The 115,343-nt window shown below is 63.0% G+C and carries 100 protein-coding genes (2 of these 100 only partly in view); 64 read left to right on the top strand and 36 right to left on the bottom strand.

Translation table 11 applies throughout. The features are described from left to right. Positions 1-660, top strand: the 3' portion of a protein-coding gene (locus tag AAFU51_02490; protein MEO1570117.1) for a DegT/DnrJ/EryC1/StrS family aminotransferase. Its footprint begins 519 nt before the window's first position; 660 of the gene's 1,179 nt are visible here — the last part of the coding sequence; the start codon falls outside the window, past its left edge; its stop codon occupies positions 658-660. 2 nt (positions 661-662) lie between these two features. On the opposite strand, the gene AAFU51_02485 is transcribed toward AAFU51_02490, so the two are convergent. Together AAFU51_02485 and AAFU51_02480 are read right to left on the bottom strand one after the other, a co-directional pair. Next, on the bottom strand, positions 663-3,125 hold the full coding sequence (locus AAFU51_02485; GenBank protein MEO1570116.1) for an ABC transporter permease: 2,463 nt from the start codon (positions 3,123-3,125) through the stop codon (positions 663-665). A gap of 102 nt (positions 3,126-3,227) precedes the next feature. Then, positions 3,228-5,033, bottom strand: a complete 1,806-nt coding sequence (locus tag AAFU51_02480) for an AAA family ATPase (protein ID MEO1570115.1) — start codon at positions 5,031-5,033, stop codon at positions 3,228-3,230. 123 nt (positions 5,034-5,156) lie between these two features. Between AAFU51_02480 and AAFU51_02475 the strand changes: the two genes are divergently transcribed. Then, entirely contained in the window at positions 5,157-6,524 is a 1,368-nt protein-coding gene (locus tag AAFU51_02475; protein MEO1570114.1) for a nucleotide sugar dehydrogenase, read from the top strand. A gap of 97 nt (positions 6,525-6,621) precedes the next feature. Here the strand turns inward: AAFU51_02475 and AAFU51_02470 are convergent, their stop codons facing one another. Together AAFU51_02470 and xseA are read right to left on the bottom strand one after the other, a co-directional pair. Then, positions 6,622-9,165 (bottom strand): zinc-dependent metalloprotease, encoded by a 2,544-nt coding sequence (locus tag AAFU51_02470; protein MEO1570113.1) that lies wholly within the window; start codon positions 9,163-9,165, stop codon positions 6,622-6,624. Between the two features lie 521 nt (positions 9,166-9,686). Then, the gene (gene xseA, locus AAFU51_02465; protein ID MEO1570112.1) at positions 9,687-10,961 is read right to left on the bottom strand and encodes an exodeoxyribonuclease VII large subunit; all 1,275 of its coding nucleotides are present in this window, start codon (positions 10,959-10,961) and stop codon (positions 9,687-9,689) included. 111 nt (positions 10,962-11,072) lie between these two features. On the opposite strand from xseA, the gene AAFU51_02460 reads away from it, so the two are divergent. Together AAFU51_02460 and tatA are read left to right on the top strand one after the other, a co-directional pair. Beyond that, a complete protein-coding gene (locus tag AAFU51_02460; GenBank protein MEO1570111.1) occupies positions 11,073-11,618 on the top strand; it encodes a low molecular weight protein-tyrosine-phosphatase in 546 nt (181 codons plus the stop codon). A 106-nt stretch (positions 11,619-11,724) separates the two neighbouring features. Then, entirely contained in the window at positions 11,725-12,039 is a 315-nt protein-coding gene (tatA, locus tag AAFU51_02455) for a twin-arginine translocase TatA/TatE family subunit (GenBank protein MEO1570110.1), read from the top strand. Positions 12,040-12,056: 17 nt separating this feature from the next. On the opposite strand, the gene AAFU51_02450 is transcribed toward tatA, so the two are convergent. Then, entirely contained in the window at positions 12,057-12,731 is a 675-nt protein-coding gene (locus tag AAFU51_02450; GenBank protein MEO1570109.1) for a hypothetical protein, read from the bottom strand. Positions 12,732-12,734: 3 nt separating this feature from the next. After that, positions 12,735-14,120, bottom strand: coding sequence for a class II fumarate hydratase (locus AAFU51_02445; protein MEO1570108.1), 1,386 nt, complete (start codon positions 14,118-14,120; stop codon positions 12,735-12,737). 77 nt (positions 14,121-14,197) lie between these two features. Between AAFU51_02445 and panC the strand changes: the two genes are divergently transcribed. The 3 genes from panC to AAFU51_02430 all read left to right on the top strand — a co-directional run bounded on the left by panC (position 14,198) and on the right by AAFU51_02430 (position 16,696). Next, positions 14,198-15,130: a pantoate--beta-alanine ligase gene (gene panC, locus AAFU51_02440; GenBank protein ID MEO1570107.1), complete on the top strand. Its 933-nt coding sequence runs from the start codon at positions 14,198-14,200 to the stop codon at positions 15,128-15,130. Between the two features lie 153 nt (positions 15,131-15,283). After that, the gene (panD, locus tag AAFU51_02435) at positions 15,284-15,703 is read left to right on the top strand and encodes an aspartate 1-decarboxylase (protein MEO1570106.1); all 420 of its coding nucleotides are present in this window, start codon (positions 15,284-15,286) and stop codon (positions 15,701-15,703) included. Between the two features lie 138 nt (positions 15,704-15,841). Beyond that, on the top strand, positions 15,842-16,696 hold the full coding sequence (locus AAFU51_02430; GenBank protein MEO1570105.1) for a 3-hydroxybutyryl-CoA dehydrogenase: 855 nt from the start codon (positions 15,842-15,844) through the stop codon (positions 16,694-16,696). A gap of 94 nt (positions 16,697-16,790) precedes the next feature. Here the strand turns inward: AAFU51_02430 and AAFU51_02425 are convergent, their stop codons facing one another. Beyond that, entirely contained in the window at positions 16,791-17,249 is a 459-nt protein-coding gene (locus AAFU51_02425; protein ID MEO1570104.1) for a hypothetical protein, read from the bottom strand. Positions 17,250-17,449: 200 nt separating this feature from the next. Here AAFU51_02425 and AAFU51_02420 point away from each other — a divergent pair, with 200 nt between their 5' ends. The 12 genes from AAFU51_02420 (at position 17,450) to rfbC (ending at position 31,392) form a co-directional block, all read left to right on the top strand. After that, positions 17,450-20,827, top strand: a complete 3,378-nt coding sequence (locus AAFU51_02420) for a BamA/TamA family outer membrane protein (protein ID MEO1570103.1) — start codon at positions 17,450-17,452, stop codon at positions 20,825-20,827. A 537-nt stretch (positions 20,828-21,364) separates the two neighbouring features. Further along, on the top strand, positions 21,365-21,730 hold the full coding sequence (gene rpsF / locus AAFU51_02415; protein MEO1570102.1) for a 30S ribosomal protein S6: 366 nt from the start codon (positions 21,365-21,367) through the stop codon (positions 21,728-21,730). A 149-nt stretch (positions 21,731-21,879) separates the two neighbouring features. Further along, a complete protein-coding gene (gene rpsR, locus AAFU51_02410) occupies positions 21,880-22,125 on the top strand; it encodes a 30S ribosomal protein S18 (protein MEO1570101.1) in 246 nt (81 codons plus the stop codon). Positions 22,126-22,209: 84 nt separating this feature from the next. After that, on the top strand, positions 22,210-22,668 hold the full coding sequence (rplI, locus tag AAFU51_02405; GenBank protein MEO1570100.1) for a 50S ribosomal protein L9: 459 nt from the start codon (positions 22,210-22,212) through the stop codon (positions 22,666-22,668). Between the two features lie 382 nt (positions 22,669-23,050). Next, positions 23,051-23,893: a WecB/TagA/CpsF family glycosyltransferase gene (locus AAFU51_02400; GenBank protein MEO1570099.1), complete on the top strand. Its 843-nt coding sequence runs from the start codon at positions 23,051-23,053 to the stop codon at positions 23,891-23,893. Positions 23,894-23,947: 54 nt separating this feature from the next. Then, complete coding sequence (locus tag AAFU51_02395) at positions 23,948-25,033, top strand: NAD-dependent epimerase/dehydratase family protein (protein MEO1570098.1); 1,086 nt, start codon at positions 23,948-23,950, stop codon at positions 25,031-25,033. 286 nt (positions 25,034-25,319) lie between these two features. Beyond that, a complete protein-coding gene (locus AAFU51_02390) occupies positions 25,320-26,324 on the top strand; it encodes a glycosyltransferase (protein MEO1570097.1) in 1,005 nt (334 codons plus the stop codon). Between the two features lie 29 nt (positions 26,325-26,353). Next, positions 26,354-27,409, top strand: coding sequence for an SDR family oxidoreductase (locus AAFU51_02385; protein ID MEO1570096.1), 1,056 nt, complete (start codon positions 26,354-26,356; stop codon positions 27,407-27,409). A 30-nt stretch (positions 27,410-27,439) separates the two neighbouring features. Next, a complete protein-coding gene (locus tag AAFU51_02380; GenBank protein MEO1570095.1) occupies positions 27,440-28,417 on the top strand; it encodes a glycosyltransferase in 978 nt (325 codons plus the stop codon). Positions 28,418-28,438: 21 nt separating this feature from the next. Beyond that, positions 28,439-29,344, top strand: coding sequence for a hypothetical protein (locus AAFU51_02375; GenBank protein MEO1570094.1), 906 nt, complete (start codon positions 28,439-28,441; stop codon positions 29,342-29,344). 42 nt (positions 29,345-29,386) lie between these two features. After that, positions 29,387-30,679, top strand: a complete 1,293-nt coding sequence (locus AAFU51_02370) for a class I SAM-dependent methyltransferase (GenBank protein ID MEO1570093.1) — start codon at positions 29,387-29,389, stop codon at positions 30,677-30,679. A gap of 77 nt (positions 30,680-30,756) precedes the next feature. Then, a complete protein-coding gene (gene rfbC / locus AAFU51_02365; GenBank protein ID MEO1570092.1) occupies positions 30,757-31,392 on the top strand; it encodes a dTDP-4-dehydrorhamnose 3,5-epimerase in 636 nt (211 codons plus the stop codon). Between the two features lie 113 nt (positions 31,393-31,505). Here rfbC and AAFU51_02360 read toward each other — a convergent pair whose 3' ends face one another. The 5 genes from AAFU51_02360 to AAFU51_02340 form a co-directional block, all read right to left on the bottom strand. Next, positions 31,506-35,270 carry a choice-of-anchor I family protein gene (locus tag AAFU51_02360; protein ID MEO1570091.1) on the bottom strand — a complete coding sequence of 1,255 codons (3,765 nt, stop codon included), beginning with the start codon at positions 35,268-35,270 and terminating at the stop codon, positions 31,506-31,508. 203 nt (positions 35,271-35,473) lie between these two features. Next, positions 35,474-36,433 (bottom strand): L,D-transpeptidase, encoded by a 960-nt coding sequence (locus tag AAFU51_02355; GenBank protein ID MEO1570090.1) that lies wholly within the window; start codon positions 36,431-36,433, stop codon positions 35,474-35,476. Between the two features lie 176 nt (positions 36,434-36,609). Next, positions 36,610-37,710, bottom strand: coding sequence for a potassium channel protein (locus AAFU51_02350; protein ID MEO1570089.1), 1,101 nt, complete (start codon positions 37,708-37,710; stop codon positions 36,610-36,612). 5 nt (positions 37,711-37,715) lie between these two features. Then, the gene (locus AAFU51_02345; GenBank protein MEO1570088.1) at positions 37,716-38,225 is read right to left on the bottom strand and encodes a hypothetical protein; all 510 of its coding nucleotides are present in this window, start codon (positions 38,223-38,225) and stop codon (positions 37,716-37,718) included. 70 nt (positions 38,226-38,295) lie between these two features. Then, complete coding sequence (locus AAFU51_02340) at positions 38,296-38,997, bottom strand: metallophosphoesterase family protein (protein ID MEO1570087.1); 702 nt, start codon at positions 38,995-38,997, stop codon at positions 38,296-38,298. Between the two features lie 80 nt (positions 38,998-39,077). Here AAFU51_02340 and AAFU51_02335 point away from each other — a divergent pair, with 80 nt between their 5' ends. From AAFU51_02335 to AAFU51_02220, 24 genes are all read left to right on the top strand, one after another. Next, positions 39,078-40,058 (top strand): Gfo/Idh/MocA family oxidoreductase, encoded by a 981-nt coding sequence (locus tag AAFU51_02335; GenBank protein MEO1570086.1) that lies wholly within the window; start codon positions 39,078-39,080, stop codon positions 40,056-40,058. Positions 40,059-40,079: 21 nt separating this feature from the next. Further along, entirely contained in the window at positions 40,080-40,868 is a 789-nt protein-coding gene (locus AAFU51_02330; protein MEO1570085.1) for an acyltransferase, read from the top strand. 299 nt (positions 40,869-41,167) lie between these two features. Beyond that, positions 41,168-43,552, top strand: a complete 2,385-nt coding sequence (locus tag AAFU51_02325) for a polysaccharide biosynthesis tyrosine autokinase (GenBank protein ID MEO1570084.1) — start codon at positions 41,168-41,170, stop codon at positions 43,550-43,552. A gap of 103 nt (positions 43,553-43,655) precedes the next feature. Beyond that, a complete protein-coding gene (locus AAFU51_02320) occupies positions 43,656-44,111 on the top strand; it encodes a hypothetical protein (protein MEO1570083.1) in 456 nt (151 codons plus the stop codon). 69 nt (positions 44,112-44,180) lie between these two features. Next, positions 44,181-45,248 (top strand): NAD-dependent epimerase, encoded by a 1,068-nt coding sequence (locus AAFU51_02315; protein MEO1570082.1) that lies wholly within the window; start codon positions 44,181-44,183, stop codon positions 45,246-45,248. A 22-nt stretch (positions 45,249-45,270) separates the two neighbouring features. Further along, on the top strand, positions 45,271-46,794 hold the full coding sequence (locus AAFU51_02310) for a lipopolysaccharide biosynthesis protein (protein ID MEO1570081.1): 1,524 nt from the start codon (positions 45,271-45,273) through the stop codon (positions 46,792-46,794). 72 nt (positions 46,795-46,866) lie between these two features. Beyond that, entirely contained in the window at positions 46,867-47,622 is a 756-nt protein-coding gene (locus AAFU51_02305; GenBank protein ID MEO1570080.1) for an FkbM family methyltransferase, read from the top strand. A 50-nt stretch (positions 47,623-47,672) separates the two neighbouring features. Beyond that, positions 47,673-48,584: a sulfotransferase domain-containing protein gene (locus AAFU51_02300; GenBank protein ID MEO1570079.1), complete on the top strand. Its 912-nt coding sequence runs from the start codon at positions 47,673-47,675 to the stop codon at positions 48,582-48,584. 250 nt (positions 48,585-48,834) lie between these two features. Beyond that, positions 48,835-49,881, top strand: coding sequence for a glycosyltransferase family 4 protein (locus AAFU51_02295; protein MEO1570078.1), 1,047 nt, complete (start codon positions 48,835-48,837; stop codon positions 49,879-49,881). 103 nt (positions 49,882-49,984) lie between these two features. Further along, the gene (locus tag AAFU51_02290; protein MEO1570077.1) at positions 49,985-51,418 is read left to right on the top strand and encodes an MBOAT family O-acyltransferase; all 1,434 of its coding nucleotides are present in this window, start codon (positions 49,985-49,987) and stop codon (positions 51,416-51,418) included. 4 nt (positions 51,419-51,422) lie between these two features. Then, positions 51,423-52,397 (top strand): hypothetical protein, encoded by a 975-nt coding sequence (locus AAFU51_02285; GenBank protein ID MEO1570076.1) that lies wholly within the window; start codon positions 51,423-51,425, stop codon positions 52,395-52,397. Between the two features lie 643 nt (positions 52,398-53,040). After that, entirely contained in the window at positions 53,041-54,396 is a 1,356-nt protein-coding gene (locus AAFU51_02280) for a hypothetical protein (GenBank protein ID MEO1570075.1), read from the top strand. Between the two features lie 14 nt (positions 54,397-54,410). Beyond that, a complete protein-coding gene (locus AAFU51_02275; protein MEO1570074.1) occupies positions 54,411-55,331 on the top strand; it encodes a sulfotransferase in 921 nt (306 codons plus the stop codon). A gap of 57 nt (positions 55,332-55,388) precedes the next feature. Then, positions 55,389-56,297 carry a glycosyltransferase family 2 protein gene (locus AAFU51_02270; protein ID MEO1570073.1) on the top strand — a complete coding sequence of 303 codons (909 nt, stop codon included), beginning with the start codon at positions 55,389-55,391 and terminating at the stop codon, positions 56,295-56,297. A 17-nt stretch (positions 56,298-56,314) separates the two neighbouring features. Further along, a complete protein-coding gene (locus AAFU51_02265; GenBank protein MEO1570072.1) occupies positions 56,315-57,265 on the top strand; it encodes a sulfotransferase in 951 nt (316 codons plus the stop codon). 21 nt (positions 57,266-57,286) lie between these two features. Beyond that, positions 57,287-58,456 carry a hypothetical protein gene (locus tag AAFU51_02260; GenBank protein ID MEO1570071.1) on the top strand — a complete coding sequence of 390 codons (1,170 nt, stop codon included), beginning with the start codon at positions 57,287-57,289 and terminating at the stop codon, positions 58,454-58,456. Further along, complete coding sequence (locus AAFU51_02255; protein ID MEO1570070.1) at positions 58,453-59,586, top strand: glycosyltransferase family 1 protein; 1,134 nt, start codon at positions 58,453-58,455, stop codon at positions 59,584-59,586. The genes AAFU51_02260 and AAFU51_02255 overlap by 4 nt, the downstream gene beginning before the upstream one ends. Next, complete coding sequence (locus AAFU51_02250; protein MEO1570069.1) at positions 59,583-60,428, top strand: sulfotransferase domain-containing protein; 846 nt, start codon at positions 59,583-59,585, stop codon at positions 60,426-60,428. Before AAFU51_02255 ends, AAFU51_02250 begins: the two co-directional genes overlap by 4 nt. 44 nt (positions 60,429-60,472) lie before the next feature. Beyond that, positions 60,473-61,639: a glycosyltransferase family 4 protein gene (locus tag AAFU51_02245; GenBank protein ID MEO1570068.1), complete on the top strand. Its 1,167-nt coding sequence runs from the start codon at positions 60,473-60,475 to the stop codon at positions 61,637-61,639. Between the two features lie 35 nt (positions 61,640-61,674). Beyond that, entirely contained in the window at positions 61,675-62,592 is a 918-nt protein-coding gene (locus AAFU51_02240; GenBank protein ID MEO1570067.1) for a sulfotransferase, read from the top strand. A 104-nt stretch (positions 62,593-62,696) separates the two neighbouring features. After that, entirely contained in the window at positions 62,697-63,569 is an 873-nt protein-coding gene (locus AAFU51_02235; GenBank protein ID MEO1570066.1) for a hypothetical protein, read from the top strand. Positions 63,570-63,628: 59 nt separating this feature from the next. Next, positions 63,629-64,546: a sulfotransferase gene (locus tag AAFU51_02230; GenBank protein MEO1570065.1), complete on the top strand. Its 918-nt coding sequence runs from the start codon at positions 63,629-63,631 to the stop codon at positions 64,544-64,546. A gap of 71 nt (positions 64,547-64,617) precedes the next feature. After that, positions 64,618-65,394, top strand: a complete 777-nt coding sequence (locus tag AAFU51_02225) for a sulfotransferase domain-containing protein (protein ID MEO1570064.1) — start codon at positions 64,618-64,620, stop codon at positions 65,392-65,394. A 44-nt stretch (positions 65,395-65,438) separates the two neighbouring features. Next, the gene (locus AAFU51_02220; GenBank protein MEO1570063.1) at positions 65,439-66,635 is read left to right on the top strand and encodes a glycosyltransferase family 4 protein; all 1,197 of its coding nucleotides are present in this window, start codon (positions 65,439-65,441) and stop codon (positions 66,633-66,635) included. On the opposite strand, the gene AAFU51_02215 is transcribed toward AAFU51_02220, so the two are convergent. From AAFU51_02215 to hrpB, 5 genes are all read right to left on the bottom strand, one after another. After that, positions 66,557-67,153: a hypothetical protein gene (locus AAFU51_02215; GenBank protein ID MEO1570062.1), complete on the bottom strand. Its 597-nt coding sequence runs from the start codon at positions 67,151-67,153 to the stop codon at positions 66,557-66,559. The two genes, AAFU51_02220 and AAFU51_02215, sit on opposite strands and share 79 nt — an antisense overlap. Continuing rightward, entirely contained in the window at positions 67,150-67,704 is a 555-nt protein-coding gene (locus AAFU51_02210; GenBank protein ID MEO1570061.1) for an archaeosortase/exosortase family protein, read from the bottom strand. Before AAFU51_02210 ends, AAFU51_02215 begins: the two co-directional genes overlap by 4 nt. A gap of 121 nt (positions 67,705-67,825) precedes the next feature. Further along, entirely contained in the window at positions 67,826-68,638 is an 813-nt protein-coding gene (locus AAFU51_02205; GenBank protein ID MEO1570060.1) for an endonuclease/exonuclease/phosphatase family protein, read from the bottom strand. 103 nt (positions 68,639-68,741) lie between these two features. Further along, on the bottom strand, positions 68,742-69,971 hold the full coding sequence (locus AAFU51_02200) for a mechanosensitive ion channel family protein (GenBank protein ID MEO1570059.1): 1,230 nt from the start codon (positions 69,969-69,971) through the stop codon (positions 68,742-68,744). Between the two features lie 247 nt (positions 69,972-70,218). Further along, positions 70,219-72,780, bottom strand: coding sequence for an ATP-dependent helicase HrpB (gene hrpB, locus AAFU51_02195; GenBank protein ID MEO1570058.1), 2,562 nt, complete (start codon positions 72,778-72,780; stop codon positions 70,219-70,221). Positions 72,781-72,929: 149 nt separating this feature from the next. Here hrpB and AAFU51_02190 point away from each other — a divergent pair, with 149 nt between their 5' ends. The 5 genes from AAFU51_02190 to queA all read left to right on the top strand — a co-directional run bounded on the left by AAFU51_02190 (position 72,930) and on the right by queA (position 78,584). After that, the gene (locus AAFU51_02190; protein MEO1570057.1) at positions 72,930-74,105 is read left to right on the top strand and encodes a DNA polymerase III subunit delta'; all 1,176 of its coding nucleotides are present in this window, start codon (positions 72,930-72,932) and stop codon (positions 74,103-74,105) included. 120 nt (positions 74,106-74,225) lie between these two features. After that, positions 74,226-75,086 carry a vWA domain-containing protein gene (locus tag AAFU51_02185; protein MEO1570056.1) on the top strand — a complete coding sequence of 287 codons (861 nt, stop codon included), beginning with the start codon at positions 74,226-74,228 and terminating at the stop codon, positions 75,084-75,086. Positions 75,087-75,112: 26 nt separating this feature from the next. Then, positions 75,113-75,814, top strand: coding sequence for a protein phosphatase 2C domain-containing protein (locus AAFU51_02180; GenBank protein MEO1570055.1), 702 nt, complete (start codon positions 75,113-75,115; stop codon positions 75,812-75,814). Then, positions 75,811-77,514 (top strand): AarF/UbiB family protein, encoded by a 1,704-nt coding sequence (locus tag AAFU51_02175; protein MEO1570054.1) that lies wholly within the window; start codon positions 75,811-75,813, stop codon positions 77,512-77,514. Before AAFU51_02180 ends, AAFU51_02175 begins: the two co-directional genes overlap by 4 nt. Further along, positions 77,511-78,584, top strand: a complete 1,074-nt coding sequence (queA, locus tag AAFU51_02170; protein ID MEO1570053.1) for a tRNA preQ1(34) S-adenosylmethionine ribosyltransferase-isomerase QueA — start codon at positions 77,511-77,513, stop codon at positions 78,582-78,584. The genes AAFU51_02175 and queA overlap by 4 nt, the downstream gene beginning before the upstream one ends. Before the next feature lie 99 nt (positions 78,585-78,683). Here queA and AAFU51_02165 read toward each other — a convergent pair whose 3' ends face one another. Further along, entirely contained in the window at positions 78,684-78,851 is a 168-nt protein-coding gene (locus tag AAFU51_02165; protein MEO1570052.1) for a hypothetical protein, read from the bottom strand. Between the two features lie 140 nt (positions 78,852-78,991). Between AAFU51_02165 and ggt the strand changes: the two genes are divergently transcribed. The 3 genes from ggt to AAFU51_02150 all read left to right on the top strand — a co-directional run bounded on the left by ggt (position 78,992) and on the right by AAFU51_02150 (position 81,669). Continuing rightward, positions 78,992-80,785, top strand: a complete 1,794-nt coding sequence (gene ggt / locus AAFU51_02160; GenBank protein ID MEO1570051.1) for a gamma-glutamyltransferase — start codon at positions 78,992-78,994, stop codon at positions 80,783-80,785. 76 nt (positions 80,786-80,861) lie between these two features. Further along, a complete protein-coding gene (locus AAFU51_02155) occupies positions 80,862-81,188 on the top strand; it encodes a hypothetical protein (protein ID MEO1570050.1) in 327 nt (108 codons plus the stop codon). Positions 81,189-81,285: 97 nt separating this feature from the next. Further along, positions 81,286-81,669 carry a hypothetical protein gene (locus tag AAFU51_02150; protein ID MEO1570049.1) on the top strand — a complete coding sequence of 128 codons (384 nt, stop codon included), beginning with the start codon at positions 81,286-81,288 and terminating at the stop codon, positions 81,667-81,669. 121 nt (positions 81,670-81,790) lie between these two features. Here AAFU51_02150 and AAFU51_02145 read toward each other — a convergent pair whose 3' ends face one another. Together AAFU51_02145 and AAFU51_02140 are read right to left on the bottom strand one after the other, a co-directional pair. Beyond that, entirely contained in the window at positions 81,791-82,243 is a 453-nt protein-coding gene (locus AAFU51_02145; GenBank protein ID MEO1570048.1) for a hypothetical protein, read from the bottom strand. Between the two features lie 770 nt (positions 82,244-83,013). After that, entirely contained in the window at positions 83,014-83,493 is a 480-nt protein-coding gene (locus AAFU51_02140) for a hypothetical protein (protein ID MEO1570047.1), read from the bottom strand. A gap of 396 nt (positions 83,494-83,889) precedes the next feature. On the opposite strand from AAFU51_02140, the gene AAFU51_02135 reads away from it, so the two are divergent. Continuing rightward, complete coding sequence (locus AAFU51_02135; protein ID MEO1570046.1) at positions 83,890-84,480, top strand: DUF3047 domain-containing protein; 591 nt, start codon at positions 83,890-83,892, stop codon at positions 84,478-84,480. Positions 84,481-84,513: 33 nt separating this feature from the next. Here the strand turns inward: AAFU51_02135 and AAFU51_02130 are convergent, their stop codons facing one another. The 3 genes from AAFU51_02130 to AAFU51_02120 all read right to left on the bottom strand — a co-directional run bounded on the left by AAFU51_02130 (position 84,514) and on the right by AAFU51_02120 (position 86,141). After that, on the bottom strand, positions 84,514-84,963 hold the full coding sequence (locus AAFU51_02130; GenBank protein ID MEO1570045.1) for a CBS domain-containing protein: 450 nt from the start codon (positions 84,961-84,963) through the stop codon (positions 84,514-84,516). Positions 84,964-85,140: 177 nt separating this feature from the next. Further along, positions 85,141-85,674 carry a TrmH family RNA methyltransferase gene (locus tag AAFU51_02125; GenBank protein ID MEO1570044.1) on the bottom strand — a complete coding sequence of 178 codons (534 nt, stop codon included), beginning with the start codon at positions 85,672-85,674 and terminating at the stop codon, positions 85,141-85,143. 23 nt (positions 85,675-85,697) lie between these two features. Then, a complete protein-coding gene (locus AAFU51_02120; protein MEO1570043.1) occupies positions 85,698-86,141 on the bottom strand; it encodes a septal ring lytic transglycosylase RlpA family protein in 444 nt (147 codons plus the stop codon). Positions 86,142-86,427: 286 nt separating this feature from the next. Here AAFU51_02120 and AAFU51_02115 point away from each other — a divergent pair, with 286 nt between their 5' ends. From AAFU51_02115 to AAFU51_02095, 5 genes are all read left to right on the top strand, one after another. Further along, positions 86,428-87,027, top strand: coding sequence for a hypothetical protein (locus tag AAFU51_02115; GenBank protein ID MEO1570042.1), 600 nt, complete (start codon positions 86,428-86,430; stop codon positions 87,025-87,027). Further along, complete coding sequence (cmk, locus tag AAFU51_02110) at positions 87,024-87,725, top strand: (d)CMP kinase (protein ID MEO1570041.1); 702 nt, start codon at positions 87,024-87,026, stop codon at positions 87,723-87,725. Before AAFU51_02115 ends, cmk begins: the two co-directional genes overlap by 4 nt. Positions 87,726-87,893: 168 nt before the next feature. Further along, complete coding sequence (gene rpsA / locus AAFU51_02105) at positions 87,894-90,212, top strand: 30S ribosomal protein S1 (protein MEO1570040.1); 2,319 nt, start codon at positions 87,894-87,896, stop codon at positions 90,210-90,212. Between the two features lie 159 nt (positions 90,213-90,371). Next, on the top strand, positions 90,372-91,709 hold the full coding sequence (locus tag AAFU51_02100; GenBank protein MEO1570039.1) for a tetratricopeptide repeat protein: 1,338 nt from the start codon (positions 90,372-90,374) through the stop codon (positions 91,707-91,709). 33 nt (positions 91,710-91,742) lie between these two features. Then, entirely contained in the window at positions 91,743-92,624 is an 882-nt protein-coding gene (locus AAFU51_02095; GenBank protein MEO1570038.1) for an alpha/beta fold hydrolase, read from the top strand. Here AAFU51_02095 and AAFU51_02090 read toward each other — a convergent pair. Further along, positions 92,621-93,061, bottom strand: coding sequence for a hypothetical protein (locus AAFU51_02090; protein MEO1570037.1), 441 nt, complete (start codon positions 93,059-93,061; stop codon positions 92,621-92,623). The genes AAFU51_02095 and AAFU51_02090 overlap by 4 nt on opposite strands. A 72-nt stretch (positions 93,062-93,133) precedes the next feature. Between AAFU51_02090 and AAFU51_02085 the strand changes: the two genes are divergently transcribed. Further along, a complete protein-coding gene (locus tag AAFU51_02085; protein MEO1570036.1) occupies positions 93,134-94,561 on the top strand; it encodes an SLC13 family permease in 1,428 nt (475 codons plus the stop codon). Here AAFU51_02085 and AAFU51_02080 read toward each other — a convergent pair. The 5 genes from AAFU51_02080 to AAFU51_02060 all read right to left on the bottom strand — a co-directional run bounded on the left by AAFU51_02080 (position 94,558) and on the right by AAFU51_02060 (position 99,397). Next, on the bottom strand, positions 94,558-95,844 hold the full coding sequence (locus tag AAFU51_02080) for an NAD(P)/FAD-dependent oxidoreductase (GenBank protein MEO1570035.1): 1,287 nt from the start codon (positions 95,842-95,844) through the stop codon (positions 94,558-94,560). The two genes, AAFU51_02085 and AAFU51_02080, sit on opposite strands and share 4 nt — an antisense overlap. Further along, positions 95,841-96,464, bottom strand: coding sequence for a hypothetical protein (locus AAFU51_02075; protein MEO1570034.1), 624 nt, complete (start codon positions 96,462-96,464; stop codon positions 95,841-95,843). Before AAFU51_02075 ends, AAFU51_02080 begins: the two co-directional genes overlap by 4 nt. 87 nt (positions 96,465-96,551) lie before the next feature. Then, positions 96,552-97,634 (bottom strand): isoaspartyl peptidase/L-asparaginase, encoded by a 1,083-nt coding sequence (locus tag AAFU51_02070; protein ID MEO1570033.1) that lies wholly within the window; start codon positions 97,632-97,634, stop codon positions 96,552-96,554. 29 nt (positions 97,635-97,663) lie between these two features. Further along, positions 97,664-98,815, bottom strand: coding sequence for a hypothetical protein (locus AAFU51_02065; protein MEO1570032.1), 1,152 nt, complete (start codon positions 98,813-98,815; stop codon positions 97,664-97,666). A gap of 105 nt (positions 98,816-98,920) precedes the next feature. After that, the gene (locus AAFU51_02060; protein MEO1570031.1) at positions 98,921-99,397 is read right to left on the bottom strand and encodes a hypothetical protein; all 477 of its coding nucleotides are present in this window, start codon (positions 99,395-99,397) and stop codon (positions 98,921-98,923) included. A 441-nt stretch (positions 99,398-99,838) separates the two neighbouring features. Between AAFU51_02060 and AAFU51_02055 the strand changes: the two genes are divergently transcribed. Next, on the top strand, positions 99,839-100,330 hold the full coding sequence (locus tag AAFU51_02055) for a hypothetical protein (GenBank protein ID MEO1570030.1): 492 nt from the start codon (positions 99,839-99,841) through the stop codon (positions 100,328-100,330). 14 nt (positions 100,331-100,344) lie between these two features. On the opposite strand, the gene AAFU51_02050 is transcribed toward AAFU51_02055, so the two are convergent. Then, complete coding sequence (locus tag AAFU51_02050) at positions 100,345-100,995, bottom strand: hypothetical protein (protein MEO1570029.1); 651 nt, start codon at positions 100,993-100,995, stop codon at positions 100,345-100,347. A gap of 198 nt (positions 100,996-101,193) precedes the next feature. Between AAFU51_02050 and AAFU51_02045 the strand changes: the two genes are divergently transcribed. Beyond that, a complete protein-coding gene (locus AAFU51_02045) occupies positions 101,194-101,541 on the top strand; it encodes an STAS domain-containing protein (protein ID MEO1570028.1) in 348 nt (115 codons plus the stop codon). 81 nt (positions 101,542-101,622) lie between these two features. Here the strand turns inward: AAFU51_02045 and AAFU51_02040 are convergent, their stop codons facing one another. Continuing rightward, positions 101,623-101,934, bottom strand: coding sequence for a zinc ribbon domain-containing protein (locus AAFU51_02040; protein ID MEO1570027.1), 312 nt, complete (start codon positions 101,932-101,934; stop codon positions 101,623-101,625). Positions 101,935-102,205: 271 nt separating this feature from the next. On the opposite strand from AAFU51_02040, the gene pckA reads away from it, so the two are divergent. From pckA to AAFU51_02025, 3 genes are all read left to right on the top strand, one after another. Continuing rightward, positions 102,206-103,819 carry a phosphoenolpyruvate carboxykinase (ATP) gene (pckA, locus tag AAFU51_02035; protein MEO1570026.1) on the top strand — a complete coding sequence of 538 codons (1,614 nt, stop codon included), beginning with the start codon at positions 102,206-102,208 and terminating at the stop codon, positions 103,817-103,819. A gap of 212 nt (positions 103,820-104,031) precedes the next feature. Continuing rightward, positions 104,032-104,508 carry a DUF805 domain-containing protein gene (locus tag AAFU51_02030; protein ID MEO1570025.1) on the top strand — a complete coding sequence of 159 codons (477 nt, stop codon included), beginning with the start codon at positions 104,032-104,034 and terminating at the stop codon, positions 104,506-104,508. Positions 104,509-104,572: 64 nt separating this feature from the next. After that, on the top strand, positions 104,573-105,019 hold the full coding sequence (locus AAFU51_02025; GenBank protein ID MEO1570024.1) for a DUF805 domain-containing protein: 447 nt from the start codon (positions 104,573-104,575) through the stop codon (positions 105,017-105,019). 3 nt (positions 105,020-105,022) lie between these two features. Here AAFU51_02025 and uvrB read toward each other — a convergent pair whose 3' ends face one another. From uvrB to AAFU51_02010, 3 genes are all read right to left on the bottom strand, one after another. Further along, positions 105,023-107,089, bottom strand: coding sequence for an excinuclease ABC subunit UvrB (gene uvrB / locus AAFU51_02020; GenBank protein MEO1570023.1), 2,067 nt, complete (start codon positions 107,087-107,089; stop codon positions 105,023-105,025). A 249-nt stretch (positions 107,090-107,338) separates the two neighbouring features. After that, on the bottom strand, positions 107,339-108,451 hold the full coding sequence (locus AAFU51_02015; protein ID MEO1570022.1) for a pectin acetylesterase-family hydrolase: 1,113 nt from the start codon (positions 108,449-108,451) through the stop codon (positions 107,339-107,341). 184 nt (positions 108,452-108,635) lie between these two features. Next, positions 108,636-109,757: a pectin acetylesterase-family hydrolase gene (locus AAFU51_02010; GenBank protein ID MEO1570021.1), complete on the bottom strand. Its 1,122-nt coding sequence runs from the start codon at positions 109,755-109,757 to the stop codon at positions 108,636-108,638. 172 nt (positions 109,758-109,929) lie between these two features. Here AAFU51_02010 and AAFU51_02005 point away from each other — a divergent pair, with 172 nt between their 5' ends. Then, the gene (locus AAFU51_02005) at positions 109,930-110,070 is read left to right on the top strand and encodes a hypothetical protein (protein MEO1570020.1); all 141 of its coding nucleotides are present in this window, start codon (positions 109,930-109,932) and stop codon (positions 110,068-110,070) included. 97 nt (positions 110,071-110,167) lie between these two features. Here the strand turns inward: AAFU51_02005 and AAFU51_02000 are convergent, their stop codons facing one another. Both AAFU51_02000 and AAFU51_01995 read right to left on the bottom strand, forming a co-directional pair. Beyond that, positions 110,168-110,503 (bottom strand): hypothetical protein, encoded by a 336-nt coding sequence (locus tag AAFU51_02000; protein MEO1570019.1) that lies wholly within the window; start codon positions 110,501-110,503, stop codon positions 110,168-110,170. Positions 110,504-110,571: 68 nt separating this feature from the next. After that, on the bottom strand, positions 110,572-115,343 hold the 3' portion of the coding sequence (locus AAFU51_01995; GenBank protein MEO1570018.1) for a lamin tail domain-containing protein. It continues 4 nt past the right edge of the window; only the last 4,772 of its 4,776 coding nucleotides appear in the window; its start codon lies beyond the right edge, outside the window — the gene reads right to left on this strand; its stop codon occupies positions 110,572-110,574.

Here is a 115,343-nt window from a genome sequence, read left to right as displayed (position 1 = left end):
GACGGCACGCGGCGCTGGGCCGGGACGGTCGGCGACATCGGCACAGTGTCGTTCTATCCGTCGAAGAACCTCGGGGCCTACGGTGACGGCGGCGCACTCCTTAGCCACAGTGACGCGCTCCACGAGCGGATGCGCCAGACTGCTAACCACGGTGCGGCGAGGAAGTATTACCACACGACCATCGGCGTCAACAGCCGCCTCGACGGCATCCAGGGCGCGATCCTGGGCGTCCACCTGCGCCACCTCCCAGCGTGGACACGCGCCCGCCAGCTCGCCGCCGCGTGCTACGACGCCGCCTTCGCCCCGAGCGCCTTCGTGACGCGCCCGGCGCGTGCGTCGTACAGCACGCACGTCTTCCACCAGTACGTCGTCCGCGTCCCCGCCGATGCCCGCGACCGTCTCCGCGACGCCCTCAAGGCGCAGGGCATCCCGTCGATGGTCTACTATCCGGTCTCGCTCCACGAGATGCCCGCCTTCGCCGACGCCCGGGTGACCGGAAGCCTTGCCGAGACGGAACGCGCCTGCCGCGAAGTCCTTGCGCTGCCGATGCACCCGTGGCTCTCAATGGCCGACGCGGAGCGCGTCGCCGACGCCGTGCTCAGCTTCTTCGGCGAGCGCACTCTGGAGGCCACAGCTGGTGCCGCAGAACTGATTGCCTAGGTTCACTCCGCCCTGAGCACGTCCGCCGGGTTGGCGGTCACGATGCGGCGGACTTGCGTGGCGAGCGTAGCAGCAGCCGCGACTGCCACAACGCCGAACGCGAGTGCGAACGGCACCGGGTTGAGCGGCATCCGGTACTCGAAGATCGAGTCGAGGAGGGCGTTGAGAAGCAGGTAGGCGAACGGTGCGGCGAGGACGAACGCGACGAGCAGCATCACGAGGAAGCTGCGGTTGACGTGCGTGGTCACGCTCGCGACGGTGGCGCCGAGCACTTTGCGGATGCCGATCTCGCGCATGCGCCGCGCCACGTTCTGCGCCGCGATGCCGAAGAGCCCCATCGAGGCGAGCAGGAGCGCCATCGCGGCGGTGAAGACGAAGATGCGGTTGATGCCTGCGTTCTCGGCGTGGGCTTCGTCGAAGACGGCGTCCTGGAAGTAGCCCTCAAACTCGACATCGGGGTAGAGCCGTTTCCAGGTGGCTTCCAGGTCGGCGAACGTGGCCGTGGCGCGGCCTTCGCGGACGCGCAGCGCGACGGCGCGGTAGTCAGCCTCGTCCACGACGGTCACGAACATCGGGTTGATCGGGTCGAAGAAATCGTCGTAGTGAAAGTCTTCCACCACACCTGCGACGGTATAGGAGCCCGTGATGACGCTGTCGCGCCGCACGTCGAACGTCTTCCCGAGCGGGCTGTCCCACCCGCGCTGCGCCACGAACGTCGCGTTGACGATCGCCGCTGCCGTTCCCCCGTTGTTCTGGGCATCCGGGTCAGAAGCATCCAGGTCGGTCATGTCCGTCACAGCTGCGTCTTGCTCGGCGTCAAAGAGCCGACCGTCGCGCAGGCGCAGGTCGAGCGTGGCGGGGTAGTCGGGGCCGACTTCTAAGCGCGCGGCCTCCATCTGCGTGCCCTCGATGTCGAGGACGGCGAAGCCCTGCGACCGACCAACCGAGTGTCGTGTCCCGGCGTACAGTACCACGTCTGGGTGCTGGACCACCTCCGCCTCGATAGCGGAAAACTGACTCGCGTTGTCGAGCGGTACCACGAGCGTCTGCTCCTCGTCGTAGCCCCAGTCGAGTTGCTCCTGGTACTTCGCATTCTGCACGAACACGACGCCCGCGATCATCGTGAAGAATGCTAGCGTGAACTGCATCGTGAGGAGCCCATTCTGTACCCATCGGTGGCGCGATACGGATTGCGTTCCCCTCAATATCGAGGCTGGACGGAGGCTGGAGATATAGAACGCTGGGTAGGCCCCCGCGATCAACGCCGTCACCAAAAGCAACGTCCCGAGGAAGACCCAAAGCGCGATGCTGCCGAAATAGTCGGCCTCGATCCCGAGGTTCGAGATGTCGTTGAAGCCGGGTGTGGTGACGAAGTGCGCCATGAACACGCCCAGGCCGAGCGCGAGCAGGCACAGCAACACGTTCTCCGCCAGGAACTGCGCGATGAGCTGCCAGCGCTGCCCGCCGAGCGTCTTGCGGACGCCGATCTCTTTGAGGCGCTGCGCCGCCGTGGCGAGCGTCACGTTGACGTAGTTGAAGCACGCCAGTAGTAGCAGCGCGGTGCCGATGAAGCTCATCACGATCACAGCTTCCCGAGGCGGGCCACCACCAAGGTCGCCTCGAATCTCCTGCGTCCGGGATGCCATGGCCTCCAGCGGGGTAAGCGGCAGCGAAGCGACGGGCCAGTCGTGGCTCGCGGCATTCTGGAGCGTGATGTACGGCCCCATGGCGGCGGCGACGTCCGAGAGGTCGTCCTCGTCGCGCAGGAGGAGGAACGTCGCATCGGTGTACGAAGCCCAGTCGTCCATCCCGTCGCCGTGGGTGTCGCCGAGGAGGCGCAGCGTCTCGTACGGAAAGAGTGCCCGGAAGCCGAAGCTCGTCTCCTCGTCGAGCGGGTCAACGACAGCGCGCACGGTGAAGGCCATCGGCTCCTGCCCGTCGAATTCGACGGTGAAGCTCTGGCCCAGCGGCTCGATGTCCTCGCCGAAGTACTTCTCGACCATCCGCGGCGAGAGGGCGATCGCACCCGGATCGTGTAGGAACTCGGCCTCGCCGTCGAGCACGGGGTAGTCGAACACCTCGAAAAAGCTTGCTTCGGCGAACATCACCCACTCGCGGTGCTCTCTCTCGACGCCGGACTCAGTGGTGTAGCGGAACGTGGCACCCCGCTGCTCGATGCGTAGGGCACGCTCGACCTGCGGGAGGTTGGCCTCCAACGCCGGCCCAAGCGGCATCGGGGAGTCGCCCCAGACTTGCTCCTCGCCGTCGCGTTCCACCGTGTTGTGGACGAGCACCGTCCGGTGGCTGTTCTCGTGGACATGGTTCACCGTCATCCACTGATGGATGAACAGAAACACCGTGATCGCGGTCCCGATGGCGATGGACAACCCAACAAGGTTGATCGCGGAGGCGACTTTGTTTTTGAGGAGCGTGCGGTAGGCGAGGCGGAAGTAGCTATGAAGCATCAGCAGGGGTGGGGCACCGGCTCGCGGCCCACGACGAAAGGGCCAAGCATAATTGCGCCCTACGGGACGTGCTGCCTGGAAGTTGCCCCTGTGCTCAGTCGCTTACTCTCCGATCAGCCGCTTCAATTCCTTCACCCGCCGGACGACTTGCTCGCGGTCCATCTCGCGATACTGTTCCGGCAGCATGTCACGCGAGGTGCACTCAAGCACGGCGGCGAGCGACTGGAGCTCCACTTCGAGCGGGTACGTCGGCGGGATGAAGTCCTCCACGACCTCGGCGAGGATGTCGGGCGGCACCTTCATGTTGCCGCTGCGGGTCTTCTTCGTCTTGCCGCCCTTGCCGTTTGTGGTGTGGGCTACCGTGCGAAACTTGGAACGCGTGAGCAGTGCCTCCATGTCGGCACCGGAGTAGGTCCGCACGCCGTCAAGGAGCGCTTCGGGGGCCTGCTCGATGTCGATGGCCGTGTCGGTCTTCTTCATCATCACGCGCAGCAGTTCCTCGCGTGACTCGCGGGTGGACGGGTAGAACAGCGCGAGGTGCTCCTCGGCGCGGCCCTGGCGCTTGAGGTCGACCGGCATCAGGTCCGGGCGGGCGGTGAGGAGGAACCATATGATCTTGCCACGATAGCGCGTGTCGCTCATCGCCTGCGCGATCTGGCTGAAGACGCGGTTCGAGACGCCCGAGTCGCCCGAGGAGGAGCGGTCGCCGAGCGCGGCGTCAGCCTCGTCGATCATTACGGCGACGGGGTTCATCGCGCGGAGCAGGCCGAGGATCTTCTCCAGGTTGCCCTCCGTGACGCCCTGCCACTGGCTGCGGAAGTTCTTCAGCTTCACCATCGGGATGCCGATCTCGCCCGCGAAGCACGTCGTCATGAACGTCTTCCCGGTGCCGACGGGGCCGTTGATGAGGTAGCCCATCGGCAATACGTCGTGGCGGCCTTGTTTGAGCGCCGAGGCGGCGTCTCGCAGGTGCGATTTCGCCTCGTCGTGGCCCGCCACGAAATCGAGCGTGTAGTTCGTCTCGACGAACTCCAGCAGCCCGTACGCCTCGGCCTCAATCAGGTCCTTCTTCTGCTCCGAGAGCCGCTCGAACGTGAGCTTGCGGTTGTTTTCAAGCGTGTCGGCGAGGATGGTGCGGAGCTGCACGTAGCCGAGGCCCGCCGTGTTTTGCGCGAGGACAGCCGGGGTGACATCGGAGAGCTTCTTGAACGTCCGCGCTTTCTCTTTGCGACCGTCGCCGAGGTACCACTCCACGTATGCCTCGCGTTGCGCCTTCTCGGGCAACTCGATGGCGATCTCGGCGGTGTAGGGGCTCTGGATCAGTTGCCGGTTGAGATCCGTGAGGTTTTCCGTGAGCAGGACAAGCGTGAAATCGTGGCGCAGGAACTGCGGGTCGTGGCTCCAGCGGCGCAGCGTCACGAGCGACGCGCGGTCCTCGGCGGAGTAGGTGCTCGCCTCCGCCATCGGCACGATGGTCTCGGCGAAGTCGACCACGACGGCCATCCGCTTGCCCTCGGCGAGGCGGATGCGGAAGTAGTTGTCGAGCAGCGCGAAGACGCGGACGGGGTCCTTCGGCAGCTTCCGGGCGTACTCTGTGCCGAATATGGTGTCGTAGCCCGAGAGCGCACGGTTGAAGTCGCCCTGGCTCTCGCGGTCGTGGAAGTGGATGCCTGCCGAGCGGTCGTAGAACACGATCAGGTCGCGCCCCGCGAAGAGGTCGTCCGCGAGGAAGTCGCGCAGCGGGATGAAATCGGGCTCACCGGCGGCGTCCTCGGTTGCGACGAGGTCACGGATGTTGCCGTAAAGGATGAACTGGTTGAGCGTCTTCGTGAAGTAGCGCCGGGCGAGTTCTTGTGCCCAGGTGGGGTAGTGCGCGATGTAGGCGTCGAGGGGGGAGGCGTCGGCCATCGGAAGGGCAGGCTGCGAAGGGAGGACGAAGGCGGAACGGGAAGATAGCGGCGCGCGTGGCGGTTGGCGTTTACGGGAGTGGAGATCCGTATCCTCACGCTCGTCCACCATCGCTCCGAGTCCATGCCCACCGCGCTTGCTTTCAAGACCCTCGTCACCAAACGCCAGGCCCGTGTGGCGGTTGTGGGGCTCGGCTACGTTGGCCTACCACTCGCCATCGAAGTGGCAGAGGAGGGCTTCGAGACGATCGGCTTCGACGTGAGCGAGGCGACCGTCGCCCATGTCAACGCTGGCACTAGCCATGTGAAAGACGTGGCGTCGTCCAAGTTGGCCCCCCTCGTGGAGTCCGGATGCCTGCACGCCACATCGGATCCTAGCGCACTCGCAGACTGTGACGCGATCCTCGTCTGCGTGCCGACGCCACTCAACAAAGTCAAAGACCCGGACCTGTCATTCGTTGTCGCGGCGAGCAAGGCGATCCGCGACGTGCTGCGGCCGGGGCACCTCGTCGTCTTGGAGAGCACCACATTCCCAGGGACGACCCGCGAGGTGGTGCTTCCGCTCCTTGCCGAGAGCGGGCTGGAAGTGGGGACCGACTTCTTCCTCTGCTACTCGCCCGAACGCGTCGATCCGGGCAACACAACGTGGCAGACGAAGAACACGCCGAAGGTGCTCGGCGGAGTCACGGACACCTGCACGCAGGTCGGCGGTGCGCTCTATGAAGCGGTGTTCGACACCGTCGTGCCCGTGTCGAGTGTGGAGGCGGCAGAGCTGACCAAGGTCTACGAGAACACCTTCCGCATGATCAACATCGCCCTGGCCAATGAGCTGGCACAGGCGTGCGAGAAGCTCGACGTGGACGTGTGGGAAGTGGTCGAAGCGGCAGCGACGAAGCCCTTCGGGTTCATGAAGTTCACGCCCGGCCCCGGCCTCGGCGGCCACTGCATCCCGCTCGACCCGCACTACCTCTCGTGGAAGATGCGGACGCTGGCCTACCGCACCCGCATGATCGACCTCGCGAGCCGCATCAACGCCGAGATGCCGGGCTTCGTCGTGCGCCAACTCGCCGACGCGCTCAATGACGATGGGAAGCCGGTGCGCGGCAGCCGTGTGCTGGTGCTGGGCATTGCCTACAAGCCCAACGTGGACGACGTGCGCGAGAGCCCGGCCATCGAAATCATGCGGCTCCTCCAGGAAAAGGGGGCGGCCGTGACGTTCCACGACCCGCACGCGCTCGAACTCCGCGACGACGGCCACACGCCGCTCGACGGCTTGCCGCTGCGTTCTGTCGCGCTGACGCCTGCGACGCTCGAAGCACAGGACGCCGTTGTCCTCGTCACTGACCACGATGCCATCGACTACGACCTCGTGGCGGCATACGCGCCGTTCGTGCTCGACACACGCGGGCGGATGCGTGGCCTCGATGGCGCCGCGCGCATCGTCGGGTTGTCCGGACAGGAAGAGCAGCGGTTCAACAAGGTGGACGCCTAGACACAAAGAGGCGCGAGCACGTGGGGTGCAGCGCTCGCACCTCTTGGCAGCTCTACGACGTTTTGGCAGCTCTACGACGTTGTTCGCTCTGCCGTGGTCAGCCTTCGGGGTTGAGGATCGCGTCGATGCGGGCGCGGGCGTCTTCAAGGTGAAGCCGGTCCATGCGCTCGTTGGAACTGCGATAGCGGCCGAGCGCCGCAGCGATCGTGTCGTCGAGCGTCTCGAGTTCGCCGCGCACGAGCGGGCGGAGGTCCGACTGGCTCACGTCGATGGGCGTGTAGCCGATGTAGAACCGGAAGAACGCGTTTGGCGGGGCCGTAGGCTCTTCGGTCATCAGCGATTCGAGTTGTTCCAGGTAGGCTCGCTGCAGTGCTCGCCGCATCGGGTCGATGGCGTCGCCGTCTTCGAGTTCGCTCCAGAGGCTCCCGCGCACGGTGTCGAACAGCTCGGTAGCCGTGAAGACCTCCATCTCCAACTCGCTGTCAGCCATCGCGTCGACGGCTTCGGCCTCGAACAGACGGGCGATGCGCCAGGGCGACATGAGACGGCTTAGAACGCTGGCCTGCAGGCCGCGAATCTGGTCTTGCACGCCTGCGGCTTCGATGCGGCGAAGGATCTCCGTGTCGAGGAGCCAGTCGGGTCGATGCATGCCATTGTCCAGGACGAAGGCGAGGGCCTCGCGCTGGCGATTGGCAGGAACGGGTTCATAGACCGGGCCATCCTGATCGGTCGTTTTGTACTCGGTGTATACCCCGCCGACGTAGCTGCCCGCGTGGTTCAGGTAACGCCGCCACTGGGAGGCAATCTGATTGTAGAGTTCGTCGAGCGTGGCGTAGTCCTCCATCGGCTCTTCGGTCCAGGTGCGGAGGTTTTCGGTGATCCGCTTGAGGTTGGCGAGGCCGAGTTGGCCGGCGTAGACCGCATCGTCGCCGAGGTCTTCGTTCTGGGCGCGCGGGTCTGTTGCGACGACCGCTTGGCGGACATAGCGCAACGTCGGATCGGTCTCGGTGCGGCGCACGATCTCATGCAGCAGCGGGCGCTCGTCGTCGGCGTTGTCGATGCCCGGGAAGTAGCGGTAGCCCCACTCGATGGCATGGATGTCGTACGAGCCGATGTCGGGCGTGAAGCGCTGGACGCCGTCGCCCGGCTGTGCGACGTAGTTGAAGCGCGCATAGTCCATGATGGACGGCGCGGTGCCGTGCTTCGCCGTGTAGGTCGGTGAGCGAAGGCTGTCCACCGGCACCGTGCTCGACGAGAAGAAGTTGTGCTGGAGCCCGATCGTGTGCCCGACTTCGTGCGCCGAAACGAAGCGGATCAACTCGCCCATGACGGCCTCGTCGAACTCGACGCCCCGTGCCTCCGGGTTGGCCGCGGCGGTCTGGACGAAGTACCAGTTGCGCAGCAGGTTCTGGATGTTGTGGTACCACCCGATGTCCGACTCCAGGATTTCGCCGGAACGCGGGTCGTGGACGTTCGGGCCGTAGGCGTTCTGGATCTCCGACGAGAAGTAGCGAATCACGCTGTAGCGCACGTCCTCCGGGTTGAACTCGGGGTCCTCTTCGGGCGTCGGCGGGTCTTTTGCCACGATCGCGTTCTTAAAGCCAGCCGCCTCGAACGCCACGTTCCAGTCTTCGACGCCCTGCTTGAGATAGGGGCGCCAGCGCTCTGGCGTGGCCGGGTCGATGTAGTAGACGATCTGTTTTTTGGGCTCAACGAGTTCGCCGCGGGCATAGGCGGCCTCGTCGGACGGTTCGAGGCGCCACCGTACCGCGTAGGTGCGGCGCTCGGCGCGCTGCTCCTCACGTCCGAAATCTGTCTGCGTGCGCGTGAAGTAGCCCACACGTTCGTCTGCGAGACGCGGCGTCATGGGGACTGCGGGAAGCAGAATCATCGAGTGGGCCATCTCGACCGAGATCGTGCCGGTTGACGATTGGCTCGGAGGCTGGTTGGCTTCGTAGGTCAGCACCGCGCGCACCTCGATGTTCTCTGGGTAGCTCGCCACGCGCTCCAGGAACGAGCGCTTGCTGTCAAGGCGGCGGACCTTGTACTGCTCGCGGGAGCCTCGTGGCAAGCCCAGCGACGGTACATCCGAGGTGTAGAGCGAGGTCGCGTCGATGACGACGCCCGCCGAGTCGGGCGTGATCGCCTCGATGCCAAAGCTCGCGACCACTGGCTCGAAGTTGGAGCTGCGCACCGCCGAGTAGATGGGCAAGCTGTCGGCCGCGACGTTCGAGTAGGAGACCGTTCGCAGTAGGATGTTGCGGCCTTTGCGCTCCCACCGCACGCTCTGCGTGTTCAGCTTCGTTCCGCCATACGCGATGTTGTCGGCCGTCTTCGAGACGCGCGTCACGAGGAGCATCTCGCGCCCCATCACGCTGTCGGGAATCGCGTAGAGCAGCTTTGAGCCGTCTTCCACGAGATAGCTCACGAACAGGCCAGCATCCGCGGCGGCGCTGTCGGTGACGACCTCGGCAAACGGCTTATATGGCGAGTCGTCTGCTCTGGATGGAGCGCTGGGCGCGGTGGGAGGCGCGACGTCTGGAAGCTTGCTGCTGGAACAGCCACCGGCAAGTAGGAGCAGCGTGAGCAGAAAGGCCGGGGTAAGCCGAACCAGGGTACTGGGGGTGAAACGCAGTCGCATCGGTGGACGGTATGGATGAGTCAAGACCGGCCAAAGTATACCGCACCCCGGAAAACGAAGCCTGCCGACTTCCGGACGGGGTGGAAGTCGGCAGGATGTGCCAAATGGGCCGGGTTGCGCTATGCGCAGGATACCGATCGGGGCTGGCTGCGGATGCGATCTCCAGGTGGCGCCGCGCGCTCGGGGCGGCGAGAGGGGGCCGGTTGCCCACCGTCGCCGACGAGGTGAGGCATCATGGCTGCGGCAATTCGGGCGATGGCCTCAGGACGATCGTAGAAGCCGGAAGCAAGCCGGTCGCGGACGTGTTTAGGGGTGCGCATAACAAGGGGGTGGGTGGAGTGAGAGAGAGCGAGGGCTTTCGCAAGCGCAGTATCGTAATGAGACGGGTACGAAACGTGCCTCGGTCCTTCATATCGGCGCTGTGCCAACTTCTTTAAGCACGCCCCACTTTTTTTATTCACCACCTGTGCAGCGTAGCGCTGGCGCACCGTTCCCGCCGAAAAACCGCCGAGCGCTGAAGATCACGACGGGTCTCGAATGGCTGCCGCGCGCTCGCCGTCGATGAACCGAAGCGTCACGAGGTCGCCTTCGGAGAGCGCGTCCGCTGATCGTACAGTCGAATCGCCGTGCGAGACGAGGGCATAGCCGCGGCGGAGTGGTGCTTCCGGGTCCAGAGCCTGCAGTCTGGCACTGAAGGCATCGAGGCGGAGTCGAGGAGCGCGCGTGAGACGCTGCCCAGCCAGGTGCAACCGTTCTACGAGCGTGTCCGTGCGCTGACGAGCCGTGTCCAGTCGATCGAGCGGACAGTTGAAGCTGCGCGAGCGTACCAGCGCCTCAATGCGGTGCCGATGGTTGGCAAGGACGCGCTCGGTGTGGAGTCGTAGTGATTCGTGGAAGCCAAAGACGAGCCCGGCAACGTCTCTACCGTCTGGCACGGCGAGCTCGGCGGCGTGTGTCGGCGTTGCCGCACGCACGTCGGCCACGAGGTCGGCTATGGAGACGTCGGTCTCGTGGCCCACAGCCGATATCACGGGGATGCTCGACCGCGCGATGGCGCGGGCTACGTCCTCCTCGTTGAACGCCCAGAGGTCCTCGACGGAACCACCGCCTCGCCCGACAATGAGCACGTCGGCGCGAAGCTCTGTGGGCGTTGCGGGGTCGTCGGCGGCAAGGTTGAAGGCGTCGATGGCCTCGGCGATCTCGGTCGCGGCGCCGCTGCCCTGCACGTTGACAGGGCAGAGGAGTACCTGAACGCTCGGAAATCGTGCTGCGAGTACCGCGAGCATATCTTGCAACGCTGCGCTCGATCCGGACGTGACGAGACCGATGCGCTCAGGAAAGCGGGGCAGGGCCTTCTTCAGCGATGCGTCGAGCAACCCTTCGCTGGCCAGTTCAGCTTTGAGCGCCTCGAACGCTCGACGCCACGCCCCAGCACCAGCAGGCTGCATCGTCTCGACGATGAGTTGGTACTGCCCGCGGGGCTCGTAGAGCGAGATCCGCCCGACGGCTCGTACCCGCATGCCATCACCGGGGCGGAAGGGGAGGCCACGTGCGGCTGTCCGCCAGAGCACGGCCCTAACTTGCGCATCGGCCTGGTCGGCGTCGCGCAGCGAGAAGTAGCAGTGGCCCGAACCGTGCGCCTTCCAGTTGGCGATCTCGCCCTCCACGCGGACATGCCCGAAGCGCGTCTCGATGGCGTCTTTGATCTGCGCCGTGAGCGCACCGACGCTGACCGTCTGGGGCGGGACCGCATTAGGCGGAGGCGGTGCGTCGAAGAGGGAATAAGTACGAGCCACGAGTCGAGGAGCGAGCGGATCAGAGAGGCGGAACAGTCGTTGGGAGAAATTACGCGCCGCGTCAGGCGCTCATGCCCGACGCCGACCACCCCTCGTCGCTCCACGTACTGCATGTCTACGATCACCATCAAGCCTCTCGTCCCCGTCGAAGACGCGCTCCGCGGCGACCGGCCCATCCGCGTCCTCTTCGTTTGCCTGGGCAACATCTGTCGTAGCCCCCTTGCCGAAGGCGTTTTTCGTCACCACGTGGATCGGGCCGGGTTGACCGACCGCTTCGAGATCGACTCGGCAGGGACAGGACGGTGGCACGTTGGCGAGCCACCCGACCCCCGCATGCGCGGCACGGCGCGCGACCGCGGCCTCTCCATCGACGACCAGCGTGCGCGGCAGGCGCAGGGAACCGATCTGCGCTACTACGACCACATCTTCACGATGGACCGCAGCAACCTCCACGACGTGCTCTTCCTCGACCCGCAGGGCGCTAACAGCTACCGCGTCCGCCTCTTTCGCGAGTTCGACCCCGACCCCGAGGACTACCAGGTGCCCGACCCCTACAGTGGCCAACAGGAAGGCTTCGACCTCGTCTTCAACATTGTTGACCGCACCAGTGCCGTGATTCTGAGCAAACTCACGGACGCGTACCAGCTCCGGGCATGAGCGCGCCTGGTACGAAAATGGTGCAGATCACGGGGGCATGGAACGAACGCCCCCGGAAGCCCCGTACCTTCGCCGCAGTGACCTCGCACAACCCACACGACTCGCCATGTTTGCACTAACGCTTCCCTATGCGATCGGAGGGCTCGGCCCCTGGGAAATCGCGCTAATCCTGCTCGTAGTGCTTCTGGTCTTTGGTGCAAAGCGTATCCCAGAAATTGCCCGCGGCCTGGGCAAGGGTATCCGGGAATTCAAAGATGCCACCAACGAGATCTCCAAAGAGCTACAGTCGGAGCCGCCTCGGCAGCAGCAAATCCAGCCGCCTCCGCAGCAGACCTACCAGCAGCCAACCTACGCGCCACCTCAGCAGCAGCAGGCTCAATCGCAAGCGCCTGCCCCTCCTTCCGCAAAGCCGGAGGCCTGATCGGGCAACGCGTATGTCTATAGCGCGTCGTCCCCATGGAGAGGGCGACGCGCTTTGCTGTTTTGGGTGCGCGACCGTCGAGCGGCTAGGGCCGCAACACCAAGCGTCGCCCCAAGAGCTAGGGCAGCTGGGTACACCAGGGACGGCGCAGACGAGCTTCCAGAGCGCCGAGCTACTTGCTTCGTCATGGTGTCGCCGAAGCCTGCCCAGAAGGCGCGTTGTGCGAGAGACCATGCCGGATTAAACCAACGGGCAACGAACGCATCGAGTTGGAGCCTCACCTGAGTCGAGCCGGGTGCGGCGTCGTCAGCCCAGAATTGCAGCCGGGTAGGTCGGACGAGGCGCAGGGAGAGGGCATACGAGCCGTAGAAATAGCGCAGGTCGCGATACGCCGTGCGTCCGGGAACAGGCGGTGTGATCTCGCCGAGGATGCCCGCGAACAAGATGCCCGGGCCGTGGTGCACGTTGAGCACCCCTGGCGAGAAGCCCATCGGTCCGCCCTCGAACTGAGGAACGAACTCAACACGGTAGGGTGGTACTTGGCCGTCGGTGAACGTGGCCGGATCGTTCAGCCATGCCCAGACGGCACCTCGGTCATGAGGTACCGTCCAGGTGTGTCGATGGGTCTGAGCGCGGAAGCCTAGTGGGGCCGCGTGCGGGGCAACCTCATCGGTGTGCAGTGTCCCAGGCATGGCCTAGTTCTGACCGGGGATGCCCGGCTCCGTCATCGAGCGCACGTCCAGGACAGCGTCGAGTTGATCCTCGGGGACGAGGTCCATATCCAGGAGTACGTCGCGGACGGAACGGCCTTCGGCGGCGGCCTTCTTTGCCACCTTCGAGGCTTTGTCGTAGCCGATCGTAGCGTTGAGCGCCGTCGCGATCGACGGGTTCTTCTCGAGCAGTTCCTGCGCGCGGGCACGGTTGGCACGGATGCCGTCGAGGCAGTTGGTGCGGAACGCGTCGAGGCCGTTGGTGAGAATCTCGATGCTCTCCAGCATGGCATGCGCCATCACGGGCATCATCACGTTGAGCTCGAAGTTGCCGTGCTGCCCGCCGACCGTGATCGTCGTCGCGTTACCCATCACGCGCGCGGCGACCATCATGAGCGCCTCGCTCATCACAGGGTTCACCTTCCCCGGCATGATCGACGACCCCGGCTGAATCGCTGGCAGTTGGATTTCTGAGAGGCCGCTCGTAGGCCCGGAGGAGAGGTGGCGGATGTCATTGACGATCTTGACGACGGCAACGGCGAGCGTGTTCAGCGCCCCCGCAGCAAACACGTAGGCATCCTTGGCAGCCTGTGCCTCGAAGTGGTTCTCGGCTTCGCGGAACTGCAGACCTGTGGCTTCGGAGATGAAGCCGATGGCGTGCGCCGGAAAGTCGGCGGGACGGTTGATGCCGGTGCCGGTCGCCGTGCCGCCGAGCGCGAGTTCGGCGAGGTCGTCCGAGGCAAGCCGGAGGCGGCGGATGGCGTGCGCGATCTGGCTGGCGTAGCCGCCGAACTCCTGACCGAGGCGTACAGGCGTCGCGTCCATCAGGTGGGTGCGGCCCGACTTGATCACATCGTCAAACTCCGAGGCCTTTGCTTCAAGGCTAGCGTGGAAGCGCTCCAGTGCGGGGATCAATTCCTGCTCGATGGCGACGCGCGCCGCCACGTGCATCGCAGTGGGGATGACGTCGTTGGACGACTGCCCGTAGTTGACGTGGTCGTTGGGGTGCACGTTCTCGCCGAGTGCCCGCGTGGCAACCGTCGCGATCACCTCGTTGGTGTTCATGTTCGTCGACGTGCCCGAACCGGTCTGGAAGATGTCGAGCACGAACTGGTCGTCGAGGGCACCCGTGCGAACTTGTTCGGCGGCGTCCACGATGGCATCTGCTCGCCCGTCGTCCACGAGGCCGAGCTGCTTGTTGGCCTTCGCGGCTGCACCCTTGACGAGGCCCAGCGCCTCGATGAAGCGGCGGCCGAAGCGCAGCGACGAGATCGGGAAGTTGTCCTTGGCGCGCTGTGTCTGGGCGGCGTAGAGCGCGTCGGCGGGGACGTGAACCTCGCCAAGGGAGTCGGTTTCGATGCGGGTTTCCATAGGCTCGGAATCGAGAAGGGGAGGAGAACAAGGACGCAGAAGTATAGCCGCTCCAGACAAAGCGCTTCCGCCGTAGGTTGGCAACTCCCGATTTCTTCGCCGACCGCGCTCACCTGCTCGCCATGGATCTGCTCCGCACCGTCGAGGACATGCAAGCCATCGCCGATCGGGCTCGCTGCCAAGGCCAACGCCTCGTCCTCGTGCCTACGATGGGAGCCTTGCACGACGGCCACGTCGCGCTGGTGGAGGAAGCCCACCGCCAGGGCAACCACGTCACGGTTTCTATCTTTGTCAACCCGACCCAGTTCGGGCCCGGGGAAGACTACGAGCAGTATCCCCGGACGCTGGCGAACGACCTAGAACGGCTCGCTCGAACCAACGGAGGGCGCGGCGTGTCGTGCGTGTTTGCCCCAACCGTTGCATCGATGTATCCCCTCGGGTTGCCCGTCCGCATGACCGTGGAGCCGAACGGGCTTGACAGGCATCTGTGCGGAGCGCACCGGCCCGGCCACTTCCAGGGCGTGACCACGGTTGTGACAAAGCTGTTTAACGCGTGCCGACCGCACGTCGCGGTGTTTGGGCGGAAGGACGCGCAGCAATTCTTGATCCTGCGCCGCATGGCGCGCGAACTCAACACTGGCATCGAGTTGGTTGGGGTGGAGACCGTCCGCGAAGCCGATGGTCTGGCGCTGTCCTCTCGCAATCGTTACCTCACGGACGAGGAGCGCGGCCAAGCTGTGGTGCTCTCGCGCGCCCTTCGCGCCGTCACTGCGGCGGTTTCCGCAGGGGAACGGGACACCAAAGCCCTTGTTCGAGCTCTACTTGATCATATGCAATCGTCGCACCTCGCACGCGTTCAGTACGCCGAAATCGTCGATACGGAGACCATCCAACCTGTAGCGACGCTTGAACCAGGCCGCGAGGCCCTTGCTGCTGTGGCGGTGTTCTTCGGCTCGACTCGTCTCATCGACAATGCCCTCCTCACGGTCCCCACAGACGAACGTCCCTGACCTATGCGCCCTCCTCGACGCGGCTCCTCCCGGACTCCTGGAAACCGGAACTCTGGGTTACGCTATGATTACCTAGGTCGGCGCCCTGCCACCCACCATCCGCTCGCAACCGCCCCTGCGATGAACGCTCCTACGTCGTCCACGCCGTTCACGATGCCGCCGCTCTTGACCATGTTCAAGGGCAAGCTGCACCGACTCACCGTGACCGAAGCCGACCTCTACTACGAGGGCTCGATCACCATCGACACGGAACTGCTCGAAGCGGCCAAGATCTTGCCCTACGAGAAGGTGCAGATCGTCAACAACAACAACGGCGCGCGGCTCGAAACCTACACGATCCCTGGTACGGCTGGGAGTCGCATCGTGTGTCTCAACGGTGCCGCTGCCCGGCTCTGCCAGCCCGGCGACGAGGTGATCGTGATGTCGTATGCGCAGATGACCCAAGACGCCGCGCTTACGCACCGTCCCCGGGTGGTGCTCGTCAACAAAAAGAACGACCCGGTCGAGGTCTACGATATGGACGGTCTAGCTGTAGACAAGGCCCGATATATCGGCCCACTTCCTGCTGAATAGAGAGTGGTCTTTCCGCTGAAACGGGGTCGTCGACACCAGTGTGTTGGCGACCCTTTCCGTTGGGGGGCGCTCAAGCCAAGGGGCAGGCGGCGGTATCTTTCGAGGCTTTTCCCCCACCCCTATTCACTTTCTCAACTCATGCAGATCGAACACGTCGCCGTTGTCGGAGCGGGGACGATGGGCAACGGCATTGCCCACGTCTTTGCGCAGCACGGCCACCGCGTCACCCTCCTCGACCTCGACCAGGACCGCCTCGATCGGGGCCTCGCCACCATCGAGAAAAACCTTGCCCGGCAGGTCAAGAAAGACATGCTTACCGCCGAGCAACAGGTCGAGACCCTCGCCCGGATTTCGTGCGGCACGGGACTCGCGCAGGGCGTGCAGGACGCAGACCTCGTCGTCGAGGCAGCGACCGAGAACCCGGACATCAAGGCCAAGGTCTTTGATCAACTCGACGGCAGCACGCCGCCCCACGCGATCCTGGCGTCGAATACGTCGTCCATTTCGATCACGCAAATCGCCGCCGCTACCAACCGGCCCGATCAGGTGATCGGGATGCACTTTTTCAACCCTGTGCCCGTGATGAAGCTCGTCGAGGTCGTGCGCGGCCTCGCCACGTCTGACGCGACGTTTGACGCGGTGTTTGGGCTCGCCGAGTCGCTCGGCAAGACGCCCGTGGCGGTCAACGACTACCCTGGCTTCGTCTCCAACCGCGTGCTCATGCCGATGATCAACGAGGCGGTCTACTGCGTGATGGAGGGCGTTGCCGAACCGGAGGCCATCGACACGGTCATGAAGCTGGGGATGGCACACCCGATGGGGCCGCTCACCCTCGCCGACTTCATCGGCCTCGACGTGTGCCTGTTCATCATGGAGGTGCTCCACCGCGAGCTCGGCGACTCGAAGTACCGCCCGTGCCCGCTCCTGCGGAAGATGGTCACGGCGGGTTACCTCGGACGCAAGTCGGGCCGCGGGTTCTACACGTACGCCTGACGCGGGCGGTTGACAGATTCGAGTCGCCCAAACACACCGCCGCCCTCGTTCTCCGGTATGAGATCGAGGGCGGCGTGGTTAATTACAACGGGTGCTACGGCATCACCGCGGCGAGAGCGTCCGGCATTGGGGCGTCGTGGTCCACGTAGTGATAATCGTACGCGACGTAGCGGGTCAGCCGCTGGATGCGCTCGTCTTTCTCCCAGGCGATGCTGCGCAGGAGGAAGTTCATCGACCACGACTCCTGCATGGCGTGCAGCGTGGCGAGCGCGAGGATACGCACGTTGGGATCGTCGCTGTTTCGGTAGAGGCTCACCACGGCGAACTTAGCTTCGTTCACGTTGAACAGCTCCGGGTGGGCGATCACCGTCTGCATGGCGACCTCCTTGGCGGCAAGGTCGTCCGACTGCAGGGCATGAACAAGTTCGAGGTTGGAGAACGCGGAGGCCTGCGACTCAGCGTCGGAACGCAACTCGATGAAGGCTTGCGCCGAAAGGGCAGGGGCGGCGATCAAGGTCAGTGCGCAGGTGAAAAGACGGAACGTGGTAGTCATGGAATTGGAGGAAGCGACGGCTCGCTAAAGATGAACTCCGCTACGGTAGCGCTGAGGGCGGGTTACGGCTAGGTGCTTGTCAAATCTTGCGTTTGGCGCTAAGGGAAAGCCTGGTGCGGAGCTTCCGCTGCCCATGAATTCGACCTTGCCAAGCGGGGAGGCGGCGCGTATCGTGCACCCACGTCTCCTTGTTTGCTCACATGGTCGCTCGTCACGGATTCTCGCTGCTCGTCGCAGCCCTCGTGTTAGGGCTGGGCGGCCCCGTGGATGTCGCCGCCGCGCAGTACTTCGGCTTCGGCAAAAACCGCATTCAGTACGAAGTACAGGACTGGAAATACATCCAGTCAGACCACTTCGACGTCTACTACTACGACCCCGGTGGGCAGTACCTCGCGGACTTCACCGCGCGTGCGGCCGAGGACGCCTACGTGCAGCTCGTTGACCTCTTCGACTACGAGATCACGCAGCGCATCCCGCTGCTCGTCTACCAGAGCCACCGCGACTTCGCCGTCACCAACGCGGTCGAGTTGCCTGTCTACGCCGAGGGCATAGGCGGGGTCACCGAGTTGTTCAAGAACCGCATCGCCATCCCCTTCACCGGCGACTGGCGCGACTTCCGCCGCGTGATTCATCACGAACTCGTGCATGCGGTCGTCAACGACATGTTCTACGGCGGCTCGCTCCAGAGCGTGCTCCGCAACAACATCCAACTGCGCATCCCGCTCTGGTTCAACGAGGGCTTGGCCGAGTACGCCGCGCAGGGGTGGGACACCAACTCCGACATGTGGGTCCGCGATGCCGTGTTGGAAGACTACCTCCCGCCGATCCAATACCTCGGTGGCTACTTCGCCTACCGCGGTGGGCAGTCCGTCTTTGATTACATCGCTGAGCAGTACGGACGTGAGAAGATCGGCGAGATCCTCCAGCGAATCCGCGTGAGCCGTTCCGTCGAAGGCGCCTTTCGGAGGGCGACCGGCCTCGGCGTTGCCGAACTCTCTGACCGTTGGAGCGACGCACTACGCGCCGTGTACTTCCCGGAGGTCGCCGCCCGAGAACACCTCGACGCTATCGGGCGAGCGCTCGTCACGACGGACAACGGCGGCTACTACAACACCTCGCCTGCCATTTCGCCCCAGGGGGACCGCGTCGCGTTTCTTACAGCCAAGGATGGTCTGTTCGATGTCTACGTCGTGGAGGCACGGCGTGGAGCCCGGCCGCAGAAGCTCATCGACGGGCAGACGACTCCGCAGTTCGAGAGCCTCCGCATTCTCACCCCGGGGCTGTCGTGGAGCCCCGAAGGGACGCACATCGCCGTGGCGGCATCCAGCGGACCCCATGAGACGGTCGCGCTGGTCGACGTGGCGACGGGGAACGCGCGCCACATTCCGCTCGCCGGCATCGACGCCGTGCACAACGTCGCATGGCACCCACAAGGTCACTGGGTTGCGTTCACAGGCACAAAGGGGCCGCAGTCAGATCTCTATCTGCTCGATCTAGAATCGGAAGGGCTTACCAACCTGACCGACGACCTCTGGACCGAGCACGAACCGGCGTGGACACCCGATGGCAGCGGCCTCGTCTTCCATTCAGAACGCGGCCCACATACACGATTGAAGTCAGCGCTCCCGGACTCCTTTGCAATCCGGGATCACGCCTATGGGCAATACGATCTCTACTTGCTTGAGCGTGATTCGGTGAGCGGCAGCTGGGCAACGGACCTGGAGCAGTTGACCAACGACCCGATCTGGGACGAGACGAGCGCCACGTTCGGACCGGACAGCGACGAAGTTCTCTTCATCTCCGACCAGAATGGCATCTACAACCTCCACGCACTTACGCGCTCGACGGGGCAGGTGAGGCCACTCACGGATCTTGCAGTCGGAGTCACGCAGGTTTCTGCTGCCGCAAACGGGACGCGTGCCGTCGTCATGTCGCTCAAGGAAGGCGTGCCCTCGCTCTACTTGCTCGCGCGCCCGTTCGAGCGCACGATGGGACGCGACTCGCTGGCGCCGAACGTGTGGGCGCAGCGGGTGCAGCCGAAGCGGCAAGCGCCGACGCTCGCCATCGCTGCTACGTCGACGGTCGAGGGGAATCCACTGCTCCGTGACGCCGCCGACGGGACGCCCTACGATGCGCGCCCGCATGAAGGAGGACCAGTACAGGCGCCTTCGTACATCGCACAGACGGACACGGCTCAGTTGGCCAGCAGTGGCTTTTTCTTCACACCGGAGGCGCCCAACCACGAAGCGGAGGGCGAAGACCGAGAGACAGGCGCGGCACGACAAGACCAGCTAGGCGCCGTCGCTACGCGGAATGCGTCGCCCCGTGACTCGATTGAGTCCGCGGACCCCATCGACTTCCGCCGCTACTCGTTCAGTGCTGCGTTTGACGAAGCAAATGCGCGAGAGCGTGACATCACGGCTCAAGAGCAGTTCACGCCGCGTGATCACATGGACGAGGACAGCGCCTATGTGCCTCGCTCCTACAGGCTGCGGTTCTCGCCCGACCTCGTCTACGGCAACGTGGGCTACGACACCGTCTTCGGTGTCCAGAGCGTCACCCAGATGCTCTTCTCGGACGTGCTCGGCAACCACCAGCTCGCGCTTGCCACCAACCTGCTCGTGGACCTGCGCAACTCGGACTACCTGCTGAGCTACCGCTACCGGCCGCGGCGCACCGACTGGGCGTTCACGGGCTTCCACCTCGCGCGCGAACTGCCTGACTTCAACACCCGCCGCGTCTTCCGCTACCGCAACTACGGCGCGGCGCTCGGGGCAAGCTACCCGATCTCCAAGTTCCGCCGCGTCGACGCTTCGATGTCGGTGCTCGGCGTGCAGCTTACCGACCTCACCGACCTAGGCGCGCGCAGCCGCACGCGGACGTTCCTCTACCCGAGCGTCACGTTCACACACGACACGACGGTGCCGGGCTTCCTCTTCCCGCAGGCGGGCCGACGCTATGCGGTGAGCTTGGCAGGCAGCCCCGGACTGTCGGTCACGTTCGCCACCCTCCTCGCCGACGCGCGGCAGTACGTGGGCTTCGGGTTTGGCTACGGCTTCGCGTTTAGGCTGTCGGGTGGCCTGTCGGTCGGGCCGAACCCGCAGCGCTTCTACGCAGCCGGCGTGCAAAACTGGGTCAATCCCCAGTTCAACCGCATCCCCATTGAGGACGAGGACGACTTCGTGTTCGGGACACCGGTCTTGCCGCTGCGTGGGTATGGGTTCAACGAGGGCAACGGCCCGGACGGCGGCTCCGGCGACCGATTCGCGCTGGCGAATGCCGAGTTTCGCTTCCCGCTCTTCGCGGCGATCCTGCCCGGTCCGTTGCCTGTGTTTCCGCTCTACAACATCCAGGGCGTCGGCTTCGTGGACGCAGGTGCGATCTCGAACAACGGCTACTCCGCCTTCCGCACCAACGCCGACGGCGAACGCGTCTTCGACGACCTCCTCGTGGGCACCGGCTTCGGCCTGCGGACGATCTTCCTCGGCTACCCGATCCGCGTCGATTGGGCCTGGCCCTACGACGGCCAACGCTTCGGCGACCGCACGCTCTATTTTTCCATTGGGCTCGACTTCTGATGACGAGTGACAAAGAATCCTGACACTGCTTTTGTGTTAAGCGTACTCCTCCCAGGAGCAGGGCTCGCCTATACAGGCCGATGGAGATGGGCTGCTCTAAACGTCTTCGCAGCTCTAGTTCTAGGTAGTCTCGCAGTGACCTATTTGTCCAGCAGCCTTGCCTTCGCGATTCCAATTGGTATTGCTGTCGGATCTGGTAGTATCGCCTCCGATATGGCAAAAAAGGACCAGCGAGCTGTGCCTCAGAGGGACGGCGACGCATAGGCAGCATTGATTTGCCAAACCACGCTGCATATGGCGACGCGATGGACTACGTTTGGAGATGCTTGACCTGCATCGAACGGTTTAGAAGCCGAGCAATCAGCCTTGCGCGCGGTCACTCGAAGCGGTGAGCTTTCAGCAAATCCCTCCCTGGCTTCAAACTTTCCACCCCTCACTTCATACTTTCCCTACTCCCTGCTCGGCACGGCCTGCGCTTCGGCGTGGGCTTTTCGATGTCGGGCATACGCCCCCAATCACGTATTCCACAGGGACTACATGGCTGAATCACGACCCATGTACGAGTTGATGTACGTCATCAACCCCGTACTCAGCGACGACCAGACGAAGAACATGGTCGAGCGCGTCCAGAACTACCTCCGCGAAAACGACGCGGACGTCGTCCACACCGAGGAGATGGGGAGCCAGCGGCTCGCCTACCCGATCCAGAAGAAGCGCAACGGCTACTACGTCGTGACCAACTTCCGCGGAGACGGGACCTTCATCGCCAAGCTGGAGCGCGCGCTCCAGATCAACGACGACATCCTCCGCCACCTCGTGCTCCGCTACGACGCCAAGATGCAGCGCTACTTCGAACAGCAGCGCGCCAAGGCCGCCGAGCAGCCCGTCGAGGCCGACGCGTAACCGATCTCCCACTCTGGACTCCAATTCCCATGGCTGAAGCCACGACCGAAACCACGACCACCGAAGCGAGCGCTGCGCCCGCGGCGAGCGGGTCCACCGAAAACCAGCAGACGCCCGAGCAGAAGGCCGCCGCTGCTGACCAGCCTACGATCACCCGCACCGCGGCCCCTGGCGCCAACCGCCGCCGCACGCGCTGCCCCTTCGTCGCCGCTGGCATCGAGTACATCGACTACAAGGACATCGATACGCTGGAACGCTACATCAACGAGCAGGGCAAGCTGCTCCCGCGCCGCCTCACGGGTGTCTCGGCGAAGTTCCAGCGCCAGCTCACCATCGCCGTGAAGCGCGCGCGCCACGTGGCGCTGCTGCCCTTCGTCGCTGAAAACGTCCGGTAATCGACTGATTCGGTCCCGCGCATCGCTTCGTCGGTCTGATTGACGGGGCTGGATGCGCCGCCCGTTTCTGTAGCCCCCATCTCCATGAAAATCATTCTCACGCAAGACATCGACACGCTCGGCATCCGAGGCGACGTAGTCGAGGTCAAGAACGGCTACGGCCGCAACTATCTCATCCCGCAGGGGATGGCCGTCGTTGCCACGGAGGGTACGCTGAAGCGCTTCGCCGAGGAGCGCCGCCAGCAGGCCCACAAGGTCGAGCAGCGTCGCACAGATGCGGAGGCCCTCAAGGCCAAGCTCGAAGGCATGCCCGCGCTCGTCATCCCAATGCGCACGGGCGAAGAGAACCGCATCTTCGGCACCGTCACGACGCAGCAGATCGAAGAACTGCTCCAAGAGCAGGGCGTCGACATCGACCGCAAGAAGATCACGCTGAAGGAAGACATCCGCATGACCGGAGTCTACGGTGCGACCGTCCGCCTCCACCCTGAGTTCACGGCCGACGTGAAGGTGCAGGTCGTCCCGATGCAGGAAGCCATCTAGGCGCTCCGCACATCCGCACGCTGAGGCCGCTGCGTTCACCCGCAGCGGCCTCGTTGCGTTCACCCGCAGCGGCCTCGTTGCGTTCACCCGCAGCGGCCTCGTTGCGTTTGAGGTCTGGCGGTGTGGATGCAGTGTGGAGAAAAACTGTCAAGCCTTCGCAGTTTGATCACATGTCAAGCAGTATCGTTTCGCGCTCTGGTTGGACGAGGCCGCTCGGTCTGTGTCTCGCACCAGAAGCGGGGTCCTCGCGGGAGCCTCGCTGCGCATTTAGTCTTGACCAGTGTAACGCTGCAGCGCTGTTGGCGTGAAGCATAGCAACGGAGAGGAGGCTTGGCGCGGCTCTTGGCCTTAGCTCGATCCCAACGCCACACCGTACGCCCCCGTGACTGACGTCGCTCCCGCCCCGACCCCTGTCGCACCGCTGCCCCAACCGAAGGCGGCACTACCCGGCGTGCCTGCGCGCTACGTGATCGGGACACGGGTAGATGGCACGACCTACGAGCAGGCAACCCAGATCGTCCTTGACTGGGCAAAGCACGAGGAGGCTCGGTACCTCTGCACCTCAGGCGCCCACGGGCTCGTGGAGGCGGCGGACAACCCAGCGTTCCAGGCGATCCTCAACGGCGCTGATCTCAACGTGCCCGACGGCATTGCTGCCGTGTGGGGCCTGCGCGGCCTTGGCGTCCAGATCCAAGATCGCGTCTATGGCCCTGACTTGATGCTGCACCTCTGCCAGGCGGCAGCGCGCGCTGGCGTCCCGATTGGACTCTATGGATCGTCACAGGACCGACTGACTGCCTTGTGCGAGCAGCTACCACGAAAAGCACCAGGGCTGGAGATCGTGAGCGCGATCTCGCCGCCGTATCGGTCGCTCACGCCGGAAGAGGATGCCGCGTTCGCGGAAGAAATCACGGCGTCTGGCGCGCGCATCGTGTTCGTAGGTCTTGGTTGCCCAAAGCAGGAAACGTGGTGCGCGAAACAGAGCCCGCACATCCCTGCGGTACTCGTGGCTGTCGGGGCTGCCTTCGATTTCCACGCAGGCAAGCTCGACCAGGCCCCATCCCGTTTGCAGAAAATGGGACTCGAGTGGGCCTATCGTCTTGCCAAAGAGCCGCGTCGGTTGTGGAAACGCTATGCTAAATGCGTCCCCCAGTTTATGGCGGGCTATTTGTTGCAACTTGCTCGCGAGCGCGTGGGGGGTCGCCCCAACGCTCTTCCTTCGTGAATCACGCCGACCTGCTCGGTACCTGAACTCGTTCATTCGACACAGTCCTCTCCTATGTCGCAGTCCATTCCCGTCCTCGTCACCGGCGCCGGTGGCTTCATTGGTCACCACCTGGTCAAGTTTCTGAAAGCCAAAGGCTATTGGGTCCGAGGCGTTGACATCAAACAGCCAGAATTCGAGGCATCGGACGCAGACGAGTTCGAATTGCTCGATCTCCGCCGCTGGGCCAGTTGCCTCGAAGCCGTACGCCCCGCCGACATCGGCGGCGAGCGCCAGCCGATCCAGCACGTCTATGCGCTCGCAGCAGACATGGGTGGTATGGGCTTCATCTCGAAGTACCACGCCGAGATTCTGCACAACAACATCCTCATCAACACCCACACGATGGAGGCCGCCAAACAGGCGGGCGTGACGCGCTACCTCTACACGTCGTCGGCGTGCGTCTATCCAGAGTATCTCCAAACGGAGGCCGAGGTGACGCCGCTCAAGGAAGACGACGCCTACCCTGCGCAGCCGCAGGACGCCTACGGCTGGGAGAAGCTCATCACCGAGCAGTTGGCCTTCCACTACCGCAAGCAGTACGGCATCGAAACGCGCACGGTACGCTTCCACAACGTCTATGGCGAACTCGGGACGTGGGAAGGCGGTCGCGAAAAAGCACCCGCGGCGATGATGCGGAAGGTGGCCTACGCGAAGCTTCTGGGCGGCCGCGAAGGTCAGCCTGGTGGCGAGCCACAGGTAGAGATCTGGGGCGATGGCGAACAGACCCGCTCCTTCATGCACGTGGACGACTGTGTCGAGGGCGTTTATCGCATCATGATGGGGGACTACGCCGAGCCGCTCAACCTCGGCCGCGACCGCATGGTCACGATCAACAAGCTCGCCGACATAGTGGCAGACGCGGCTGGCATCGACATCGAGCACGTGCACGTGGACGGACCGATGGGCGTGCGCGGGCGCAACTCCGACAACGATCTCCTACGCCAGACTCTTGGCTGGGAGCCTCAAATCGCCCTGGAGGATGGCATCGCGCGCACCTATGCCTGGATTGAGCAAGAGGTCCGCGCGAAGCTCGTCCGGGAAGGTGTGCTCTCAGCCTCAGGGGATGGGGCACAGGCAGAGGCCGCACTCGCCCGCTAGGTTTACGCTTCGGGCCTCGTGCCCACGAAATCCGGACGGCCCTCCCGGCCGCCGGTCAGCCAGCCCGATCGACCACCCTCCAGGTCGACGGGCTGGCGCCATGTTGGGGCCTCCCGCCGTCACGCCAGAGCGCGATGATTGGGCTGGTCCGTGAAGCAAAGCGCACAATCGCCTGTCGCCACAGGACCACGGTGGTTCCAATACGGCCAGGTATTGGCACGGCGCTTTCTTCGGCGTAGGCTATGCTCCCTGTGCTAGTACCCCGCCAGTCTGCACGCTCTTGATCATGTGCCCTGATTCACTTCCTGAAGTCCCTACGTCGTGGCCCCAGGTCGCGGTCGGAATGCCGGTCTACAACGGCGCGGCGTTCATCGAGGCGGCCATCGAGAATGTGCTGAAGCAGACGCATCGCAGCCTCGTGTTGGTCATCGCCGACAACGCATCCACTGACGCGACCGCGTCAATATGCGAAGCGGCGGCCAAGCGAGACCCTCGGGTGCTCTACCATCGCAACGCCCGCAACATCGGTGCGCTGGCCAACTTCAACCGGGTCTACGAGCTAGCGCCGTCCACGCCCTACTTCGTCTGGGCAGCGTACGATGATGTGCGCTCGCCTGACTTTATCGAGGCTGCCCTCGCTGCCCTGGACTCCGACCCCGGAGCGGTACTTGCTTATGGCGCATGCTGCATGATCGACGAGAATAGTCGGCTGCTTGCCTACGATGACGCCGTGCAAGCCTATCGTACGGCCGACGGCACGCTCGTCCATGACGACCGCTTGCTCGAACGGAATCTCGACGGGGCTCCGGTCGCTCGCTTTGAAGCGGTGCTCGGAAGCAACGGCGTCAATGCTCCGATCCACGGTGTCTTCCGGCGGAGCGCGCTTGCCCGCACGTCTCTGCACACCCCACACGGATCTGACAACCTGCTGCTCGCCGAGGCGGCGCTGCTCGGTCGTTTCCGATTTGTGCCATCGATGCAATTCCTCTACCGCATCCATGCGGCGAGTACGCTGCATCTAGACCGGACGGCCTGGACCCAGCGGGAAACAGGGGAGAAGACCGCGAGGGCTCGACTTCCCGTACAGACGCTTCGGAATTACCTGCGGGCGACGCGCACGGCACCAGGCCTTACGATCGACCAACGCCGTCGTGCTCGCCGCGCCGTGCTTCGGTACGCCCTCCGTAGGACTGCGCTGCGACGTCTCGTCGTGCCGGGCATTGACAACTACTTCGGCCTCAAGCGTTGGCCTTGGAAGTCGGCTGCGCAGCACGCAGAGGCCGCCTCCTAGATCTTCTCCTCGAACTACGCATCGCCTCCATGCGCGTCCTCGTCACAGGCCACAGCGGCTACATCGGCTCCGTTCTCACACCACGCCTCCTTGCGTTGGGCTACGACGTGCACGGCCTCGACAGCGACTTCTTCGCAGCGAGCACGTTCTTGCCCGATGAGGTGGCATCGATTCCTGGCGTCCAGAAAGACATCCGCGATGTGGGGCGGACCGACTTGGAAGGGTTCGACGCAGTCGTGCACCTGGCCAATCTCTCGAACGACCCGCTCGGCAATCTCAACCCAGGACTTACCTACGAGATCAATCACGCCGCGACTGTGCGGCTGGGCGAACGCGCACGGGAGGCTGGGGTCTCACGGTTTCTGTTCGCATCGTCGTGCAGCCTGTATGGAGCGGCCGGGCACGATGCCGTGACGGAAGAGGCTGCGTTCAACCCACAGACGCCCTATGGCGAGGCCAAGGTGCTCGCCGAGCGAGACCTCGCGCCGCTCGCCACCGACGACTTCAGCCCGGTCTTCCTGCGCAACGCGACGGTCTACGGCGTCTCGCCGCGGCTGCGCTTCGACCTCGTCGTCAACAACCTGACGGCGTGGGCGGTGACAACCGGGCAGATTCTCCTCAAGAGCGACGGTACGCCTTGGCGCCCCCTGGTTCATGTCGAGGACGTCTGCCGCGCGGTCGAAGCGGTGCTCGCCGCGCCCCGTGAGGCAGTCCACAGCGAGGCGTTCAACGTCGGGCGCCCGGGCGAGAACTACCAAATCCGCGACGTTGCCGAGATCGTGGGTCAGGTCGTGCCGAATTGTGACGTGGCGTTCGCGGGCGGCGCTAGCCCGGATACGCGCTCCTATCAGGTCGACTTTGCCAAGATTCAGCGGCATCTGCCCAGCTTCGCGCCGCAATGGACGGTGCAGCGTGGTGTCGAACAACTCTACGCGGCCTTTCGCCATGCCGGGCTCACCCCTGAGGCGTTCGAAGGCCCCGAGTTCCGCCGCCTCAAGCGCCTCGAACGACTCATGGAGGCCGGAGCAATCGATCGTGAGCTGCGCTGGACCGTGCAGCCCGAACCGGTCACAGCACCCGCTTGAATCCGCTGGCCGCGTTCGACCTCCCCCTCCATGGCTCCAACCGTCGCCATCGGCTTGCCTGTGTACAACGGCGAGCGCTTCCTCGAAGAAACGCTGCACAGCCTGCTCGCGCAGACGGTGGAGGACTTCGTACTCGTCGTGGTAGACAACGCATCGACCGACGGGACGAAGGATCTCGTGCGGTCCGTGATGAGCCGCGACAGCCGCGTGCACTACGTGCGCAATGACCGGAATCTCGGCGCGTCCGAGAACCACAACCGCGCGTTCGACGCCTGTCGACGCTTCCAGGCGCCATTCTTTCGTTGGGCGGCCTACGATGACCTCGTACATCCGGACTACCTGGCCGCCGCCTTGTCTGCGATGCAAAAGGCGCCAGAGGCCATGCTCGTGCATTCAGCCGTCCGCCTCATCGACGAGCGGGGCCGCGACGTGCCGTACGACGCGCAGCAAGGAGGCTATCTATTGCCTGGTGGCGGGTTCTGGCCCTATCGCCGTTCCGACACCGATGCCTTGGGGGACCTGGATCCGGTTGCGCGCTACGCTGCCAGCCTCGGTAGCGGCCCTGCCGTCTACGTCACGCATGGGCTGATTCGGACGCGCGCCCTCGCTGAAACGCGGGGTTATCAGCTCCACGGCGTGGAAGATGTGCTCATGGCCGAACTGGCCTTGCGCGGCCCATTCGTGCGGGTGGACGCTCCGCACTTCGCGATGCGGATGCACGGCGGCAGCACACACCACATGACCCGCGAGGAATACATGGCCTACGAGGGCGGAGAGGAGGCAGGGGCGGAGAGCGCCTCGTATCGCAGAGCGTTCAACTTCCTGCGAGCCCTGCGCAGTGCCCCGCTCACGGCTCTGCAGAAGCGCCGCGCCGCGGCAGCCTGGATGCGTTTTGCAGTACGGCCGCAGCAAATCCGCCGGCTTCTTCTCCCCGGGCCTAATAACTACTTCGGGATCAACTTCTCGACGGCTGCGCCGAATGAGGAGCACGTCCCAGCATCGAAGTAATCGACCTCACGCCTTCTCGCCATGGCTTCGCCTGCCCGCGCCGTCATCAACCTGGCATTGTACTACGTTGCGCGCCCGTGCGCCCGTGCGCTCCCGCTGCGTCTGCTCGATGGACTCGGAGGGGTCGGTCTTGCCCCCATCGCCTTGGCGTCGGCGATCCTTGCCTCGAAGCGGACACGGGCGTACCTGGAGCTCCTTGGTGAAGCACCTTCGTTTTCGGTTGTCCTAAGGTTCACCTATCTCGAACTGCGCGAACGATGGCGGGCCGCGTACTTCTTCCTTGATCCCAAGCGTGAATCAAGACCCGTCGAGGGGGACGATGAAGCCAAGCCGGGCATCATGCTCACGACGCTCCATGCGGGGATGCGGTACCTCGGGGTCTGGGTGAAGCAGCGCGAAGGCAACATCGTCTACATCGCTGACCCGCTTGAGCATGCAGGGGGCCCGAACGGCGCCCCACCCACGTGTAAGTGGCCCTACCTGACCCACGACCTGCACCATCAGATTCTGCGGCGCCACCACGTGGCTCCGGGCGGGGCCTTCCGCAAGCTCGCCCCGACCTTGTCTTTGGGACGGCCTGTTTTCCTATGTCAAGACGCAGTGTGGCTGCCTGACGAAGGCCGCGCACCAACCGCGACGCTATTCGGCATACCCGTCTGTTGGCCTGTCGGCGCACATGTGCTAGCTGCTCGCACAGGCTCGCCCATGCTCTTCACCGAGGTGCGCTACGAACGAGGACGGTGGCGGCTGCATCAGGAAGGCCCGCTCTCGTTCGACAACGACGAGGACGTGCGCCGCTACGTGGAACGCCGCTTGCGCGCACGCCCGTGGGCTTGGAGCCATTGGCGCGTGTTCATGGACGAGCTGCTCGAACACCGGGCGACGCGTGCCGAACCACGCACACTGGCTGTCCCCGGCACCGCCTGAGCCTCCTCTTTCGATTCTACAGTCTCGCATTCCCGACCGACGATGATTGCTGTTCCTGAAGCCCGACCCACGACGCATGGCCCGCGACCTATGACGCTGCGGTGTCGCCATTGCGAGGCGCCACTCCGCACACCCGTGGTCGACCTCGGGGTACATCCACCGTGTCAGAACGTTGTGCGTGAGGAAGACCTCACGGCGCCCGAGACGATGTACCCCCTGCGCGCGATGGTGTGCGACGCATGCCTACTTGTGCAGCTCGACACGGACGTTCCACCAGCGGCCATCTTCTCGGAACAGTACGCCTATTTCTCCTCCTACTCTACGTCCTGGCTGGCGCATGCCGAGCGCTACGTCGGCGACATGGTCGAGCGGTTTGGCCTGGATGCGGACAGCCTCGTCATGGAGATCGCGTCCAACGACGGGTACTTGCTGCAGTATGTCGTGGAGCGCGGGATTCCTGCGCTCGGCATCGAGCCGTCGGCGAGCGTGGCGGCTGCGGCGCGGGAAAAGGGTGTCGACACGCGCGAGCTGTTCTTCGGCCGTGACACGGCGGCAGCGTTGGCCTCGGAAGGCCTCCAGTGCGACCTCCTGGCCGCGAACAACGTGCTGGCGCACACGCCGCACCTCAACAGCTTCGTGGAGGGCATTCGGCGAATCCTGAAGCCAGAGGGCGTGGCTACTATCGAGTTTCCCCACCTGCTGCGACTCATCGACGAAAACCAATTCGACACCATCTACCACGAGCACTACAGCTACTTTTCGCTGCTCGCCGTTGAGCGTGTGTTCGCGCACTTCGGACTGGTGCTCTTCGACGTGGAGGAACTGCCCTCTCACGGAGGAAGCCTTCGCATCTTCGCTCGGCATCGGGAGCACACGGCACTACCCGTCACGGCTCGCATTGACGACCTGAAAGCACGAGAGCGTGCTTATGGGTTGGACGATACGTCGAGCACGGGTGCCTACGCGGCCTTTGCAGAACGCGTCAAGGCGACGAAGCGCAGCCTCCTCCGCTTCCTCGTGGGGGCCAACGAAGCTGGGAAAACGGTCGTCGGATACGGCGCACCGGGGAAAGGCAACACGCTGCTCAACTACAGCGGCATCGGGCCCGATCTCGTCGCGTACACCGTGGATCGCAATCCGCACAAGCAAGGCACGTATCTGCCAGGAAGCCGTATCCCGGTTTTTGAGCCGGACCGTATTCGTGAGACTCGGCCCGACTATGTCCTCATCTTGCCATGGAATCTCAAGCGCGAGATTATGCGACAGATGGGCGATATCCGTCATTGGGGAGGGCGGTTCGTTGTGCCGATCCCGGAAACCGAGGTGGTCGAATAGGGTCGTCGAAGGACCAGGGTGAGACGCTGGCGTGTAGGTTGACATGGCTATGCCCCACCACCAAACATCGCCCTTCCATGATTTTCGACGAGACGACCCTCGCCGGTGCGTTTCTCCTGCGCCCTGAGCGGCACGCCGATGAGCGTGGGCACTTCGCCCGCACCTTCTGCCGCCGCGAGTTCGAGGCGCATGGGTTGGAGCCTATGGTGGCCCAGTGCAGCGTGTCGTTCAACGATGCCGCGGGGACCCTCCGTGGGATGCACTACCAGGCGGCCCCGCATGGCGAGGCGAAGCTCGTGCGCTGCACGCGCGGCGCCGTCTACGATGTCATCATCGACTTGCGCCCCGACTCGGATACCTACGGCCAACACTTCGGCGCAGTACTCTCCGCAGACAACGGGCACGCGCTCTACGTTCCTGAAGGCATCGCCCACGGCTTTCTCACGCTGAAGGATCGCAGCGAAGTGTACTACCAGATGAACACGTTTCACGAGCCTGAGGCGGCTCGCGGTGTGCGCTGGGACGACCCAGCGTTCAACATCCACTGGCCACAGCCCGTGCGGGTAATCAAGGAGCGTGATGCGACCTACCCCGACTTCGTCCCCGCCGCTCCGCTCCGCCGTTCCCGGTCGATGCTCATTCCAGCGATCCACCGCGTCGTTGAAAGTGGGGCAGGAGCAGGCCAAACCGAGGCGATTGGGGTACCGACCTGATCAGTTCATCGAGGTAGTCCTGCTGCCGCTTGCACCCAACATGAACGCCCTGCCCTCCACGAAGGAAGGCAGGGCGTTACGCGAAGGTGCAGAGGAGGCCCAGCCGCCCCGATTCACTTCACGAGGACGATTCGACCCGAAGCGAGCGCCGAGCCCATCTCCGAGTCGGCGCGGACCTGATAGACATACAACCCGGACGCAAGAGCCCGACCGTCGACGCGTAGCGTCTGACCGAAGCCTGGCGCTAGGTCGAGGCGCTCGACAGCGAGGACTTCGCGCCCGAGCATGTCAAAGACGCGCACGGACACGTCGGCATGCTGGGGTAGGTCGAACGCGATCTGCATACCCGACGAGAACGGGTTCGGATAGGCTCCCACCAGCGCAAAGACGTCCGGCAGCTCCTCGGCGGACGACGCGAGGCTACCTCGGACGCCATTGCCCGTAAGGATGTCCTCGTCCCGCTCGCCCAGGTTCTGGATGCGCGAGTCCTCGGCGACCGGCGTGTCGGCCACGGCAAACGGCGTCGCCGAGAAGTTGGCCACGAGGAACTCCGCGAGGGCGTCCTGCTCCGACCCGGTCGGTGCAAAGCTGGCAAGCCCGCCGAGGTCCGCCTCGTCTTCAAGGTCGACGCGGCTGAGCGCGTTGGCGAACTCCTCGTAGCCGTCGCCGCCGCCGGCGAGGAAGTCGAGCGTGACGATCTTGACCACACGGTTCGGGTCGCCTTGGATCACGCCGTCCTGCGCAATCACGTCGAGCACGGCCCCGTCGTCGTCGACGAGCGCGACCGTGCGAACCCGGCTCTCTGCCGCGGCAGCGGGGTCGAAGCTGAACTGCACGCCCGCGACCTGCGGGAAGCGTCCGCCAACGAATTCAACGAGGCTGACGCCGTTTTCGAGTGCGCTGACGAACTGCTCGGCCGTCAATTCGAGAATCGAGAGTCCGTTGTTGAACGAGAGCGCGGCCTCGATGTCGAGCTGTGCGATTTCGCCTTCCGCGCGAAGTCCGGGGATTTCTTGCGGCGGGAGACGCACACCCGTCTCCGAGTCAATCTCCCCGATGGGAGCGCGGATGCCGCCGCCGTTCTTGAACGACACCTGGACGCCTGGGTCAACCGTGCGGGCGAAGCCGAGGTTGGCGTCGGCCGTGAGGTTGCCGAAGTTGGTCTCCTCGGTGCGTACCTCGCTGCGGAGCCCGTCCAAGAAGACGTCCGTGGCGCCGAAGATGTTGGAGAGCTTGGCGTCGAGGACCGTGTCTACGGCGTCGATGATCGCCACCACCGTCTCGTCAGGTGCTGGGTTGCCTAGGCGCTCGACGCCATCGTCGTCGGTGGCAAAGGCGCCGCTCACGCCCGCGTTGACACTGTTCGGGAGGACGTTGCCGAAGGCATCGAACGCGATCACGAGGCGACCGACGTAGGTGTACTGTCCATCGGTTGAGACAACGGGCACGTCCTTGCCCTCGGCATCCTGGAAGAGCGTGGGATACGGGCCGTCGGCCACGTCGCCTGCGCGCAGGATGTCCGTTTCGTCGGCCAGAAGCCGGTCAGAGCCGCCGGCAATGGCAATGTCCACGTTGGTGAGACGCGAGACGAGTTCCTGGTCGATGTTGAACTCCTGCAGGTGCGAGACGACAATGATCTTGTCGACTCCCGCCGCGGTGAGCGCATCGACCTCAGCTTGGACGATCGCCGCGAGCGCGTCGAAATCGTTCGGGTCTTCGGGCTTCACGATCACATTCTCCGGCGACGTGATGATCGGCAGGAGCGGCGTCGTGGCACCGACCACCCCAATCTGGGTGCCGTTCACGTCGAGGATGACGCTCGGCGCGATGCTGTTGGGCTGTGCAGGCTCAGCGCCTGGCACGGCTAGGTCCGCGAGGTCCCCGTTGGGAGAGACGTCGAGGTTGGCGCTCAGGTAGGGGAATAGAGTTCCGTCGTAGCCATCCGAGTCGGGCTCGATGATGTCCTCGAAGCGGTCCGTTCCTTCGTCGAACTCGTGGTTGCCAATGGCCGAGGCGTCGAAGCCGATGGCGTTCATCAGCGCGATGTCGGCGAAACCGCGTCCTTCCTCGCCAACGACGGCGCCGACCGTGCGGTCTGAGCCCGCTGCGAAGAACGGGCCGGGGATGTAGTTGTCGCCCGATGAGATCAGCAGCGAGTTCTCGAACTCTGGCCGCAGCGCGTTCACGACCGCCGAGAAGCGCGGCGCGTCCTCGATGGTGTTGACGTTGCCTTCGAGGTCGCTGGCGTGGAGAAGTTGCAGCGTGAACGCCGGTGCGCCTTCACCGAGCGCCCAGATGGCGATGGAGCCGCTGACTTCGTTCGAGACGACGAGCAGGGCCTGACCGACGGGGCTGTCGCTAGCGGGGATGAAGACCAAGCCTTCCGGGCCGAGGTCTTGGCCTGGTGCCTCTGCTACCGCGTCGAAGTCGCGGTTGATGAGCAGCGTCTCGAAGACAACCGGGTTCGTTCGGTCGGCCTGCACGCGGAACACGGCGACGGCGCTCACGCGCTCGAGCCCGACAAAGATGTAGTCGGTGCGGTCCACGCGGCCCGTGACTATGCCTTCTGGCTCGGGGCCGCCGTCGTCGGAGCGGTTGTCGAAGGAGTTGTTGTCGTCGTTGTTGGCGTTGAACGCCTCCATCGGTAGGTCGCCTTCATCAATCAGAGTAGCGATGGCGCGCTCGATATCGTCGCCGGAGTCGTAGACGAGGTCGCCGTCAGGCGTGAACGCCGAGAAGGAGCGGGTGCCGAAGGCCACGAGGCGGTCGAAGTCGCCGTCGCCGTCGGTGTCGCTGAAGGCCTCGGAGACCTCGATGCGCCCGAGGTTGCCGTCGTCCTGCAGCGTCGCGGTGTCGAACCCGTCGAAAAAGTCCGAGTCCGGGTCGAGCGGTAGGTCGGCGCCGCGCAGTTCGTCGAAGCCGCGGCCGTCGCCTTCGTTGGCGGTGAGGATATAGTCCTGGCCGAAGGCATTCAGCATCGCCATGCCGTCAGGGTGGCGCAGCGCGAGCAGGGGCCAGTTCTGGAGGTTGATCGCGTCGTCGCGGTTCGAGGCGTCGAGGCCCGGACCCGTCCGGAAGTCCTGCAAGCCCAGCGTGAAGACCGACGTGATGGTCTGGGTTACCAGGTCCACCACCGCGATGGCGTTGTTCTCCTGAAGCGAGACGTAGGCCTCTTGGCTGTTCGGCGCGACCGTCACAAACTCCGGCTCGATATCCTGCGCGACCGAGACGCCAGGCGTGACGAGGTAGAAGTCGTCGGCGAGTTCGTTGTTACGCGGACCGCCTGCGTTGAAATCTACGAAGTCGAGCGTCGTCACGTCGAAGACGATGCCGCTCAGGCCCGTGCCTTGCTGCATTCCCGTGATGATGCTGATCGAGCCCAGGGGATCGACGCCGTCGTCTTCCTCGCCTTCGTTGGCGACGACGAGGGATTGGCCGTCCGGTGCGAACGCGAGGCCGTCGGGCAGCGCACCTACCTCAACCTGGTTGACGAAGCGACCGAGGGCGTCGTAGAACGCTACGGTACCTGGATCGGTGGACGGGTCGGCTTCGACGGCCACCGCGATCAGCGTCTCACCACCGTAGGCGCGCACGTCGATGCTGTTGACGCCGCCAACACTCGCGACATCGGCGCTCACGTCGATGGTGAACAGCTGGGTGGGGTTGGCTGGGTCTGAGAGGTCGAGGGCGACGACTTCGTCCGCGTCGGCGTTGACGAAGAACAGGCGTTGTGTGCGCGCATCGTACGCGGCGATTTCGGCCGCGCCTTCGTCGAAGATGCCGGTCTCGAATTGGCCCACACGCTCCGCTTTCAGCTGAGCGTGGGCAAGCGGAGCGAAGAGGAGCGCCGCTAAAAAGAGGGAGGGAAACCTAAACATGGAGCAGAGGAGAGAGGAGAAAAACGTCGAGATGGGAGGGGACAACAGAATACCGGAGCAGGGGGGATACCTTGGTCTTATCTGCATTAAATCACAGTTACATAGAGGTTATCCTAGTGTTACCTGGCGCGAGGCGCTACAAAGGAAACCGCCGCCAAGCTGTGAGCCTGGCGGCGGTTGGTATATCGTGCAGGGTAGCTCGGCTAGTTCATGCCCAGCATCCGGTCGAAGCGCTCCTGCTGGTCCGTGCCGGGCGGCACGTCGTACGGGTTCGCGGGGAGGTTGACCATCCGGAGTGTCGGGTACGTCGCGCGACGGAGGAACGGGTCTGGCTTGCCGCTGATGTCGTCACCGATCACGAGCACCATCGTGCCTTGGTCGTTGATGGTTGCCCCGACGGACGAGATGTCGGTGCCGCCCGTCTTGTCCCACGTGTCAGCCCAGTAGAACATCCACTTGGCGTCCGGTTCGAGTAGGCGCACGCAGCCGTGTGAGGCTGGCCCTCCTGTCGGAAGCGCATACTGGTGGAGGTGGATGCCGCGTCGCTCGTGGATGTTGAGCACCCAGTACATCTCCCACAACTCCGCGTCGGGATCGTCGGAGCCAAAGCCCGGGCTGAGTGTTGAGACGCGATACTCCTGTTTCCAGTTGATGTTGAACCGGCCCGACGGCGTCACACTCGACTCTGCGCCTGTGTTGATGATACCCCACCGGACGAGGCGACCGTGCTCGTAGGCGCCGTAGGCTTGGATTGATTTGTCGAGGATCACGAGTTGGTCGAGGTCGCGAGCGCCGGGGTAGTAGCGCGGGAACGGTGAGTAGGCGCGGAAGTCGAGGCCGAAGCGCGTGGGAACAATGAGCGTGTCGCCCGGACGGAGATCTTCGAGCGTGTTGCGGTTTAGCAACTGGACGAGCGGCTTATTCTCGCGGCCATACTCCCGGTAGAGGTTGAGCCGGGCCTGGAGGCGTGAGTCCTCCTGCACGATGTGGTAGTTGTAGAAGACCGGAGGCACCTCGTCCAGGTCGGGACTGCGCCGCTCAATGACATCGACGAGCCACGACTGGCTGAAGTAGTTCGGGCCTTGGTCGGCATCTCCCTGCTGTGCACGTACAGGGGCAACGGTCAGCACCAAGGCAACAAGGGCGAGGAGTAGAGAGCGCATAGATCCTGTGGCTGGTCGAGCGGGCGCGAATATACGAGTAGGGCCAAGAATCACGATCTATGCGCACGGGCGCGCGTGTCGGATACCTGCCCGAAAAGGAACGACATCGATTCGCATCGCACGTTCAAAAGCATGACGATGCGCATGCCTAGCTGCTCGACATGCAATAGAGATGCTCAGCTCACGCCGGACTCGGCAGCGCAGCCACCGGTACGCAAAGCCTCAATGGCGGTAGGGTTGCCCAGGACGATGAGCACATCACCGGCGCTCAGGGTCGTGTGGGCCTGTGGGTTGAACTGCCAGGTGACGTCGCCCTTCGCCTGCAGATCCATAGCCTGCGTTTCCTGCGTGACCGGCTGGCTGGACACGGCCACCACGATGACGTCAAACCGACTGCGGAATCGCGAAGCCGCCAGCGTCATCCCGTCGAGCAGCGCTCCGCGTTCGATTACGACTTCCTCCATGTCGAGGTCGAGCGCGGAGACGTTCATGACCTGCTCCATGAAGCGGTCCACGTTGGGGCGGAGGATCACCTGCGCCATGCGGTCGGCGCCGATCTCGTAGGGCGAGATCACTTTGTCGACACCGGCGCGCAGCAGCTTCTGGATGTTCGGGTGGTGGTTGGTGCGCGCCAGGATAAAGAGGTTGTCATGCAGGCCACGGGCGGTGAGGGCGGTAAACACGTTTGCGGCGTCCACCGGCAGCGTGAGTACCATGCCAGCCGCGCGTTCGATGCCGGCCGCGATGAGCGTGGCTTCTTCCTCCGCGTTGCCGTGTACATAGAGGACACCGGCGTCGTGCAACTCAGCCGTCCGCACTTCGGCGCTGTCAACCACCACCACGTCCAGGTCAGAGCGCTTCAGGTCTTCGGCGATGCGTCGGCCTAGGCGCCCGTAGCCGCAGATCACGTAGTGGTTCGACAGGGCGTCGATGCGGCGTTGCATCCGGTTTTCGAGGTAGCGTTGCGTGGCGACAAGGTACTGGATCGCTCGCGACGCCATAAACGCCACAGCCCCGATGCCGACCAGCGCAATCGCGATCGTGAAGAGCCGGCCCAGCGGAGAGAGTTCGCCGACCTCGCTGAAGCCGATGGTCGAGAGCGTGATGAATGTCATGTAGAACGCATCCAGCCACGACCAGCCCTCAATGAGCATATAGCCGATTGTGCCGACCACCAGCAGGCCAGCCAAGAGCAGGGTCCCGACGACCAACTCCGCGCGCCTGTCGTCAAGCCGTGCCAGGCGCTTTTCGACGGACGTGGGAAGGCGGGGCAACATGGTGCTTACGCAGTCTCGGTGAGCCGGAAGGTTCGACCGTGCCATGCCTCCGAGGCGGGCTGCCGGAGGCCCTGGCTCCGCACCGCCCCCACCGTGGCAAGCGTCGTGACAAAGACCGGCGTCGCACCGTCGACATTCCCATCGCGCGCCAGCGCACGGAACGCGCGTCTGGAGACCACGCAAGGCGTGCCGTCTGGCTGCTCGTAGGCGATCTGCAAGCCGTCTACCCATGCGACGCCGACCGCATCCGCAGCGCTCATCACGGCGTGCGTCATCGCGTCGATGCCACAGCCCGAAACGCCCGCGTTGGTCGCTTCGCCTTCGATGTGGGCGCCAACGGTGAGAAACCGGTCATAGAGCACGGTAGCCTCAGCCGGGACGGGCCGACCATGAGACTGCCACTTCCGGAGAAAAGGGGAGAGGATCTCCAACAGGTCGGTGCGCTCAGTTGGGGCTAGCTGACGGTCTGCCGTGAAAAACCAGGAGCGGGCAGAGTCGGGAAGCGAGGCAAGCATCGTCGGAGGAGCAAGCAGAAGGACAGGGAAGGTTGGCAGAACCGATCACCGCGCAGCCGGATCCACAGAGCTACATGCCCCGAAGGAGCCGCTGTCCGAGTCGTTTGGGAAGTCCCACTTCGTCGATGCGGCGCACGGCTCCTTCCACGTCGTAGCCCACGCGGTCAAGACGATAGGAGAAGGAGTCGGAGTCGAAGAAGGCCACGCATGCACGGGGATCGCGGTCGCGCGGCTGACCAACGCTCCCGACGTTGACGAGGTAGCGGGGGCCGCGCTTCACGGAAAGCACGCCGATCTTGTCCGCGACTACCCCGGGAAGATGCGAGTGGGCGAGGAAGCAGAGTGGCGTCACGAAGTGGTCGAACTGGTTCTTGATGTCCCAATGGGTCTCCAGTCGCTGCCAGGCGGCTGGCCGCTCAGGAGACGCGTGGACGAACGTGCCAACGTCGATCCTAGCAACGAGTGGAAGACGCGATAGGTACGCCAAATCGTCATCACTGAGCGCTGTGCGATGCAAGTGGGCCGCGGTCTGCCCGTCACGCGGGAGGTACTCGATCCCAATTCCGGTCGCTACGGCCGCATCATGATTGCCTTGCACGACGATGTCGCAGCGTTCTCGAATCAGGTCAAGGCAGGGCTGCGGATCTGCGTTGTATCCGACGAGGTCGCCCAAGCACGCGACGCAGTCGGCACCGGTGCGGTCAATGTGGTCAAGGACGGCTTCGAGTGCATGCAGGTTTGCATGCACATCAGAGAAGAGGGCGAGCCGCAAGAGAAAGGGGGAACGGCGAGCAGGACATCGGAACGGCGTAAACTTACGTCCGTCCCCTCCCGACCCGTCGTACCCTGCTCGTGCATAATGCTCCCTCGGTTCTGCTCTTCGGCCATGGCTATTGGGGCAAGAACATCGCGCGCAACCTCCATGCACTCGGGGCGCTCGGCGGGGTCTGTGAACCGGATCCGGGCCAAGTCAGCGTGCTGGCCGAACGCTATCCGGACATTCCGGTCTATGCCACCGTAGACGAAGCACTCAAGGAATGCGCGACACCCGCGGTCGCCATCAGCACGCCGGCAGCCACCCACGCCGAGCTCGCCTTGCGGTGCCTTACCGATGGGCGCGATGTGTTCGTGGAGAAGCCGCTCGCCCTCACGGTCGCCGACGGCGATGCGCTAGTCGATATGGCCAGACAGACCGGACAAATCCTGATGGTGGGCCACTTGCTGGAGTACCATCCCGCTGTGGTCGAACTCGACCGGCTCGTCCGTACGGGTGCGCTCGGTGCGCTACAGTATCTCTACTCCAATCGCCTCAACCTTGGGAGATTTCGACGGGAGGAGAATAGCCTGTGGAGCTTTGCCCCCCACGACATCGCTGTCATCTTGCGACTCGTGGGGACTATGCCCAAGCAGGTGGAGGCCTTCGGCGGCGCCTACCTTCGTAGCGATGTGGCCGACTCAACAGTCACGCATCTCTCGTTTGATGGTGGCGTGCAGGCCCACATTTTCGTGTCGTGGCTGCACCCGTACAAAGAGCAACGCCTCGTCGTTGTCGGCGCTGAGCGCATGGCTGTGTTCGACGATCGGCAGCCGTGGCCGTCGAAGCTCGTCGTTCATGACAAAGGCGCCGACTGGGTGGGCGACGATCCGATCCCCCGCGCCGGAGCCGGTACTCCCGTCCAGTTGGACGAGGCCGAGCCGCTGCGGGAGGAGCTTGCGCACTTCCTTGCATGCGTGCGAGACCAGAGCAAACCGTTGACCGACGGCGAAAGCGGCGTTCGCGTGTTGCGCGTCCTCGAAGACGCTCAGAATGACCTCCGTCGCCGCGTCGACTGATTCCAACACAACCCAGGCCGTATGGACTTGCCCAACGTCGACCCGCCCAACGTCAGAGCCTCATCCGTGTCACAAACCGCGTTGATCGCGGCGTCTGCCCAAATCGATGCCGACGTCACAATCGGCCACTTTTGCGTAATCGAGCGCGACGTTGTGATCGGAGCCGGTTGTCGGATCGGTCACCACGTCGTCGTGCATGCGGGGACCCGTATTGGCGAAGGGGTGCGGATTGATGACCACGCGGTACTCGGCAAGCAGCCGATGCGAGCCGCAGCCAGTGCGACGACCGGCGGCAGGACTCAGCCGCCTGCGGAGATTGGTCATGGCTGCCTGATCGGCACCGGTGCGGTGCTCTACGCAGGGTGTAGCGTGGCGGAGCGCGTGCTCATTGCGGACCTCGCCACCGTCCGAGAAGAGGTTGAGATTGGCGAGAGAACCATCATCGGGCGAGGAGTCGCTATCGAAAACCGATGCCGAATTGGCGCGCGGTGCAAGTTCGAGACGAATGCGTACCTGTGTGCCTATTCGACGGTCGCCGACGATTGCTTCTTTGCTCCCGGCGTGCTCACGAGCAACGACAACTATCTGGGCCGCGATCCGGCGCGGTTCGACCACTTCGATGGGGTGACGGTAGAGCGTGGGGGGCGCCTCGGCGTGGGGGCCGTCGCGCTTCCCGGACGGATCGTCCGGTCCGAGGGCGTAGTCGCGGCTGCGGCATTGTTGACAGGCGATGCTCCTCATGCCCACGTCGTTGCTGGCGTGCCGGCGCGCCCGTTTCGAGAGGTGCCCGATACACAGCGGCTCGACTGAACGCGAAGCCGCATGGGGCCGTCGAAAAGGGGATCGTCCAAGATTTCTTAGGCCAGACAGGCCGCTGCGCACCTGTTAAGAGGCGGCGAAAGTATCTGGGCTGAATCGAATCGTTCGATAACCCTTCGAGATACGCCTATATTTTCAGGCAAGCCGCGCAAGGTCAGGGTTGTGTCGTCCCGCTCCGTATCCCTCGTTTGCAGCATGCTCGGCTGCGCACCATGGACGACCGCGTCGAGCCCGTATCGTAGCGTTTGTGTGTGCTCTAACCGCCATCCGACCGGACCCTAGTCCAGCATATGCGATATCCGAACCAGCCGGGACCCCCCGGGGGCAGTGGATCTGCTCATCCCGAGATGTGGAACGCCTCCGACGCTGCGTCCGACGTCGCCTTTTATCGACCGCAAGAGCGTGGGGAGCAGCTCCGTGAGTTCCTGGATACGCTCATTCGAGGGCGGTGGTTGATCCTTGGCGCCGTGGTTATAGCTACGGTTGGTGCGATCATCTATTCGCTGTCGCTCCCCAATCGCTACCAGGCCAGCAGCATTCTCCGCGTTGAGCAGAAGGGTGGGACCAGCCTCGCCGAAATGTTCTCGTCCGGCTTCCCTGGACGGTCAGGATACAGCCCGCGATTTCTCAACAACGAGATGTTGGTGCTGCGCCAGTCGCTCCCCATCGCGGAGCGCGCCGCAGAGCGGATGCTGGAGATCGAAGCCGATCCCACCAGCACCGCTGAGCTTCGCATCGTCCGCAACCAAGAGACGGGGGTGCTCCACTCCCCGCAGTTCCTCGCCTTTCGGCTCCAGCGAGCCGTCTCAATCAGTCCAGCAGATCGGGACGTGGACGCCATCCGAATTTCGGCGCGCAGCACGATCCCGACTGAAGCCGCGCTGATTGCGAATGTCTACGCGCAGGAATACATCCGCCGTACTCAGGAGACGAGCCGCGCCAGCGTCTCGGCCTCGCGAGAGTTCCTGCAGACGCAAGTAGACAAATGGGCCGACGAGCTTTCGAGCCGTGAGAACGACTTGCAGGTCTTCATGAGCCGCGAGAATGCGATCGCACTCAATGAAGAGTCGAGCTTCCTGGTGCAGCAGCTTTCGCAGTTGGAAGCACGCCGGGACGAAGCCGAGATCGAGGCCCAGCTGACACGGGCCACCTTGGACGCTCGCAACGCGGAGTTGGAAGCCATCCGCCCAAGTCTGGCCGAGCGGCTAGCCTCAGGGGTCGATCAGGAGATTCAAGCTGCCTTGGAGCGCAAGGTGCAACTCGAAGAGCAACTTGAGGCGATCTACCTACGTAACCCCGCTTTACGCACCGATGACGTGGTCCCCGAGAACGTTGGCGAGTTGCGGCGGCAGATTGCAGCGCTGCAAGGGCGCATCCGCACGCTCTCGGACCAATACGTGCGGGAGATGCTGGCAGTGGGAGGGATGGACCCCTCGCAAGAAGGCCTGACGCAAGTCGCACAGTTGCAGCGTACGATCATCGAAGGCCGTATCACGTTGAGCGGGCTCGATGCACGCATCGGTTCGTTGCGAGACCGCATCACCGAGTACGAGCAGCAGCTTAGCCAGGTGCCTGCTCAAGCCATCGAGCTGGCGCAGTTGCAGCGCGGTCGGCAGTCGGCCGAGCAGACCTACCTGATGCTGGTCAACAAGCTCCAAGAGCTGCGGGTGGCGGAGGAATCCGAACTCGGCTACGCCGAACTGATCCGCCGGGCACTGGCCCCGTCGTTCCCCTACACCCCGAATCGAAAGATGAACGTCATTTTGGCGTTCCTCTTGGGGCTTGGACTCGGAATCGCGGCCGCGATTGCCCGCAAGCAACTCGACAGCCGGATCCATCGCCCCGACGACCTTCGCGATATGGGTGAGACCGTGATCGGCATCATCCCGGACATGACGGAGCTCGTCAAGAAGGAGTATGACGGGCAGGACACGATCACGCAAGATGGCTACACGTTCGACACGCGTCTGGTGTCGTTGTTGAATCCGCTTGCAACGGTCAGCGAGGCCTACCGCGGCCTCCGCACAAACATCCAGTTTAGCCGGCCAGACGTGGTCGTCCAGACAATCTTGGTGACGAGCTCTAACCCAACGGAAGGCAAGAGCGTCACGGCTGCAAACCTGGCAATCGTGATGGCCCAGGCCGGGCGCCGTGTGCTGCTGGTGGATGCCGATCTCCGTCGCCCAACCGTCCACAAGAAGCTCGGGCTCAACCGAGAGCCGGGCCTCCGTGACTTGCTGTTTGCCCCGGACCAGTTCGACGCCACAGAGTTCGAGACGGTCGTCGAAAACCTCTACGTCGTTCCGGCTGGCGGGTCCACGCCTAATCCGTCCGAGCTCCTGGGTTCGAAGCGGATGCGCGAGGTGCTGGACATGCTCAAGGAGGAGTTCGACCTCGTCATTTTCGACGCGCCGCCCGTGACCGCCGCGACCGACGCCGTGCTCCTCTCGACGCAGTGCGACGCGGTGCTTGCCGTCGTGGCTGCCAACGAGACCCGTCGCCACGAAGTGGAGCACGCGCTGGGCGCGCTCCGCAGCGTGGGTGGCGAAGTCATCGGAGTGCTACTTAATGGCTTCGACGCCTCGAAAGCCTACGGATACAGCTACAAGTACCGCTACGGGTACTCCAGCTACTACGGATACAGCTATCGGCCGGAAGGGGTCGAGAATGCGTAGCTCCGTCGTGTTTTACCGCCTACTCCCCACACCGCGTTCTATGCCTAGGCATTTGTCTGTCCGGCTGTTTCTTGTTCTCGGCTGCCTACTTGGATTTTCGGACGTGGTCGCCGCTCAAGAGGTCGGTCGAGTCGAGCAGGTCGAGTCGAATACGCAGCCGTACTACTTCTTTCTACGCCCGGGCGAAGCCACCACCCAGCTCTACGTGTGGGGCAACGTACGTGCGCCAGGCCTCTACGAAGTGGGGAGCGAGACGCGGCTGGATCAGGTTCTGTCGCTCGCTGGGGGCCCCCTCGTCACACCCATTCAGGCTCCCGGAAGCCAAACGGTGACCGTCCGGATCTACCGCGTCGAATCTGGGAACCGGGTCCTCACCTACGAGGCGGAACTAGAGCAGATGGTCCAGGAGCCCTCGGCCTATCCCATCCTCCAGGACGGCGATCTGGTTTACGTGGAGACGAAGAACCGGCGTGGGTTTTCGCTGCGTGACGCGCTTACCATCCTTGGTTCTGCAGCGGCAATCCTCGTCGCCGTCGACCGTGTGTTCTTCGACCAGTAGCCTCTGAGTTGTTGGTTCCGCTCGTCCGTTGCATCTCCTGAGCTATAGGCTCAACCCCTCCGCACACCCATGGAAAGAAACGGCTTGCCATCTGGACCCATCCTCATCACGGGGGCGGCTGGCTTCATCGGCTACCACGTCGCTGCGCGTCTCCTCCGCGAAGGATACGCCGTGGTCGGTGTCGACAATCTCAACGACTACTACGATGTCCGCCTGAAATCAGCCCGCTTGGATCGGCTCAAGGCGAACGCCGGCTTCGAGTTTCATCACATCGACCTCGCAGATCAGCGGGCCGTTGAGACGCTCTTCGCCACGCATCGCTTTCGATACGTGATTCACCTGGCCGCCCAGGCTGGAGTCCGCTACTCGATCGAGAACCCGCACGTGTATGTGCAGAGCAACCTCGTCGGGTTCCTCAATGTGTTGGAAGGTTGCCGCCAGGCTAAATCGGCGCACCTCGTCTATGCGTCTTCGTCGTCGGTCTACGGCGCCAACCGCAAAGTCCCCTTCGAGACTTCGGACCCGGTGGACCACCCGGTATCGCTCTACGCGGCGACCAAGAAGTCGAACGAGCTGATGGCGCACGCCTATGCGCACCTCTATGACCTGCCCGTGACAGGCCTCCGGTTCTTCACGGTGTATGGACCCTGGGGGCGCCCTGACATGGCGTATTACCTCTTCACGAAAGCCATATACGAAGGCACGCCGATCAGGGTCTTCAACGAAGGGCAGATGCGGCGCGACTTCACCTACATCGACGACATCGTCGAGGGCATCGTACGCGTGTTTGCGCAGCCGTCTTCCAGAGACCCGGCATGGAACTCGCTAGCCCCTGACCCGGCCGCGAGCGCTGCCCCGTATCGTCTCTTCAACATCGGCAGCCAGCGCCCAGTTGCCCTGTTGGACTTCATTCAGACGCTCGAAGACGTTATCGGGCGCTCGGCGGTGAAGGAACTCTACCCCATGCAGCCAGGCGATGTGCTGGAGACGTACGCCGACGTGGAGCCGTTGAGCGATGCCATCGACTTCCGTCCGAAGACGACACTCCGGGCAGGGCTAGAGCGATTCGCCACGTGGTACGCGTCCTACCACGACCTTCCAGCGCCGGCATTCCACGCGGTAGCGCACCCAGGCTGACACCGATTCTGACTCCAGCGCATTGGCTACGAAGAAGTCACTAGGCAAGGCGTCTGCTCGGGGGTTCGGGTGGATGTTCGGCGGGCGCGGTGTTTACTTCGCGGTGAACATGGTCGTGCTGGTCGTGCTGGCACGCCTGCTTGATCCCGCAGAGTTCGGCCTGATCGGCGCGGCCATGCTGGTGGTAGATTTTTGCAACCAGTTCAGCCAGATTGGGGTCAGCCCCTATCTCGTGCAGCGCGAAGAGATCCACGATCGCCACATCCGCGTGGCATGGACCTGCTCGCTGCTTTCAGGATTGCTCGTATATGGAGGTATTTTGCTCCTGGAGCACCAAGTGGCTCGGTTTTTCAACATCCCTGAGCTAGCCGCGCTCATTCCGTTTGTCGGCGTTCTGGTGGTGTTGCAGTGTGTTCAGACGGTGGTGCAGGCACTGCTTCAGCGCAACCTCAAGTTCAAGCAGATTGCCCTCTGGCGCGTGATTGGCAACGTGTTTGGGTATGGGATCGTGAGTATCGGCTGCGCGCTAGCTGGTTTGGGCGTCTGGTCGCTGGTTTGGGGACGCTTGGCGCAGAACAGTGTGCAGGCACTCGGCTACCTGGCGACGATGCCCTTCCCGAAGCGCCCGCTCCTACGGTGGGAGGTGCTCAAAGAGATGGCATCGTTCGGTGGGGGCGTCAGCCTGCAGAATGTGTTCAACTACTTCGGGCGACAAGGCGACTACATCATCGTGGGACGCTACCTCGGGGCGACCTCGCTCGGACTCTACACGCGGGCGTACAAGCTGATGGAACTCCCCGTCAAGTTCGTGGGCCAATCGCTCCACTCGGTGCTCTTCCCCGTGCTCTCGAAGATGCAAAACGACGACGAGCGGATGGGCGCCGCCTTCGTGCGCGTGTCGAGCGCCATGGTGCTCTTCTCTGCTGCGATCGGTTCGTTTGTCGGGGTGCTGGCCCCGGAGATTGTGAGTGTGATGCTTGGTGACGGCTGGGAAGGGGTCATCCTGCCACTTCAGGTGCTCGGTGCGGCTACGGTGTTCCGAGGCACGTACAAAATCTCGTCGTCGGTCGTACTAGCAAAGGGCGCGGTGTACAAGGGGGCGGTGCAGCAAGGCGTCTATGCCGCCTGCGTGCTCGGATTTGTGATGGTGGGCAAGGAGTACGGCATCGTTGGGGCAGCCATTGGAGCGCTCGGCGCGGTAATCGTGCACTACATCTTACTGACGACCATCGCCTTGCGCCTCGTTCGCGTTTCCTGGTTTGTGGCGCTGCGTCGATTTATCTCGCCCATCGCGCTGGCGTTGGCCAACGTAGCGGTGGTGGTCCTCGCTGCCGAAGCGTGTCGGTCGGCAGGGCTTCCTGATATGGTCACGTTGGTATGCGCCTCACTCAGCGGGGCCATCTTCTACGGGGCGGTGTTCTTCGCTCGCCCATCTCTGTTCGGCGATGACGTATCGCTGCTCGTTGCCCGCGCCCTCGGAAAGCGTCGGAAATCGCCCTTTAGCGCAAGGCTGCTCGCCCGCATCGAAAGCCAGACGGCTGCCTGAACTCCCCCTACCTCCCTAGTCTCAACGATTTGGACTATGACTCCTTCTGCCAAAGTTTTCCTCTCTTCGTCAATGAAGCGAGCCCTGCGGATGGTGGGGAAGAGGCACACGGCCTACACCGTCAATGGCCTAACGTACAAGGTGCCCATCGAGGCTGCTCGGGGGCTCCGGGGAATGCTCCTCGGCCAAGAGGTTGAGCATGAGCGCGAGCTGTACCAGCGCATCCTGGCCCTCATTCCTCAAGACAGCGTCATATTCGACGTGGGGGCGCACCTTGGCGAGTTTACGGTGACGGCACATACGTCTGGGAAAGCCCGGCGCATCGTGGCCTTCGAGGCGAATCCGATTACAGCCGCGCAGTTGCGCGGAGTTGTCGCCGCCAACCTGCTCGACGCCGTCGAAGTCGTGGAAGGCGCCGTGGGCGAAGAAGCGGGCACGCTCACGTTCAACGTACGCGGCAACAGTGCCGACAGTGGCGTCGCAAGCGCACGGAAAGCGCGCACCCAGAGTGCCTCGTTCTACGAAACTGAGGTCCAGGTACGTGCCCTCGACGACTATGTCGCCTCTTCGGGCATCGTCCCTGACTTTGTCAAGATCGACGTCGAGGGATTCGAGGTGCCGGTGCTCCGAGGTGCCGAGCAGACCCTGCGCACGCATAAGCCCATCGTATGCGTCGAAGTGCATCCGCGCGACCTCGCGGCGCTAGGCTACAACGTCGATACGGTGCGCGACTTTCTGACAGCGTTGGGCTACACCGATACCGGCGAAGCCTACCGCCGTCGCCACGATGTGGATGACCGGCCCTACAACATCGTGATGATGCCCTAAGAAGGCACTTGGCAGTGCCAGCACGATTGCTGATCTCCCACCACGCTCCTATGTGGCCCACCTTCATCATCATCGGCGCGCAGCGGTCCGGGACGACCTCACTGTATCACTACATGAGGCAGCACCCCGACGTGCACATGAGCCCGGTCAAGGAGACCAACTTCTTCGCCATCGATGACCGGATGCCCGCGCTTGAAGAGCGCACGGTGTTTAAGACGTCTGTGTCGGATGTGCCGTCTTATCGAGCACTATTTGAGGAAGGCGACGGAAAACAGGCGCTCGGAGAGGCATCGCCAGCATACCTGAATGCCGAGGATGCCCCGAGGCGAATGGCGCAGTGCGTGCCGCACGCCAAACTGATTGTTGTGCTCCGTAATCCGATCGACCGGGCCTACTCCAGGTTTTTGCAGGCGCAACTCAAAGGACGAGAAGACCACGACACGTTCGAGGAGGCACTTGACAAAGAAGCCCAGTTGCTTGAGCGCGGAGCCTGGAAGTATTGGGAGCACGGATTTGTCCCGTATCTCGACGGGGGCATGTACGCCAAGCACCTAGAGCGATACTGGGCGCACTACCCCAAAGACCAAGTTGGCGTGTGGCTCCACGACGACCTCCGGCAGGACGCGGCCAGCGTCTGCGCCGAGGTGTTCGAGTTCATCGGCGTAGACCCCTCCTATGAAGTCCAGACCGAGCGGTACAATGCGTCGGGTGTGCCCAAAAACGCCTGGCTCGACCGGGCCATTCGCGCGGGGCGCAACGCAGCGCCGTCCGTGAAGCGTCTCGTCCGCCAGTGGATGCCCGATAGCCTCTACTCACACGTTCGCTCGGCACACAACCGCAACTTCGAGAAGCCGCAGATGAAGAGCAGCACCCGCGCGCACCTCGCGGAGGTGTTTCGCCCAGACGTCGAGCGGCTAGGGCAGCTGTTGGGGCGAGACCTCTCGCATTGGCTCGCACGCTAGCCCTGACCCTTGCCGCAGTCGCCCTCTACCACTTCTCGCCATGGAAGCTGAAACGCACACCCTGCCGTCAGGGCCTCGCCGCATGCTGGCCTACGGCTCCGTACCGCACGACACGGGCACGTTCACGTTCTACCGCAACCTGCGCGCGGGGCTCGCCCCCCTCGGCTGGGAGGTACGATGTGTGTCCGTAGGTGCGCAGACACACCGGGCTTGGGACGCTAGCTTCGTCGACGACGGGTGTGTGTCGCTCGTGCCTGACGAGGTAGACCGGAAGCGGCAAGCGCAGGCGTTTGTCGCATGGTGTCAGGAGCAGAACGTAGACGCGGTCATGCCGATCAACAGCGTGCCCATTCTATCGGCGCTACCTCACCTACCTCCAGAGGTGCGCATCGTCTCGCGCTGTGCGAACGCGTTCGATCACGGCTACAAGATCACCATGTCTGCCCACGAGCGACTCGCTCGGATTGTAGCCACGACGCCTCGTCACGTTCGGGACTTGACCGAGCGATACGGTGCCGACCCCGATCAGATCGTCCTCATACCACACGGCATTGACCCGACGCCTTTACATCAGGCGTTGGCACACAGACAGCCAACTGACGTGTTGCGCATCGCCTTTCTGGGGCGGCTGGAGCACAACCAGAAAGGAGTGATGTTCATACCGGGCATTGTCCGTGCCCTGGCGGAGCAGGGTGTAGCCTTTCGTCTGTCGATCGCCGGGGAGGGGACGCACCGAGAAGAAGTGGAGGTGGCCATGGACGAGCAGGTAGCCGCGGGCGCGGTTCGCTTTCTGGGCCGGCTCGCCCCCGATGATGTGCCCGGCTACCTGGCGCAGCACGATGCCTTCCTGTTTCCCTCGCGGTTTGAAGGATTCGGGTTTGCCCTTATCGAGGCCATGATGGCAGGCTGCGTGCCTGTCGCCTCGCACCTCGAAGGGATCACGAACTTCATCATTGAAGACGGTGTCACGGGCTATTTGTGCGAAGTGGGTGACCAGGACGCCTTTGCTGCCCGTTTCGAGTCCCTGCATCGTGACCGGGACACCTTGGCGAGCATGCAGCGCGAGACGGCCCAGCATGCCACGAAGCGGTTCTCACACACACGCATGGCCCAGGACTATGGCGCCGTGCTCGATGCGGTCGTGGGGGAGCCCACACACGGACTTGCGGCCAAGTCCTGGCAGGCGTTTCAGGTGGATCCTGCGTTCGCGAAGACCTGGCGGCGCCACGTGCCACCTGCGCTCAAACGCATCGTACGGCGCACGCTTTTCCGCCTCAAGCTCTCCGATCGCTACTAATGAGGGCGATGCTATTTCCCATCGTAGGAAAGGATGACTACGGTTGCGTGGGGACAGGACCCTTCGTTTGGCCGCTTCGCTGAAGCAGTGCACATCCCACCGCATGCTGTTTAACTCCCTGGCGTTTGCCCTATTCCTCCCCCTTGTCTTCGGACTCTATTGGGGCCTCCAACGCCGACCCCTTTGGGCTCAGAACACGCTTCTCCTCGCTTCCAGCTACGTGTTCTACGGCTGGTGGGATTGGCGATTCCTCGGTCTCATCGTCATCTCCTCGGCCGTCGACTACCTAGTTGGCGTCCAACTGGGGAAGGCTGGACGCTCCGAGCGCTCCAGGCGGTTGCTTCTGACGCTAAGCGTGGCTGTCAACCTCGGCATCCTCGGCTTCTTCAAGTACTTCAACTTCTTTATTGAGTCCTTGGCTATAGGACTCAGCTCGATCGGTCTTGAGCCAAACCTGCCGCTACTTCGCGTCATTCTCCCCGTCGGAATTTCGTTCTACACGTTCCAGACGATGAGTTACACCATCGACGTCTACCGGCGTCAGATGGAGCCTACGCGTGATGCGCTCGCGTTCTTTGCATACGTGTCGTTCTTCCCGCAACTCGTAGCTGGGCCCATCGAGCGTGCTAAATCACTGCTCCCGCAGTTCCTAGTCCGGCGGCAGTTTGACTGGGCCGAAGCAAAGGACGGAGCACGGCACATGCTCTGGGGCCTCTTCAAGAAAGTCGTCATCGCAGACAATCTGGCCCCCTACGTGGATGCCGTATACGGGTCATGGGCGACCGCTTCTGGTGCCGAGCTCTTTCTGGGAACGCTCTTTTTCGCGCTCCAGATCTACTGTGACTTTTCCGGCTACTCGGATATCGCGATCGGATGCGCGCGCCTCTTCGGGTTTCGCCTCATGCGCAACTTCGCGTATCCCTATTTCTCGCGCGACATCGGCGAGTTTTGGCGGCGGTGGCATATCTCCTTGTCGTCGTGGTTCCGCGACTACGTCTATATCCCGTTGGGGGGAAGCCGAACGGGTTCGCGCGCGCATCACTTATTCAACCTCATCGCGACGTTTACTATATCTGGGTTTTGGCATGGCGCCAACTGGACCTTTGTAGTCTGGGGGTTTCTGAATGGGCTCTATTATCTCCCTCTCGTGCTTTCAGGGAGAAACAAGCAACACATGGGGACCGTGGCCGAAGGCCGTCTGCTGCCGTCGCTGCGGGAAATACGCAAGATGCTCGGCACCTTTGGGTTGGCTCTTCTCGCCTGGGTCTTCTTTCGTGCGGAAAGTGTCGGCGCGGCCCTAAGCATCATCACGGGCACGTTCAGCCGATCATGGCTCGACACAGGTGGCCTTGCTTGGGGGCTCATCTACGTCGTGGTTGTCCTCGTGGCTGAATGGTTCCAACGCGATAAAGAGCACTTTCTCCAGGTTGCCCATCTTTCGCGCGTGCAACGTTGGGTGCTCTACTACGCTGTTGTAACAGCCATTGTCTTCTTCCGCCAGGAGAACGCTGCGTCCTTCATCTACTTCCAGTTCTGAGTTTATGGCCTCTAAAGATTGGCGTTCACGTAACATGGAACCAGACCATTCCGAGTCCTCCCGGCGTGCGCGTGCGTTTGCCCTGCGCGCAACTTTGTTTTTTTTGCCACTCGTCTGTTGGGTTGGGTTGGGGCTTGTCACGTTCGCAAATACTGACTTCTATCCGTACCAAGTACTTCAGGCACATCAGGAAGCGAAACTCGTGGAGAATGATGAAGTGGAAGTGGTACTTCTCGGCGATAGCTCATTGGGAAATGCCATCGACGCTCAGCTGTTCTTAGATACAACCGGCCGTGAAACAGTTAGCCTTGCTCTGAATGGGCTCTATGGATATGCAGGTTCGTACAACATGCTGAGACGGGCGCTGGCCGTCTTCCCCAACCTGGAGCATGCCGTGGTAATTAATACTCCAGACATGATGAGCCGTCCTCCCTCACAGCGCGGATGGCTTCTGACGTTGGAATCTCCGCAGGCGCTGCTGGATGTTGGCTGGCAAGGCACCAGTGCTGCCCTTGCCGAACTACTCCGTATGGCTGCTGAGAAGGAGACCATGGCGTATTTACCCAAACGTATTGCGGGACAAACGCTAGACCCCAGTACGGTGCTAGAAAACGACTACATTCGCCAGGGGGAGCGGAAGCGACCACCTCAGGTTGAAGACTGGACTCAGCGCACGGTGCACCCGGGTAAAGCCAACCATCTACGTGCGCTCGTTACGCTCGCTGCACAAAACGGCGTACACGTCACTTACGCGCACGGTCCCCTTTGGGCCGAACAGCTTGCGGCTTCCACGGATTACCTGGATGCGGCGGAACGAGAAATACAGGACACTGGCGTGACGCTTGTCAGTTGGCGCCCTAGCATCGAGACTCAGGATTTAGGCAACACGACAGACCATGTTGCACCCGCCCACAAAGAAGCAATGACTCTCCAGTACGCGTCCCACTTGCGTGCGGTACTCCATCGCTCGAACGAATAGCGACAGAGGGAACGGACTTGCGTGAGCTAGTTGGAGCAGATATGTCGATGACGGGGCTCTTTCAAGGCTGTTGAAGAGTCTAAGCCTTGAGTAGGCATAAATCGAAGAACTACAGCGTGGATGTCCCAAGAGTCGCTCTCGTAGAAGCTATTACGAACTTTCCCTTCGTCTAGAGCTTCCCCTGTCATTTGTGCGAAGTTGGATACCCTCCGTACTCGATAAAGCGCAGATTCCTTGCGTAAGCCCGCGGTACTAGCCAGACGGACGTAGAGAGCACGGACACTCGAACCGATGGCTAGCTACCCATGAGCATGCCCCACGACTCTGTCACGTTCATGCGATAACTAATGTATTCTGGCGCTTCGATCCGTTCCGTAGGACCCGTAGGATGTCTTTCGCCGTCTTGCTCACACGTTCGCCTAGTCGGCTCAAGTACGGTACCTCCGGAAGTAATCAGATGCTTGCACTGATCAGTATGATTACGTTCAGAACCGATCGTAGGTAGGGAATAATGAGAGGAAGACAGCCTTCTAGAGGATGGGGGTTTGGTGCCCAGTCGCCAGGCTTAGCTGTAGGAAGTGGTGTATTGAGTAGAAGGGCTATTGCGGGAAGGAGCTTAGATGCACCTACTCGAACACTGTTCGTGGTTCTCTTTTTGCTATTCGCAATTCCCTATGCAGGTAGGCCTCCGCTCTATGTAGTCGATATTCTTCTCGCAGGGTTATGGATATGGCTGTTCGCCTTCTCTCCTGAGACGAAAAAGTACTTGAGACCAATCTCCGGCGGACTTAAGTGGATGGTTTCGATCATCGCTTACCTGCTCTTTGTCTCAACAGTTCATGAGATGCTATCGCTTAGGATTTACGAAGCATCGATTTATATGGCGGGGAGGTATTTTTTGGCAATGAGTCTAGTATTGCTTGTGCCAGTGTTAATTCGCAAGATTGGTGATCTATACAAAGTTTCTGTCATAGTAGTGTCTGCTGCGGTACTCACTGCTGTTTTTGCTGCTCTATTTTCGCTCCCGGGATTTAGTTTTGTCAGAGAGTTTTACGCGTCTCCCAGTATTTTTTTTCCAGGTCGATCTGCATTGCTAAATGATACGCATGTGTTTACAGACGAGTACGTAGATAGAGCGTCGGCATTAGTGGGTGGTGCGAACATTGTAGCTTGCTGGCTTACTATTTCGGTCAGCTTTGTATTCGTGTGGCTCAGGCGTGCGCGGAGTTCGCTAGGAAAAATCGCAGCATTGTCATTAATCGGTCTGATCTGCTTTGCGTCACTATTGACATATAGTAGAATTGCTTTCGTAGGTCTCGGGTTTGTTGCTCTATTCTCTGTCATTTTTGGAGGTAGAGAAGCTCGAATTCTAATACCACTGCTTTTTTTTGGGGCCTTCGTATTTATCACCAGCTTTGCCAGTGGATCGTCAAAATTCAACTTCGCCTATACATTCTCTAAATTCCAGGTATCATTTAGTGATCCTGGATCTGCGGTCACGGATCAGGCTAGAATCATATCATATACCTATACATTCCCTTTTTTAGTTGATAATCCTGAATATTTTTTTGTGGGACAAGGTGTGGGCGGGGACTCTGCGGTACGGTATGCTGGTAAGTCAAAGGACGACTTGGTGCTTAATTTTAACGATGGAAGAGTGCATTCTGTATTTGCAAAAGGAACTTATAACCTTGGTTTTATAGGTACGATGGCGCTTTTCATGGTCTACTTCAGGTCACTTTTTGTGCTGTTTCGCTCCTTGAGAGTTGCTTTGAGGCTAAGGTGGAGAGAGCGAGATGTCTTCGCGGCATTATTAATCTCTGCTTCTGCACTGTTGCCGTTCATGATCGTGGGTCACGTCTTCATCTCGCAGCCGATGGGATTCGCCATGATCTTTTTGTTCGCAGGACTGGCAGAAGCTGTTTCGATCATGACGAAACAGCGTGTCCAGACTTTGCTTGATTTCAAGTCTGCGGCCGTATATCGTACTCGTCTTTAGCCCCCACTTTTGAAGTGATTGCAGAGCACATCGTCATCCTGTTGTCGGACAAGCGTTCGGGCTCGACCATCTTTCAGAAAGAGTTGTGCAAACACCCGAAGGTGCGTCATGTATCCGCATCGAGACACACCTACAATGAGACTCAGCATTGGCTCAAGGCAGCGTCGTTGCTGGATGTCCCAAGTCCTATGTTTCTAGCTGGGACACCGTACTATCCCGCTGCGACGGCACGCCAGTACATCTCGGATGTGATTGAGGCAAACGTCCCTGACTTTGACACACGGTGCTCCGACAGGGCACTCGTTTTCGACGGCTGGGAAGCTTTGGCCGACTCTGCCGGTAGTTCGGTGTTCTTCGAGAAGTCACCTCACCACTTGAGCAATTGGGCATCGCTCGCGGTGCTGCTCGAATGGATCGAGATGACCGACCGGAAAGTGTCGATCCTTGGACTCGTGCGAAATCCAATGGCGGTCCTTCACTCCGCTTGGAAACGCTTCGGCTCTGACCCGGGTGAGCGACAGTTTGCGTGGAGTCAGACGTACCTAAACTGGCTCGCCTTCAAGCAACTGGTGCCTTCTGAGGCCGTACTTGAATTGAATTATGAGTCGATCATCGAGAAACCACGTGAGACCTTCGAGCACGTATGCGCCCACATCGGCATAGAGTCCCATAGCGATCTCGGGAGCAGCATTCGCTCCGATACCACCGACAAGTGGAGAAACGATACCAAATTTGTATTGCAGATTGACCCCTACGTTGCACAGGTGGCATCGCGTTTTGGATACAGCGCAGACGCGCTACAGAACCCCCCCAAGCCAGCGCTTTCATGGTCAGAACGAATACTTTCTCCAGCGGTAGCTAGCATGCGGCTAAAGCGGATCCAATGGATGAACCGAAGAGTGCGTCCTGCATTCCGTCGTCTGATGAATAGATAATCCAGTGAACTGGCTGGCTTGATGGATCATAAACTGAACACGCCAAAACTTGGTGTCGTGGCAATTGCCTACAACGAAGAGCGCGACCTGCCCGGTTTTCTGTCGCACCTATTGCCGTGGGTGGACGAGATCGTCATCGTGGACGACGGGTCGACGGATGCGACCGCCCGGCTTGCTGACGAGGCGGGGGCGAAGGTGACATTTCTGCAGTCGCCGCGCAACGAGAGGGAGTACTACAGCGACCAGCGCAACAAGGGCATCGATGCCGCGCAGTCGGACTGGCTGCTGCACATGGACATCGACGAGCGGGTGCCGCCTGCGCTCGCGCACGAGATCTTGCAAGCGATTCGCGACCCTGGGTTCGACGGCTACCGCTTCCGACGTCTGAACTTCATGCTACATCGTCCGATGCGGGGCGGGGGGCTTCAGAACTGGAACCTCGTCCACCTGGCCCGCCGCTCGCTCTTCCGCTTCGGTGGGAAGATGCACGAGACGTGCCTGCTCGACGCGCCGCCCGAGCGGGTCGGGCAACTCCGCGAGCGAATCTGGCACCTGAACGAGATCAGCTACGAGAAGCGGCTGAAGAAGAGCTGGACCTACTCAGCCATCCGCTGCGAAGACATTTTGGAGTCAGGGCGGCGCGTGCGTTGGTACGACCTCCTCCTGCGTCCGATGGAGCGAGCGCTCGCCAAGTACTTCTGGCACGGCGGCTGGCGCGACGGGACGATGGGGCTGCTTTACGCGCTGCATTGCTTCGACGCCACCTTCCGGTCCTGGACACTCGCGTGGGATGCCCAGAACGCAATCCCCCGTACCCAACTGGACGACGAGATCATGGACCTTTGGGCACGCGACGGGACAGACCTGGTGCCCAGCACGGCGACCGCCCGTACGGCTGTGGAGAACGCCGCTGCGGACGAGCCACAGGAACGCACCACCGCACCTGCTGCTTCTCCGGCTGAATGACGGCGACGCCCCAGTCCATGCGGCCGATTTTCATCGGTGGATGTCAGCGGAGCGGAACCACGCTGCTCGGCGCGTTGCTCGGCGGGGCGGCCGAAACCGTAACCGTACCTGAAGCCCCCTTCAAGTTGGGAGCCCTGCAGCGTGGCGCGAGGCCGGGGGCCCGTCTCGCAGATGTGGTGACGTACATCGGGGCACAGGACCGCTACCAGATTTGGGGCGCTGCTCCGACCGCCGACCTTCTCGCTCGCATCCCGTCTGAGAACGGGTCGGAAGCTCCGGCACACACGCTCGGGCGAACGGCGCTCGACCTCGTCATTCGCGCCTATGCTGAGGAGCAGGGCGCGGGTGACGCGCAGTGGTGGGTAGACCACACCCCTGAAAACCTGCATCAAGCCATGCGCCTGCGCGCGGCGTACCCTGAGGCGCGCTTCGTGCACGTGGTGCGTGACGGGCGCGCAGCGACCGCATCGGTGCTCAAGTTGGATTGGGGGCCGCACGACGTGCTCGCGGCGAGCCGCTGGTGGGTCGAGGCCGTCGCGCATGGCTTGGCGGCCGAGGCCGCGCTGGGGGCCGTCCGCGTCCGCTACGAAGACCTCGTCCGTGATCCGGACCACACGTTGCAGACGCTGTGCGCTCAGATCGGCGTGCTCTTCAGCGCAGGGATGACCGAGGGGCAAGGCTTCGAGGTGCCCACCTACACGCAGGGGCAGCACCGCCTCGTGGGCGGACGCCCGGACCCGTCCCGCATCGACGCCTGGCGCTCGGCGCTGACTGAACGCGAGATCGCGCTCTTCGAGCGAAAGGCGGGGGGCCTGCTCGCGCTCCTCGGCTATGCGCCTGTGCACGAAGCGACGGCTCCGGGGCCGTCGGTCGCCGAACGTCTCCGATTCGGGGTGCTCAGTCGGCTGAAGTTCGTCCGAGGGCGCCGCGCACAACAACGACGGCTCCGGGTCGCTGCTGCCTCTTAGTTGTCTCGTAGCTGCCCTGCCATGCACGTTCTTTTTCATCGCACCACGCCCTGGAAGGCTCCGATTCGCGGGAGCACCAACATCTTCGCTCAGCTGTTCGCCGAAGACGGGTATGCGGTGACGTACATGGAAGGCACCGCGCATCTCGGCCACGTCGTGAAGCGCAACCGCTATGGCCGCTCGTGGAAGCAGGGGCCGCGCCGGGAGGACGATGCCTGGGTATTCACGCCGCTCACCCCGATCCCATTTATGGGCACGGGCACGTTCGCTACGCCCGAAGCGGCCGATCGAAGCTATCGGAGTGCGTCGGGCGCGATCCGCAAGGCCGTTGAGCAAGGCGGCCAGGGCAGTCCAGACGTGCTCTGGGTGGCGCGGCCTGGTGCCAGTGCGCTCAAGGCCATCTTTCCTGACGCGCTCCTGGCCGTGCAGGTGGTGGACTACTACCCTGCATTCGGGGGCGCGCACATGCAAGCGCTCGAACGGCAGGACTATGCCCGTGCTGATGTGCTCTTCTCCATTGGGCACGCCTTAACACGCTACCTCACGGACGAACTGAGCGTACCGGCCTCAAAAATTGTGACGTTGGGGCAGGGCGTGTTCAACGAGCGCTTTGAAGTAGCCGGCGCTGAGCCATCAGATCTTGATGGGCTACCTCATCCGCGGGCAGTCTGGGTTGGTTGGACTGATAAGGTTGACGCGGCACTCTTCGAGGAGACGGCGCGTGTCCTGGGTGAGCAGGGGGGGAGCGTAGTCCTGATCGGCGGGATCACAGACTGGGCGCGTGCCTACGCGGACCGGCATCCTCACGTACGCTTGCTGGGGCCTCGCCCCCCTGAAGAAACGCCCGCGCTGCTCGTCCGCTGCGACATTGGGTTGATGCTGTACGACCAAAACCGCCAGGCCATCTACCGTGGGCAGCACCCGCTCAAGTTGTACGAGTACGCGGCGGCGGGCCTCGGCATCGTCTCGACGCCACACGATGAGTTCGCTACGTTGCAGCCGCCTGTTGTCACGGTAGAACGGGCCGACCAGATCGGTGCGGCGCTCCAGCCGCTCCTCGCGCCGACATCAGACCGCCGAGAGGCACAGCGCGCGTTTGCGCGAAGCCATGATTGGCAGCGCGTCTACGAGCGAGCCCGAGACGCCCTTATGAGTGTTGGTCGCCGGGTCCGAGCGGAGGTACGTTTATGAGTGCTCGAATTGCATATTTCAGCGACGCACTGCTCAAGCGGAAACAGTACGGACTCAGCCGATACGCGTGGTCGTTGCTGTATGAACTCCGGGCGCTTGGTTCAGACATTTTCCCTGTCGCAGCGCAGAGTGAGCTAGCACCAGGAGACCTTAGGGCCGTAGAGGAGCGCTATGATCTGGAGCGCATTCCAGGAACACGACGGCTTGTGGCAGGCGCGTGGAGCTATCTAGGCTGGCCAGCCTTGGAGCGTTTTACAAGCGAGTTCGATGTGCTCCATAATGTGGAGTTGAGCTACGTGGTACCGACGAATCGACCCTGGATCACAACCGTGCACGACATTGGCCCGCTGACGCACCCAGGGTGGTTCGGGGCAAGTCGATTGGGGCTGAAAAAGAAAGCGCTAGCTTTTGCCGCAAAGAGGGCAGACGTGATCATTGCCGTCTCGGAAGCGACGGCTGATGCCATTCACAGCTATACGGACGGTGCAGTCGGCGACCGACTGCGCGTCATCCCAGAAGGCGTAAACGCCAGAGACTTCGCCCAAGCACCAGCGATCACTGATGCTGGAATCGAGGCAATGAAGGGCGTGGACGCGCCTTTCTTCCTATGGACTGGTTCGAAGCTGAACCCGCGTAAAAATCTTCTGCGGGTGATCGAAGCGTTCGAACAACTTGACGCGCTCCCTCACTACCTCGTCATCGCTGGTGGTGTAGGGTGGGACTCGGAAGACTTGCTCAAGCGTGTTGAAGCGTCGCCCAAAGCCGCGCGTATCGTCCGGACTGGGTATGTCTCAGATGAGCAACTGAGAGCGCTCTACCACGCCGCCGAGGCTTTTCTCTACGTTTCACTTATGGAGGGTTTTGGGCTGCCTATTTTGGAAGCTATGGCCTCAGGTTGCCCCGTCGTCACCTCGAATTGCTCGTCGATGCCAGAAGTCGCTGGTGACGCCGCTTTACTGGTAGACCCCTACAGCGTTCAGGACATCGCGGAGGCAGCACACTCCATCGCCACGCAACCGACTCTTCAGAGCGATCTCGTCCGGAGAGGTCGTGAGCGTGTCGCTCTCTTCGATTGGAGCACGTGCGCGAGTCGCACAGCAGAACTCTACACCTCAGTCAGCCGCAAATGAATCCAGCGAAACGTCTCGTCGGCTCGTTATACGAGCGCTTTCGACGCCATCGGGCAGATACTACGGTGGTGTCGTATCCCAAATCCGGACGCACGTGGCTTCGGCTGCTGCTCGGGCGTGTTCTCGTCACGCAATACGGACTTGAAGAGGCGGCAGCGGCGGATCCAGACCTCATGCTTCGTGTCTACAAGCTGAGCGAACGCAATGACGCGATCCCGAGTGTCTACTTTTCGCATGACGACAAGCCGCACGCAAAGCCGACTGCAGAGATTGAGCGTGACAAGCGAGCCTTTTACGAAGGCGGGACTGTTTTCCTGTACCGGGACCCTCGTGATGTGGCGGTTTCCCAATACTTCTCGCTCACAAAGCGAAGCGAGGAAGGGTACAAGGGGTCTATCTCCGATTTTGTAAGGGACCAGGATTTCGGCCCGCGCAACCACATCGAGTATTTGAATGTGTGGGCTGAGCAGCGAGGCTTTATGGAGCGTGTCCGCTTTGTCAGCTATGAAGAACTCCAAGCTGACACCGAGAGCGTCGTGGAAAGCCTTCTCGACTTCATCGGGGTTGAAAGCACCTCTCCTGGCATCGTCCGGTCGGCTGTAGAGTTCTCGTCGTTTGACAACATGCGGAAAATGGAGTCGGGCGGTGTGTTCAGCAGTGGGATGCTTACGCCGAAAGACCAGCAGGACAAAGCGACCTACAAGACCCGCCGAGGCGTAGTTGGTGGCTATGTGGACTACCTCAATGCCGAGGATCTGGCCTACCTAGAGCAACTGATTCGTGAGACGCTTCACGAGAGCTACGATTCGTACCACTACGCCACCTCTGAATCAGAGGGCTAGCTGACAGGTTTAGCTCGACGGAGATTCCAGTCTGCTGCACTGACATGGTCATTCTGTTCGCATCATTGCGCGGTCCTACGCACGAGGCGCGTCGCGGCGGAGCCCAGGACTATCTGCGGTTCGTCGCGGGCCCGTGGGCGAAGGCTGGGCATCGCGTGCGCGTCCTGTGTGGATTCGAGCGCCTCTCCGACGGCACGCCGCTCCCCAAGACGGAGCACGTCGACGGGATCGAGGTCGAGCGTGTTGGAACGGGAGGGCGCAACGTCCGCGCGCTGCGGAACGCCGTGCGAGAGGCGGCACGCACTGCCGACCTCGTCATCGAAAACATCATGGGGTTCCCGCTCCTCTTGCCGTGGGGCTGGCCTTCCGACACGCCGCTGGTGGCCATCAAACACCATTTCCAGGGGGCCACCTTTTTCCGAAGCCAGGGCCGACTTCGCGGCTTGGTTGGGCGCACGCTCGAAGACGTCGCTCAGCCTTTGGTCTACCGCCGCGTGCCGATGGTCGTCCCGAGCACCATGACCGCCACGCACATCGAGAACCAGTGGGTTCGCCATCGGGCTCCGCTGGAGGTCATTCCACCAGGTATCCCGCAGCCAGCCAGCACCACCCCTACAAGAGCAAGCGCGCCAACCATTCTCTACGTCGGTGGCCTGCACCTGGCCCGCAAGCGCGTGGACCACTTGCTCGGTGCGTTCAACGCCGTCCGCGAAGCTGTGCCTGAGGCGCAGCTCTGGATCGCGGGAGACGGCCCCGACCGGACGAGGCTAGAGGCTGAAGCAGGGCCCGGCGTCACCTTCTTCGGCTTCGTCTCCGAAGAAGAGAAGGCTCGCCTCTACGAGCAAGCGTGGGTGTTCGCGTCCCCCTCGCTGCAGGAAGGGTTTGGCATCACCTGGGTGGAAGCGAATTCCTACGGTCTGCCGGTCATCGGCTACGAGATCGCTGGGCTACACACCGTCGACGAGTCGTGCGCGCTCATGGTCGAGCCGGGCGACCACGTGGCGCTCGCGGCTGGGCTGGAGCGCGTGCTGACCGACGCCTCATTCCGTGCTACCCTCGCCGAGGGGGGGCGGCAAAACGCGAAACGGTTCTCCTGGGCCCGCACGAGCGACGAAGTGCTCGCCTTTGCCATGTCAGCCACAGGGCTGCGGTTGCAGAACGAAGCGCCGGTGGCCCAACTCCCGTCTACCCTATCACTCTCGAACAGCTAATCATTTCGACTCTCGCTCCGAGTGGTGGTCTTTGTATGGCATCGGTCCTTCACAAAATAGCTCGACGTCTGAATCAGTCCGAGGAACCCGATGTGGTGGTCAAAGCCCAAGGGAAAAAGCCGCCTGGGGTTCGGTTAGGCTGGTTCCGCAGGGCTTCAGCGCCGCTAAGAACACTGCCAGGCGCCGTTGTGATTGGCGTTCAGAAGGGCGGAACGACTTCGCTTTATCGGTATCTCATTCGGCACCCTCATGTGATGTGGCCAAAGAAGAAAGAGATGCACTTCTTTGACCGGCGATATGCTGAGGGCTTGGACTGGTACCGTGCGCATTTTCCAACGCGAGCCTGGCAACGCATCCGCGAGGTAACGACAGGACAGCGGCACCTTGTCATCGAGGCTACGCCAGGCTATGTGTTCCATCCGTGGAGCGCGGACTTGCTGGCCAAGACGCTCCCCAACGCGCGGCTCGTGCTCATGCTGCGCAACCCCGTCGATCGCGCGTATTCGCATTACAAGATGATGGTGCGGCGCGAAGAAGAGCCACGCTCGTTCGGCGAAGTCATCGAAGATGAGTTCGCCCACATCGACGAGCACCGTGCGTTTATCGCCTCACAGCCTATCGAAAAGTGGGGGCGCAATGCGCGCAAGAAATTTTACCTGGCTCGCGGGCTATACGCCGAGCAACTTGCGCCTTGGCTGGAGCAGTTCGACCGCGAGCAGCTATACATCATGTCTAGTGATTCCTTCTACCAGGATACGCCTGGACGCTTCCGAGACGTGATCGCGTTCCTTGGGCTCGACGCGTGGGAGCCTCCGAAATACACCGTATGGGGCAAGGCGGCAACTGACCGGATGGACCCTGAGGTGCGGCAGGCGCTCGCGGAATACTACCGGGCACCGAACGAGAAACTGTTTGCCCTCCTTGGTGAGGACTACGGCTGGAATTCGCCGTAACTCATCGGGTATCCGTACATAAGGGCCCGAATATAGAGCATCTCGATCTCTGGTCCGTCCAGCATCGACCCCTCGCAAATCTGCGGTCGACCGTGCCGCCTCCTATGGCTTCTCTCGAATCCTCGTCCTCCGCGCAGCCCGCGCCCATCCCGGTGATCTACACGATTGCCAACGGGCGGAGCGGGAGTACGCTGCTCGGCCAACTGCTCGGTAACCACCCTAGCATCTTCAACGCGGGCGAGGTCTACAACTACCGTCCGTTCTTCCTACGCGGCGCTGAAGACCCGACGCGCCTGTGCGCCTGCGGGGAGCCGCTCCGGGACTGCCCCTTTTGGAAGGCCATCCGCGCTCGGCTCACCGATGGCGGCTTCGATCCGTATATCGACCTCAAGGACCGCGACCGCTTCGAGGCCCACAACTACGCGCTCTTTTCGGCGCTGCTTGCGGAGAGCAGCACGGGTGTCGTGATGGATAGCTCGAAACGAGACTACCGCTTGAGGTTGCTTGCAGCATCGGAGCGCTTTCAGGTTACAATCGTGCATCTCACCCGCGATCCGAGAGCCTACGGTTACAGCGTACTCAACTCTCCTAAGCGAGGCGAGGTACCATCAAGCCGGTATTATTCGAAGTTGACCCGTTGGACGGCGAAGAACCTCGGCGTTCACTTGCGCTATCGCCAGCATCCACGGTACGTCCAAGTGCGCTACGAGGACCTTGCCGAGAACCCTGAAGAGCAACGTTGTCGCATTTTGGCAAAAGCGGGTCTTACCACAGAAAAGGCAAGCGATGACGTGACGGCTTCTATCTATCACGACTTTTCTGGCAACCAACGAACACGAGATCGCCCCCACAAGAAGGTGCGGAAAGACACACGTTACCTTGAGCACCTGACCCCGCTCCAGTGGCGGGTCGGGAGTTGGCTGACCGCCCCTGCGCGTCCGCTTTTCGGGTACGAGAACAGTCGACCGACCGTCTAAAGGCGAAGCCCAGAGCGCCCAGCCTTCTGCTCCATCTCTCTTCGAACGTGCCAGCCTTCATGCACGACCTCGTTTCCTCCCCCGACGTCCAGCCTGCAGCCACCCCCGCACCGTCCGCGGACGAGCGCGTGATTCCGCTGATCTACGTCGTGTGCAAAGGGCGTAGTGGAAGCACGCTCACAGCTCTTTTGATGTCGGCAAACTCCCGGATCATCGGTGCTGGTGAGGTCGAGTCGTTTCACAAACGGTTCTCCAAGCCGGGCCACCGGCGGTGCACTTGCGGCGAAGCGCTCGATGCGTGCCCGTTTTGGGCTGACGTACAGGAGGGACTTGAAGCTAGACTTGGGGAAAGAGTCCCAAAGTTTCGTGTAGACGACGATGCTACGTTCCTGCGGAATAACGAGGCGTTCTTCGCGTCGATCCAGGACACGGCACCGACGAGCATCCTTCTGGACAAGTCGAAGAAACCGGGGCGGCTGGATCGGCTGCTTACGTCCAAGAAGCTCGACATCACCATCGTGCACGTAGTACGAGATGTGCGCGCCGTGGCGTACAGCTTCCAGCAGCGGGGCGAGCGCAAGGACCGCACCGATGAATTGCGGTACAACTTCCTCAAGAACATCGCGCGGTGGGCGTGGCTCAACAGCTGGATCACGCTGCGCTACCGCCGCCACCCGCGCTACCTGCGCGTCCGCTACGAAGACCTCGTCGCTGACCCCGAAAAGCACGTCCGCGCGCTGATGGCCCACGTCGGCGTCCCGTTCGAGGACTCGCAGATGGACTTCGGCAAGGCCGAGCAGCACGCCTTCTCGGGCAACCGGATGCGGCTCCAGAACGCCGACGGCATCCGCCCAGATACGAAGTACATCGAGCAGCTTCCCCGATGGAAGTGGTGGGTCGGCACGCTGCTTGCCTTCCCGGTGCTTCGGTACTTCGGCTATCCCATTGCCCGTCCAGACGTAGCATCCCGCGCATGAGCGTGCACGCATTCCCTTCCGTGCTCGGAGTTGGGCCCCAACGCACCGGCTCGACCTGGTTGCATGAGCAATTGAGCCAGCATCCCGCGTTGTGCTTCCCGCACAACGTCAAGGAGACGTTCTTCTTCGACCGCTACTATGGTCGCGGTTTCGACTGGTATGCCTGGCACTTCGGTCACGCAGCCGCGGAGCAGGTGCCCGTGGAAATCGGGCCCACCTATTTCGACGACGAGGCCGTTCCGGAGCGCGTCTATGAGGCCAACCCCGATTGCCGGATCATCGTGACGCTCAGAGAGCCGGTGGCTCGTGCACGGTCGCTCTACCAGCACCATCTACGCAAAGGCCGGGTGTCGGGCAGCTTCTCCGATGCTGTTGAGCAGATGCCTCGGATATTGACAGCCGGCCATTACGCCGAACACGTCGAGCGTTGGATCTCGTTGTTCGGCCGCGACCACCTCCACATCGTTCTGTTGGATGATATCCGACAGACACCGGTCGAAGCCCTCTCGGGCGTTTGCGACTTCTTGGGCATACCGGTACTCGCGCCTACGGAGCAGGCGTTCGCGAAAACCAACGCAGCGTCGATGCCTCGCTTCCCCTGGCTCGCTGCGCAAGCCGCTCGTGCGGTCACCGCGCTCCGAAGCCGCCGATTCCACCGCCTCGTGGAGTGGGGCAAGGCACTCGGCCTCAACCGGGTGTACCAAGGCAACGACGCGCTGCCCCAACTCACCACCCAGGAGACGGAGCGCGTCCAAGACCAATTTGCCCCCGATGTCGAGTACGTCGAGCGGCTCACCGGTCGCCCGCTTCCTCACTGGACCCACGCTCGCCCAGCCGCAACGGCCTAGCCGCCCCTTCAGCCGCCAACCCCCTCCTTCGCACACACGTCGGTATGCGCATTGTTCTGTTTGCCAACTCGGATTGGTATCTCTACAACTTTCGTCTTCCCTTGGCGCACCACCTCAGGTCGCTTGGTCACGAGGTGGTCCTGCTTTCGCCCCCGGGCGAGTTCGCGGAGCGGTTCGAGACCGAAGGGTATGCGTGGCACGCCGTTGAGATGTGCCGCCGCGGCCTCAACCCGATCGAGGAAGTCCGCACAGTGCGGCAACTCCGGCAACTCTACGCCGAGATCAAGCCGGACCTCGTCCATCACTTCACGCTCAAGAGCGTCGTTTACGGGTCGCTCGCGGCGCGTCGGTCTGGCGTGCCCGGTGTTGTCAATGCGGTGACCGGGCTCGGTTACGTCTACACCGATGACAGCGTGAAGGCGCGCGCGATCCGGGTCGTGCTGACTAACCTGTGCCGCGCGGCTCTGAAAGGGACGGAAGTCATTTTCCAAAACCCCGACGACGCTGGCATTTTCGTCGAGGCGGGCCTCGTGCCCGAGGACCAGTGCCACTTGATCTATGGCTCTGGGGTTGACACCGAGCGCTTTGTCACCCAGCCTGAGGAGGCGGGGACGCCTACCGTGATGCTGGCCTCGCGCATGCTCTGGGGCAAAGGCGTCGGCGACTTCGTCGAGGCCGGGCGGCTGCTCCGCGACCGCAATGTCGCGGTTCGGATGCGGCTCGTTGGCCCAGCCGACCCCGACAATCACGCGGCGGTTCCTGAGGCTACGCTCCGTGCATGGAATGAGGAAGGGGCCGTTGAGTGGCTCGGCTTCCGCGAGGACATGGACGACCTGCTTCGCCAGAGCCATATCGTCTGCCTGCCGTCGCAGTATGGCGAGGGCGTGCCGCGCATCCTGATCGAGGCGGCGGCCTCCGGTCGACCACTCATCAGCACCAACCGTCCTGGCTGCCGGGAGATCGTCCATCACGGGACCAACGGCTTAGTCGTGCCTCCGGAAGACCCCGAAGCGCTCGCGGACGCCATCGAAACGCTGGTGACCCATGCCCAGCAGCGGCTTCAGTTCGGAGCGGCGGGCCGAGAGCTGGTCGAAGCGCAGTTTTCAGAACGCCAAGTCCTCCGCGAGACGCTCAAGGTCTACGCGGACGCGCACCCAGACTTTCAGGTATCGCTCGCTGTGGACGAGGGCTTCGGTGGCGACGGTGCTGCGGAGCCGGTATCGCTCTCCGTTACATCCTGAGGGGCCGGCTCTGGCGAGGGGGGCTGGCCTACATGGCCGGTCAGCACGAGGAGCGGGAAGCCGATGCTCACGGTCCGGAGCACGTAGGCTTCTACGAAACGCTGCGCATCGAAGCCCCAGTTGGCCCAGCCGTAGCCGATCGTGAAGCCGGCGAGCCCCACAAGGCTGAGCGCGACCACGAGCCCGCCGTGTACGAGCCAGTACGGCCGCCGCGGCGCGTGCGCGATCAGGAGCGCCGCGGGAGCCCAGAAATAGAGGCCCCCGGGGGCATAGTACTGCACGTTGTGCAACGACGGTAGGCGCACGACAGGCTTCTCAGGAACCAGCGTAAGTGCAAACTCAAGCGCGCGGGGCGTGTCAATCAGCGATAGCAGCGGGCCAATGATTCCGTGGATGAGGCCCACTCGGATGGGGCGCCCGACCAGGAAGTAGGCTACTACGAAGCCTGCGGCCAGCGCAAGGCGGGGGAGCCAGTGTCGCAGCCACGAGCGAGTCGTTGTGCGTTCTGGTACGTTCAACTCGATGCCGGAGTCAAGGCCGCAGGTGGAGGTTGCGGGGGCTTCGAGGTGGGCAACTCGTCGCCAAGACGCGCCCATACGACCCAGAGCACGAAGACGACGGCGTAGAAGAACGTCGAGATGCCGAAGCTGTGCAGCACATCGAACGCAGCGGGCCAGTGTACCTGCACGAGCGCGAGCGCGGCAACACGCAGGATGTTGGCGAGCAGTACCACCCCGATGCCGAGCGGGATAAACCAGAGGCGCCGCTTCCACGATCCCGGGAACGCCAGCACGAAGCCGACGAAGAGCCCGATGGTGGTAAGCCCGTTGCAGCCATCGGCTACCTCGACGCCGACACCGCCTTCGAGCCGGACCACGCGCCCGGCCTGCACCACGGCAGCGCCGAAGAGATCGAGGATGCCGGCCGAAGCAGCGGCAACCCGGTAAGAGAGCCACGCATCGAGCCGACCGTCGGGCAGCAACCACAGGTCGTAGACAACGAACCACACGGCGAAGACGCCAAGCAGGATCGCGAAGAAGCGGAGCAGGGGGGCGTTGCGCTTGAGCATCGGAGGCGTCGGGTTGGGTCGAAAGCTACATCCACATGCGCTGCGCCCGCGCGTGTTCGCGCCGATTCTGCAGAGCGTTTGCGGGGCGCGCTCGCCAGCTTAGCAGGGTGCGCTCGCCAGCTTACAGGACAAGGTCACCCACGACGGGCAGGTGATCCGAGGCCATCTTTGCGGCGGCCGTACTCACGGTACGCAGGTTGAGAAGCTGAGCGCCTCGGGCATAGATCCGGTCGAGCGCGAGCATCGGGCCGGACGAGGGGTAGCTCGGCGGCCAGCGCAGGTTGTGATGGCGGGTCTCGAAGGCCGCCGCGAGTCTGCGCGACGCTGCACCGCGCCGCCGCCAAGCATTGAGGTCGCCCATCAGCACCGTCGGCCCTTGCAGACTCGGGTGCGAGAGCAGAGCCTCGACCTGACGCTTGCGTGTGCGATCGATGAGCGCGAGGTGGGTCGCGGCGAAGGCCAAGGGAGTCGGAGCGTCCAACTCGACGGCCACGGCGACGCGCTGCTCGAAGCGGCTAAACGAGAGGTCTACGGCGAGCGCATCGTCGAAGGCCCACCGGGAGAGTAGTGCGTTGCCTAAGACCCCGTTGCGGTGCTGGCGCGAGGCAACAAAGGCGACATGGTAGCCCAGCGCATCGGCCAAATGCGGGAGAGGGTCTTCGTGGTGGGTTGGGCGGAGGACTTCCTGTAGCCCGATCACGTCGGCGTCCAACGAGGCGATCAGGGCGACCGCGCGCTCCGGAAGCCAGGCATCGCCCCCGCGCGGTCCCGTCCAACGGTGGACGTTGTAGGTGGCAATCTGGAGCGTGTCCCACAACGGCGGGGCAGAGCGGTCGGGGAGCGCTCGCACTTCCGCAGCGTAGGTCGGCGGCGGTTCGCGGTGCGAGACGTTGGGCTTCCAGAACGCACGAACGTGCGGGGGACGGCGGGTCAAGACCGGCTCCATGAACGATGAGAGGCAGTGGCAGACGGGACTCCGTTGCACAGCCAGAACGATGCCGTGTTTCTCGTCCCGCCAAGATGGAGCAATTCCCGTGCTAGGAATCGATGTCCTCCTCCGAAAACCCGTCTTCGGAATGGTCGTCGTCGTCACCGTCGCCTCGTTCGTCTTCGATCATAGGGCCTACAGGGACGAGTTGGGGGGCGACGACTGTACTGCCATTGAGCGGCTGACCATCGCCGCTGGGGGTGGTTTCGTGGACGTAGATGGTGCGCCCCGTCGAGGCTAAGTGAAGGCCTTCGGCACGTACAAGACGCATCGCTTCGAGGAGGATCGCTTGACGCGCTGCCCGGTAAGGTCGGATCGACGCCGTCTGTGAGTAAGCTTTGCCTTCAACCACGATGCCGTCGTCGCCGATCTCGGCGAGGTAGACGGCTAGCGTCTCTGTGCGCAGTGCCTCTTGGCTTTCCATCGTGGCACGGATGCCGCTGATCACACGCTGAACCTGCGCCGGGGCGGCGTCGAGCGGGAGCTTGACCTCGACCTTCATGCGCCGGCGGTCCCGGGTCGAGAAGTTGATGACTTGGGCGCTGGTGAAGGTGTTGTTCGGGATCGAGATCAGGGCATGGTCGTCGCGGCGGAGGCGCGTCGTGCGGAACCCTACCTCCTCGATTTCGCCCTCCTGATCTCCAATGGCTACCCAGTCGCCGAGCTGGAAGGGTTGGTCGGCGAAGATGACGACCGATCCGAAGAAGTTGGCGACCGTGTCCTGCGCTGCGAGGGCAAGGGCAAGGCCGCCGATGCCGAGGCTGGCGATGAGGCTCGTGACGGAGAAGCCAAGGTGCTGGACGGCCATCACGGAGGCCGTGACCGCCACAAATACCTTCAGCGTCTTCCGCATGAGCGGGACAATCTGGTCGTCCACGCGTGTCTTGGTCGTGTCCGACGCCCGCTCAGCGATCAACGCAACGACATCGATCACCCGAAAGAGCGTCCACACGATGCCGACAATGAGCGCCACTTCGAGGCCCTTGCCTACTAACTCGCTGACGTTGACCGGCTCCGTCGGCAACTGGATGACGGCGGCCGCAACGCGCCACAGGAGAACCTGGGCTACCAGTGCCAAAGGGGCCGGAAGCAGGTTGATGGCCTCGTCGTCCCACTTCCAATGGTTGCCGCGCGAACGCTTCGCGAGGATCGAGAACGTGCTCGCGATCACCTTCCGGCTCAAAAAGCCGAGAAAGATGATGAAGAATGCAGCCACGACCCGCCACGTGCTCACGCCCCAAAGGATCTGGTCGTTGAATACGTTGAGATCGGCAAACATGCCAAACTGATTGAAAATATCCGGGTCCATTGTGGAGGGAAATCGAGTCGATAGGGCGAATGGTGGCGGTTATAGGCGAATGCGTGATCACGTTGCATTGGGGATCACGACACCGACACAAAGGCCTCGAACGACGCCGAAGGGGACCCGCGACCACGCCCTGGGCATCGACGGCAGACGAAAAGCTTCCTCCTGAAATCGACAGGTTAAGGTCTCCTCCGCTTCCAGGCGATGACATTCGGTGCAACTACGAGCGGCGTCGCTTGGCCCGAGCCGTCGGGGTTGCCTCCAAGGGGTTCTCCGGCCAGTGATGCTTGGGATACCGTCCCCGCAGATCTTTGCGCACGTCGAAGTAGCTCGAAGCCCAGAATCCTGCGAGGTCTTGGGTGACCTGGACAGGACGCTGTGCCGGCGAAAGGAGGTGCATCGTCACGGGCACCGTTCCGTCGAGGAGCCTCGGCGTCTCTGTGAGGCCGAAGACTTCCTGGAGCCGTACAGCCAACACGGGGGTCTCCGGCGTGCTGTAATCGAGCGGGCGGGTAGAGCCGCTGGGTACGGTGAGGTGACTCGGCGCGAGGCGATCCAAGGCGGTTCGCTGCTGCCAGTCGAACGGCGTCAGGAGCAACGCCGACAGGTCGAGGGCGCGCACCTCGTCGAGCCGACGGCGTCCAATCAGGTGGGGCCGAAGCCAGGCGTCGAGGGTCTCCAGTAGCGTCGAGTCTGACACGTCTGGCCACTGATCGGGGCGGTGGACGTGGAGGAAACGCAAGCGATCTTGCAGCCCCCGCGCCGACTTCGACCATGGGAGCGCTTGGGGCCCGGCTTCGCGGATGCCGTCCAACAAGGCGTCGGCCACAGCGTCGGGATCGGGTGAGACGAGCGGGCCGTCGGAGAGCACGAGCGCACCCAGCCGCCGCTGCCGTCGCGCGACGACCCGCCCGGCATCCGCACTCCACTCGACGAGGTCCACGGCCTCAATGTGATCGGCGAAGTGTGTCTCGAGGTCAGCTGCGGTCAGCGGGGCTGCCGAGAAGATCTTCGCCGCCCCCCGCCGGTCATCGAGGGCGGCAATGGCGAGATAGGCCGACTCGGAGAGCAACTGGTCGTGCGAGAGGGCCGCCGCGTGTCCCGTCCGCAGTTTGTATCTGTTATTGGAAGCGCGCTGGGCGATACGATCCGGGTAGGCGAGGGCCGTCAGAAGACCCGCAGCCCCGATGCTGTCGTCGGTGTCAGACCGATGAGTTCCTACCAGGCCGATGAGGCGAACCAGGTGATCCGCCTCTTCGCGGATGCGCTGGTCAGCCCCCCGGTCCACGGAGAGTCCGAGCGAAGCAGAGGCGCTGCGCCTTCGTTGGAGGGCGTCTAGGCGAAGCCTGACGTCGGCATCGGCAGTGGCGCCATCACGGGCACGCATGGGGTCGCGCTGACTCAAGAGTGCCGCGACGTTGCAGGCTGTCCGCCCGATGCCGAGCTCACGACCGCGAAGCAGGAGATGACCCAGGCGTGGGTGGAGCCCAAGCCGGCTGATCGCGCGGCCATGCGCGGTCGCGACGCCCTGGGCGTCGAGCGCGCCGAGCTGACGGAGGAGGTCACGCGCTTGAGACAGCGCAGCTCGGGGAGGCGCGTCGAGCCAGTGTAGTGAGTCGGCATCGGGTACGCCCCATACGGCCAGTTCTAGGGCGAGCGGAGCGAGGTCTGCCTCCACGATCTCCGGCGGCGCAAACGGGGCAAGGTGCTGATCGTCGAGCACGCCCCACAGGCGGTAGCACACGCCAGGCTCGGTGCGACCCGCGCGGCCTCGACGCTGATCGGCAGACGCCCGTGAGACGCGCACCGTCTCCAAACTTGTCATGCCCGTCCGAGGCGAAAAACGCGGCGCCCGTGCGTAGCCCCCGTCGATCACGACCCGTACGCCTTCAATTGTCAAGCTCGACTCGGCGATAGGCGTAGCGAGGACGACTTTGCGGGCTCCGACAGGCGCAGGTGCTAGTGCCGCGTCCTGCGCCCGCTGGTCGAGTGTGCCGTAAAGGGGAGCGAGCCGCACGTCCGGCGGTAGGGCACTTGCTCGAAGCAACGACTCCGTGCGTCGGATTTCACCGACGCCTGGCAGAAAGGCGAGTACGCTCCCCGATTCCTCAGAGAGGGCGAGGCGGACGGCGTCAGCGATCCGATCGGGCAGGGTGAGCCAGGCCGGCCGGCGGTCCCGTATGTCCCCAGCGTCGAGGTAGCGTGTCTCGATGGGGAACGCACGTCCGTGGCTAGACACGACCGGCACAGGCGTCTCGCCAGCCTCGGTGAGCATCGCCGCGATGCGCTCCCCGTCGAGCGTGGCGGACATGACGAGAAGGCGGAGGTCGTCCCGTAGCGCCGCCTGCGCTTCGAGCGCGAAGGCAAGGCCAAGGTCAGCCGCCAAGCTGCGCTCGTGGTACTCGTCGAAGATGACACAGCCTACGCCTTCCAGCCCTGGGTCGGACTGGAGCATGCGTGTCAAAATGCCCTCGGTAACGACTTCGATACGTGTGGAGCCTGACACCCGCACGTCGCGGCGGACGCGGTAGCCGACGGTCGTCCCCACTCGCTCGCCCAATGTCTTCGCCATCCGCCGTGCAGCGGCCCGTGCCGCCAGACGACGGGGCTCAAGCATCACGATCCGCTGTTCGCCGAGCCAAGACTCCCTGAGGATCGCGAGCGGCACGCGCGTCGTCTTGCCTGCACCGGGGGGCGCCTGTAGTACGGCGCAGGGGTGCCCGCGAAGCGCACGGAGCAGCTCCGGTAGCACGGCATCGATCGGAAGCGCCGGTAGCGGCATAGGCAAACGTTAGACAGATCGAAGTGAGACAAGCGCGGGCGATTACGAACGGGCGGGGACCCCGTCCCGATCCGTCTCCCTGCTCGCTTTCCAGTACGTTCCATAGCCGCGTACCTTCGGTGGATCTTGCTCACCACCGCCTACCCACTGTGCCTACCGTCCTCGCCCAAGATCGTGCCCTCGGGGTCCTCCGTCGCGCCCTTGCGGCGGACCGCGTGCCGCATGCCTACCTCTTTCATGGGCCCGACGGCACCGGAAAGCGGGCGGCTGCGCTGATGCTCGCCCAAGCCCTCGAGTGCGAGAACCGAGGCCAGACGGTGCCCGCCGACCAGGCGTGCGGGCAGTGCCTCCCCTGCACCAAAGTCGCACGGCTCCTGCACCCGGACGTCAAGGTGTACTTCCCGCGTCCGAAAGATGCGTCTACCGAAGACGTGACGGCCCGGCTCCAGCGGTTGGCCGAGAATCCCTATGCAGAGGTCGACTACCGCCGCCGCCCCAGCCTCGACGACCCCGAGTCGACGTCCAACAAGCAGGCGCTCTACAACGTCGATTTCACGCGAGAGATCATGCGCCAGCAGCGCTACACGCCCGCCGAGGGCAACTACAAGGTCGCGCTCCTCATCGATGTCGACGCAATGAACCAGGAATCGGCGAATGCCTTCTTGAAGCTCCTCGAAGAGCCGCCCCCGCGCACCGTGTTCGTCGGGACGTGCCAGCGCCCCGATCGACTGCTGCCCACGATTCTATCACGATGCCAGCGGCTTCGCTTCGATCCGCTGCCGGCCGCGTCCATCGAACACGCGCTGTGTACCAAGGAGCGCCTCGACGCGCAGCGCGCCTCGTTTCTTGCCCGCCTCGCCGACGGCTCCTACACCCGTGCGTTGACGCTGAACGAGAGCACCGAGCTGGGCGCCCAACGGGCACTCGTCGTGCAGTTCATGCGTAAGGCCTACACCAACAACCCCGCCGAGGTGCTTTCCATCGCTGAGGAGGTGGGCCGGCTTGGCCGCGAACGCGTGAAGGGCTGGCTGTCGTTGCTGCTCACCTGGGTCCGTGACCTCGTGCTCGTGCAAGCTGTTGGGACGCACGCGCCGATCGTAAACGTCGACCAGCGCGAGGCCATCGAAAAGTTCGTTGCATTCGTTCCGAACGCACAGCTTGGTGCCATGACGACGCTCGTCGAGCAAGCCGAAGATCTCGCTGGCCGCAATGTGGCGCTGTCGCTCGTCCTCAACGTGCTGGCAGCAGCCCTTCGGGAGGCCATGCATGGGGGAGCGCGCGTCTCGCTGTTTGCGCCGCTGACCGAGGTACGCGCCGCTGGGTAAGGCAGCGGGTTTCAAGGACGGATGAAAGTGGGCACAATCTGAAGCGCCTCCGGCTCATGATCGATGAGCGTGACGTAGCACGGCCGATCCTGTCATGCGCGTCCACCCTCTGCGCCCGCTGTGCCGTACTCTGCCGAAATCAGTCGCACCCAACCTGTTGCCTTCCTGCTGCTGCTCGACCAGTCTGCGTCGATGCAGGACCCGTTCGGCGGAGCCGAGCAGCAGGGCGACGCCGCTCCGTCGAAGGCGCGAGTGCTGGCCGACACGGTCAACCGTCTCTTGCAGAATCTCATCTTGCGCTGTGCAAAAGAAGACGGGGTTCGCGACTATTTCCACGTGGCCGCCATCGGCTATGGCGAACGGGTGGAGGCCTTGATTCGGTCGGACGCTTCCGCTGACGTAGACCCGGCCATGGTGCCGGTGTCGGCGCTGGCGGACCGTCCGCTGCGCCTCGAACCGCGCACCAAGACGATGCCCGACGGACGAGGCGGGACCGTCGATCGGGTGGTGCAAACCCCAGTCTGGTTGGATCCTTACGCGAAAAACGGGACGCCGATGTGTCAAGCGCTTGACTATGCCACGCAGGTCGCGCGTACCTGGATCGACGCGTACCCCCGCGCCTTTCCACCCGTGGTGCTCAACATCACGGACGGCGAGGCTACCGACGGCGATCCGCTCCGATATGCGCAGCAACTCCGCAGCTTCGGCTCGGACGATGGCGAGGTGCTGCTCCTGAACGTGCACCTTTCGGACTCCACGGAGCCCGCCGTCTCCTTCCCGGATGGCCTTGGCGGGCTGCCCGACGAGTTTGCGCGCACGCTCTACCAAATGTCGAGCACGCTGCCGTTCTCCATGCGCGCTGCCGCTGAAGCTGAGGGCATTCGCGTGACGCTGGACACGCGTGGGTTCGTGTTCAACGCCGACCCGACGGCCCTCGTGCGCTTCCTCGAAATCGGGACCCGCCCGAGCACCCTCCGATGAGCGACTGGGCGACCATCACGTCCCTCATGCTGCCGAAGCAGGGACATACCGATGCCGAGTGCGAGGACGCCGTGGCGGTGCGTGAGACCGGCACGGCGCTCCAGATGGCGATGGCTGACGGCGCGACGGAAGCTGCGTTTTCGCGGCGATGGGCTCAAGCACTGGTGGAGGCTGGAGTCGCGCTCGAGCCGAAAGCCAGGCTCGCCGAGGCGGTGGATCGGGCGCGTGCGTCGTTCGAGGCCAGTACTGCGGAGCAAAAGGCAGGGCTGCCCTGGTACGCTGAGCAGAAGGCCCAGGAAGGCGCGTTCGCCACCTTGCTGCGCCTTTGCGTCCGGCCGATGATCGACCGAAGCCTAGGCATTGGCGGTACGTGGGAGGGCGAGGCAGTGGGTGACGTGACGCTCTTTCATCTCCGAGCGGACGATCCGATTCGGATCTGGCCCAACGACGATCCCAACAGCTTCGGCTCACGCCCTGCACTGGTCGCCAGCAACAGCGATCTCGATCCCAACACCGTCGAACGATTTGCCGCTACCTGGCGACCAGGCGACGTGCTGCTCGTCGCCACCGACGCGCTTGCGGTTTATCTGCTCGCCGGAGATGCAGCGTTGCAGCGACTCGAACACTGGAGCCAGGACGCCTGGAGCGACTTCATCGACCACGCCCGAGCCGACGGCATGCGAAATGACGACGTCGCGCTCGTGCGCATCGACCTGCACGGCCCGTGAGTTACCCATCGCCCAGTGACTATCAGGAGGCGCTGCAACTGGCTGACCTCGCGTTGACTGTCCCGCATCTCGCGCAGGGGGTGGTCGAAAAGAACGCGCTTGGGCTGCCCCGGGGGATGTCTGGAGCATTCGCGGTCGTCTTCCGCATTGACACGTCCGTCGGATCCAAAGCCGTGCGCTGCTTTCTTCGAGACCAGCCGGACCGCGGTCGCCACTATAGCCCCCTTCAAGCAAAACTTGAAGACCTGGATCTGCCTTACTTCGTCGATCTGGCGTGGTACGAGCAGGGAATCCAGGTCCACGGCAAGGCTTATCCGTTGCTGGTGATGGAATGGGTGGAGGGCGTAACGCTCAGTCAGTACGTGGAGACGCATCGGACCGACGCACAGCGACTTGCCGCGTTGTCGAGCGCGTGGCGCTGCATGCTTCAGGCGTTGGACGTTGCACAGATTGCGCATGGCGACCTGCAGCACGGGAATGTTCTGGTCGAGGAAGACGAGGCGGGGCGTCCTCGGCTCCGGCTCGTGGACTATGACGGGGTACAGTTTCCAGGCCAGAAGCGCCAGCATGCGCAGGAAGTTGGGCACCGACACTACCAGCACCCCGACCGCACGGAGCAGGACGCGGGTCCGCGCCTCGACCGCTTCGCGGGGCTCGTGGTCGCGACGGCACTCTCGGCGCTGGTCCACGACCCCAGCTTGTGGGACCGCTACGCAACCGGCGAAAACATGCTCTTCCGCGCCGACGACTTCTACGATCCGGTGAACTCGCCCCTCTTCGAGCACCTTACAGAGGTACCCGGCGAGGACGTGTCACGTCTCGCTCGCGCTCTCGTGACCGCATGTTTGTTGCCACCGAGCGCGACGCCGTCCCTCGATGATGCGCTCGCGGGTAGCATTCCTCACGACGTGTCCCATCGTCGCCCTCATGGTGCTGAACCGAGCAACAGGACTCCGCAGCGGCTCGGTGCAAAACGCCACCCGATCATTCAGGTGTTCGCGGCCTCCGCGTGTGCTATCGTCGCGGTATGGCAGCCGTTGGCACTGGTACCGGCCTGCGTGTTCGCAGCGGTTGGGCTGCTCGTCGGCGGTCTTGGGTGGCAGCGTGATCCCGACCGGCGCAGGCGGCGGCGGCTCGGGCGCGAGCTGCGTGTGCTTTCTCAGTGGGTGGCTGACCTCGACGCTGAAGCGGAGCGGATGCGTCTCCAACTCCATGCGGCCTTTGAAGACCGCGATGCTCAACGGCAGCAGCGGCTCGCCGAACTCCAAGTCGAGGCCTTGCATCGGCAACTCCGCCACCACTTTGTGAGTGAACTCGATCACTTCGACGGCGTCGGGCACCGCGCTGTGGTCCGCCTCAAGGCCGCGGGCATCCGCGATGCAGCGATGGTCACTTCCGACGCGATCGCCGCGGTGACACGCGTGTCCGGACCGACCAAAGTCCGCATCGCACAGTGGCGGGCTGCCTTGGCTCGGCAGTACGCTGACGACGTGCCGCAGTCGCTCTCGCCGGCCGAAGAACATCGGCTGCGCCGTCGTGTCGAACGGGCGCGCGCGGACGCCGAGGGCGAACTTCGACGTATCGAAGCGAAGGCGCAAGCCCAGCGCGCAGAGCGCGATGCCGTCGCCGACCGCCTCCGTGCAATCCCCACCCGTTCGTTCGTGCCGTATCTCAACGCTCTCGTCCGAGTCCGCCCGTGATCACCGACTACGACCTCGACGCCTACGACTTCGACTTGCCCGACGGCCTCATCGCGCAAGAGCCTGCACGGCAGCGCGATCAGAGTCGCTTGCTTGTCGTCGACACTTCGGAAAGTAGCGGAGCCCCCCTTGCGCTCGCCGATACCGTCTTCGCTGCACTCCCGACCTACCTGCGCGAGGGCGACGTGCTCGTGCTCAACGACACCCGCGTGTTTCCAGCCCGGCTTGTGGGGCGTAGGGCCACGGGCGGGCGCGGGGAACTGCTCCTAGTCGAGGCCCAGGTCGATGGGTCCTGGACAGCGCTCGCACGGCCAGCCAAGAAGCTCGATGTCGGGGCTACGATTGCCTTCGGGCCGGACGTGGCACCGTTGCTCACCGCAACGGTTGTCGAGGTGCGCCCCGAGGGTCGTCGCCGCGTGGCGTTCAAACACGACTTCGAGACGCTCGACGCGGCGATTGATGCGGTGGGGCGGATGCCGTTGCCGCCCTACATCCGCCGCCCCGAACCGCGCTCGGCCGACCGGGAGCGCTATCAAACGGTCTACGCACAGCATCGCGGCTCGGTGGCGGCCCCGACAGCCGGCCTGCATTTCACGCCCTCGTTGCTGGACGCCTGCGAGGCGAGAGGCGTCGAACTTGCCCGCGTGACACATCACGTGGGCTACGGTACGTTCGAGCCGGTCCGTGTCGAGGATCTGCGCGAGCATCGCGTCGCTGCCGAGCGTTTCACGCTCGCGGATGCCGATGCCGCACGCATCGATCAGGGGCGTGCCAACGGCGGACGCGTCATTGCGGTGGGTACGACGACCACCCGTGCGCTGGAATCCGCAGTCGATGAGGCGGGCAAGCTCGTCCCAGGGACGCGAGAGACAAGCCTGACTATCACACCGGGCTATCGCTTCCGAGCCATCGACGGGCTCGTGACCAACTTCCACCTGCCTCGGTCCTCGCTGCTCGTGCTCGTGAGTACGCTCGCAGGACGAACGCGCGTCCTTGACGCCTACCGGCACGCGATCGAGGCGGGTTATCGCTTCTACAGCTACGGCGATGCGACGCTCATCCTCACGTGATCTTACCGCCTCGCGCACAAAAGCGACGCCCCCCGAGTCGAAACCCGAGGGGCGAAGTGCAGTCGAAATCGACAGGGATGCGCCAGGGCGAGGCGACGCCTAGAACTGGAAGAGCAGGAAGACGCCGACACCCAGCACTCCAGCACCGATCAGCATGGCGCGCACCATGCGGTCGATATTGTTCATGACGAGTGGGGTTGGTGGGGGGTGAGAGCCAATGGTCTCGGCCAGGGTGGTGTGGATAAAGTAGTTGACAAACGTGGGCAACGCTAGAGGAGTCAGGGCTGTAGCCACTGAAAAACGCCGATTCCAGCGAGAATGGTAGCTTTTGCATCAGCAAGTCCCACGAGCAGCCCTTCCAAGTGCCGTCACCTTTGAGCTTGTCTACAACGCTCGCCCGCGTTCGCATGCGCTCGTGGCGTTTGGAACGCATGTGCACGCTGATGACCGTGCTCGTGATAGCTGTCGCTGTGCCCAGTGGCTTGGTGTGTTGGGCACAGACCACCGAGCCACCGCGCGGCGAAGTGGCGCACCCAGCGGGCATGGTTGTGAGCGGGCACCCGCTGGCGACCGAGGCTGGAGCCTCGATGTTGCGACAGGGGGGGAACGCAGCCGATGCTGCCGTGGCAATAGGGTTTGCCCTGGCGGTCGTGCTGCCACGTGCTGGCAATGTGGGAGGCGGAGGCTTTGCCGTGCTACGGGCACCCGACGGCGCCGTGTCCTCGCTCGATTTCCGGGAGGTCGCTCCGCTCGCCGCGACGGAAGACCTCTACCTCGACGAGGAGGGAGCCTATGTCTCCGACCGCAGCAAGGTGGGGCACCTTGCCGTGGGCGTGCCTGGTAGCGTGGCAGGCCTACTCGAACTGCACCAGCGACACGGTCGCCTCTCGCTTTCCGAACTGTTGCAGCCCGCTATCAGTCTGGCTACCGACGGCTTCAGCCTGGGCCGACGGCAAGCGCGGCGGTTCAATCTCTTCCGCGACGATTTCGCGCCCGACGCGGCCGCCACAGCCTATTTCACGAAGGCTGACGGGACGCTGTGGTCGGAGGGCGACCGCTTCGTGCAGCGCGACCTTGCAGCAACGCTCGAACGCATCCGTGACCACGGACGTGGTGGCTTTTACGAGGGGCGGACCGCCGACCTCATCGTTGCATCGATGGTGGCGAATGGAGGCCTCATCGCACACGAAGACCTAGCCGCGTACGGGCCTGTGTGGCGTGAGCCCGTCACGTTCACCTACCGCAGGCACCGCATCATCTCCATGGCACCGCCCTCGTCGGGCGGCGTGGCGCTTGCGCAACTCTTCGGCAGCGTCGAACCTTACAACCTTCGAGCGATGGGCTGGCTCTCGCCTGCGATGATCCATTTATGCGCGGAAGCCATGCGTCGCGCTTACGCCGACCGGGCGACCTGGCTCGGCGACCCCGCTTTTGCTGACGTGCCAACGGACGCGCTCATGCGGCGACGCTACATCCGAGGACGAATGGCTGGGTTCAGCCCTGACCGCATCACGCCGAGTACGACGCTCTCGCACGGCACCCCTGCGGGCGTCGCTCCCGTAATGCAGCGTGTGCCTGTTGACGAATCGCCTGAAACGACCCACTACTCCGTCGTTGATGCCGACGGCTTCGCCGTTAGCCTCACGACCACTGTGAACGACAGTTTCGGCGCGAAGGTGGCCGTCGCCGGTGCGGGGTTTTTGCTCAACGATGAGATGGACGACTTCGCTGCTAAGCCGGGTTCGCCGAACCGATACGGCCTCGTCGGTGCCGAGGCGAACAAGATCGAGCCAGGCAAACGGATGCTCTCCTCGATGACGCCGACGATCATCGAAGACGAGGAAGGACGGCTCAGGCTCGTGCTCGGTTCGCCGGGCGGCTCACGCATCATCACGGCCGTGTTCGAGACGGCCCTAGGCGTGATCGACTATGGGATGGACGTGCAAGCCGCTGTCGCCGCGCCGCGCTTCCATCACCAGTGGAAGCCGAACGACCGTCTGCTCCTCGAACTTGATCGGACGCCGGCCGCGACGGTGGCGGCGTTGGAGGCATGGGGATGGCGGATTCGCGAGTTTGGGAGCCATACGGCCGTCCATGCCATTGAGGTGCGCTACGCTCCAGACGGGACTGCTACGCTTTATCCCGGTGTGGACCCGCGCCGTGAGGGCACGAGCATCCGTGTTGAGCGCATCGACGACTGATCGCTGTGCTCTGGTAGTACTTCGATTGATGGCGCTGCTGTCTTGGCCCACCTTTTAGCAACCCGACACTTAACCTATGGCTACCTACAGTCCCGCAGACTTCGAAGGCAGCCCGTTTGACTACGGGCAGCGCGTGCGCATCCACCTCTACTCGCGCGAGGGATTTCTCCTCGGCACAATCCTGGGTACTCTCGCCGCGCGCGAGCCTAAAGTCAACGTGGCCCGCGACCCGGAAGGCTCCCCACAGTTCAAGACTCTCTATTGGGTGAAAGAAATCGAGGGCTACGAGCGCCCGCACGAGGACCTGCCGGACTCCACGGAGCCTGTTGAGGAAGGGTGGTTTGCCGAGCAAGACATCGAGCCTGTTGACGAGCGTTTGCCCCCCCACATCACGTTCAACTGAGCCCGTGGGCCACATCCTGTGGTATCTGACATCCTATGGTGTCTGACGAGCCTCGCGTGTAGCTTGCCTCTACGTTTTCACCTCGACCGCACTCCTCATGTCGCAAGGCGCCCGCAGAACGATCCTTGTCCTCTTCACGGCTACGGTAGCCCTGGCGCTGCACGTTATCCTCGGCTGGGCCTGGTCCGTGCTCGGGGCCGTCCTTGGAGGCTTCGTGATGGGACGCGGTGGTAGCGTTGTGGGAGCGCTGGGGCTCGTCTTGCCCTGGTCCGCCCTTGTGCTATGGAATCTCGCGTTCTTTGGACCCGAGATGGCGCGCATGACTGAGGCCGTCGGGAGCTTGCTTGGAGGGCTCCCCAGCTTTGTCGTGCCGCTACTCACGCTGGTCAGCGCCTTAGTCCTAGGCACGCTTGGTGGCCTGACGGGCGCCTCGCTCCGAAAGCAGCTTCTCCCGCAACAAGACGCTACTACAGCGGCCTAGGCTTGGGTGTGCGCGTGCCAGGATGGTCCATGCGGGGCACAGGATGATCCTCGCGTCTCAGCTGGAGGACCCCGAGTCGCTCTTTTCTCAGCGCCGCCAAAAACACGCCTCGCCTGTTCTGCTATAGCGTTCCGTGGACCGTGTCGCGCGTGGCTAGAATCCCGAGCAAGTACGCCCCCACGAGGGCAACAGCAGGGGTGTTCTTGGCGGGGACGTCCTCGACGTAGGGCAGTTCTATCTCCTGCATCACACACGCAACGCAGACGGCGCCGGACGCGCTCAGCCTCATCTTAGAAAGGCGGGTGCTAGCTCGCCACTCCCACCCGCGGCGCTGGCAAGCGTCTATGACAGCACCAAAGACCGCATCAGATATGCTTGCCAAGCTCTTCTCTACCAGCTTGCCCACCCATGGATGAGGACATATGACCCGGCCAGACAACAGTCTGAACGGCGGATAGCGCTCGTCGGGGTCGCAGTTGATGCACTCCTCTGGTGCGAGCACGCTCCACAGGTCTAGAAGCGCTCGCACGTCGCAGGCCTGCGCAGCGGCGCGGACCTGCTCTCGGGTGATCATGGCAGGGATAGGGGCAGAAGCCTGGTGTATGCCTTCTCTGACCTGCGCGACAGCGTGCGCGATCGTGCGTGCGGTGTCATCAGTCATCGGATGGAGCCTGCGGGGGTTTCTGGGGCGGGACTATGGCGGTCGTCGTGAGTGAGGCCATGTAGATGGAGATTGCCCACTATTTCGATAGGCCTTTACGTTGGGAACGCTACTGCCTCGTCAGGGGAGGGCACCAGTGCCAGCGAAAGTATGGCCCATTATATACGAGGTGATCAGGGTATACCCCATAATGTGATCAGGGAGTACCCTATATGTCAAGGTCTGTGCTCATCAATTGCCTCGATTCCGCACTCTTGGGTTGGCGAGGCCTATCCCTGATTAAGACAGCGATTCGCATTCGGGGGCCAGGGCCATGCGCGAAACCGCGAACGGTCGTTTCAGGAACGCGAACTACTTCCACTGAGGCATGCCTCCCGTACGAGCTGGTCCGTTCCGGCTTAGCGCGCTTCAGACGCGCTGCTGCTGGGTCGTTCGATCGGAGTATGCTCTCAGATCGTGCTCAGATGGCACACGTGTGAGTTCGCATGACGCACCTTGCGCATGGCTGACATGTCGATAGGGACATCAGAAGTCCACTTCTGCCACTCCATATGCTCCTCTGCCGTGCCATCCGCGTGCAACCGTCGGAGTAGTGGTCAGCAATCCGTCGGCAAAAGTGTGCGCGCCAGTTTGCTGTCACGCGGTCGTCATTGGTCGTATGCGACAGTGCACAGCGATGATTATCAGACGACGGTCGCGTGGTGGTAGCGTGCATCTTCAGCCGACTTGGAAGCCCGCGTCAAGGCCGCGGCCAACTCACGGAACTGCGGCCAGTCAGTTTGCTCGAAACGGTGCACAGTGTGACCAACGCCTACGTGCAGGACACCGCCGATGCGGCGCGGCGTGTGAACGGCCTGAAGCGGCGGGTGATGCCAGCCTACTGCAACGTCCCACACGCTCATGACTTGCCCGAAGGCCCCTTCAAGTTGCACTTCAGCGGGGGTTCGGCGAAGATCATAGACCGTCCAACCCGTAGCGACCAGCCACACAACTGGAACGGTCCAGGTCAGTGTGGCGCCAACGGGCTGCTGCTGGAGCATCGCGGCTACCGTCACAACCATCACGGCGACCATCATTGCGCCGAACCCACGAGCCAGGGTCTGCGCATAGACGAGAGGCAACGGCGACGTACCCGGATGGTGGCGACTTTGGAACGACTGCATTCGGCGGCACGGAGGGCGGAACGGACCATTGATACCGAGCAGAAAACGTCTCGTTCGATATCTCGCCCTTTGTCTCGCGTGTCAGAAGGGCACGGACAGTGCCGCGGTCCCCTGACTACAGGACAACTCGGGATGTATTACGCATCGGCGCTTTGACTGCGTACGGTGTACACCGGGTATGTGGGACAACTTGAGGGTACACCGTTTCCGCCAGCTTGTTGTCCGGTCATGTCCCGCCCAAACCACAGACATTCTCGTATTCTCCAGCACAGTGCGCTCGCCGGCGTTGTAGTGCTCGCGTTGCTCGTGAGCGCGTTCGGCGACCCTCCCCGTGCGTTTACAGTGGGCGCGTTTTCACAGGTCGATCCCGGGCAACTCCCGTCACACTGGTCAGCGATGCCGCTCGGCGACCTGCGTCACAGCACCTACGAGACGGTCGATGTTGATGGCCGAACGGTGGTGCGTGCCCACGCCGATGACTCCGCTTCGGGCTTCATCCGCGAGATCACCATCAACCCTCGCGATTTCCCCGTGCTCGAATGGCAGTGGAAGGCAGAAAGCGTCCTCCGTGGCGGCAACGTCGCCCGAAAGAGCGGAGACGATTACGCAGCCCGGATCTACATCACGTTCGACTATGACGAGACCAACTTGTCCTTTTCAGAGCGCGTCAAATATCGGGCGGCGCAGGCGCTCACCTCGCAGGATATTCCGCTGCGGGCACTGAGTTACATCTGGTCTAACGAAGTGCTTTCCGATACACCCGTGCCCAATCCATACACCGACTGGGTGATGATGGTGCCTGTCGAAGGCGGCACGCCCAACCTTGGTACGTGGGTTCGCGAGCGCCGTAACATTGTCGAAGACTACCGCCGCGCGTTTGGCGAAGACCCGCCAGCCATCACTGGGATCGCACTCATGACGGACGCCGACAACACGGGCGAGTCGGTGACCGCCTACTATGGCGATCTGGTGCTTCGTGGCGAATAGGGTGGGCGCCGCCGCCTGTGCTCATCGGGCTGCTCACAGCGAACGGACGAGGTGCAGAAGGTCGAGCGCGGACAGAATCCCGGAGAGCTTGCCTTCCTTTGTGACAAGCAGCCTGTGAAGACGGGCGCGGATCATCACATCGGCAACGTCCTGAACCGGTAGCCCTTCGTCAACGCTGTAGGCGGCGGGCGTCATGATGTGGCGCACGGTATGCTGATAGCCGCCGCCTACGCGAAAGCCATCGAGTTCCTCTTGCGCACAAGCGCCGTCAAGAGGGCGCAGGTAGTAATCGTTGGCGGTATGTCGGTGGGGCTCGCGGTCTGGATAGCGGAGCGTGCGCACCACATCGCGAAGCGTGACGACCCCGACGAGCGTGTCGTCGTCTGCCACCACAGGGGCACCGGAGATCTGGTGCTCGACGAAAAACTCTGCCAGGGCGTCGATGGGCAAATCGAGCGGGACGGTGTGGACTTCACGGGTCATATAGGAGCGGGCGACGTCGAAATCGGCGCTTGCATGGGGACTACCGGCTTCTAAGCAGGAGGCGTTGGTTGGTACCCTGGCAACCTCGGGGCCAACGCTGGGCGGCCACGACAGCACCTCGCTGGCATAGACGGCAGTTTTTCCCGGGCTGTCCCGTAGGGGGGGCAGCCTACGAGTTCAGACGGTGAGGCCCAACCGCTCTAGGAGGCCGTAGGCCGCAATGCCAAACGCCACACTCACGTTGAGCGAGTGCTTAGCTCCAAACTGGGGCAATTCCAGCGCAGCGTCGCAGGCATCCAAGACGGCCTGCTGCACGCCCTCCACTTCATTGCCGACGATCAGGGCAACCGGAGCGTGCTTAGGGACAATCTCGTCCAGCGTCGTCGGCATGGTCGTTTGCTCTAGAGCCAAAAGCAGCATGCCCTCGGAGCGTAGCTGCGTCAAAAGGGGCAGGAGCGCTGGCTGGGTGCTCCACGGTACACTGTCTTCTGCGCCGAGGCTCGCTTTTGTGACAGCACGATGCGCGGGACTAGGCGTGATCCCTGTTAGATAAACGTGCAGCACGCGCGCCGCGTCCGAGGTGCGCAAGATCGAGCCGACGTTATGTGCCGATCGAATATTGTCGAGGACGACGATGATCGGGTGCCGCGGCAAGGATTCGAGCTCCGTCAGCGAAGGCCGCTCGATCTCGTCGAGACGCAGCTTGCGCAAGCTTGAGGATTCGCCTGGTCCGCTCACGCCTCGCTCTCATCTATGAAGAGCTCGAGACGAACCGACGCGGTGCCGCTGCGGATCATACCGATTTCCTCAGCTGCGCCACGGGAGAGGCCGATCACACGGTTGCCCACGAAAGGCCCGCGGTCGTTGATGCGGACGACGACCGACGCACCGTTGCGCAGGTTGGTCACGCGCACCCGCGAGCCGAAGGGGAGCGTGCGGTGTGCTGCGGTGAGCCGCTTCATGCGAAAGGTATCCCCATTGGCCGTGCGGTTGCCTTCCAGACCGGGCCCATAGAAGCTCGCCCGGCCCTCGCCGAGAAGCCGGAGAGTTGGCTGCGATGACGAGGTAGGCGCCTGAGGCAGCGGCGATATCACCAGGCGGGACGGGACGCTTGAGAGAATCTCATCGTTCGAGACCACCGTGATAGGCTTGCGAAAAAGCAGCGCGAGCAGGGCCACGCTGAACAGCGTGAGGAGTACGCAGGCCGTCCGATAGCGGCGGTAGGGCAACGAGGTGAGCATCCGGTTCAGGGTGCGTCGGCAGGGTCCAACCTGAAGGGCCTCTGGTTCGCAAGCAAAGCGAGCACAGTAGGTTGGCAGAGCGCCCCCAAATTCGGCGCCTGGTGGGTCCGTTCCAAGTTTCTGCCCGCTCGCGTGGTCAGCGTACCTTCTTCGCGTTCGTTTCCACGTTCCACCGCACCAGGTTCACCGCCGCCGCGTGGCCTCTTCACACATACCCCGTCCCATGACTCTTCGGTCCGCCTGCATACGCCTCCCGTTTTTGCTCGCCCTTGTCGTGACTGTCAGCAGTTGCACCGCCCTCGAACAGCTGACGGCACTTCAGCGCGTCGACTTTGCGCTCAACAGCACGACGGGCACTGAGATTGGCGGAGTTCCGCTGACAAGCCTGCAGAACTATAGCGACCTCAACGCAGTCCAGCTTCTCCAATTGGGCTCGGCGATTACCCGAGGCGAATTGCCCCTTGAGTTTACCCTGATGGTCGATGCGACCAACCCGGAGGGCAACGCGACGTCCGCGCGCCTAGTCAACTTCGACTGGACGCTGTTTTTGGACGATGCGGAAACGGTGAGCGGGTCCTACAACAACGAAACGCTCCTGCCTATCGGTCAGACCGTAGGCATCCCGCTCGATATTCGCCTTGACCTCGTGCAGTTCTTCGGGAGCAATCTGCCCGATCTCGTTGAGGTCGCGCTCGCCGTAGCAGATCTTGGCGGCAGCAGCAAAGAAGTGCGATTGCAGGCAACACCGAGCATCAACACGGCGCTAGGGCCTATCCGCTATCCAGGAGCCATCACCGTCCTCAAAGCCGACGTCGGAGGATGATCGTAGCCATTGACGGCCCCGCGGGGTCTGGAAAGAGTACCACGGCACGTCTGGTCGCGAAGCGTCTGGGCTGGCTCTACCTCGACACTGGGGCGATGTATCGGACCGTAGCCTTGGCGTTCCTGCGTGCCGGTGCTGCGTTTACGAATGAAGCGGCGGAGTCCCTCGCGGCAAGGCTGGCACTCCGTGTGGAACCGCAGTCCGATGGGATGCGGGTATTGCTACGTGGCGAGGACGTGACCGGGCAGATCCGGACGCCTGAGGTGGGCGAGGCCGCAAGCCGCGTCTCCTCGCTGCCGGCCGTGCGCGCTGCCCTACTCGACGTGCAGCGGCAAACGGCGCACCGGCTTGTGACTGAAGGGGGCGGGGTAGTGCTCGACGGGCGAGATATCGGCACCGTCGTTTTCCCTGACGCGGACCTCAAGGTGTTTATGAAGGCGGATCTGGACGAGCGGGCCGAGCGGCGGCATGAGGAACTGGTTCGGAAGTGTACAGCCAAAGGCACCGTCCCTCCCGATTTGGAGGCCGTCCGTGCTGAGATTGTGGCGCGAGACCGCCGCGATACACAGCGCGCTCATGCGCCGCTCCGCCAGGCTGATGACGCCGTTGCGCTGGACACCACGACACACTCCATTGTGGAGCAAGTCGAACACGTTCTTCACTTGATAGCGGAACGTGGCGGGCCCTCGGTCATTTAGCCGTTTCCCCCTTTCGTGGCGCCCCTGCGGGACGCGCACGCAACTGGGGACTCATTCGTGGCCGCCCCGAAAGAGAGGAGGGATAGCTGCGCGCATCTGAACCTAGACCCATACAGGCCGGTCGGCTCCTCTCGCCCCGCTTCTCGGGGACCGACTCGTGCTAGGAACATGCTAATGTCCAACGAGACCAATACCCCCAACCCTGAGGAAACCGACGCCGCCAATGCAGGTGGAGACGGTAGCCTCGTCGAACAAGCTCAGGAGGCCGTGTCTTCCGCCGCCGAGACGGTCGCCGACGCAGCAAGCACTGCAGCAGAGGCCGTCGTGGAGACCGCTGCGGCTGCCGTCGAAACTGCAGCCGACGCCGTGACTAGCGACGGCGCAGCAAAGACGGAAGTGGAAGCTGCCCTCGAAGCCAAAGGCGAAGACGCGCCCGAGGCGATCTCTGAGGCTGTGGCCGCCGTCGTTCCCCCGGAAGAGCCTGGCGACGATACCCGCCTTCTGGACGATAAGGTGGACGATGCCATCGAGGCCGTCAAGGAAGAGTTTGGCGAAATCAACACGGAACGCGAGGATGTCGCGCCCGCTGTAGAGACCGCCTCGCTCACCGCCGTGGACGACGCCGAGGCCCTCGTGCACACCGGTGGCCTGCTCGGCTACACGGGTGAGATCCAGGGCCGCTCGATCACCCTCGCCGAACTCGAAGCGCTAGAGAACCAGCGCACGCCCGACGACGCCGAAGACAAGGACGCGCAACTGCTCGCGCTCTACGAGTCCTCGCTCTCGTCCGTGAGCGAGAACGAGATCGTTACCGGCCGCATCGTCGCGATGAGCGACAAAGAGTACGTCGTCGATATCGGCTTCAAGTCGGACGGCGTCATCGGCAAGAACGAGTTCGACGAAGAGCTGGAGATCGGCACCGAGGTCGACGTCTACGTGGACCGCCTCGAAGACCGCCGCGGCCAGCTCATCCTCTCGAAGACGAAGGCCGACGACCTCCGCCGCTGGCAGACCATCGACGAGGCGTTCGAGAATGGGGGCGTGCTCGAAGGCACCATCATCCGCCGCATCAAGGGCGGCATGATCGTGAACCTCCTCGGCGCGGAGGCCTTCCTCCCAGGCAGCCAGATCGACGTCCGCCCCGTGCGCGACTTCGACGTCTATCTCGGCAAGACGATGGAGTTCAAGGTCGTCAAGACCAACCCCGCCAACGGCAACGTCGTCGTGAGCCACAAGGCGCTCATCGAGAAGGACCTGCTCGAACAACGCAAGCAGATCCTCGACACGATGGAGCCGGGCCAGGTGCTCGAAGGCATCGTCAAGAACATCACCAACTTTGGCGTCTTCATCGACCTCGGTGGCGTGGACGGCCTGCTCCACATCACCGACCTCTCATGGGGCCGAGTCGGCCACCCGAGCGAGGTCGTGGAGCTCGACACCAAGATGAACGTGGTCGTCCTCGACTACGACAAGGAGCGCCAGCGCATCTCGCTGGGCTACAAGCAGCTCCTGCCGCACCCCTGGGAGAACATCGAAGAGAAGTTCGCTGAGGGCCAGGAGGTAGAAGGCCGTGTGGTCTCGATCACCGACTACGGCGCCTTCGTCGAGCTCGAGAAGGGCATTGAGGGCCTCGTCCACATCTCCGAGATGTCCTGGACGGAGCACATCAAACACCCCACCCAGAAGGTGCAGCTTGGCCAGATCGTGCCGGTCAAGATCCTCCGGATCGACACCGAGGACAAAAAGATCTCGCTGGGCATGAAGCAGCTCGAGCCCGATCCGTGGGAGGGCATCCTCGACCGCATGCCGGTCGGCTCGGTCACCCGTGGCGAGGTGCGCAACCTCACCAACTTCGGCGCCTTCGTCGAGATCGAGCCGGGCATCGACGGCCTCGTGCACGTCTCCGACCTCTCGTGGACCAAGCGGGTCAAGCACCCGTCGGAGGTCGTCAACAAGGGCGACCAGATCGAGGTACAGATCCTCGACATCGACGTCGCCAAGCGACGCATTTCGCTGGGCCACAAGCAGGTGCAGACCGACCCATGGCAGCAGTACGCGACGGCCTACGCCGTGGACACGGACACGCCTGCTAAGGTGACGGACGTGAATGGCTCGGGCGTCGTCGTGGAGCTTCCGCTGGAGGCCGAGGGCTTCGTGCCTGCCAGCCACTTGGAGCGCCAAGGCGATCCCACGCAGACGTACGCCATCGGCGATGAGATGGACCTTCGCGTGATCCGTCTCGACCGGAATGATCGTCAGATCATCCTTTCGGAGACGGCCAAGCGCATGGCCGCCCAGCGCGCCGAGCGTCACGCCGAGCGCAGCGAGAAGTCGAAGGCTCGCCAGGATGAGCAGCGCGCCGTCCGCGACTACCAAAAGTCGTCGAGCGGTCCAGCCACGCTGGGCGAGCTCTCAGGCCTCGCCGCCCTCCGCGACCAACTCGCGGCCGAGGAGGAGGAGGCCATGGAGGACTTCGACGACGAATAGGTCGTACGCCTAGGCCTGCATCTAGCCTCAAGGCTAAAGCGGCGGTTCCCACCTCGGGGGCCGCCGTTTTTTGTGCTGCACACGTGAGGTTTAGGCAACCTTGCAGTTAGTTCTGTGTCCAGATGCGTCTCCTGCTCACAGTTGTTCTCCGCTCGACCTATGCGTGCCCCGCTTTTCCTCGTCGTCATGCTCTCCCTACCAGTTCAGGGGCAGGTCCTCGAAACTGAGGCGTTGAGTGTTCAAGAGCAGTTTTCAGCGCAGGACAATGCCAACGTGATCGCTCAACTCGGGGCCATGGCCGTGCGTTCGGAGGCAGAGTCCTACATACTGGGCCGTGCCTACCAGGAAGAATTCCAGCACCAGAATGCCCTTGAGGCGTTCGCTGGGGCAGACACCACATCCGTTCGAGTGCTCCGCGCGAGAGCCGTCAGCCTGGAGCGCCTCGGTCGCCACCACGAAGCCATCGCAACGTACCGCCGAGCACTCGACGTTCAACCCGAGAGTATCGGGTTGACGATGGCGCTCGCCCGGCTCCTCAACCTGGTACGCGATTTCGAATCCGCCCGCCAACTGCTCGCAGCGGTTTCCGCAGCGAAGCCCGAGACGCCTTCCATCCGTGTCGAGTACGCAAGAACGCTCGTGGCGCTCGACTCGCTAGACGGGGCCATCGTCCAGCTTGAACTCGCACATCGTCAGGCTCCGGCGAGCGCGACTATTCCGTTGCTGCTCAGCCAGGTCTACCTCACAGCCGAATTGCCCACGAGTGCGGCACGCGTGCTGGAACGTGGCCTTGATGTCGTCGACGAGGATCCAAGGCTGTGGGCACGGCTGGGCGCGGTTCGGCACCAACTCGAAGTACATGACGGCGCAATTGATGCGTACGGGACTGCGCTAGCACTCGGTGACTCGTCAGCATCGACATGGCGCGGGCTCGGCATGAACCGATACCTCGACGGTGCGCCGCGCCCCGCGCGTACTGCGCTCGACGCATCGTACGCGGTAGACTCGACCAACGCACGAACAGCGTTTTACTTGGGCCTCGCGCACAAGCAGCTCGAAGCCTTCGACGAGGCCGAGCGCTGGCTGACGCTCGCCGCGACCCTCACCGGCCGCCAGCCGCTCGCTGACATCCTCGAACACCTCGCCGATGCCCAGCGCTTCCAGGACGAGTACCGCGCCGCCATAGAAACCGACCAGGTCGTGCTCTACTTGAGCCCAGGTCGCCTCTCTACGACGTTTCACCTCGCTGTGCTCTTCGACGAGTACTACGCTGATTCGGCCCCGGCGATACGACAATTCGAGGCGTTCATTCAACAAGCCATGGCAAGCCCGGTTGCCGAGCGCAGCGACACTCTCGTGATGGTAGCCTACGCACAGAACCGCATCCGTGCCCTTCGCGAAGCCACCTTCTTCGGCGCACCCGAGGCGGACGCCGAGTTGCAAGCCGACAGCAGCGATACGGACGTGGGGGGCACCGGAGCACAGGGCGGGCGTTAGACGGGCGCACTTCTTCGACTCGCCTCTCGACCTATGCTCCGCGTCCTCGCCACGCTGCTCCTCGCCGTATTCTTCGCCGCCTGCACCGAAATCCCGATCACCGAGGCCGAAGCCTTTCAAAACAAGCGGACCGTCACGCCTGCGACGTTCGACGTGCCGGGCTTTACCCTGTCGCAGCATCGTGTTCCCCTCGCCGATGAAGCGCTTCCCGACTCGCTCGACGCCGACAGTCTGGCGCTCGACGCGTGGTTCATGCGGCATACCGGGTTCAACGGAGAACCAGCGCGGGGGACGGTGCTCTACTTCGGCGGGCAGGGGTTCCTGATGGTCACCTTTGCTGATTTCATCGAGGCGATGGCGCAGCACCGAGTCAACCTGTTCATGGTCGACTACCGGGGCTACGGCATGAGCGACGGCGAGCCGAGCGTGGCCGGCCTGAAAGCTGACGGGCTTGCCGTCTACGACTACGTGCAGGCGCTCGATGGTGTCGAACCCGACCGTCTCGTTCTCCACGGGCACTCGATGGGGACGTTCATGGCGACCTATGTGGCGCAGGAGGCCGCGCTACCGCCCCGTGGCTTGCTCCTTGAAAGTCCTGTCACAACGGTCGAAGAGCTCACGTCTGCGCTCGTCCCAGCGCTTCTAAAGCCGCTCGTCTCGTTCGACATCGACGATGCGCTCCAGCGTGAAGACAATCCCGGGCGCGTGGCGGGGCTCGCCATGCCGACGCTCGTGATCGTTGGAAGCGAGGACAACATTACCCCACCAAAGCTCGCCGAAGACGTACACGAAGCATCCGTAGGTCAGCCGAAGCGGCTTGTCGAGGTCGAGGGCGGTGGTCACAACGGGCTAGAAGCCTATGATGCATTCCACAGCGCGCTCGCCGAATTCTACGACATGGCACTCGGCAACTAGCCGACGTCAAGCAGCAGCGCTGTCATCCAAAGCACGAGGCCTGTGCGGAGCGTCCAGGCCGCCGTGCGGATCCAGTTGGTGCCTACGAGCCGGGCGTGCGCGTCTCCGTCGAAGCCGACCATGAGAGTGTTATGCAGTGGTACCTGCACAAACGCCGTCGATGCCCAGATTACGCCAACGAGAGCGAGGCCGCTCCAGAGCATCCATAGCGGCAGCCCGGTCGGGCGCATCCACACGAGCGCGACGGCCGTCCCCAGTTCGAGCAGCATGGCAGGGCCGACGACCCAGGTGATCCGCGTCTGGTGCGCCGCCTCATACGCCGCCCAGCGCTCCGCACCGACACCTGAGAACAGGGGATAGTGGACGACTTGCACAATCAATATTGCGCCAAACATCGTCAACGTGGCTAGGAGGTGCAGGAGAAGAAGGGCCTTCATGAGGGCAGATCGCGGGGAAGTGGGGCGAGCGGCGTATCGTGAAGCAACGCGCCCCTACCAGCCAGGTCCCCGATGTCGCCCTTCCTCATCCTTCTGATCGGCCTTGTGGTCGTGTTGGGCCTCATCATCGGGCTGCGGCTCAACGCCTTCCTCGCGCTCATCACCGCGGCGCTGGTCGTGAGTCTCCTGGCGCCCGGTCCGATGGCGCTCAAGGTGGAGCGCGTGGCTGCCGCGTTCGGGGGCACCGCGGCGAGCATTGGCATCGTGATCGCGCTCGCGGCCATCATCGGCGCGGCGATGATGCGAAGCGGGGCGGCGGACCGCATCGCCAACGGCTTCCTCGGCGCGCTCGGCGAGAAGCGCTCCAACGTCGCCATGGCAGGCAGCGGCTTCACGCTCTCGATCCCTGTGTTCTTCGACACGGCGTTTTACTTGCTCGTCCCGCTCGCCCGCTCGTTGGCACGGACGACCGGCCGGCACTACCTGCGCTACCTCGTCGCAATCGCAGCGGGCGCGGCCATCACGCACACGCTCGTCCCGCCGACGCCCGGACCGCTGTTCATGGCCAACCGCTTTGGCGTCGACCTCGGCGTGATGATCCTCGTCGGGCTTGCGGTGGGGCTGCCTAGCGCTACCGCCGGGTTGGTCTTCGCGACCTGGCTCGACCGACGCATGCCGATTCCGCTGCGGCCCTACGAAGGCGACGAGGCTGTTGTAGACGCGCCCGACGAGGCTGCCTTGCCAGGCATGGCGCTATCGCTCGCACCGATTGCCCTGCCGATCCTGCTCATCACCGTCAACTCTGTGGTCAAGGTGCTCGCGCAGCTTGCGATCCCTGAAGCGCCGCTCCGCGATCCCGAACTCACGACGGCGATCCTCGCCGCCGCCGCGAATGGGCTCGGCATTGCGCAGGTGTTCCAGTGGACAAACCTGCTCGGGAATCCCAACTTCGCCTTGCTCCTCAGCGCGGCGCTCGCGGTGTGGACCTATCAGCGCCAGCAACAACCGTCGGCCGAGCAACTCGGCAAGGTGATCGAGAGCGCGCTGATGAGCGGGGGCGTCATTATCCTAATCACAGCCGCAGGCGGCGCCTTCGGTGCGATGCTGCGCGCTGCTGAACTCGGCGGCGCGATCCAAGCGCTCTTTGGCGACGTGTCTGCAGCAGGGCTAGGCGTGCTGCTCCTCGCGTTCGGGATTGCGAGTCTCCTCAAGTTTGCCCAGGGCTCCAGCACGTCGGCAATGATTATCACGGCAGGGATGCTAGGCGCGATGATCGACCCCCATGCGCTCCCGTTTCATCCCGTCTACCTCGCGATGGCGATTGGCGGCGGGTCTCTGGTCGGGTCATGGATGAACGACAGTGGCTTCTGGATCTTCGCCAAGATGGGCGTGCTCACCGAAGCCGAGACGCTGAAGTCGTGGACGCCACTCCTCGTGGTTCTCGGCGTTACGAGCTTCCTCATCACGTGCCTGCTCGCGCTCGTGCTGCCGCTGAGCTAAGCGCGCACGGCCTCGTCCAAGAGCGGTACACCGAGATCAGCGAGGACGGCCTCGGCCGCGAGGCGACCCGAGCGCATGGCCCCGTTGATGGACGCGTTCGTGCGGTGGTCGCCAGCAACATAGAGCCCGTCACCAAGGCGAATGGGACGGGTCGGGGGCGATAGAGCGGGGGGGACCTGCGCGGGTTGGGCGTGCTCGATGCGATACGTCCGAAGCGGCGTCCATTCGTCCACCTGCTCACCAAACCACGTCCGGCAATGATCGCGCACACGGAGGTCGAGCAAGCTGTCGCCGGCATCAGGGATGCCGAGAACGGTCGCCGCTACGAGTGCCTGGCCATCAGGGGCATAGCTCGGCGCCGCATTTGACATCACGGCGAGATTGTTCACAGGGCCGGCGTTCTCTCCGTCGAGGACAAGGATTGGGTCGTCAATGGGCGGCACAGGGGCGGCGTAGTAGGCGCACGTCACGCTGCGCGACGCGGGTGATTCAATGGCCCCATTGAGTAACCGGGCCCCAGTCGGGCCGTCGGTCGCGATGATAACCGTTTTTGCAAGAATCGACTCCTCGTGTTTCAGGCTCACACTGCCAGACGAAACCGACTCGACGGGCGTGTTCAGCCGCACCGCGTCACCAGGCAGCGGTGCGGCGAGTTGCTCTGGGATCGCGCCCATACCCATCGCAGGTACGGCGGTCATGCCTTCCGAAAACATCCGGAAGTAGAACTCGAACGCGCGGCTCGATGCCTTCAAGTCCTTGTCGAGGAGGATGCCCCCGAGGAAGGGCTCGAAGAACCGTGTCATCATCGACGCTGAGAAGCCATAGCGCTTCGTCAGCGCCTCGCGTGTCGTGACCTCGTCGCGTGCCCAAAGCTTATCCAGCGACGGTGAGCGGACGTTTTGGCGGAGGCCGAGTACCTTCACCTTGTCCGCGAGCGAGCCGATGGGAGAGAATACCGACGGCAGCGCGCCGAAGAAGTCTCGGGTCGGATCGGCAAGCCGATGGAGCATGCCACTGAAATAGACGAGCGCGCCGTTGTCGAACGGTTGGAGGTCGAGCGCATCGTAGTCAAGCCAGCGTTGTGCCTCCGGGTAGGCCGTCAGTAGCACTTGAAAGCCTCGATCCAGGAGGTACTCGTCAAACTCGTCGGTCCGAACGCGACCGCCGAGTCCGTCCGACGCTTCGAGCAAGGTGAAGGCGATGCCATGCGCGGCGAGCGTCCGCGCTGCGGTCAGCCCGGCTAGCCCGCCTCCAACGATGACTACGTCAGACAGTGCGCTCATTCCGACGGAATCGGTTCGAGGGTGACCACGCCGACTTCGAGATCGGTGGCAGCCTTAGTAAAGGTGTATGTGATCCCAGCGCCCGGGACGTAGGGGGCCTCCACGCGCACGTCGTCCGTGATAGCTTGCCGGAGTTGGGTGGTGTCCAGCCGCAGCGTACCGCGAGCCTGCCGGACTTCGACCGATCCACTCACGGCCACAGGCAGTGGCTTCTCGGTCTGGTCCTCGCGCCGATCCAGTCGGAACTGCGCGGCATAGCGGCTCGGTTCGGTTTTGGTCAAAGAGAAACCGCCGACCCGCTCTGTCGGATCCGCTTGCGACGGGGCGAGGACGTACACGACCTGCAGCGTTTCGCCGCTAGCGGATACGCCAAGCGTGCTCAGGCGCACCTCGCGCGACCCGGTTTCCGCGCCCGGCATCGAGCCGAGCAACTCAAATGCGGAGGTGGGAAAGACTCCCGTCTCAGCGTGAAGCAGGGCAGCAGCGGCCATCAGGCGGCTTGGCTCAGCTAGCTGTTCCTGGAGGTTGTTCGACGAGGCTTCCAGCGCAGGAGTGAGCGACTCGGTAGCGGCGCAGCCGGCCAGGACGACTGCGGCGAGAAGAGGTAGAGCAATACGCATAGGATAGTCGGATAGTGCGGGCTCGCAGATAGGAGACAAACACACCGTAGTTCCCAAACGGCGCGCGTGACGAACGGTCACGATGGCTCATTCGTCGCGGTAGAGCAACACGGTCACCGTGCCGTCCTCATCGATATAGCCACGATACATGCCAGGCGTGTTGAACGGCATCGTCACCGTGCCGTCTGCACCGAGGGCGATCACGCCGCCTGTGCCCCCAGACTCGGTCAGCGTCTCGTGGATGACGGCCTCAGCGGCCTGAGTGAGCGATTCGCCGAGGTAGCGCATGCGCGCAGCGATGTCGTAGGCAGTGACGTTGCGGATGAAGTACTCGCCGTGGCCTGTCGAGGAGACGCCGACGGCCTCGTTGGCAAACGTGCCAGCCCCAATGATCGGCGAGTCGCCAATGCGGCCGTAGCGCTTGGCCGTCATGCCACCTGTTGAGGTTCCTGCCGCTAGGTGGCCGTCGTTGTCGAGCGCCACGGCTCCGACGGTTCCCGTCATCCGCCAGGGCGCCGGGTGCTCGAGTTGCCACTCGGGCACTGCTCGTTCAGGGATCGCCTCGTGATCGGCAGCGCCGCTTTCCGACTGCTGCTGCGCGCGCTGTTGATCAAGCACCCGCCGGAGGGCCTCGCGGCGGGCGTCGGTATGAAAGTGCCGGTTGGGCACCAGGTCGAGCCCGCGCAAGAGCGCAAACTCTTCTGCACCGTCGCCCGAGAGAAGCACGTGGGGCGAGCTGGTCATTACCTCCCGGGCGAGCAGGATCGGGTTCTTGACGTGCCGCACGCCTGAGATAGCCCCAGCTTCGCCCGTCGCCCCGTCCATGATCGAGGCGTCGAGTTCAGCGTAGCCGTCGGCGGTGAAGACAGCGCCTCTGCCCGCATTGAAGCGCGGGCTGTCTTCCAGTACCGTGATTGCAGCCGTGACCGCGTCCATGGCAGACGCGCCACCCTGGATCTCGGCATAGCCTGCTTCGAGGGCTGTGGTAAGTGCCGCTCGGATCGATGCCTCGCTCGCCTCGTCGAGCAGGTCTCGGCGAATGGTGCCAGCGCCACCATGGATGACGAGCACAGCGCGAGGTTCGACCGATGCTGGAAGTGTGTCGGGCGGGTTGGGCTGGGCCATCAGCGAGGTGGGCAGGAGGAGGCAGAACAGAAGAGCTAGGCGCATAACGAAGGAGGCACAGGAAAAATGAAGGGCTAAAGTGGCTTCTCGAATAGCGCGTACTCTTTGTCCCGGATCGACCCGAACGAGTCCAGCAGGTTGGTCAACTTCTTGTTCGTATCGAGGACCCAACTCATCTCGCAGGCGCGGTAGCCAAGGGGAATACCCGCCTCAATCGTGGCCATCACCAGCAGTACGTCGAGCCCTCTACCTTGGTAGGCGGGCAACACACCCATCAGCGGCATGCGTACTTCCTGGACGGCGCCGAGCTTCATTGCGAGCAGCATCTTGGGCAGCCCTGTCGAGAGCAACTTACCGTCGGGGAGCTTCTTAAGTACCTGGTTGAGGTTGGGCAGCGTCACCGAGAAAGCCACGGGCTCTCCGCCCACCTCGATGAAGTAGACGAGGTCAGGGACAATGACAGGCTTGAGCTCTTTCTCAAGCTGCTTTAGCTCCGAGGGGGTGATTGGGACGAAGCCCCAGTTGCCTACCCAGGCATCGTTGTAAATCCGGAGCACGTGCGCCACGTCTTCGTCGTAGCGGTTCATGTCGAGCGCACGGACGGTCACATCGGGGTAGCGGCGTTGGACAAGGGCAGCGCCGCGTTTCATGCGGTTGAGATCGAGGTAGTGCCGGTGGACGTAGTACGCCCACATCGTCATGGATCGCTCGAACCCGTAGCGCTCCAGAAAGACCGCGTAGTAGGGTGGATTGTAAGGCATGAGAAGCATGGGCTCCTTATCAAACCCAGCCATCAGCAGCCCCGCGACATCGTTGAGAGACGGATTCGCGGGTCCCCGCATCGCCTGGAGGCCCTGCTCGCGCAGCCAGGCCGCTGCCGCGTCGAGAAGCGCCTCCGCAACGTCGTAGCGGTCGATGCACTCGAAGAAACCAAAGAAGCCAACGTGGTCGTCGTACGTCTCTAGGTGCATCCCGTTGACAATGCCCGCGATGCGGCCGAGGACATTCCCTGCGCCATCCTCCGCGAGAAACCGCTGCCACCGTCCATGCTCGAAGAACGCGTTCTTCTTCGGGTTCTGGATGGTACGCTGGTCGAGGCGGAGCGGCGGCACCCAGTTGTGATTGTCCTGGTAGTAGGGGACCTCGTACGCGAAATCAAGAAAGCGGCGGGCATCGCCAGCGCTTGCGACAGGGCGTACGGAGACCGCGGTGGTGTCGGGTGGCATAGTAGAAAGGGGATGAGCCGGGCACGGAAAGTACGCGCACAAAAAAGCGGCAAGCTCTGATCGAGCCTGCCGCAACAGAGTAGGGCGGGGGGAGCGAGGCTAGGCCTAGGCGCGTGCTTTCTTCTTCGCGGCGCGCTCCTGGGCTTTCGCGTCTACATCGGCTTTCTGCCGGTAGAGCTCCATGTAGGAAGACACAGGGTAGCGGTCCCCGTAGATCTCCTTCATCTTCTGGAAGCGGAGCCGGCAAGCCATCTTGAACGCGGTATCCTCCCCATACTTCTTGATGGAGAACGACGTGCCACGTGCGGTGCCAGGTTCTGGATTCCAGGAGACGGCGTAGACCTCGTGCTTGACGCCGCGCCGGTCTTTCTTGTAGGTACGAGAGATGCCTACGACGCCGGTCGAGTTGTTCTTGTTACGCGTGATGAGGCGACGGCGAGGTTCAGCTTCAGGCATGGCTGCGACCTCCGCTTCAAGTTCCTTGCGGAACTCGACCGCTTCCTCGAATGCTTCCTCGCGGCCTCCGCATTTGCGGTCGCTGAACAGTTTGGAGTAGGTCTTGCCGTGGCGATATACGCGCACTTGCCATCCGTGGGTTGAATCGGAGTCGATCCTGATGACGCCTTTGGCTCTGGGCATGGTGGGGGTCTGACTGGTGAGAGGATTGCGAACAAACCGTGGTAGGGTAGGGAAATATACTTCATCAACCTTTTCTCTTCCACCTTGGTGCTGAGTGTGCTATGGACGCTACGCGGGTGTCATTCCATGTCTGTTTTCAGAAACACTGGAAGTAGACCTACTCAACGTGTGTAGAGTGTATCCAGTATGAAAGAGCAAGCACTCGTTGTAACACACAGTGATGTAGGTTACGCCGGTCGTACGGGGTACCTCTTCGGCTGCTCGGGACGGTCGTGGTCCGGTCGTGGGCCTTCGAGTCTCCCTTCAACCAACGTCCGACACAAATCTAGGCGCCTGCCGTAGGTTGCTCAAGTAAGACGGTCACGACACACGCCTCGCAGATCCATGAGCAGTAAACTTCCTTCCATCCTGATCGGCGCTGCTGTGTACGTACTTCTCGGCCTCCTGGCTAGCGTTCTCAGCTCGATGGGGTCCGCAGCAGGCATGTTTGCCGGGATACTCAGCTGTGTGACTGTCCTACTCGCTGCTGCCACGGCAGTCTGGCACTACACGAGCACGAATGCGCTGACGATTTCGGGCGGTCAGGGAGCCGGGATGGGTGTAGTAGTCGGGCTTGTCGGCGCTGTCATTGCAGGGTCGCTCTCGCTGTTACTGATTCAGCTCGGCGTCTTGCCTGATCCGATGGATATCGCCCGAGAGCAGTGGCGCACCCAAGGGCTGTCCGAAGAGCAGATCGAACAGATGGGGGGCTGGGCGGAAGCAGCCAGTGGCCCCATCGGGATCGTGATCGGTGCTGCCGTAGGCATGGTGCTGGGCGCAGCTGGCGGCGCCATCGGTGCAGCCATCTTCAAGAAAGGTGAGCCAGACCGCGCTTAAGCGTGACCAGTGTTTCAGCGCCGCGGCATTGAGCGCGGCTTGGAGAGAATAACGTGCAGCCGATACGCATCCTGTACGTCTTCCGGCGAGCGCAGCTTCGAGCGGAGTCGAGCAACCGATGCCGCTTCACTCGCAGTGCCAGCGGACCGTGCCGTTGGTGTGGTTGGCGCCTCCACACGCGACAACGACAGATGCCCTCGAAGGTCTTCGTTGGGTACAACGCGCTCCATCAAGGTGGGGCGATCCGTTTTAAGCGGACGCTCGAATAGAGCTTCCCGTCGGGCTTCAGCCGCTTCGTACTGTTCGTGGGCCCCAGATGAAAAGTGTGCATCGCCATGCTGCTCGAAATCGTCGAAGTGCTGGAAGGCGGAGGCATTTTCCTCGTCTGCGACGGTCGGAAACGCCTCGTCCTCTGCCGACGGTGGTAGCGGTTCATTTGCTTCGCTGCGAGACGAGGACGGCTGGCTCGCTTGCTGAAGCGCTTCTTGGATCTGACGAAGGGCTTCCTCAAACGTAGACGGGCCTCCGTCCGACGCGGGAGCTTCGTCTCCTGGATTGGGCGCGCGCTTTCCTTTCGTCCGCTGGCCGATGAGTGAGCCAATGAACTGAAGAAACAGAAAGAAGAGAAAGATTAGGAGCCCAAGGTTTTCAAAGAAGAAGTCCATCAGAAGCGATGCAATTGGGCGGAACGGCTCACATTGAACGCCAGAATACGACGGCATGCTGGGCAAGTGCCGCTCACTTGGCGAAATCGGCGGCAGGTCGTATAGTGAATGCCAGGACTGCACCTCACGCTCCTTCTCCGTACCTTTCAATCTGCGCCTTCGCGGCGCTCACCTCCGCACGACACAGCCAGTACGACCATGCCTCTCAGCGTAAGCGAACAGTATCACGCCGCCGTCATTGCCATCAAGGGCAAGTTCTTCGGCAGCCGCGACGGTGACGAGTACAAACAGACGATTAACGACTTCAAGAGTCAGGGCAAGACGAACATCGTCATCGATTTCGCCAAGACCAACCTGATGGACTCGTCCGGCATTGGCGTGCTGATCAAGAGTGCAGCCGACATCCGCGATGCGGGCGGAGACATTGTGCTCGCGAATCTCGAGGAGCGTGTCAAGAACCTTTTCGTGATGACGCGCCTCCTCGGTCCCGTATTCAAAGACTATGAGTCCGTCGAGGCGGCTGCGAGCAGCTTCGTACAGAGTTGACCGGCACGTGCTTCCATCTAGAGACGGGGCTTCTCACACTGTTGAGGAGCCCCGATCTTTTTGGGATGCCGCGTGGCATGCTCACTTCGATTCGCCTTCCGTAGACGAACTGGTCGAAGCGCTGGCTTCGGAAGATGAGGTCTCGGAGCCCCCCTTCGTCTCTGCGGTGGAGTCGGCTTTCGCGTTAGCCGGTTTTGTGTCTGACCCGTTGCCTTTGCGGGCATAGTCTGTCAGGTAGAATCCGTCGCCCTTGAAAATGAGGCCAGCACCGCCGCCGATCACGCGCGTCACCTTTTGCCCCGTCTCAGGATCAACCGTAAGCGGATCATCCGACATCCGCTGAAACACTTCAAACGTAGAGCCGTCTTCGCGGCGGTATTCGTAGGTGGGCATGGAGAGGCAGAGGAATAAAACAAACGAAGCCGATGTACCGGGGGCAAAAGGGGGCGGTTCCTAGCCGTCAGGGTACCCTCTGGTACAGCACAAGGGGCTTAGAAGGACGAGCCGGGCGCAGTCCGAGGGTGAAGGCATGGCACGCGTATCAGGGTTCTCCTTACGCTCACAGGCTTGTCAGACCCGACGAGGCAGGACCGTGACACGTCATCCGTCACCCTACTTTGGTTGCAGCACCGACATCGTCTCGTTCATCGACTTACGCCGACCCATGGCAACCCCAATCTCCCTGAATGTTTACGGCATCGACGTAAAGCAGATCGTCCGCAACGCTGCCCCGGCGCGGCTCTATGAGGAAGCCCTCCGCTTCGACGAAGGCGCCGCCATCATGTCGACGGGGGCTTTGGCGCTGCGGTCCGGTAAGAAGACCGGCCGGAGCCCGTCCGACAAGCGCGTCGTAGCGCATCCGAAGAGCGAAGGCGACGTCTGGTGGGGCGACGTCAACATCAAACTCGACGAGCGAGTCTTCCTGATCAACCACGAGCGTGCGATCGACTACCTCAACACCCAGGACCGGCTCTACGTGGTCGACGGGTTTGCTGGCTGGGACCCCGATCACCGCCTCAAAGTCCGCATCGTCTGTTCCCGGCCATACCACGCGCTCTTCATGCACAACATGCTCATCCGTCCCTCGCAGGCTGAGCTCGATTCTTTCGAAGACCCAGACTTCGTGGTCTTCAACGCAGGCTCGTTCCCTGCGAACCGCTACACCTCGGGCATGACGTCCACGACGAGTGTGGATGTGTGCTTCGAGCGGAACCAGATGGTCATCCTCGGCACGATGTACGCCGGCGAGATGAAGAAAGGCGTCTTCACAGTCATGAACTATCTCATGCCCAAGAAAGGAGTCTTGTCCATGCACTGCTCCTGCAACCAGGGGTACGAAGCGGGTGAGGCTATAGGCGACGTGTCGCTGTTCTTCGGGCTCTCCGGTACCGGAAAAACAACGCTGTCTGCGGACCCCAACCGCGCCTTGATCGGCGACGACGAGCATTGCTGGGACGATGACGGCGTGTTCAACATCGAAGGGGGCTGCTATGCCAAGGCCATCGACCTCTCGGAGGAATCCGAGCCGGAGATCTACCGGGCGATCCAGTACGGCACCGTCTTAGAAAACGTCGTCTACGACCAAGAAACCCGTGAAGTGGACTACTCGGACGTGTCAATCACTCAGAACACGCGTGCGTCCTACCCCATCGAGTACATCGACAACGCCAAGATCCCGTGCGTGGCAACGCATCCATCAAACGTGATTTTTCTCACGGCCGATGCCTTCGGCGTACTGCCGCCTGTCGCCAAGCTCACGCCTGCGCAGGCGATGTACCACTTCATCAGTGGCTACACGGCCAAGGTCGCAGGCACAGAGATGGGCGTCACCGAGCCGCAGGCCACGTTTTCGGCGTGCTTTGGTGCACCCTTCATGGTCTGGCACCCGTCGAAATATGCTGAGCTGCTCGCTGACAAGATCGAGCGCCATGACTCTGACGTGTGGCTCGTCAACACGGGATGGACAGGTGGCGCCTACGGGACTGGGCACCGCATTAAGTTGGCCCACACTCGGGCCATCATCGACGCCATACACGACGGCTCTCTGGCAGCAGCCCCGACGGCCACCGACCCGATCTTCGGCGTTGCAGTCCCCACTGTATGCGCCGGTGTGCCCGACGATATCCTCGTTCCGCGCAACACCTGGGCCGACAAAGACGCCTACGATCACCAGGCTGCGCAGCTCGCGCAGCTCTTCATCGACAACTTCGAGCAGTTCCGAAACGGATCCAGTGACGCCATCCTTCGCGCTGCTCCTGTCGTACACGAGATAGCCTAGCTGTTCGCAATGCTGACACGACGACGGGCTCGCGGCAACGACGCTGTGGGCCCGTCGCGCGTTGAAGGAAGCGACCGACCACGTGCTTTGGTCTAGTCTTTGACCATCCTCCTGCTCGTCGTACCGCGGCTCTCTAGTGCCAACCTTGCGGCGCATTTGAGCAAACGGGATTACCTGGACACAACGCCGGTTCACAAAAGCACCCCCTATCGATGTTCTTCTGGTATCGCGAAGTCCTCTTCAAGTATGCCGATTTCTCGGGACGAGCGCGCCGCCGCGAGTACTGGATGTTCACGCTAGCAAACGTGGCAATCGTGCTACCGCTGCTCGTTGCCGGGGTGATCTTGTCGGCCTTGCTCACAGAGGTTCATGCAGCATATGTGTTTTCGGGGATGTACGTCTTCTACGGGTTGTATATCCTCGCGACGCTGATCCCCCAACTCGCCGTGTCGGTGCGCAGGCTGCACGACACCGGTAAGAGCGGCTGGTGGATGCTCCTCGCGATGGTGCCGTTGGGGTCCTGGGTGCTGCTGTTTTTCTTCGTGCAAGAGGGCGATGACAGGGACAACGCGTACGGAGCGGACCCGAAGGGCTTTGCCGACCTGAGCGCGCGTGTAGACGATCTGGCCCAGGCATCAGTCTATTCGGAGAATATCTACGCACAAAGCGCCCGTTCGCGAGCGATCTAGCTCGATTGCAGCGGCCATCGTATCGTTCAGTGCTCCCTGACCTTTTTCGCCAACACCCTCATCGATGTCTGAGATGAAGTTCTGGTACCGCGAGGTACTCTCGAAGTATGCCGACTTCACGGGGCGCGCACGCCGCAGCGAGTACTGGTATTTCACCCTCTTCAACCTGCTAGTGGTCATCGCTGCCATAGCCATCGGTGGAGGGACGGTGGGGTTCTACGGTGACGGCATCGGGATGCCCATCTTCTGGGCGATCTACGGGTTCGTGATCCTCTACTCGCTGGCGATGCTTATCCCGTCGCTCGCGGTAACCGTGCGGCGATTGCACGACACCGGGCGAAGTGGCTGGTGGTATCTGCTGTCGTTCGTCCCCTTCGGCACGCTGCTGCTGCTCTATTTCTTCGTAGTTGAGGGCGACTATGGACCGAACGCGTACGGTCCCGACCCCAAGGATCTGGACGATCTCGACAACCGCATCGATGAACTGTACGAGGACGGCGGAGCCTACTGATTACTAGGCCGCCCCTTTGAGCGAGTTTTCCAGCGCGGTGATCTCGTCGCGGAGTTCAGCGGCGCGCTCGAACTCTAGGCGCTCCGAGGCCTCTTCCATTTCGCGTGAGAGCTGCGCCACGAGGTCGCGCTTCTGGTCGTCGGTGAGGTACTGCATCACCGGGTCGGCCACCTTCGGAAGTTGCTCCGGTCCGCTGTAGAAACTGCGCGGTCCGTCTTCGTCCTCGGCCTTGTGATCGGCGATGGCGGTGCCGCGCTTGATCTGGTCGGCGGATTTCGTGACGGTCATCGGCGTGATGCCGTGCTCCTCGTTGTAGGCTTCCTGCAACTCGCGGCGGCGCTCCGTCTCGTCCATCATGCGCCGCATGGAGTCGGTGACGCGGTTAGCGTACATGATGACTTTGCCGCCCGCGTTGCGCGCCGCGCGGCCCGCCGTCTGGATGAGCGACCGCTCAGAGCGCAGAAACCCTTCTTTGTCGGCGTCGAGGATCGCAACAAGGGAGACTTCAGGAAGGTCGAGCCCTTCGCGAAGGAGGTTCACGCCCACGAGCACGTCGAACTCGCCCAGGCGCAGGTCACGGAGAATGTCGACGCGCTGGAGGGCGTCGATCTCGGAGTGAAGCCACCGCACGCGGATACCGAAGGCATCGAGGTACTCGGTGAGGTCCTCGCTCATACGCTTTGTGAGCGTCGTCACAAGCACGCGCTCTTGCCGACGTACGCGCTGGCGGATCTCTTCGAGGAGGTCGTCGATCTGGCCATCGACGGGGCGCACCTCTACCACTGGGTCGAGGATGCCCGTTGGTCGGATGATTTGCTCCACGATCACGCCCTCTGACTCGTCGATCTCGTAGTCGGCGGGCGTGGCGCTCACGAAGATCACGTTCTTGTGGAAGCGCTCGAACTCCTCGTAGGTCAGCGGCCGGTTGTCGAGCGCCGACGGCAGCCGGAAGCCGTGCTCGACGAGGTTGAGCTTGCGGGCGCGGTCGCCGTTGTACATCCCCCGCACTTGCGGTACGGTGACATGGCTCTCGTCCATGACGAGGAGGAAGTCATCGGGGAAGTAGTCGAGGAGGCAACTCGGGCGGGTGCCGGGCTCACGGCCGTCCATGTGGCGGCTGTAGTTCTCGATGCCCGAGCAGTAGCCGACTTCTTTGATCATCTCCAGATCGAAGAGCGTGCGCTGTTCCAGTCGCTGTGCCTCGACGAGCTTGTCCTCGACGCGGAGCACTTCGAGCCGCCAGCGTAGCTCATCCTCGATCAATTTGATGGCGCGGTCAATCTGGTCCTCCGGCGTGACGAAGTGCTTGGCAGGGTAGATCGTCACGATCTCCTCCGGCGCGGCGAGCTCGGCGCCGGTGAGCGGGTCGATCCGCACGATGCGCTCGATCTCGTCGCCCCAGAAGCTGAAGCGGTAGGCTTCGTTCTCGTAGTAGGCGGGGAAGAGGTCGACCGTATCGCCGCGGACGCGGAAAGCGCCGGGCGCAAATTCGATGTCGTTGCGCTCGTAGAAGACGTGGATGAAGCGCCGCAGTAGCTCGTTGCGCTCGATCTCCATGCCCTGCTTGATCTGGACGATCTGCTTCTTGTACTCCTCCGGATTGCCGAGGCCGTAGATGCACGATACCGACGCCACCACGATGACATCGTCCCGGCCTGAAACGAGCGAACTCGTTGCTGAGAGCCTCAGCCGGTCGATCTGCTCGTTGATCGCCATGTCCTTCTCGATGTACGTGTCGGACGAGACGATATAGGCCTCGGGCTGGTAGTAGTCGTAGTACGAGATGAAGTACTCGACCGCGTTGTTGGGAAAGAACTCCTTGAACTCGGCGTAGAGCTGCGCCGCGAGCGTCTTGTTGTGCGAGAGCACCAGCGTCGGTTTGCCGATGTTCTTGACGACGTTGGCGATGGCGAACGTCTTGCCCGTGCCCGTCGCCCCGAGAAGCGTTTGGTAGCGATCGCCGCGCAGCAAGCCTTCGGTCAATTCACCGATGGCGCGCGGTTGGTCGCCGGTTGGCTTGAACGGAGCGTCGAGACGAAACGGCGTGTCGATGCGGGTGATGTTCGCCATCGTGGCAAGGAGGTTTGATGGGGCGGGCCGAAACGAAGGAAGCTAGCGGGATCGGGTGTCAACGGTATGGCAGAGGGGCGGGTTCAGGGACGTTCGGGGTTTGTATGCGAAGGTGGAGAGGTCGCACGTGATACTCTGTCCCAGCACTCCCCTCTGATGAAACGTGGCACCCTCGACCCTCGACCCAGACACAACACGCCGCCCCAACCAAAGCTGAGGCGGCGCGCATGAGCGAATCGCGTGTTCGAGCTACGGCGTGGGCGGCACGCCGAGCGTTTTGCCTTCGAGGAAGCGTTGAACCGCGCGCGACAGCGGGAGCCCGTTCACACGCGTGGTATAAAACTGCTCGCCGAGGAGGAACGTGTGGGCCTCGCCAGGCACGTAGTACGTGCCGACGTTCTCTGGCAGGATCTCGCGGAGGTCGTAGAGCGCGTCGCGGAAGGTCTCGCCGGGAATCAGGCAGCCGAGCGGGTTCTCGGGCGTACACGTCGGTAGGACCGAGCCGTTGAAGAAGCGGATCGTGGCGTCCTGCTCATATGAGATCAGCCCGAAGTTGGCGTCGGGGTACGTGCGGGCATAGTAGGGCAGCACGTTCTCGATGCCATCGCCGTTCAGCTGCGTGCACTCCGGGCAAGCGTCCGGGATCGAGGGGCCGAGGTTCCACAGGAAGCGCTGGAAGGACTGTAGCTCTGGCGAGTACGCCGCGTCGTCGCGGAGGAGCGGGCCAGAGTCGTCGAGCACGTCTACGGGTGTCGGCGCGAAGGCCTCGGCGAAAAGGCCGTAGGTACCGATGGTGCCGAAGCCCCCAGCGCTCACGCCCGAGAGGACGACTCGGTCAGCGCGTTCCAGTCGATCGCCGAGGCGTCCCAGGTAGGTCTGGAGGTTCTGGTAGCCCACAAAACGCTGGACGCCTTCGACGCCTGGCACGAAGCCGTTCGGGTTGCTCCCGGAGTGCACGTCGCCGGTGCAGTAGGGGATGAAGACGATGTTCCAGTCGGCGAACGGGTTGTTGGTGCGGCTCTGGTCGAAGACCCCGGCATTGCCGATGAAGGCAAACAGGTTGTTGAAGTCAGTCTCGTCGAACTTTGAGGGGTTGGTTTCGCACGAGCCTGGGTCGAGGCACGCGCCGCCGCCCTGCATCAGGAAGAGCAGCTTGGTGGAACCAGGCACAGCCCGGACGCCGACGCCCGAGGCCGAGCCGTCGCGGCACATCGACTCGGGCGCGTCGAGCCACGTCCATTCGCTGCTGCGAGCGTAGGCGGTCGGGACGTACGGCGCGTCGTCAAAGACGCCAACGCTGGACGACACTGTCTCGACGATGGGCGCGTCGACAGACGTGTCGCACGCAGCAAGTACACACACGGAAAGCGCACAGACGCCCACTTGGAAGCCACGTAATAGCATAGGGGGAAAGAGAGAGGTGAAGAGAAAAGCCGCCCAACCTGGAGAGGTGGGCGGCCAGGAGCATCTCTAAGAAACGGGAGCGCTTGGAGTTAGGCAAACCGTCTCGGAAGCCCTTCCACAGGCCTGGAGCGGCGCGTAGCGCCTAGTCAGCCGCGGCCAAGGGAACCGAGACCGCAGGGCGAGACGCGGGGAGGTCCGTCGGCGCCCCCGCGACAAACGACGTCGTCCAGTCGGCAGCCGTCGTCCCGTTCACTCGGACCGAGTAGAACTCAGGGCTGAGGAGGAAGGTGTGTCCTTCGCCCGTCGGGAAAAACGTCCCGCTGTTGGAAGGCGGTAATGAGGACCGGACGTCGTAGAGGCCGTCTTCAAACGCAGTCGCGCCTGGGAACCCAAAGAAGGTTCGGATGACGAAGTCCCGGTTGTAGGACAGCAGGCCGAAGGAGCGGTCGGGGTTGTTCTCAGCGTAGAACGGCGTCACGTTTTCGAGGCCATCCCCATTGGGCAGCGAGCAGTCATCACATCCAGAGGGCAGCGCCGCATCCAGGTTCCAGAGGTCACGCCACTGTGACTGTAGACTGGGCGAAAGCACGTTGTCCAGCGACGGGACTGGCCCGGAGTCGTTCAGAAAGTCGACGGGCGCAGGCGACAACTCGTCACCCACCAACCCATAAGTACCGACCACCCCAAACCCGCCAGCACTCGTACCGGCAAGTACCACCTGGCGCGCACGCTTCGCTTGTCCCTGGATGCGGCCGAGCATGGCTTCCATGTTGCCGTAGCCCACGAAGTCTTGTCGGCCAAGGATGCCCGGTACGTCCGTATTGGGGCTACTACCGCTGTGCACGTCGCCGGTGCAGTAGGGAACGAAGACGACGTTCCAGCCCGCGAAGGGGTTGTCCTGGTTATCGCTGTCGAAGACGCCCGTCTGGCCGAACTCTGCGATGAAGGCGTCGAAGTCGCCTTTGCTGAATCGGGAGGGGTTGGTAAGGCACGAGAAAAAGTCGTAGCACGCACCGCCGCCCTGGAGCAGGATCAGCAAGTTCGGCGAGCCGGACTCGCGGCGCAGCCCGAAGCCGGTGCGCGAGCCGTCACGGCACTGCATGCCGTTGGGTTGGAGAAACTGCCAGTCCGACGCTTGCGCTGAAGCGAGCGTAGGGAGGTACGGTGCGTCGTCGAAAAGGCCGACAGGTTCGGCTTCGGGGGTGATCGGCGACGAACAGGCAACGAGGGTCAGGCCTGCGAGGAAAACGAGAAGGCTACGCATCGGGGGCTGGAGCACGCGGAGAGGAACGGAGGGACCCCACGATAACCCTGCCTTCCTAGAACCGCAAACACAAAGGGCTACCGGATGGGAGCGAGTCGGCTGGTCGCCACACTAGGTGTTTAGTCCCAGAGTGTGATGGTCTACCTTTCGACCACCTCAACCCCCAAGACCTATGGGACAAGTTCTACACGGCAGCGCCCGCACAACTCAGGCCGTCCGCCGATCCCTCCAGCGCAGCCAGCAGACCGTGAGTGCTCTTGCTGAGCGCCACGCCCTCAACCGCAAGATCGTCGCCAAGTGGCGCAAGCGCTAGACGGTTGAGAACGTGCCGATGGGGCCGAAGCACCCGTGCTCGGCCGTGCTCTCGCCCGAGGAAGAAGCCACTATCGTTGCCGTCCAGCCAGAGGGTTTCAATGGCTACGGTGGGCGGAAGCCCAGCAAGTGAACTGACCCAGCAACGACAGCGACTCCGGTAGGCCTTCGAGCGTCAATTCTTCGGCATAGTCGTCGAGCGCCAGGCTTCCAATGGAGGTCAATGTCGCCGGCAGCCCCTCCAGCGAAGTCAGGCGGCGATTGTCGTGCACGTTGAGGTAGCGTCCGATCCGCTCAAAGCCATCGGGCAACCCTTGCAGTGACACGAGGGCGCTGTTGCCCCATATGTCGAGGTCTTCTTCGATCGACCAAAGCGAAGACGGGAGCGTCTCAAGCGAGGTGAGGCAACGTTCAGGACGATGAGCGTCGGACAACGACTGTGCCAGTCTAACGATCAAACTATAGCCTATTAACCAGCAGGAAGAAGGATGCCCGACTGTGCCTAGAATCGCCGGGCTAGCACGGCCACATCCTTGTAGGCTTCCGTAGAGCCGCCCTGCGCGTCGAGTGCTTCGAGGAGGACGACGTAGATCCCGACCCGAAGTTGCCGCCCGGCGTCGTCGCGTCCGTTCCAGTCGAGGAAGCCGCTGCGCCCAACAAGGTCGCCCGATTCGAGACTGCGGACTAGCCGCCCGGCGCCGTCGAAGACGCGCACGCGCACGAGCGCGGCATCGCTCTCCAGCGTGAACGCGATCCGCGCCGATTGGCCTTCGTCGGGCGCAAACGGTGAGTCGATCGTCAGGCCTGCGTCGCCCGGGGGCGGGGCCTGCGGATCGACAAATACGCTGTTGACCAGCCCTGGCGTGCCCCCACTTGCGGCGAGGCTGCTCGACCAGTTTGACGCTTCGCTCGGCGGGCCGTCGCCCGCGATGCGTTCGAGGGCGACCCCGTCCGTCTCCCGCAGTTCAGGGCGGTGCCACTCATTGCTGTACGCCACCGAGTCGATGGTCACCGCGCGTCCGTCGATGCGGGTCGAGAGCACCACGGCATCTTCGGTGTTGTTGAGCCCGGGGAAGTCGTCGGCGGCAAAGAGGTTGGGAACGTCGCCGAAGACGGCGCGGACGCTGTCAGGGGCCTGCGCGAGCACGAGCAGCCCATCGGGTGCGAGGAGGAGCGGCGTATCGCTGATCGGGGAGGCGTCGGGATCCCCGTCGTCCGTGAGTCGGAATTGCTGGAGGTTGAAAGTCTTGTCCGTCAGGTTGCGCAGCTCGACGTATTCGCCATCTACTCCGGCCAGCGGATCGAACATGAACTCGTTGACGACGATGTCACCGGGGTTCGGCGTGTCCGTTTCGCCGAAGAACAGGAGCACAGACTGAGCGCTGCTCACGTTACCGCTGCGATCGGCAAGCCCAGACACCGTGAGCGTGTAGAGCGTCTGCTCGGCCAGAGGCGTCTCGAACGTCAGCCGCACCGCCTCGCCGATGAGCGCTGTGTCATACACGACGCTGCGGGGAGCGCCGATGCCTTGGTCCACCGCATAGCTGTCGGGCACTAGCGCCGTTGACGCGGGCACGACCTCGCTGAAGAGCACGGCGATGCTGGTTGGCGACAGCACGACGGCGCTCGTCACAGAAGGCGGCGTGACATCGGCGACAAACGGGATGAGCAGCGCAGCCCCGGTTGTCTCGTTGCCGAGCAGGTCGCGGACGCCGGTGACGGTCAGCGTCAGATCGCCAGTGGGTAGGCGGCCGTCGAGCGTGAGTTGCACCGTTGGTTCCGAGCCCGCAGCGATGGTGACTTCCGTGATTGCGGGCACGGCGATGCCATCCGCTGCGAGTGTAAACGCCGCAACATCTACGCTGGCGACGTCCAATGGCTCGTCGAAGAATACCACGAGGCTGCGCTCGTCGGCCGCAATCTCCGCTTCGACAGGGAGCGGCCCGAACGTGTCCGGCTCGAAGGCACTGTTCAGCGCGCCCGGTGTCCCGCCCGCCGGGTCAACGGACGAAGCGAAGTTGGCGCGGCTCTGCGACGGCCCGGCAGGGTCCTTGCGCTCAAGCGCCACACCGTCGCCGCCAAAGCTGGGCGTGTAGGCGACCGAGTCGAGCACCACCGGAGCCACGCCACCGAGAAAGCTTAGGACCGCCGTGTCGCCGCTGTTGTTGAGCGAGCCCCAGCCGGCCTGCTCAACCTCGCCGCGCCCCCCGAAAACAGCGCGGAAGGCGTCAGCATTTTGCACGATGACGCCATAGCCGCCGGGCTCGACGAAAACCGGCTGGTCCGTCACAGGCGTAGGCACTACGCTGGCATCGTCGAGTGCGAACTGGCGTAGGTCGAAGACCTTGTCGGTCGTGCTATTGAAGACCTCGACGTACTCGCCTGCACCGTTGGCGGGGGGGTCGTAGAGGATTTCATTGAGGACGAGATCGCCGGGGATCGGTATGTCGCCTTCGCCGAAGAAGAATCGCGTCGATGTCTCGGCAATCGCGTTACCGCGTAGGTCTGACGCGCCACGTACGGTGAGGGTGTAGCTCTGTGGTCCAGACAGCGCAGTGCCTAGCGTAAGCAGCACGTCTGTCGGATCGCCCTCCGGCGCAAGCAGGGCGGCGCTAGGCTCGCCGATGCCGCCCGAAATGGTGTAGTTGGCAGGGTTCTCAGCGCCGTCCTGGGCGAGCGGCTCGTCGAAGCGGACCAACAGGCGCGTCGCATCGAGCGCCTCAGCACCGACGAGCATCGGCGGCGTCTCATCCAGTTCGAACACGCTGTTCTGGCGGCCCGGCGTGCCTCCAGCCGGGTCCGTCGACGTGGCGAAGTTGCTGCGGCTCGACGAGGCTCCTGCGGGATCTTTCCGTTCCAGCGCAACGCCATCGCCGCCGAAACTGGCGAGGTAGGCGACGGAGTCGATCACGACGGGGTCGTCGGCACTGAAGCTGAGTATGACAGTGTCGCCGCTGTTGTTGAGCGTGCCCCAACCGCGTTGTTCTATGACGACCGCGCCCGTGGCGTCGAAGTTGGGAAAGGCTGCCCGAAACGCGTCGAGGTCCTGCACAATGACCGCGTAGTCGCCTGGACTGACGAACGCCGCCGCATCGGTGATGGCGGTGGGTACGATAGAGGCATCATCGAGCGTGAAGTCACGGAGGTTGAAGACGCGGTCGGTGGTGCGGTTGAACACCTCGACGTATTCGCTGGAGCCTCCGCTCGGTGGGTCGTACATGATCTCGTTGAGGACGAGGTCGTTCGGGTCTGGGGTGTCGCCCTCACCGAAGAACAACGACACGCGTCCCTCTGCGAGGACGTTGCCGCGTTGGTCGGCGATGTTGCGTGCGACCAACTCGAAGGCCCGCGGACCCGTGAGTGGCGTGCCAAGGGTTAGTGCCACCTCGGCCGGGTCTCCTTCGGGCGCCACCATGGCTGCGCTGGGCGCCCCGATGCCGTCTGAGATCGTGTAATTTGACGCGGTGCCTGCTGTGGCAGCGTCGACGGGTTCGTCGAAACGCACGAGCAACTCGGTTGCAGAGAGGGCTTCGACCTCAGCGAGCGCTGGCGGCGTTTCGTCGGGGGCAAACACGCTGTTGGCTGCGCCTGGAGTACCACCGCTCGGATCGGTCGTGGTGGCAAAATTCGAGGCAGAAGCAGAGGGCCCCTCGGGGTCGATCCGCTCCAGTGCAGCGTCGGTCCCGCCCCAACTCGGGAGGTAGGGCACCTGGTCGATCTCGACGGGTGGGTCCTCGTCGGCGGGTTGATACAGGAGCGTCACGTCGTCGCCGCCGTTGTTGAGGGCCCGCCACGATGGCACTTCCACGAACGGGACGCCGGGAAAGGCCGTAGCGAAGGCGAGCGAGTCGCGCACGAGCACGCCGAAGCCGCCTGGTTGAATCACCGTCGGCACAGAGGCGATCCGGGACGCAGCAGTGGCGTCAGCCAACAAGAACTCGCTGAGGTCGAACGCCGACGTGGTCCGGTTGAAGACTTCCACATACTCATCGGAGCCACCGGTCGGCGGGTCGTACATGATCTCATTCACGACCAAGTCGCCGAGGGTCGGGACCGCGGGCGTTCCGAAGAAGAACGAGGCTGAGGTTTCGGGCTGCACGTTGCCGAGCGCGTCGATGGCACCCCGCGCGGTGACGGTGTAGAGCGTCCCTTCGACGAGCGGCGATCCGAGCGTGAGTAGGTTGACGGCTACCGGCGGATTGAGGGGGATGCCCGCCTCGATGGGCGTACCGATTCCCGGCGTGATCTCGAAGAGAAGCCGGTCATCGATGTTGCCTATGGGCTCGTTGAAGCGGACCTCGACTATGGTTTCTGAGAGCGGGATTGCCTCGACGAGCACGGGCGGGTCGCCCTCGATCTCGAAAGGGAGCACGGTCGGGACGAGCAGGTTGCCTGCGGCGTCGGCGAGGCCACGGACTTCCAACGTATAGGACCCTGGTGCGAATGCACTGCTGAAAAACAACCGGATGCCATCGAAATTGTCACGCTCGGTCGCGAACGGAGAGCCTACGCCTGGTACCACGAAGTCATCGGGTTCGATCGTGTCGCGGTCGATTGGTTCGGAAAACTGAACCGTCAGCAGTGTCGGCCCGGCGATCACGGACTCGGCGACAGGGGGCGTCGTATCGCTGCTGCTTCCAGCGACTTCGAAGTCGTCCCAAAAAAACGCTTGGCCTGCTGCCGACGTGTGTTTGAGCCAGATGCCAACGTGGGTGCCGGAGGCGTACGTGTCGTCCGAGGCGGTGAGGCTCGGCCCGCTCGCGTCTGGATTGGCGGTGACGGTCCATAGTCCTGCGTCATCGCGCGTCACCTCGACGATCACATCGCCCGCATCACCGGACACCACGTCAAGGATGCCGTCGCCGAGTTCGACCCGAGCTGAAGGGGGCCCGTCCTGCCGGTAGAGCCGGATTTCGTCGCTGTTGTTCGTGCCGATCTGGACGTAGTAGCCGCGCACCTCGCCTTTGAGGTCGTCCGTGTCTGCGAGCAGATAGACGCGCGTGCCTTTGCCAGTCGTGAGGTTGTCCTCGAATCGAAAGCGGAAGCGCCACGTGCTTGCCGTCGTTGCGCTCGGGGTCGCTAGTGCGATGGTGTCGCTCGCGGCGAGGCCATCCGAGCGCAGCGCAAAATCGCCTTCGAAGGGGACGACTGAGAACCGATCCGTGTCGCCCGTCCACGTCGGGTTTGCAGTGAAGTCGCCGTCGGAGAAATCGTCCGAGAGTTGCGCGGTGGCAACGAACGGACTCAGGAGCAGCGAAAGAATGAGCAGGCGAC

The sequence above is a fragment of the Bacteroidota bacterium genome, assembly GCA_039821555.1.
Lineage (GTDB): Bacteria > Bacteroidota > Rhodothermia > Rhodothermales > Rubricoccaceae > JBCBEX01.
This window is presented reverse-complemented; position numbering and strand designations above follow the sequence as displayed.

Bases quoted from the DNA above. Each gene is read 5' to 3' on its own strand.
- rplI (MEO1570100.1), top strand. From the start codon at position 22,210: ATGAAAATCATTCTCACGCAAGACATCGACACGCTCGGCATCCGAGGC.
- AAFU51_02345 (MEO1570088.1), bottom strand. From the start codon at position 38,225: ATGCTTGCCTCGCTTCCCGACTCTGCCCGCTCCTGGTTTTTCACGGCA.
- AAFU51_02300 (MEO1570079.1), top strand. From the start codon at position 47,673: ATGTGGCCCACCTTCATCATCATCGGCGCGCAGCGGTCCGGGACGACC.
- AAFU51_02210 (MEO1570061.1), bottom strand. From the start codon at position 67,704: ATGCTCAAGCGCAACGCCCCCCTGCTCCGCTTCTTCGCGATCCTGCTT.
- AAFU51_02080 (MEO1570035.1), bottom strand. From the start codon at position 95,844: ATGAGCGCACTGTCTGACGTAGTCATCGTTGGAGGCGGGCTAGCCGGG.
- AAFU51_02350 (MEO1570089.1), bottom strand. From the start codon at position 37,710: ATGTTGCCCCGCCTTCCCACGTCCGTCGAAAAGCGCCTGGCACGGCTT.
- hrpB (MEO1570058.1), bottom strand. From the start codon at position 72,780: ATGCCGCTACCGGCGCTTCCGATCGATGCCGTGCTACCGGAGCTGCTC.
- AAFU51_02250 (MEO1570069.1), top strand. From the start codon at position 59,583: ATGAATCCAGCGAAACGTCTCGTCGGCTCGTTATACGAGCGCTTTCGA.
- AAFU51_02220 (MEO1570063.1), top strand. From the start codon at position 65,439: ATGCGCATTGTTCTGTTTGCCAACTCGGATTGGTATCTCTACAACTTT.
- AAFU51_02475 (MEO1570114.1), top strand. From the start codon at position 5,157: ATGCCCACCGCGCTTGCTTTCAAGACCCTCGTCACCAAACGCCAGGCC.
- AAFU51_02050 (MEO1570029.1), bottom strand. From the start codon at position 100,995: ATGGACTTCTTCTTTGAAAACCTTGGGCTCCTAATCTTTCTCTTCTTT.
- AAFU51_02255 (MEO1570070.1), top strand. From the start codon at position 58,453: ATGAGTGCTCGAATTGCATATTTCAGCGACGCACTGCTCAAGCGGAAA.
- AAFU51_02260 (MEO1570071.1), top strand. From the start codon at position 57,287: ATGCACGTTCTTTTTCATCGCACCACGCCCTGGAAGGCTCCGATTCGC.
- cmk (MEO1570041.1), top strand. From the start codon at position 87,024: ATGATCGTAGCCATTGACGGCCCCGCGGGGTCTGGAAAGAGTACCACG.
- AAFU51_02240 (MEO1570067.1), top strand. From the start codon at position 61,675: ATGGCATCGGTCCTTCACAAAATAGCTCGACGTCTGAATCAGTCCGAG.
- AAFU51_02375 (MEO1570094.1), top strand. From the start codon at position 28,439: ATGGCTTCGCCTGCCCGCGCCGTCATCAACCTGGCATTGTACTACGTT.
- AAFU51_02200 (MEO1570059.1), bottom strand. From the start codon at position 69,971: ATGTTTGCCGATCTCAACGTATTCAACGACCAGATCCTTTGGGGCGTG.
- AAFU51_02055 (MEO1570030.1), top strand. From the start codon at position 99,839: ATGAGCAGTAAACTTCCTTCCATCCTGATCGGCGCTGCTGTGTACGTA.
- AAFU51_02425 (MEO1570104.1), bottom strand. From the start codon at position 17,249: ATGACTACCACGTTCCGTCTTTTCACCTGCGCACTGACCTTGATCGCC.
- AAFU51_02075 (MEO1570034.1), bottom strand. From the start codon at position 96,464: ATGCGTATTGCTCTACCTCTTCTCGCCGCAGTCGTCCTGGCCGGCTGC.
- rpsA (MEO1570040.1), top strand. From the start codon at position 87,894: ATGCTAATGTCCAACGAGACCAATACCCCCAACCCTGAGGAAACCGAC.
- uvrB (MEO1570023.1), bottom strand. From the start codon at position 107,089: ATGGCGAACATCACCCGCATCGACACGCCGTTTCGTCTCGACGCTCCG.
- AAFU51_02245 (MEO1570068.1), top strand. From the start codon at position 60,473: ATGGTCATTCTGTTCGCATCATTGCGCGGTCCTACGCACGAGGCGCGT.
- AAFU51_02445 (MEO1570108.1), bottom strand. From the start codon at position 14,120: ATGGAAACCCGCATCGAAACCGACTCCCTTGGCGAGGTTCACGTCCCC.
- AAFU51_02450 (MEO1570109.1), bottom strand. From the start codon at position 12,731: ATGCCTGGGACACTGCACACCGATGAGGTTGCCCCGCACGCGGCCCCA.
- AAFU51_02330 (MEO1570085.1), top strand. From the start codon at position 40,080: ATGGACTTGCCCAACGTCGACCCGCCCAACGTCAGAGCCTCATCCGTG.
- AAFU51_02145 (MEO1570048.1), bottom strand. From the start codon at position 82,243: ATGATCACCCGAGAGCAGGTCCGCGCCGCTGCGCAGGCCTGCGACGTG.
- AAFU51_02315 (MEO1570082.1), top strand. From the start codon at position 44,181: ATGGAAAGAAACGGCTTGCCATCTGGACCCATCCTCATCACGGGGGCG.
- AAFU51_02040 (MEO1570027.1), bottom strand. From the start codon at position 101,934: ATGCCCACCTACGAATACCGCCGCGAAGACGGCTCTACGTTTGAAGTG.
- AAFU51_02430 (MEO1570105.1), top strand. From the start codon at position 15,842: ATGCAGATCGAACACGTCGCCGTTGTCGGAGCGGGGACGATGGGCAAC.
- rfbC (MEO1570092.1), top strand. From the start codon at position 30,757: ATGATTTTCGACGAGACGACCCTCGCCGGTGCGTTTCTCCTGCGCCCT.
- AAFU51_02325 (MEO1570084.1), top strand. From the start codon at position 41,168: ATGCGATATCCGAACCAGCCGGGACCCCCCGGGGGCAGTGGATCTGCT.
- AAFU51_02150 (MEO1570049.1), top strand. From the start codon at position 81,286: ATGTCGCAAGGCGCCCGCAGAACGATCCTTGTCCTCTTCACGGCTACG.
- AAFU51_02395 (MEO1570098.1), top strand. From the start codon at position 23,948: ATGTCGCAGTCCATTCCCGTCCTCGTCACCGGCGCCGGTGGCTTCATT.
- AAFU51_02140 (MEO1570047.1), bottom strand. From the start codon at position 83,493: ATGCAGTCGTTCCAAAGTCGCCACCATCCGGGTACGTCGCCGTTGCCT.
- rpsF (MEO1570102.1), top strand. From the start codon at position 21,365: ATGGCTGAATCACGACCCATGTACGAGTTGATGTACGTCATCAACCCC.
- AAFU51_02420 (MEO1570103.1), top strand. From the start codon at position 17,450: ATGGTCGCTCGTCACGGATTCTCGCTGCTCGTCGCAGCCCTCGTGTTA.
- AAFU51_02070 (MEO1570033.1), bottom strand. From the start codon at position 97,634: ATGCGCCTAGCTCTTCTGTTCTGCCTCCTCCTGCCCACCTCGCTGATG.
- AAFU51_02155 (MEO1570050.1), top strand. From the start codon at position 80,862: ATGGCTACCTACAGTCCCGCAGACTTCGAAGGCAGCCCGTTTGACTAC.
- AAFU51_02085 (MEO1570036.1), top strand. From the start codon at position 93,134: ATGTCGCCCTTCCTCATCCTTCTGATCGGCCTTGTGGTCGTGTTGGGC.
- AAFU51_02380 (MEO1570095.1), top strand. From the start codon at position 27,440: ATGGCTCCAACCGTCGCCATCGGCTTGCCTGTGTACAACGGCGAGCGC.
- AAFU51_02285 (MEO1570076.1), top strand. From the start codon at position 51,423: ATGGCCTCTAAAGATTGGCGTTCACGTAACATGGAACCAGACCATTCC.
- AAFU51_02065 (MEO1570032.1), bottom strand. From the start codon at position 98,815: ATGCCACCCGACACCACCGCGGTCTCCGTACGCCCTGTCGCAAGCGCT.
- AAFU51_02005 (MEO1570020.1), top strand. From the start codon at position 109,930: ATGGGACAAGTTCTACACGGCAGCGCCCGCACAACTCAGGCCGTCCGC.
- AAFU51_02355 (MEO1570090.1), bottom strand. From the start codon at position 36,433: ATGCGCTCTCTACTCCTCGCCCTTGTTGCCTTGGTGCTGACCGTTGCC.
- AAFU51_02480 (MEO1570115.1), bottom strand. From the start codon at position 5,033: ATGGCCGACGCCTCCCCCCTCGACGCCTACATCGCGCACTACCCCACC.
- tatA (MEO1570110.1), top strand. From the start codon at position 11,725: ATGTTTGCACTAACGCTTCCCTATGCGATCGGAGGGCTCGGCCCCTGG.
- AAFU51_02485 (MEO1570116.1), bottom strand. From the start codon at position 3,125: ATGCTTCATAGCTACTTCCGCCTCGCCTACCGCACGCTCCTCAAAAAC.
- AAFU51_02360 (MEO1570091.1), bottom strand. From the start codon at position 35,270: ATGTTTAGGTTTCCCTCCCTCTTTTTAGCGGCGCTCCTCTTCGCTCCG.
- AAFU51_02045 (MEO1570028.1), top strand. From the start codon at position 101,194: ATGCCTCTCAGCGTAAGCGAACAGTATCACGCCGCCGTCATTGCCATC.
- pckA (MEO1570026.1), top strand. From the start codon at position 102,206: ATGGCAACCCCAATCTCCCTGAATGTTTACGGCATCGACGTAAAGCAG.
- AAFU51_02230 (MEO1570065.1), top strand. From the start codon at position 63,629: ATGCACGACCTCGTTTCCTCCCCCGACGTCCAGCCTGCAGCCACCCCC.
- AAFU51_02010 (MEO1570021.1), bottom strand. From the start codon at position 109,757: ATGCGTAGCCTTCTCGTTTTCCTCGCAGGCCTGACCCTCGTTGCCTGT.
- AAFU51_02090 (MEO1570037.1), bottom strand. From the start codon at position 93,061: ATGAAGGCCCTTCTTCTCCTGCACCTCCTAGCCACGTTGACGATGTTT.
- AAFU51_02025 (MEO1570024.1), top strand. From the start codon at position 104,573: ATGTCTGAGATGAAGTTCTGGTACCGCGAGGTACTCTCGAAGTATGCC.
- AAFU51_02265 (MEO1570072.1), top strand. From the start codon at position 56,315: ATGCGGCCGATTTTCATCGGTGGATGTCAGCGGAGCGGAACCACGCTG.
- AAFU51_02290 (MEO1570077.1), top strand. From the start codon at position 49,985: ATGCTGTTTAACTCCCTGGCGTTTGCCCTATTCCTCCCCCTTGTCTTC.
- AAFU51_02370 (MEO1570093.1), top strand. From the start codon at position 29,387: ATGATTGCTGTTCCTGAAGCCCGACCCACGACGCATGGCCCGCGACCT.
- AAFU51_02390 (MEO1570097.1), top strand. From the start codon at position 25,320: ATGTGCCCTGATTCACTTCCTGAAGTCCCTACGTCGTGGCCCCAGGTC.
- AAFU51_02180 (MEO1570055.1), top strand. From the start codon at position 75,113: ATGCTGCCGAAGCAGGGACATACCGATGCCGAGTGCGAGGACGCCGTG.
- AAFU51_02030 (MEO1570025.1), top strand. From the start codon at position 104,032: ATGTTCTTCTGGTATCGCGAAGTCCTCTTCAAGTATGCCGATTTCTCG.
- AAFU51_02460 (MEO1570111.1), top strand. From the start codon at position 11,073: ATGTCTACGATCACCATCAAGCCTCTCGTCCCCGTCGAAGACGCGCTC.
- AAFU51_02130 (MEO1570045.1), bottom strand. From the start codon at position 84,963: ATGACCCGTGAAGTCCACACCGTCCCGCTCGATTTGCCCATCGACGCC.
- AAFU51_02115 (MEO1570042.1), top strand. From the start codon at position 86,428: ATGACTCTTCGGTCCGCCTGCATACGCCTCCCGTTTTTGCTCGCCCTT.
- AAFU51_02305 (MEO1570080.1), top strand. From the start codon at position 46,867: ATGAAGCGAGCCCTGCGGATGGTGGGGAAGAGGCACACGGCCTACACC.
- AAFU51_02135 (MEO1570046.1), top strand. From the start codon at position 83,890: ATGCCGCTCGGCGACCTGCGTCACAGCACCTACGAGACGGTCGATGTT.
- AAFU51_02385 (MEO1570096.1), top strand. From the start codon at position 26,354: ATGCGCGTCCTCGTCACAGGCCACAGCGGCTACATCGGCTCCGTTCTC.
- AAFU51_02095 (MEO1570038.1), top strand. From the start codon at position 91,743: ATGCTCCGCGTCCTCGCCACGCTGCTCCTCGCCGTATTCTTCGCCGCC.
- AAFU51_02100 (MEO1570039.1), top strand. From the start codon at position 90,372: ATGCGTGCCCCGCTTTTCCTCGTCGTCATGCTCTCCCTACCAGTTCAG.
- AAFU51_02470 (MEO1570113.1), bottom strand. From the start codon at position 9,165: ATGCGACTGCGTTTCACCCCCAGTACCCTGGTTCGGCTTACCCCGGCC.
- ggt (MEO1570051.1), top strand. From the start codon at position 78,992: ATGCGCTCGTGGCGTTTGGAACGCATGTGCACGCTGATGACCGTGCTC.
- AAFU51_02235 (MEO1570066.1), top strand. From the start codon at position 62,697: ATGGCTTCTCTCGAATCCTCGTCCTCCGCGCAGCCCGCGCCCATCCCG.
- panD (MEO1570106.1), top strand. From the start codon at position 15,284: ATGCCGCCGCTCTTGACCATGTTCAAGGGCAAGCTGCACCGACTCACC.